This is a genomic window from Nibribacter ruber (genome assembly GCF_009913235.1).
Lineage (GTDB): Bacteria > Bacteroidota > Bacteroidia > Cytophagales > Hymenobacteraceae > Nibribacter > Nibribacter ruber.
Map to the genome: position 1 here is coordinate 1,911,029 of NZ_CP047897.1, position 113,711 is coordinate 2,024,739.

General features: G+C 50.8%; 116 protein-coding genes and 3 tRNA genes (2 of these 119 running past the window's edge). 43 read left to right on the plus strand and 76 right to left on the minus strand.

Going from position 1 to position 113,711, the window contains the following annotated elements; translation table 11 throughout:
* Positions 1-376, minus strand: partial view of a nuclear transport factor 2 family protein gene (locus GU926_RS08075; protein WP_160690748.1) — the 5' portion only. 56 nt of this gene lie to the left of the window's left edge; the window shows 376 of its 432 coding nt (coding positions 1-376); the start codon lies at positions 374-376; its stop codon lies off the left edge, out of view.
* Between the two features lie 218 nt (positions 377-594).
* Here GU926_RS08075 and GU926_RS08080 point away from each other — a divergent pair, with 218 nt between their 5' ends.
* Positions 595-1,341: an SIMPL domain-containing protein gene (locus GU926_RS08080; protein WP_160690750.1), complete on the plus strand. Its 747-nt coding sequence runs from the start codon at positions 595-597 to the stop codon at positions 1,339-1,341.
* Between the two features lie 51 nt (positions 1,342-1,392).
* Here GU926_RS08080 and GU926_RS08085 read toward each other — a convergent pair whose 3' ends face one another.
* On the minus strand, positions 1,393-2,079 hold the full coding sequence (locus GU926_RS08085) for a hypothetical protein (RefSeq protein ID WP_160690752.1): 687 nt from the start codon (positions 2,077-2,079) through the stop codon (positions 1,393-1,395).
* A gap of 224 nt (positions 2,080-2,303) precedes the next feature.
* Positions 2,304-3,443 carry a cystathionine gamma-synthase gene (locus tag GU926_RS08090; RefSeq protein ID WP_160690754.1) on the minus strand — a complete coding sequence of 380 codons (1,140 nt, stop codon included), beginning with the start codon at positions 3,441-3,443 and terminating at the stop codon, positions 2,304-2,306.
* A 131-nt stretch (positions 3,444-3,574) separates the two neighbouring features.
* On the opposite strand from GU926_RS08090, the gene GU926_RS08095 reads away from it, so the two are divergent.
* A complete protein-coding gene (locus tag GU926_RS08095) occupies positions 3,575-4,270 on the plus strand; it encodes a TVP38/TMEM64 family protein (RefSeq protein ID WP_160690756.1) in 696 nt (231 codons plus the stop codon).
* Positions 4,271-4,411: 141 nt separating this feature from the next.
* A tRNA-Arg gene (locus GU926_RS08100) sits at positions 4,412-4,485 on the plus strand.
* 109 nt (positions 4,486-4,594) lie between these two features.
* Here the strand turns inward: GU926_RS08100 and GU926_RS08105 are convergent.
* The 8 genes from GU926_RS08105 to GU926_RS08140 all read right to left on the minus strand — a co-directional run bounded on the left by GU926_RS08105 (position 4,595) and on the right by GU926_RS08140 (position 14,321).
* Positions 4,595-7,600, minus strand: coding sequence for a phage tail protein (locus GU926_RS08105; protein WP_160690758.1), 3,006 nt, complete (start codon positions 7,598-7,600; stop codon positions 4,595-4,597).
* A gap of 1 nt (position 7,601) precedes the next feature.
* On the minus strand, positions 7,602-8,042 hold the full coding sequence (locus tag GU926_RS08110; protein ID WP_160690760.1) for a hypothetical protein: 441 nt from the start codon (positions 8,040-8,042) through the stop codon (positions 7,602-7,604).
* Positions 8,042-9,529, minus strand: a complete 1,488-nt coding sequence (locus GU926_RS08115; RefSeq protein WP_160690762.1) for a response regulator — start codon at positions 9,527-9,529, stop codon at positions 8,042-8,044. The genes GU926_RS08110 and GU926_RS08115 overlap by 1 nt, the downstream gene beginning before the upstream one ends.
* A complete protein-coding gene (locus tag GU926_RS08120; protein WP_160690764.1) occupies positions 9,526-11,598 on the minus strand; it encodes a SprB repeat-containing protein in 2,073 nt (690 codons plus the stop codon). Before GU926_RS08120 ends, GU926_RS08115 begins: the two co-directional genes overlap by 4 nt.
* Before the next feature lies 1 nt (position 11,599).
* A complete protein-coding gene (locus GU926_RS08125; RefSeq protein WP_160690766.1) occupies positions 11,600-12,148 on the minus strand; it encodes a hypothetical protein in 549 nt (182 codons plus the stop codon).
* Positions 12,135-12,977: a hypothetical protein gene (locus tag GU926_RS08130; protein WP_160690768.1), complete on the minus strand. Its 843-nt coding sequence runs from the start codon at positions 12,975-12,977 to the stop codon at positions 12,135-12,137. The genes GU926_RS08125 and GU926_RS08130 overlap by 14 nt, the downstream gene beginning before the upstream one ends.
* 109 nt (positions 12,978-13,086) lie before the next feature.
* Positions 13,087-13,950 carry a hypothetical protein gene (locus GU926_RS08135; RefSeq protein WP_160690770.1) on the minus strand — a complete coding sequence of 288 codons (864 nt, stop codon included), beginning with the start codon at positions 13,948-13,950 and terminating at the stop codon, positions 13,087-13,089.
* 164 nt (positions 13,951-14,114) lie between these two features.
* Positions 14,115-14,321, minus strand: coding sequence for a hypothetical protein (locus GU926_RS08140; protein WP_160690772.1), 207 nt, complete (start codon positions 14,319-14,321; stop codon positions 14,115-14,117).
* Positions 14,322-14,380: 59 nt separating this feature from the next.
* Here GU926_RS08140 and GU926_RS08145 point away from each other — a divergent pair, with 59 nt between their 5' ends.
* Positions 14,381-14,926 carry an HNH endonuclease family protein gene (locus tag GU926_RS08145; protein WP_160690774.1) on the plus strand — a complete coding sequence of 182 codons (546 nt, stop codon included), beginning with the start codon at positions 14,381-14,383 and terminating at the stop codon, positions 14,924-14,926.
* On the opposite strand, the gene GU926_RS08150 is transcribed toward GU926_RS08145, so the two are convergent.
* From GU926_RS08150 to GU926_RS08350, 42 genes are all read right to left on the minus strand, one after another.
* On the minus strand, positions 14,927-15,205 hold the full coding sequence (locus GU926_RS08150) for a hypothetical protein (protein WP_160690776.1): 279 nt from the start codon (positions 15,203-15,205) through the stop codon (positions 14,927-14,929).
* A 352-nt stretch (positions 15,206-15,557) separates the two neighbouring features.
* A complete protein-coding gene (locus tag GU926_RS08155; RefSeq protein WP_160690778.1) occupies positions 15,558-16,178 on the minus strand; it encodes a hypothetical protein in 621 nt (206 codons plus the stop codon).
* An 82-nt stretch (positions 16,179-16,260) separates the two neighbouring features.
* Entirely contained in the window at positions 16,261-16,944 is a 684-nt protein-coding gene (locus GU926_RS08160) for a glycoside hydrolase family 19 protein (RefSeq protein ID WP_160690780.1), read from the minus strand.
* On the minus strand, positions 16,944-17,465 hold the full coding sequence (locus GU926_RS08165) for a phage holin family protein (RefSeq protein WP_160690782.1): 522 nt from the start codon (positions 17,463-17,465) through the stop codon (positions 16,944-16,946). Before GU926_RS08165 ends, GU926_RS08160 begins: the two co-directional genes overlap by 1 nt.
* A gap of 31 nt (positions 17,466-17,496) precedes the next feature.
* A complete protein-coding gene (locus tag GU926_RS08170; RefSeq protein WP_160690784.1) occupies positions 17,497-18,501 on the minus strand; it encodes a DUF6712 family protein in 1,005 nt (334 codons plus the stop codon).
* Positions 18,498-18,710 carry a hypothetical protein gene (locus GU926_RS08175; RefSeq protein WP_160690786.1) on the minus strand — a complete coding sequence of 71 codons (213 nt, stop codon included), beginning with the start codon at positions 18,708-18,710 and terminating at the stop codon, positions 18,498-18,500. The genes GU926_RS08170 and GU926_RS08175 overlap by 4 nt, the downstream gene beginning before the upstream one ends.
* 3 nt (positions 18,711-18,713) lie before the next feature.
* Entirely contained in the window at positions 18,714-20,057 is a 1,344-nt protein-coding gene (locus GU926_RS08180) for a hypothetical protein (RefSeq protein WP_160690788.1), read from the minus strand.
* Positions 20,057-20,401: a hypothetical protein gene (locus tag GU926_RS08185; RefSeq protein WP_160690790.1), complete on the minus strand. Its 345-nt coding sequence runs from the start codon at positions 20,399-20,401 to the stop codon at positions 20,057-20,059. The genes GU926_RS08180 and GU926_RS08185 overlap by 1 nt, the downstream gene beginning before the upstream one ends.
* 350 nt (positions 20,402-20,751) lie before the next feature.
* On the minus strand, positions 20,752-22,437 hold the full coding sequence (locus tag GU926_RS08190) for a hypothetical protein (RefSeq protein WP_160690792.1): 1,686 nt from the start codon (positions 22,435-22,437) through the stop codon (positions 20,752-20,754).
* On the minus strand, positions 22,403-23,017 hold the full coding sequence (locus GU926_RS08195) for a hypothetical protein (RefSeq protein WP_160690794.1): 615 nt from the start codon (positions 23,015-23,017) through the stop codon (positions 22,403-22,405). The genes GU926_RS08190 and GU926_RS08195 overlap by 35 nt, the downstream gene beginning before the upstream one ends.
* Positions 22,989-24,260: a DNA modification methylase gene (locus GU926_RS08200; protein WP_160690796.1), complete on the minus strand. Its 1,272-nt coding sequence runs from the start codon at positions 24,258-24,260 to the stop codon at positions 22,989-22,991. The genes GU926_RS08195 and GU926_RS08200 overlap by 29 nt, the downstream gene beginning before the upstream one ends.
* The gene (locus GU926_RS08205) at positions 24,253-24,870 is read right to left on the minus strand and encodes a hypothetical protein (RefSeq protein ID WP_160690798.1); all 618 of its coding nucleotides are present in this window, start codon (positions 24,868-24,870) and stop codon (positions 24,253-24,255) included. Before GU926_RS08205 ends, GU926_RS08200 begins: the two co-directional genes overlap by 8 nt.
* A gap of 102 nt (positions 24,871-24,972) precedes the next feature.
* Positions 24,973-25,155: a hypothetical protein gene (locus tag GU926_RS08210; protein WP_160690800.1), complete on the minus strand. Its 183-nt coding sequence runs from the start codon at positions 25,153-25,155 to the stop codon at positions 24,973-24,975.
* 1 nt (position 25,156) lies between these two features.
* Positions 25,157-25,696, minus strand: coding sequence for a hypothetical protein (locus GU926_RS08215; RefSeq protein ID WP_160690802.1), 540 nt, complete (start codon positions 25,694-25,696; stop codon positions 25,157-25,159).
* 20 nt (positions 25,697-25,716) lie between these two features.
* A complete protein-coding gene (locus GU926_RS08220) occupies positions 25,717-26,067 on the minus strand; it encodes a hypothetical protein (RefSeq protein ID WP_160690804.1) in 351 nt (116 codons plus the stop codon).
* A gap of 87 nt (positions 26,068-26,154) precedes the next feature.
* A complete protein-coding gene (locus GU926_RS08225) occupies positions 26,155-27,108 on the minus strand; it encodes a hypothetical protein (protein ID WP_160690806.1) in 954 nt (317 codons plus the stop codon).
* A gap of 14 nt (positions 27,109-27,122) precedes the next feature.
* Positions 27,123-28,490, minus strand: a complete 1,368-nt coding sequence (locus GU926_RS08230; RefSeq protein WP_160690807.1) for a S49 family peptidase — start codon at positions 28,488-28,490, stop codon at positions 27,123-27,125.
* Positions 28,491-28,581: 91 nt separating this feature from the next.
* Positions 28,582-29,139 (minus strand): hypothetical protein, encoded by a 558-nt coding sequence (locus GU926_RS08235; protein ID WP_160690809.1) that lies wholly within the window; start codon positions 29,137-29,139, stop codon positions 28,582-28,584.
* Positions 29,123-29,614 carry a hypothetical protein gene (locus tag GU926_RS08240; RefSeq protein WP_160690811.1) on the minus strand — a complete coding sequence of 164 codons (492 nt, stop codon included), beginning with the start codon at positions 29,612-29,614 and terminating at the stop codon, positions 29,123-29,125. The genes GU926_RS08235 and GU926_RS08240 overlap by 17 nt, the downstream gene beginning before the upstream one ends.
* A 12-nt stretch (positions 29,615-29,626) precedes the next feature.
* Positions 29,627-30,193 (minus strand): hypothetical protein, encoded by a 567-nt coding sequence (locus GU926_RS08245; protein ID WP_160690813.1) that lies wholly within the window; start codon positions 30,191-30,193, stop codon positions 29,627-29,629.
* The gene (locus GU926_RS08250) at positions 30,190-31,092 is read right to left on the minus strand and encodes a hypothetical protein (RefSeq protein WP_160690815.1); all 903 of its coding nucleotides are present in this window, start codon (positions 31,090-31,092) and stop codon (positions 30,190-30,192) included. The genes GU926_RS08245 and GU926_RS08250 overlap by 4 nt, the downstream gene beginning before the upstream one ends.
* The gene (locus GU926_RS08255; RefSeq protein WP_160690817.1) at positions 31,089-31,733 is read right to left on the minus strand and encodes a hypothetical protein; all 645 of its coding nucleotides are present in this window, start codon (positions 31,731-31,733) and stop codon (positions 31,089-31,091) included. The genes GU926_RS08250 and GU926_RS08255 overlap by 4 nt, the downstream gene beginning before the upstream one ends.
* 206 nt (positions 31,734-31,939) lie before the next feature.
* Positions 31,940-32,500 (minus strand): hypothetical protein, encoded by a 561-nt coding sequence (locus GU926_RS08260; RefSeq protein ID WP_160690819.1) that lies wholly within the window; start codon positions 32,498-32,500, stop codon positions 31,940-31,942.
* 128 nt (positions 32,501-32,628) lie between these two features.
* Positions 32,629-32,856 carry a hypothetical protein gene (locus tag GU926_RS08265; protein WP_160690821.1) on the minus strand — a complete coding sequence of 76 codons (228 nt, stop codon included), beginning with the start codon at positions 32,854-32,856 and terminating at the stop codon, positions 32,629-32,631.
* A gap of 10 nt (positions 32,857-32,866) precedes the next feature.
* Positions 32,867-33,799, minus strand: a complete 933-nt coding sequence (locus GU926_RS08270; protein ID WP_160690823.1) for an amidoligase family protein — start codon at positions 33,797-33,799, stop codon at positions 32,867-32,869.
* 206 nt (positions 33,800-34,005) lie between these two features.
* Positions 34,006-34,176 carry a hypothetical protein gene (locus GU926_RS08275; protein WP_160690825.1) on the minus strand — a complete coding sequence of 57 codons (171 nt, stop codon included), beginning with the start codon at positions 34,174-34,176 and terminating at the stop codon, positions 34,006-34,008.
* 151 nt (positions 34,177-34,327) lie between these two features.
* On the minus strand, positions 34,328-34,969 hold the full coding sequence (locus GU926_RS08280; protein ID WP_160690827.1) for a recombinase family protein: 642 nt from the start codon (positions 34,967-34,969) through the stop codon (positions 34,328-34,330).
* Between the two features lie 14 nt (positions 34,970-34,983).
* Complete coding sequence (locus tag GU926_RS08285; protein WP_160690829.1) at positions 34,984-35,151, minus strand: hypothetical protein; 168 nt, start codon at positions 35,149-35,151, stop codon at positions 34,984-34,986.
* Positions 35,152-35,155: 4 nt separating this feature from the next.
* Positions 35,156-35,398, minus strand: coding sequence for a hypothetical protein (locus GU926_RS08290; protein WP_160690831.1), 243 nt, complete (start codon positions 35,396-35,398; stop codon positions 35,156-35,158).
* A 190-nt stretch (positions 35,399-35,588) separates the two neighbouring features.
* Positions 35,589-35,843, minus strand: coding sequence for a hypothetical protein (locus GU926_RS08295; RefSeq protein ID WP_160690833.1), 255 nt, complete (start codon positions 35,841-35,843; stop codon positions 35,589-35,591).
* A gap of 134 nt (positions 35,844-35,977) precedes the next feature.
* A complete protein-coding gene (locus GU926_RS08300) occupies positions 35,978-36,244 on the minus strand; it encodes a hypothetical protein (RefSeq protein WP_160690835.1) in 267 nt (88 codons plus the stop codon).
* 155 nt (positions 36,245-36,399) lie between these two features.
* Positions 36,400-36,768, minus strand: coding sequence for a hypothetical protein (locus GU926_RS08305; protein ID WP_160690837.1), 369 nt, complete (start codon positions 36,766-36,768; stop codon positions 36,400-36,402).
* Complete coding sequence (locus GU926_RS08310; protein ID WP_160690839.1) at positions 36,746-37,009, minus strand: hypothetical protein; 264 nt, start codon at positions 37,007-37,009, stop codon at positions 36,746-36,748. The genes GU926_RS08305 and GU926_RS08310 overlap by 23 nt, the downstream gene beginning before the upstream one ends.
* A 54-nt stretch (positions 37,010-37,063) precedes the next feature.
* The gene (locus tag GU926_RS08315) at positions 37,064-38,398 is read right to left on the minus strand and encodes a hypothetical protein (protein WP_160690841.1); all 1,335 of its coding nucleotides are present in this window, start codon (positions 38,396-38,398) and stop codon (positions 37,064-37,066) included.
* A gap of 99 nt (positions 38,399-38,497) precedes the next feature.
* Positions 38,498-38,626, minus strand: a complete 129-nt coding sequence (locus GU926_RS18580) for a hypothetical protein (protein ID WP_262886161.1) — start codon at positions 38,624-38,626, stop codon at positions 38,498-38,500.
* A complete protein-coding gene (locus GU926_RS08320; RefSeq protein ID WP_160690843.1) occupies positions 38,623-39,009 on the minus strand; it encodes a hypothetical protein in 387 nt (128 codons plus the stop codon). The genes GU926_RS18580 and GU926_RS08320 overlap by 4 nt, the downstream gene beginning before the upstream one ends.
* Before the next feature lie 222 nt (positions 39,010-39,231).
* On the minus strand, positions 39,232-39,456 hold the full coding sequence (locus GU926_RS08325; protein ID WP_160690845.1) for a hypothetical protein: 225 nt from the start codon (positions 39,454-39,456) through the stop codon (positions 39,232-39,234).
* Positions 39,425-39,793: a hypothetical protein gene (locus GU926_RS08330; protein WP_160690847.1), complete on the minus strand. Its 369-nt coding sequence runs from the start codon at positions 39,791-39,793 to the stop codon at positions 39,425-39,427. The genes GU926_RS08325 and GU926_RS08330 overlap by 32 nt, the downstream gene beginning before the upstream one ends.
* 12 nt (positions 39,794-39,805) lie before the next feature.
* Entirely contained in the window at positions 39,806-40,042 is a 237-nt protein-coding gene (locus GU926_RS08335) for a hypothetical protein (protein WP_160690849.1), read from the minus strand.
* 15 nt (positions 40,043-40,057) lie between these two features.
* Complete coding sequence (locus GU926_RS08340) at positions 40,058-40,624, minus strand: nucleotidyltransferase family protein (RefSeq protein WP_160690851.1); 567 nt, start codon at positions 40,622-40,624, stop codon at positions 40,058-40,060.
* Between the two features lie 4 nt (positions 40,625-40,628).
* Positions 40,629-40,961 carry a helix-turn-helix transcriptional regulator gene (locus GU926_RS08345; RefSeq protein WP_160690853.1) on the minus strand — a complete coding sequence of 111 codons (333 nt, stop codon included), beginning with the start codon at positions 40,959-40,961 and terminating at the stop codon, positions 40,629-40,631.
* Positions 40,962-41,028: 67 nt separating this feature from the next.
* Positions 41,029-41,247 carry a hypothetical protein gene (locus tag GU926_RS08350; protein WP_160690855.1) on the minus strand — a complete coding sequence of 73 codons (219 nt, stop codon included), beginning with the start codon at positions 41,245-41,247 and terminating at the stop codon, positions 41,029-41,031.
* 122 nt (positions 41,248-41,369) lie between these two features.
* Between GU926_RS08350 and GU926_RS08355 the strand changes: the two genes are divergently transcribed.
* The 9 genes from GU926_RS08355 to GU926_RS08390 all read left to right on the plus strand — a co-directional run bounded on the left by GU926_RS08355 (position 41,370) and on the right by GU926_RS08390 (position 46,917).
* The gene (locus GU926_RS08355; protein WP_160690857.1) at positions 41,370-41,753 is read left to right on the plus strand and encodes a helix-turn-helix domain-containing protein; all 384 of its coding nucleotides are present in this window, start codon (positions 41,370-41,372) and stop codon (positions 41,751-41,753) included.
* A gap of 84 nt (positions 41,754-41,837) precedes the next feature.
* Positions 41,838-42,527, plus strand: coding sequence for a hypothetical protein (locus GU926_RS08360; protein WP_160690859.1), 690 nt, complete (start codon positions 41,838-41,840; stop codon positions 42,525-42,527).
* A gap of 53 nt (positions 42,528-42,580) precedes the next feature.
* Positions 42,581-42,712 carry a hypothetical protein gene (locus tag GU926_RS18585; protein ID WP_262886162.1) on the plus strand — a complete coding sequence of 44 codons (132 nt, stop codon included), beginning with the start codon at positions 42,581-42,583 and terminating at the stop codon, positions 42,710-42,712.
* 10 nt (positions 42,713-42,722) lie between these two features.
* Positions 42,723-43,169, plus strand: a complete 447-nt coding sequence (locus tag GU926_RS08365; RefSeq protein ID WP_160690861.1) for a hypothetical protein — start codon at positions 42,723-42,725, stop codon at positions 43,167-43,169.
* Complete coding sequence (locus tag GU926_RS08370; protein ID WP_160690863.1) at positions 43,150-44,109, plus strand: ATP-binding protein; 960 nt, start codon at positions 43,150-43,152, stop codon at positions 44,107-44,109. Before GU926_RS08365 ends, GU926_RS08370 begins: the two co-directional genes overlap by 20 nt.
* On the plus strand, positions 44,106-44,393 hold the full coding sequence (locus tag GU926_RS08375; RefSeq protein ID WP_160690865.1) for an STAS-like domain-containing protein: 288 nt from the start codon (positions 44,106-44,108) through the stop codon (positions 44,391-44,393). The genes GU926_RS08370 and GU926_RS08375 overlap by 4 nt, the downstream gene beginning before the upstream one ends.
* A 106-nt stretch (positions 44,394-44,499) precedes the next feature.
* Positions 44,500-44,739, plus strand: a complete 240-nt coding sequence (locus GU926_RS08380) for a hypothetical protein (RefSeq protein WP_160690867.1) — start codon at positions 44,500-44,502, stop codon at positions 44,737-44,739.
* A complete protein-coding gene (locus tag GU926_RS08385) occupies positions 44,729-46,072 on the plus strand; it encodes a tyrosine-type recombinase/integrase (RefSeq protein ID WP_160690869.1) in 1,344 nt (447 codons plus the stop codon). Before GU926_RS08380 ends, GU926_RS08385 begins: the two co-directional genes overlap by 11 nt.
* A 545-nt stretch (positions 46,073-46,617) precedes the next feature.
* On the plus strand, positions 46,618-46,917 hold the full coding sequence (locus GU926_RS08390; protein WP_160690871.1) for a hypothetical protein: 300 nt from the start codon (positions 46,618-46,620) through the stop codon (positions 46,915-46,917).
* Positions 46,918-47,061: 144 nt separating this feature from the next.
* Here the strand turns inward: GU926_RS08390 and GU926_RS08395 are convergent, their stop codons facing one another.
* Positions 47,062-48,180: a T9SS type A sorting domain-containing protein gene (locus tag GU926_RS08395; RefSeq protein ID WP_160690873.1), complete on the minus strand. Its 1,119-nt coding sequence runs from the start codon at positions 48,178-48,180 to the stop codon at positions 47,062-47,064.
* Positions 48,177-48,437: a hypothetical protein gene (locus GU926_RS08400; RefSeq protein ID WP_160690875.1), complete on the minus strand. Its 261-nt coding sequence runs from the start codon at positions 48,435-48,437 to the stop codon at positions 48,177-48,179. The genes GU926_RS08395 and GU926_RS08400 overlap by 4 nt, the downstream gene beginning before the upstream one ends.
* 1,346 nt (positions 48,438-49,783) lie before the next feature.
* On the opposite strand from GU926_RS08400, the gene GU926_RS08405 reads away from it, so the two are divergent.
* On the plus strand, positions 49,784-50,215 hold the full coding sequence (locus GU926_RS08405) for a hypothetical protein (protein ID WP_160690877.1): 432 nt from the start codon (positions 49,784-49,786) through the stop codon (positions 50,213-50,215).
* A 64-nt stretch (positions 50,216-50,279) separates the two neighbouring features.
* The gene (locus GU926_RS08410; RefSeq protein ID WP_160690879.1) at positions 50,280-52,667 is read left to right on the plus strand and encodes an endonuclease; all 2,388 of its coding nucleotides are present in this window, start codon (positions 50,280-50,282) and stop codon (positions 52,665-52,667) included.
* Between the two features lie 89 nt (positions 52,668-52,756).
* Here GU926_RS08410 and GU926_RS08415 read toward each other — a convergent pair whose 3' ends face one another.
* Positions 52,757-52,960 (minus strand): hypothetical protein, encoded by a 204-nt coding sequence (locus tag GU926_RS08415; protein ID WP_160690881.1) that lies wholly within the window; start codon positions 52,958-52,960, stop codon positions 52,757-52,759.
* 236 nt (positions 52,961-53,196) lie between these two features.
* Here GU926_RS08415 and GU926_RS08420 point away from each other — a divergent pair, with 236 nt between their 5' ends.
* Positions 53,197-54,159, plus strand: a complete 963-nt coding sequence (locus GU926_RS08420) for a YheT family hydrolase (RefSeq protein ID WP_160690883.1) — start codon at positions 53,197-53,199, stop codon at positions 54,157-54,159.
* Between the two features lie 399 nt (positions 54,160-54,558).
* Here the strand turns inward: GU926_RS08420 and GU926_RS08425 are convergent, their stop codons facing one another.
* A complete protein-coding gene (locus GU926_RS08425) occupies positions 54,559-55,971 on the minus strand; it encodes an FAD-binding oxidoreductase (protein WP_160690885.1) in 1,413 nt (470 codons plus the stop codon).
* A 64-nt stretch (positions 55,972-56,035) separates the two neighbouring features.
* Here GU926_RS08425 and GU926_RS08430 point away from each other — a divergent pair, with 64 nt between their 5' ends.
* The 5 genes from GU926_RS08430 to GU926_RS08450 all read left to right on the plus strand — a co-directional run bounded on the left by GU926_RS08430 (position 56,036) and on the right by GU926_RS08450 (position 61,776).
* On the plus strand, positions 56,036-56,704 hold the full coding sequence (locus GU926_RS08430) for a C40 family peptidase (protein ID WP_232058470.1): 669 nt from the start codon (positions 56,036-56,038) through the stop codon (positions 56,702-56,704).
* A 369-nt stretch (positions 56,705-57,073) separates the two neighbouring features.
* Positions 57,074-59,623, plus strand: coding sequence for a TonB-dependent receptor (locus GU926_RS08435; protein WP_160690887.1), 2,550 nt, complete (start codon positions 57,074-57,076; stop codon positions 59,621-59,623).
* A 6-nt stretch (positions 59,624-59,629) separates the two neighbouring features.
* Positions 59,630-60,805, plus strand: a complete 1,176-nt coding sequence (locus tag GU926_RS08440) for a hypothetical protein (RefSeq protein ID WP_160690889.1) — start codon at positions 59,630-59,632, stop codon at positions 60,803-60,805.
* A gap of 154 nt (positions 60,806-60,959) precedes the next feature.
* Positions 60,960-61,033 (plus strand) — tRNA-Ala (locus tag GU926_RS08445).
* Between the two features lie 125 nt (positions 61,034-61,158).
* Entirely contained in the window at positions 61,159-61,776 is a 618-nt protein-coding gene (locus tag GU926_RS08450) for a hypothetical protein (RefSeq protein ID WP_160690891.1), read from the plus strand.
* Between the two features lie 95 nt (positions 61,777-61,871).
* On the opposite strand, the gene cysK is transcribed toward GU926_RS08450, so the two are convergent.
* Complete coding sequence (gene cysK / locus GU926_RS08455; protein WP_160690893.1) at positions 61,872-62,786, minus strand: cysteine synthase A; 915 nt, start codon at positions 62,784-62,786, stop codon at positions 61,872-61,874.
* Between the two features lie 84 nt (positions 62,787-62,870).
* Entirely contained in the window at positions 62,871-63,704 is an 834-nt protein-coding gene (locus tag GU926_RS08460; protein WP_160690895.1) for a serine O-acetyltransferase, read from the minus strand.
* Positions 63,705-63,991: 287 nt separating this feature from the next.
* On the opposite strand from GU926_RS08460, the gene GU926_RS08465 reads away from it, so the two are divergent.
* A complete protein-coding gene (locus GU926_RS08465) occupies positions 63,992-65,851 on the plus strand; it encodes an ABC transporter ATP-binding protein (protein WP_160690897.1) in 1,860 nt (619 codons plus the stop codon).
* Positions 65,852-66,120: 269 nt separating this feature from the next.
* Here the strand turns inward: GU926_RS08465 and GU926_RS08470 are convergent, their stop codons facing one another.
* Together GU926_RS08470 and GU926_RS08475 are read right to left on the minus strand one after the other, a co-directional pair.
* Positions 66,121-66,666, minus strand: coding sequence for a hypothetical protein (locus GU926_RS08470; RefSeq protein ID WP_160690899.1), 546 nt, complete (start codon positions 66,664-66,666; stop codon positions 66,121-66,123).
* A gap of 44 nt (positions 66,667-66,710) precedes the next feature.
* The gene (locus GU926_RS08475; protein WP_160690901.1) at positions 66,711-67,883 is read right to left on the minus strand and encodes an MFS transporter; all 1,173 of its coding nucleotides are present in this window, start codon (positions 67,881-67,883) and stop codon (positions 66,711-66,713) included.
* Positions 67,884-68,207: 324 nt separating this feature from the next.
* On the opposite strand from GU926_RS08475, the gene GU926_RS08480 reads away from it, so the two are divergent.
* The 3 genes from GU926_RS08480 to GU926_RS08490 all read left to right on the plus strand — a co-directional run bounded on the left by GU926_RS08480 (position 68,208) and on the right by GU926_RS08490 (position 71,447).
* Entirely contained in the window at positions 68,208-68,420 is a 213-nt protein-coding gene (locus GU926_RS08480; protein WP_160690903.1) for a hypothetical protein, read from the plus strand.
* Between the two features lie 152 nt (positions 68,421-68,572).
* Positions 68,573-70,507, plus strand: coding sequence for a peptidylprolyl isomerase (locus GU926_RS08485; RefSeq protein WP_160690905.1), 1,935 nt, complete (start codon positions 68,573-68,575; stop codon positions 70,505-70,507).
* 109 nt (positions 70,508-70,616) lie between these two features.
* Positions 70,617-71,447, plus strand: coding sequence for a hypothetical protein (locus GU926_RS08490; RefSeq protein WP_160690907.1), 831 nt, complete (start codon positions 70,617-70,619; stop codon positions 71,445-71,447).
* Positions 71,448-71,616: 169 nt separating this feature from the next.
* Here the strand turns inward: GU926_RS08490 and rsmG are convergent, their stop codons facing one another.
* The 3 genes from rsmG to GU926_RS08505 form a co-directional block, all read right to left on the minus strand.
* Positions 71,617-72,258: a 16S rRNA (guanine(527)-N(7))-methyltransferase RsmG gene (gene rsmG / locus GU926_RS08495; RefSeq protein ID WP_160690909.1), complete on the minus strand. Its 642-nt coding sequence runs from the start codon at positions 72,256-72,258 to the stop codon at positions 71,617-71,619.
* A gap of 675 nt (positions 72,259-72,933) precedes the next feature.
* Complete coding sequence (locus GU926_RS08500) at positions 72,934-73,542, minus strand: RNA polymerase sigma factor (RefSeq protein WP_066505647.1); 609 nt, start codon at positions 73,540-73,542, stop codon at positions 72,934-72,936.
* Complete coding sequence (locus GU926_RS08505) at positions 73,533-74,663, minus strand: glycosyltransferase (RefSeq protein WP_160690911.1); 1,131 nt, start codon at positions 74,661-74,663, stop codon at positions 73,533-73,535. Before GU926_RS08505 ends, GU926_RS08500 begins: the two co-directional genes overlap by 10 nt.
* Positions 74,664-74,832: 169 nt before the next feature.
* On the opposite strand from GU926_RS08505, the gene tgt reads away from it, so the two are divergent.
* From tgt to GU926_RS08520, 3 genes are all read left to right on the plus strand, one after another.
* Positions 74,833-75,963 (plus strand): tRNA guanosine(34) transglycosylase Tgt, encoded by a 1,131-nt coding sequence (tgt, locus tag GU926_RS08510; protein WP_160690913.1) that lies wholly within the window; start codon positions 74,833-74,835, stop codon positions 75,961-75,963.
* 111 nt (positions 75,964-76,074) lie between these two features.
* Positions 76,075-77,151 carry an LptF/LptG family permease gene (locus GU926_RS08515; protein ID WP_160694678.1) on the plus strand — a complete coding sequence of 359 codons (1,077 nt, stop codon included), beginning with the start codon at positions 76,075-76,077 and terminating at the stop codon, positions 77,149-77,151.
* 93 nt (positions 77,152-77,244) lie between these two features.
* Positions 77,245-78,168 carry a DMT family transporter gene (locus tag GU926_RS08520; protein WP_160690915.1) on the plus strand — a complete coding sequence of 308 codons (924 nt, stop codon included), beginning with the start codon at positions 77,245-77,247 and terminating at the stop codon, positions 78,166-78,168.
* Here GU926_RS08520 and ispE read toward each other — a convergent pair.
* The gene (gene ispE, locus GU926_RS08525; RefSeq protein WP_160690917.1) at positions 78,145-78,957 is read right to left on the minus strand and encodes a 4-(cytidine 5'-diphospho)-2-C-methyl-D-erythritol kinase; all 813 of its coding nucleotides are present in this window, start codon (positions 78,955-78,957) and stop codon (positions 78,145-78,147) included. The two genes, GU926_RS08520 and ispE, sit on opposite strands and share 24 nt — an antisense overlap.
* 171 nt (positions 78,958-79,128) lie before the next feature.
* On the opposite strand from ispE, the gene GU926_RS08530 reads away from it, so the two are divergent.
* Genes GU926_RS08530 through GU926_RS08545 form a run of 4 tightly spaced genes read left to right on the plus strand, consistent with a single transcriptional unit; the run spans position 79,129 to position 82,644 of the window.
* On the plus strand, positions 79,129-80,238 hold the full coding sequence (locus GU926_RS08530) for a transglutaminase domain-containing protein (protein ID WP_160690919.1): 1,110 nt from the start codon (positions 79,129-79,131) through the stop codon (positions 80,236-80,238).
* Between the two features lie 5 nt (positions 80,239-80,243).
* Positions 80,244-80,861 carry a sugar transferase gene (locus tag GU926_RS08535; RefSeq protein ID WP_160690921.1) on the plus strand — a complete coding sequence of 206 codons (618 nt, stop codon included), beginning with the start codon at positions 80,244-80,246 and terminating at the stop codon, positions 80,859-80,861.
* On the plus strand, positions 80,858-81,511 hold the full coding sequence (locus GU926_RS08540; protein WP_160690923.1) for an acetyltransferase: 654 nt from the start codon (positions 80,858-80,860) through the stop codon (positions 81,509-81,511). The genes GU926_RS08535 and GU926_RS08540 overlap by 4 nt, the downstream gene beginning before the upstream one ends.
* Positions 81,508-82,644 carry a DegT/DnrJ/EryC1/StrS family aminotransferase gene (locus tag GU926_RS08545; RefSeq protein WP_160690925.1) on the plus strand — a complete coding sequence of 379 codons (1,137 nt, stop codon included), beginning with the start codon at positions 81,508-81,510 and terminating at the stop codon, positions 82,642-82,644. The genes GU926_RS08540 and GU926_RS08545 overlap by 4 nt, the downstream gene beginning before the upstream one ends.
* Before the next feature lie 29 nt (positions 82,645-82,673).
* On the opposite strand, the gene GU926_RS08550 is transcribed toward GU926_RS08545, so the two are convergent.
* From GU926_RS08550 to GU926_RS08575, 6 genes are all read right to left on the minus strand, one after another.
* Entirely contained in the window at positions 82,674-83,801 is a 1,128-nt protein-coding gene (locus GU926_RS08550) for a trans-sulfuration enzyme family protein (RefSeq protein WP_160690927.1), read from the minus strand.
* A 134-nt stretch (positions 83,802-83,935) separates the two neighbouring features.
* Positions 83,936-84,520: a hypothetical protein gene (locus GU926_RS08555; protein WP_160690929.1), complete on the minus strand. Its 585-nt coding sequence runs from the start codon at positions 84,518-84,520 to the stop codon at positions 83,936-83,938.
* 243 nt (positions 84,521-84,763) lie between these two features.
* The gene (gene atpC, locus GU926_RS08560; protein WP_160690931.1) at positions 84,764-85,012 is read right to left on the minus strand and encodes an ATP synthase F1 subunit epsilon; all 249 of its coding nucleotides are present in this window, start codon (positions 85,010-85,012) and stop codon (positions 84,764-84,766) included.
* An 84-nt stretch (positions 85,013-85,096) separates the two neighbouring features.
* Positions 85,097-86,602: a F0F1 ATP synthase subunit beta gene (atpD, locus tag GU926_RS08565; RefSeq protein WP_160690933.1), complete on the minus strand. Its 1,506-nt coding sequence runs from the start codon at positions 86,600-86,602 to the stop codon at positions 85,097-85,099.
* A 202-nt stretch (positions 86,603-86,804) separates the two neighbouring features.
* Positions 86,805-87,041 carry a hypothetical protein gene (locus tag GU926_RS08570; RefSeq protein WP_160690935.1) on the minus strand — a complete coding sequence of 79 codons (237 nt, stop codon included), beginning with the start codon at positions 87,039-87,041 and terminating at the stop codon, positions 86,805-86,807.
* A gap of 1 nt (position 87,042) precedes the next feature.
* The gene (locus GU926_RS08575) at positions 87,043-87,441 is read right to left on the minus strand and encodes a hypothetical protein (protein ID WP_160690937.1); all 399 of its coding nucleotides are present in this window, start codon (positions 87,439-87,441) and stop codon (positions 87,043-87,045) included.
* Positions 87,442-87,687: 246 nt separating this feature from the next.
* Between GU926_RS08575 and purL the strand changes: the two genes are divergently transcribed.
* The 7 genes from purL (at position 87,688) to pth (ending at position 94,455) form a co-directional block, all read left to right on the plus strand.
* Complete coding sequence (gene purL, locus GU926_RS08580; RefSeq protein ID WP_160690939.1) at positions 87,688-89,910, plus strand: phosphoribosylformylglycinamidine synthase subunit PurL; 2,223 nt, start codon at positions 87,688-87,690, stop codon at positions 89,908-89,910.
* Positions 89,911-90,004: 94 nt separating this feature from the next.
* Positions 90,005-90,077: transfer RNA gene (locus GU926_RS08585), tRNA-Gln, on the plus strand.
* 303 nt (positions 90,078-90,380) lie between these two features.
* A complete protein-coding gene (locus GU926_RS08590) occupies positions 90,381-90,695 on the plus strand; it encodes a phosphoribosylpyrophosphate synthetase (protein WP_160690941.1) in 315 nt (104 codons plus the stop codon).
* Between the two features lie 27 nt (positions 90,696-90,722).
* The gene (locus tag GU926_RS08595; RefSeq protein ID WP_160690943.1) at positions 90,723-91,238 is read left to right on the plus strand and encodes a DUF488 domain-containing protein; all 516 of its coding nucleotides are present in this window, start codon (positions 90,723-90,725) and stop codon (positions 91,236-91,238) included.
* A 135-nt stretch (positions 91,239-91,373) separates the two neighbouring features.
* Entirely contained in the window at positions 91,374-92,306 is a 933-nt protein-coding gene (locus GU926_RS08600; protein WP_160690945.1) for a ribose-phosphate pyrophosphokinase, read from the plus strand.
* A 115-nt stretch (positions 92,307-92,421) separates the two neighbouring features.
* Entirely contained in the window at positions 92,422-93,006 is a 585-nt protein-coding gene (locus tag GU926_RS08605) for a 50S ribosomal protein L25/general stress protein Ctc (RefSeq protein ID WP_160690947.1), read from the plus strand.
* 888 nt (positions 93,007-93,894) lie between these two features.
* Positions 93,895-94,455 (plus strand): aminoacyl-tRNA hydrolase, encoded by a 561-nt coding sequence (gene pth / locus GU926_RS08610; RefSeq protein WP_160690949.1) that lies wholly within the window; start codon positions 93,895-93,897, stop codon positions 94,453-94,455.
* Positions 94,456-94,527: 72 nt separating this feature from the next.
* Here the strand turns inward: pth and GU926_RS08615 are convergent, their stop codons facing one another.
* Entirely contained in the window at positions 94,528-95,280 is a 753-nt protein-coding gene (locus GU926_RS08615) for a GAF domain-containing protein (RefSeq protein WP_160690951.1), read from the minus strand.
* Between the two features lie 175 nt (positions 95,281-95,455).
* Here GU926_RS08615 and GU926_RS08620 point away from each other — a divergent pair, with 175 nt between their 5' ends.
* From GU926_RS08620 to GU926_RS08630, 3 genes are all read left to right on the plus strand, one after another.
* Positions 95,456-96,658: an MFS transporter gene (locus GU926_RS08620; protein WP_160690953.1), complete on the plus strand. Its 1,203-nt coding sequence runs from the start codon at positions 95,456-95,458 to the stop codon at positions 96,656-96,658.
* A 161-nt stretch (positions 96,659-96,819) separates the two neighbouring features.
* Positions 96,820-97,902 carry a lactonase family protein gene (locus tag GU926_RS08625; RefSeq protein ID WP_160690955.1) on the plus strand — a complete coding sequence of 361 codons (1,083 nt, stop codon included), beginning with the start codon at positions 96,820-96,822 and terminating at the stop codon, positions 97,900-97,902.
* Between the two features lie 248 nt (positions 97,903-98,150).
* Entirely contained in the window at positions 98,151-98,987 is an 837-nt protein-coding gene (locus GU926_RS08630; RefSeq protein ID WP_160690957.1) for an energy transducer TonB, read from the plus strand.
* A gap of 129 nt (positions 98,988-99,116) precedes the next feature.
* On the opposite strand, the gene metG is transcribed toward GU926_RS08630, so the two are convergent.
* The 4 genes from metG to GU926_RS08650 form a co-directional block, all read right to left on the minus strand.
* Positions 99,117-101,159: a methionine--tRNA ligase gene (gene metG / locus GU926_RS08635; protein ID WP_160694680.1), complete on the minus strand. Its 2,043-nt coding sequence runs from the start codon at positions 101,157-101,159 to the stop codon at positions 99,117-99,119.
* A gap of 555 nt (positions 101,160-101,714) precedes the next feature.
* Complete coding sequence (locus GU926_RS08640) at positions 101,715-102,002, minus strand: hypothetical protein (RefSeq protein ID WP_160690959.1); 288 nt, start codon at positions 102,000-102,002, stop codon at positions 101,715-101,717.
* A gap of 75 nt (positions 102,003-102,077) precedes the next feature.
* The gene (locus tag GU926_RS08645; protein WP_160690961.1) at positions 102,078-102,398 is read right to left on the minus strand and encodes a hypothetical protein; all 321 of its coding nucleotides are present in this window, start codon (positions 102,396-102,398) and stop codon (positions 102,078-102,080) included.
* Between the two features lie 60 nt (positions 102,399-102,458).
* On the minus strand, positions 102,459-103,241 hold the full coding sequence (locus GU926_RS08650; protein WP_160690963.1) for a DUF3050 domain-containing protein: 783 nt from the start codon (positions 103,239-103,241) through the stop codon (positions 102,459-102,461).
* A 726-nt stretch (positions 103,242-103,967) separates the two neighbouring features.
* On the opposite strand from GU926_RS08650, the gene GU926_RS08655 reads away from it, so the two are divergent.
* A protein-coding gene (locus tag GU926_RS08655) for a T9SS type B sorting domain-containing protein (protein WP_160690965.1) crosses the window boundary here: on the plus strand, positions 103,968-113,711 show its 5' portion. Its footprint extends 7,356 nt past the window's final position; the window shows 9,744 of its 17,100 coding nt (coding positions 1-9,744); the start codon lies at positions 103,968-103,970; its stop codon lies off the right edge, out of view.

Below are 113,711 nucleotides of genomic sequence, written 5' to 3' on the forward strand. Positions count from 1 at the left end.
AGACCAGCAGCACACCCAATTTCACAGTGCCCGGGTTGCCGCTGTCATTGGTGGTAGCAGACAGTTGATGTCTTACTAGAGCCGTTTTGCCAGAGACTTGTATGCTTTGATTGGCCAGGTCAATAGTCACAAAATCAGATTTCTTAGTGACCAAGGCCTCTATGAACGCTTGCTTGCCCTCTACCCTGCCGCTGGAGTGCCCATAGCTCAAGTCATTGGCTACCACTTCTTCCAACGCTTTCTTTTCACCAGACAGCATGGCCTGCTTTAAGGCCTCCACCGCAGTGGCTACCTGTTTTTCGTCTTTAGATTGGGCCTTGGTGGTCATGCTGGCCATGAAAAGGCAAACCAATAACAGTCCTACTATTTTGTGCATGAGCTTCTCTGTTTAAGCGATGAACGGGAGTCCTAAACTACGCAATCTTGGCCATCTCCTGAAAGCCCTAGAACGCCTCAAGAAAGAAAAACCTCGTTTTTGATCTGTTTTCCAGAAAACAAGCCAAAAACGAAAAGCGTCAAGGCTTTAAAATATCTGGCAGCTTGCTATCTTTCATTCAGAATATTAACCGCCTAGCGCCAAACCCTACACTCCCGATGAAACTTTCTTCTCTGTTCTCTCCCATGAAAGCCTCTACTATATTACCGCTTTTCGTTGGCTTGCTTCTGCTTAGTTCCTGCGGAGGACAAACCACCTCTCCCGTAAAACAGGTGAAAGTGCTGGGCTACGGAGGCGTGACCATCTACCCAGACGTGGCTGAAATTTCGGTGGAGGCCTCCTTTACCAAAGACCGCATGAAGGATGCCGTGCAAGAGGTGCAGGCCGTCACCAACAGCGTACTGGCCCTCTCAAAAAAGTACACTGCTTCTGGAGAAGACGTGCGCATTAGTAGCATCTCGGCTAACAAGGACTATGCCTACGTCAACGGCAAAAACCAATTCACGGGCTTCAACTCCTCCCAGTCCATCACCATCAAAATCACTGACCTTAAAAGACTGGAAGCCTTTATGGAAGAACTGCTGGCCACCAAGATCAACCGCATCCAGAACATCAGTTACACGCACACCAAGGCCGACAGCCTAAGAAGAGAAGCCAACGCCTTAGCTCTGTCAGACGCTGTGAAGGCCGCCGACAATCTTTGCTCGGTTACCAAATCCACCAGGGGAGCTGTCCTAGAGATGGCCAACTACCGCACCCTGGACACGGGCAACGGTAACTATTCAGCTGACCAGGACATTGACGTGGAGTTGTATGGCAAAGGGTTTGGCGGAAGCGGCTTTAAAGTCACGCCTGAGTTGTTAAAATTCAAGAGCACCTGCCACGTGGCCTTCGCCATAGAGTAATCACTGTTTTTGGCTTGTTTTCCGGAAATCAGGCCAAAAACGGTTTGCCTTTTACAACGCGAAGGGCGGCGCCTGGTTGGGTTTCCAGACGGTCTGGGCCAGTTCATTCAAGGCTAAGCGGGCGTTCCGGAAGCCCTGTGCTAGCTGGGTGTAGACTTCGGCCAGTTCCAGTTCATAGGCCAGTTTGTGCGTAGCTGCCAGCCTGAAACTGCTTCTACCCACCTCTTCATAATACGACGGGTCAGGCGCTCCGCGTTGTTGGCGGCGCTCTATCCAGGCCTGGAACATACCTGACAGAAATAGCGCGTAGTTGCCTATGTGCACGCGTATTAAAAAGGCCTCGGCCGCTGAGGCGTTAGTCAAGGCCTCCAGCATGTCTACAATGTATTGAAAGCGGTGCGGAAGTTTTTCATGGGGTGAGTGCATGCGCTGGGTGGTGGAGAACTGCCAGAGCAAAGAGGCAATGTAATCTGCCAGTTCACGGTCTTCAATGTTTTGGCGGCGCAGAACGGTTCGGGCCAACACATAAAAATACAGTTGCTGAGAAACGCTCACTTGTCCTGCTTGCGATAGCAAGGCCTTGGGGAGGGCCTCGTGGTCCAGCATTTCGTCGCGGCACTCCGGGTCGCTGAGGAGTTCTATCAGACTTACATGTTTGGCAATCTGCCTGGACAGAATGCGGGCTATAAAATCAAAGTCCGTGGCGGTGAATTGGGCACGGCAGTTGGCTAACACCATGGTTCATGCTCCTTTCCAATGTGAGTGGATGTTCTAGGGTATGATTGAATTCTGAAAAGACAGGAAAGCCTTGTCAGCGTGTAATCTTAAAACGAAGTAGCATTTTAGAAGGTTATCAGAGCGTCCTCCGTTTTTAGGCTATTTTCTGGAAAACAGGCTAAAAACGAAAATCCCCGCCGGTTCTGCACCAGCGGGGACTTTCTGAAAAATCTAAGATTTTAAGCTTAGCCGATGGCCTGTTCTAAATCTGCAATAAGGTCTTCTACGTCTTCAATGCCCACGCTCAAACGGATGAGCGAGTCAGACAAGCCGCCTTTCAAACGCTCTACCTGCGGAATGCTGGCGTGCGTCATGGTGGCCGGGTGCCCGCAAAGCGATTCTACGCCGCCCAGAGACTCGGCTAAGGCGAAGTACTTCAATTTCTCCAGTACTTGAATGGCATCTTCCTGCTTGTCGCCTTTTAAAACAAAGGAAATCATGCCCCCGAAGTCGCGCATCTGGTCACGGGCAATCGGGTGGTTAGGATGGCTTTCAAACCCTGGCCAGAAGACCTTCTCTACCTTAGGGTGCTGACGCAGGTATTCGGCGACGGCTTTCCCGTTCTCGCAGTGGCGTTGCATGCGTATGTGCAAAGTCTTGAGTCCGCGCAAAACCAGAAAGCAATCTTGTGGACCAGGAGTTCCGCCGCAGGCGTTCTGGAAGAAAGCCAACTGCTCAGCCAGGGCATCGTCCTTCACCACAATAGCACCCATCACCACGTCTGAGTGACCGGCCATGTATTTGGTGAGTGAGTGCATCACAATGTCAGCACCCAAGTCCAAAGGAGTTTGCAGGTACGGCGTGCTGAAGGTGTTGTCCACTACCAGCGTGAGGTTGTGCTTCTTGCTGATTTGAGAGGCGCCTTTGATGTCAATGATGTTGAGCAATGGGTTGGTTGGCGTCTCTACCCATATCATCTTGGTGTTCTCCGTGATGTGCTGCTCAATGCTCTGAATGTCGGCCATGGACACAAAGGTGAACTTGATGCCGTAGTTCTGGTACACCTTGGTGAAAATGCGGTAGGTACCGCCGTACAAGTCATTGGTAGAAATCACCTCATCACCAGGCTTCAACAACTTGATGATACAGTCTGTGGCGGCCATACCTGAGGCGAAGCACAGGCCGTGGTTCCCGTTTTCCAGCGCAGCCAGGGCACTTTGCAAAGCACTGCGGGTAGGATTGTGGGTGCGTGAGTATTCGTAGCCTTTGTGGTCGCCGGGCGAGCGCTGCACGTAGGTGGAGGTCTGATAAATAGGCGTCATGATGGCGCCGGTGGTAGGGTCTGGCTCTACCCCTGCGTGTATGGTTTTGGTTCCGAATTTCATAGAGTCTTATACGGTTGTACCGGTGCAAGTTAGCCAAATTGCCCGCAAGTTGCCAAAGGTGCGCATTCAGCCATTGCGCCGTTTTTGCCGTAGTTCTGGTAAATTACCCGATATTCGGGGCCTTGACGCCTATGTGGAAAAAACTGCTTCAACAAAATACTGGAACGCTGTTGTACTCTGCCTTGCTGGTGGTGGTGCCGGTGCTGGCCAGTTCGGCACTGGCGTTCTGGCTCTACAGAAACCAGGAATTGCTGCAGAACCTATCTCCTGCCGGCATGGTGCTATATTTTGCGGTGGTATCCTTAACCATGGCCTTCGCGCTCACGCCCACCACCTTTGTAGCCTTGGCGACGGGTTTTCTGTTTGGCTGGGTCTCCTTTTCGGGCGTGGTGGTTTCTTATGGCATAGCAGCTCTGATTGGCTACGCCGTGGCCCGCCTCATTGACCATGGCAAAATGACCAACTTTCTGCACCAGTTCCCCAAAGCCGAGGGCGTCATTGATGAGCTACGCGAACACAGTTGGAGCTTGATTATCTTGACCCGTATCTCGCCGGTACTGCCCTTTGCCTTTATGACATTCGTTTTGTCTTTGGTGCAGGTACCCAGGGGCCGGTTTTTAATAGCCAGCATGGCAGGCATGTTGCCGCGCACGCTCTTCTTCTTCTGGGTGGGCACGCAGGCCCAGGACTTGCTGGCCTTGTTGCAAGACCCTAATGCGGGCACCATGGGCAAACTGCTGATGGGTGCGTTGGTGGTTATTTCCCTGGGAGGCATCTATGTTTTACTAAACCGAGCCATTAAAAAAGCCCTGGCGAAGAAGAATTAGCTAAGTGGCCGCGTCAGGAATCGTACCTGAATCCATTGATTTCCAGCCTGAATTAAATTAATGGCAGAATTTTACAGAAAATCTTTAGCGAGAACTTGCGTATAAAGGGGCAACCTACTACCTTTGCATCACTAAATAACTGGTCACGTAGCTCAACTGGATAGAGCATCTGACTACGAATCAGAAGGTTTGGGGTTCGACTCCCTACGCGACCACAGGAAACGCCCTTTACAGCTTGTAAAGGGCGTTTTTCATGTATATGGGAGCGTTTTTGGGAGCGTTTTCTAAAAACAGGCCTGAAAAGCGTACCGGAATACTACCAAATCAGGCACTGGATCTATCCGTCAGCACGTTCAATACAGCAATTCCCTCCTGAGTTTCTCCCACGTTGTTGTGCACCTGCAGATGTTTAGGCCAAGAGGCGACTTCCGTTCGCATGGCCCTCATTTCTGCCACCATCTGCAGCATGATCATTTCTGAGTTGGCCGCAGAAGGCGCGCCGGGAACCTGGGCGTCTGCGGCGGTCATGCCTCCCTCGGCAAATGCCCGGGCACCTTTCACACGTTCAGACTCCAGCCAGCCCACGGTGTTGGCGTATTTAGGCGAAGAGATCATCCAGTTGGGAATCACAAGCTCCGCACCGCGCTCACCTATCAGACCAAGCTTGGCACTGCCCACAAACCCGCCGTCTGCGAAAGAGCCGATGGAGCCGCCAGAATAACCAGAGGCGGTCTCCCACATGCCGTTGCGCTCTACCATGTTGATGAGTGCCCGGCCTCCCCCGCGGCTGGTCATACCACCAGTGGCGAACTGCTGGGCGTTCACCTGTACGGCGGCACTGTTGGCGCGCATGATGGCAGAAGCCGTCTTAACCGAGGCGATGATCATACCCGCACCTGGGAACAAGGCATTGGCCGGGTTCTCATTGGCCGTCTTCCAGATACCTTGGATCTCCTCTGCCAGGTTCACTGCGATCATGCCCTTGCTGAACGCCTTGATTACGCTGGCATTCTTCTTGCGCATGGCCTCATCTGCGGAGAAGAAGTCAATTCCGGCCTGCAGCACCTCCTTAAAACCTCCGGTGGTTCTTTTGAACATGGCGTCCTTGAACTCTGCAGTCCTTTTCTCATTGGCAATCTTCCCGTCTGCAATCTCCTTGTCAGTGGCAAGAATTTCATTCTTCAGCTTTTTTGCCGCCAAAGACTCGCCTTGGTTGGCCTCCTCAAGAATGGCAAGATTGGCTACTGCCGTGGCTTTTTTCAATTCCAGCAGTCTTTCATCTCTAAGCATCTCAGCTTCAAGAGCCAGCAGGGATTGTTCCTCCAGAACTGCTTGATCCGTTAAAAAATCATTTTGGATTTTTTCCGCTTTCAATGCGGCTTCTTCATCGCTTTTAGCTAGTCTTTTTTCCAGATCTTCCTGTTCCTTGGCATTCCGTTTCTCCTCAGCTTCGTCTAAAGCTGCCTGCTCAGCGGCCTTCAGTTCTTCATCCTTGAGTTTTTGCTGTTGGTCCAGATTGTCGATGAGCGCCATCTTCTCCAGACCCGTAGCGGCAATGTTGTCCAGTACCGCTGTGCGCTGCTTGTTTAATTCCCTTTTTTCCAGTTCATGCTGCAGACGAAGCTTGGCCAGAACCTTGTCGATACCGTCTTCCATCACCTCCACCTTCAGTTTGGCGAATTCGATTTCTGCCTCCATTTCAGCCTTGTTGAACTCTTCACGCGCTTTGGCCAGCTCCTTTGCTGCTTTTTCTGCGGCTTTCTTGGCTTCCTTCTCAGCTTTCTCCCTCGCTTTTTTCTGAGCCTCGGTCTCAGCGGTTGCCACGGCCTCTCCTTTCTTGGCGGCTTCAATCTTCTCTTCTTCGGCCTGAGCGGCCGCTTTTTCCTTCTGAGTCTTGATGCGCTTGTCCTGGCTGCTAGTGTACCCATCAATGTAAGCCATTCCTGCCCTTGCCCCGGCACCTCCAACGTCATTCACAACCCCATCAAAGGTTTTCTTCAGACCTGATTTTATCTTGTTCACATCCAGGGTGAAGATGCCCACCAAAAGGTCAGCCACGCCGCCCAACACATTGACGGCCGCGTTCTTAATGGAGGTAAAGACAGATGATACTATGGCTGCAAGCCCACCAATGTGCCCGCGCACCAGTCCGCTGCTGTTGTAAAGCTTTACAAATCCCTCAATCAGGCCGTCAATCACCATTATGGCACCTTTGATGGGGGCCACCAAAAGCTCAAAGACAAATCGAAGCCCTTCTACCACAGCACTGGCAGCGTCTCCCTGGGAGTTGAAAAGACCCATGCCCTCCACCAGGCCCATCACATCATCCCATAGGTCAGTGACAACTCCCCACAGATCCCTGAAGATGGCCACCACCGGTTCTGATTTCTCCATCACCTGGCCAAGAAAGTCAGAGGCCTTGTTCAACCCGTTCTGAACGAAGCCACCCAGAGTCTCCTGCAGCTCGCCAAGCGTCATCTGCAAGGAAGCCCAACCACCGCCAGCCTTCCTGGCCGCTTCAGCGGAACCGCCGAACTCCTTGTTCAACTCTGCCAGGATCATGCGCTGAGCACCGGCCTTGTCACCGGTCTCCACCATGCCTTTGATCATTTCCTTCTGGTCGGCGGTAAAGCTCACCCCTACCTTGCTAAGGGCAGTGATTCCCTTGATAGGGTCATTGAGGGCCTTACCTACTTGAATGGAGGCGCCTTTCAAGTCTGCCGGGCCGTCACCGGCCATTTTCTGGGCCATGTCTTGGATGGCGGGCAGGGCTTCCTCAAACACGCCCTTTTTAATTTCTGTGAAGGTGAGCAAGAGGGTGGCGGCACCTTTGGTGGCATCATCGTCAAAAAGTGTTTTACCCATTCTCTCCTCTGCCAAAGCCTCAATCTCTGCCTTGGTGATGCCGGCCGCGTAGGCAGTGCTCTTCAGACCCGCCTCTAGTTGCGAGTTGATCTGGGCGCTGCCCTCAAACGCCTTCTGCGAGGTGGTGAACAAGCCCCAAAGCTGCTGGGCTGCGGCCAGTAAGCCGCCGCCCGTGAAAACGCCTAGCGCATTGCCCCACATCTGCTTGAAGAAGCCACCTCCGGACGCTGCCATGGTCTGGGCCTTGGCTAGGCCGTTGATCTCGGCTCTGGCTTCATTTGCCTTCTGTTTGATGGACTGGTACTGTTGGATAAGATCTTTCCTTTTCGGGTCATCTGCCGCCATTTTATTGATCTGCGCGTTCAGAATAGCCTGTGCGCCGGCCATCTCCTTTATGGAGGCGTTAAACTTCTCCCCGTTGGCGATAATCTCGATCTCACGGGTGGTCTTGTCTGTAGAAGCCATCTTAAATGTTGATTACAAGTTTCTTTTGAATGCTGCCGGCCACGTTCTCCACTCCTTGAATGGCAGCTTTGTCGGCCAGCAGGTGACTTAGCTGGTTTACCTGATGGCCTATACTGTCGCGGCCCTTGCTGTACCAGCGCTTGGGCGCACGCCTGTTGCCACGGGCTTTTCCCAGAATCCTGCGGCTGGTGGCGTTTTCCTTCTGGTCTCCCAGCTTGGAGCCGCGCCCCACCCCCATGTCCACCATGGCACCATACCAGGCATAGGCTATCTTGATTTTCTCCACGTCGCCGTTGGAATGGGCCATCACCTCGCCGGCGAAGCTCTGGTCAAGGTCTCCCGTGCTTTTGATCCTTAGTTTCTTAAGCTGCTGCCGCCAGTTCTGAATGACAAGGGCCAGCCACTCCTGGCTTATCTCGCGCTGTGTCTTTGCTTCTTCCATCAGTAGTTTCTCCTTATGGGCACCTTGGCCGTTTTCAGTCCGTTCTTTTTGCTGATGGTGAAGCTGACCTTCTCCCAAAGCCCGGTAAAGATGCCGCCCTCATGCCGGATGAGGCAGCGCCGGCCGTGGTTGAGGCTCAGAATCTCGTGAATGCGCAGCGCCTGCTCCGTCTCCACGCGGTCAGACTCATCCAAAAAGTCAAGCCAAGGCTTGTGCCGACGCAGGTACAGGCCGTGCGGCCCGTCCCACTCCAGAGAGTCTGAAGAGATCTGGTCACCCATGCGGTTCACTGTTCCAGAGGTGCCCAGCGGGTAGGTGGTGCCGTCATTGTTGGGCTGCAGGCCGTGGTAGGCCAGCACCCTGAAGGAGAATCTGTCCTGCTCCTGCTGGGTGACGGGCACCAGCCAGTCACGCTGGCCTGTGCCGCCCCAGAAAAGGTAGTTGACCACCATGGGCAGCGTGGCCACCTGACAAGGCACGTCCTCAAGACCATCACCCACCTGGTAGGAGTAGTCAAAAGCCACCTGCTTCTGCTCATCATCGGGGTCTGCCTCCATGGCCAGCGTGAAGCCCCCGAAGGGCGCCGGCTCCCACTCATACACCCGGCCGGTGAACTCTGACCAGTCCACGTAGGTGCGGTCGGCCACCACGTCTCTGAGGCGCACGACCTCCATCTCCTTCCGGAGCGGGTTGAACACGAAGCCTATGCTGAACAATGAGCGTATGGCCTTCAGAAACTCGTTCACCTTCATGTCGGGCACATGCTCTGCCAGCACCACGTCTATATCTGGGTCTGCAGAAGTTGGGAAATAGGCCCGCGTGTTGAAGACCACCAGCCTTTTGACGGCCTCCTCCTCCAGCCAGTCACCAGTCACGGTATAGCCGAAATGGGCCATGGCCGCCTTGAGCACGTGCACCAGGTAAGGAAATGGCGTGACGGGAAACTCGTAGGGTCTCATGACATTGGAGTTGAATGGAAACCCTTCGTCATAGAAGTTCTGGTACCCGCTGAAATCCGGCTGCTCTACTTTAGAGAAACCAAGGTTGCGCACCGGGAACAGCGCGTAACTGGACTCTGGGTAGGCCGGCTGCACGCTCAGCTGCAGCGGCACGGTGCCATAGTCGATGTCCCGCAAGCCGGCCTCCTTGATCTGCACGGAGATGTCGCCCACATCGGTCTGGAAGTTCACTTCGTAGCCTTTCTCTGAGCGCCTGATGACGTTCAGCTTTCCCATGCGCCACAGCTGGCCCATCAGGAACAGTTGGCACGGCAACTCGGGCTGGCGATACCGGGCCACGGATAGATGGCCGGGAAACTTCAGCTTCAGATTGTTCACGGCGCTGAAGGGCAGCGTGAACGGGAAGGTGAGCGTGCCCGGAATGCGGTCAAACTCAAACAGCGTGTTCCAGATCTCAATCTGGATGGAGAGATCGGCCGGCAGATCCAACCAGTCATCTCCCAACTTAAGGGCTATGAATTCTCTCATGGCTCCATGGGTTTAAGGGTGGCAGTCTGGTCTATTAGGTAACCGGCCGCGTTTAATTTTGGCGTATAGCGGTGGCGGCGCAGGAACTGCACCTCAAAGTCAATGTAGCCCGTGTCCTCATTCTCATCCAGAAGTTTGTGGTTCTTGTCTATGACATACACCGGCGTGTAGCGGTCTTTCTCCACCAGCCAGACCCGCTGCGAGAGCAGGAAGTCCTCAAATGTCTCTACCTCGTGCTGGCTGCGGTAGCCGGTGCTCAGTTCCATGGTCGACTTGCCAGTCTTAGAGAAGACCTCCAACTCATGCCGGTCGGCACGCGAACCCGGCAGCAGGTTTCTCTCCAGAGAGCTGCTGTCTGGGTCAAACTTCTTCTTGGCGCGGCCGGTGGCCACCAACGTATTTATGCCGCCGAGGCTGTTGGCATACAGCAGATACCTTCTCTTCTCGCCGAAGTCCTCCAGCAGATGATAGCGGCGCGTCTCACTTATCACTTTGCCAAGCGGGTCTTGCACATACAAGTCCCAGCTTTTCACAGCTATGCCGGGCTTCTTTAAATCAAGGCCAAGCTGCCCATGGCCCACCGGCAGGCAGTAAAGCTCAAACCGCTTAACGCCGTTGACCGCATGCACGTCATAGGTGGCCGAGGTACCGTCTGAAAAACGCACCCTTGCCTTCACCGTAAAGCCGGCAAGGTCAAAGGAGTTGGGCATGAAGTACAGAAACTCAGGCTGGTCGGCATACACCCACTTCACCGGCAAGTCCCACGTGAAGAAAGGCTTGCGGTTGACCTGATAGCTACTGAAGAAAGTATCCAGCAGCATCTCGGTGGTGTCAAGACCGCCGTAGAGCACGTACTGGGTGTCAATCTGGGAGTAGTCCCCAATGATGGGCGGGGTTCCGTATTTTTCGGTGTATTTCAGATAAAACCGCTTGAAAACAGAGTCTGCGCGAACGGCAATACTACCGCCGAAGGGAGGCAGGTGCGGCTCTACGAAGGAATGCAGCAGCTCGCGCACGTCAAAGACCGTGGTGCCGTCTGAGTTGGACGGGTGCTCCAGCGGATCCGGCAACACCTTCACAAACTCACCGGACTCATAATCAGGCTCAATGAGCACCTCGCACAGAAAGGAAAGGTTGGGCTTGGTCTCGGGTGCGTCTGTGGCCAGGTTCAGCGTGACTGGGTTCTGGGAGAAGTGAAACCTGAAATCCCTGATGTTCACGGGCACCGTGGTATTACAGCCCAGAGAGTCGGTGACCTTCAGCTGCAGAATGCCAGGCTCCAGTTCTGTGCGGTCTTTCTCAGTGGAGCCGTCAGACCAGAGGAACGCATAGGGCGCCACGCCACCAGAAACGGAGACCGTCACGTCTTTGCCGTTCACCAGGGCAATGACCGTGATGCGTGGGTTCTGCGCAATGACCACCTCCAGCGTAAGGGTCTGGTCCTGGGTGCCGGCAGGCATGCCGGACTGGCTGGCCATGCTGTCGGTCACAACAACGGAGTAGGTACCGGCCGCAAGCATGGGCCGGTTCTGCTGGGTGGAACCGTCAGACCAAAGGAAGAAATACGGCGCATAGCCCCCAACTACCTCCAGGGTGGCCGTGCCGCTGGTACCGCCCCAGCAGGTGACCACGGTGGTGGAAAGATTCACCACCAGCGGGTTCGGGCTGATGTTGACGGTGCCGCTCATGGTGAAGGCGGTCTGGCCTAGATTGGAGAAGCCGTAGGGCATGTTCAGGGCGTCGCCGTATTCAGTGGCCACCACGTTCACCTGCCCGCCCACCGGTTCGGTGCCGTTGTAGCTCACGCCCGCGGTCACGCTGAACCTGGTCTCGCCAACGGAGGCGAGGTACCGCTGAACGGCCTGCACCACCAGGTTCAGGTTGTCCTGGATCATGGGTGCGGTCCACTGGCCCTCCTGGTTGCCCAGCCGGTTCTGGGAGAAGTTGTTGCCAAGGTCTGTGTTGGTGGCCGTGAAGCGCACCACGCTGCCAAGGAAGCTTATCTCAAACCAGTCGCCGGCGTCTAGGTAGACGCCGGTCTGGATTCTTACGCTTGCGTACTGTGCCATGCTAGCTTAGTTTTTTCTGTTTGAAGTTGAGGCGCGGGTTGTTGACCCGGAAGGTGAAGTCAAAGCGGGTGCCGTAGTACTGCAGCGCCACCTGCGCCACCTTGTCGTTGGTGATGTCATTGGCCGTGATGCGCGTGGCCGGGCGGTCGCCGAGGTTGTTGATCTTGAACATGGCCTCTGCCATGACCTCCTCCCCGATCAGCTCAGACTGGTCATAGACCAGTTCCTGCGCGTCTGGGTCGTTGACGTCACAGATGCTCAGGATCAGGAAGCCGCCGAACAGTTCCTTGGTGATGTGGCCACCGCCGTTGTCGCCGTAGCCGGCCTCGTAGTTCTGGAGCACCATGAAGTAGCCTGACTTTACTTTGTTCTTCAGCTTGTCATAGAACTCCTTCAGGTCCAGCACGCGCTGCACCGGGTCGCTGCTGAGGGTCATGCGCAGAAAGCGGATGTTGTTCTGCTTGGGGTCTGGGTTGCCCTCAGAGTGCATCAGCTGCGGGTGCTGCTCTGCCAACTCCCGGAAAAGGGCGTTATACTCAATTGTTCTCATTGTTTCTTCTTTCTTGTTCCTCTATCTGCTCAAAGCGCTGCTGCATGGCGGCAAGGATGTTTCTTATGTTGGCGCGGCCGGTTGCCTCAATGTTGATCACGTGGCCGCTCATGCCCAGCAGCACGCCGTCCCAGCCGCTGCGGCCGGCCTTCTTCTGGGTGCCCTCTGAGAACACCAGCGGAAACTCCCCCTCCAGTTCAAAGCGGCAGCCCCGGTACCAGCTCAGCACGGCCAGCTTCACCTCCAGCGGCAGCCTGGCCACCAGCTGCGCCCGGCGCTCCACCAGGTGCTGGTTGAACTCCTGCCGGCAGTCGCCGCCGTAGCTGGTGAGTCTTTTGACTATGAAGTGAAACCACCGCTTCTCCCGGTACAGGCAGGCCACGAAGCGGTCCAGCTTCTCAGGGGTCTGCTTCTGGGTGAAGGACATGAAATAGGTGTCTGCGTAGATGAACTCCAGAAAGGAGAGGCTGCGGAAGCGCTCTCGCGGCCCGAAGAGCGCGGGCCGCAAGCAATTGGCAATGCCTGGCACCCTGAGTCTGGGAAGCAGCTGCGCCGTCAGTCCCTTGAAACCGGAGTCTAAGAACTTGACCAGCCAGTGCAGCTGCACGATCTGAATAGGCGTGAAGGCCAGGAAGATGCCGAGGGGAAGGTTAAGCAGGATACGCAGGCGCTCCAGGCGCAGCAGGTGCTTCTTCTGCTCCTCTGGGATCCCGGTTGCGCTGAGCCACCGGGACTCTGCGGCTATGACTTTGACGAGTTGTCGGCCGGTGAGCTCATTCCAATCGGATGGCAGTTGCCGGTACAGCGTTCCTATTTTGACTTCGTGCATGGTGTGGAAGTGGTATGCACGAATTTCCGAAGGCAGGCTACCGCTGGAAAGGACACAAAAAAGCCCTGGCAATTGCCAAGGCTACATTATATTACGCTATAGAAAATTTCTATTTATTGCCCACGGCGCTGACCTTTTCAGGTTTATTGTTCTGAGTATTAAGATGCCGTAGTTCCTCTGAGATATGTTTTTGATATTGGACCAGGCTGTCAAACGCAGGCTTCTGCTTTAGGTATAGTTTATTAAAGTGTTGGAGTTCTTTTGGGGTTTCGTCACGATAGGCTGACCATGCGCTCACGCCAGAGGCAATACCCGACAAAGATGAAAGAACAACTGAGGCAATGGCAACATATATTGAGATTTCAGAAACCCTTTTAGTGTTCGCTATTGCCTCGTCCTGCCGATTATTACGCATTAACTCATCCACATACACATGTCCTTCGAGTGTTAATCGTGCTATGACCTTATAGGCATATAAAGACCCAGTGTCACTTATCCGCCCAGAATAGCCAAACGGAGGCACTTTCTCTGACTCGGTAAATAAATGGCCTAACAGCTCAGTTCTATAAGTAATCCACCCCTTTGCCTGCAATTCATCAAGACTTGTTTTTATAGCAAACGCCTCCTCAAAGTCATCTTTTCGCAAATTGAATGTTGAGATAAGAAATGGATTAATCTCAATCCCATTATAAGAAGTATGCTTATATAGATACTTCAGTAGATCTTCATAAATATTTAAGGGCTTAAAAGTACGGGTGAAGTAATCTAATTTACCCTTGGCTGAAAGAAAATAGGCATATGTCTCCTCATTTCTCTCTAATACCCCACTTGCATGTAAGTCTTCGACCAAAGCGCCAATTTGCTGAATATCAATATCTTTAAACCAATCCTTTATATTTTGGATATAATAACCACCTGTTGACGGATATTTAATAATGTGTTCTATTAGATCATCTTCTGTAATGGCCTTCATAAATAAATTTTGCTTATGCCAAGCTATATATTAATAGGCAGTTTTTAAAAATTTTCCTGACAGGGCAACTCTTTTAGATCTCTCTGGCTCCCCAAGCTCCTGAAGGCTATCATAGCGGGAGACCAAAAAAAAAGCCCTGGCAATTGCCAAGGCTAATGAAGTTTTTATTTGAGTGAGCGGCGCCTGAGCACCAGCTGTTCATCACCGTTCTCCACTACAATCAGTTTCTCATATCCGTCACCATTCTTGGCGAACTTCAGCTTCTCAAATACTTTATTGCTCTCCGGTTCAGTTAGTCCGTCTACGTAAATCAACACTTTATCAGAACCTTCCTTCCGCACCTGCACACTGTAAATCCCTCTGATATCCATAGTAAGCTTAGTTTACTTATTAGCTTGTAATCCTGATATTAGCTTAACTTAAATATACTATGATACTAAACATAGACCTATTGCCAAATGAAGTTTGGGAAACACCAATTGTAATAAGGAGCAGTCAGGTGTTAAGATTCACAAAGTACCTGGTCAGCAATAAAGGAAGGGTTTACTCCCTTGTTAATGAAAGCTTAATGAGTTTAAATAGCAGGGTGCGTGGGTATGTTTCCGTAAATCTAATGATGCAGAAAGGAAAATATGCAACCATTACAGTGCACCGTCTAGTTGCAGGGACTTTTATTGAGAATCCAGAAAATAATACTCATGTTAACCACAAAGATGGTGTTAGACATAACAATAATGTAGAGAACTTAGAGTGGACTACCTGCAAAGACAATATTAATCATGGTCACACTAGAAGGAGGAAGTTCACAGATAAAGAACTAGCTACGCTGCTTAAAGATAGGCCAGACCTATATAGCGCAGTACTGGAAATGAAACAGTATTTATTAGAAAAGAAGGTTTTTGGAGAAGGTCCAATATCACCCATCTGTATTTCCTATTCGATAGAAAAGAGAGATTATAACATAAGAATTGAATAACTAATCAATCTGCACAATTCTACTTTGGGAGTTCTGATGATCAGTTAAGGCGGTGAGGAAAAGCTGCAGAGCATTCATGGCCGCATAGTCTGCGGCCCAGTCAGAGATATGCTCTGGGTCACGCTTTACGGCGTTGAACACCAAGTTATTCACAAGACCATGTAAACTTGCCATGTCTGGTACCAGATGCATCAGCTGGATCAACGCGCCCATGGTATTATCGGTAAGCTCTGGTTGGTTGTGGATGACGAAGGTGTCACCGACTTTGGAGATGGCCATCGTTGTTTCGCAAAGGGTGGGAAACAGGCACCCGCGTGCCCGTGAGAAGGAGCTGCGAAACAACTTAACAGTCATTTTAGGGAGCCTTACGGGTACCCTACTCCTCCCCACGGGCACACGGCTATATAGTAATCTATAAAAGCCTAAACCCATGGGTGCCCCACGCCTATTGAATCGGAATGGGGCAACCAGGACTGTTAATAATGTTTCGCGTTACAAAATTCAGCAAATACTACCAGATATCAAAGCTTTCCATTTTTGGCCTGTTTTCTGGAAAACAGGCCAAAAACAAAAAGCCCTCAGCTAATGAGGCGAGGGCTTTTTGTATGTCAAATATAAAATGGGTTGTCTGCTAATTGAGGAGGTAAACCGTAGTAGCTGCCCCGGCAATGAAGCCGAGGCCAAGCCAGACGCCGGTGCGCCTCCTGGGCACCTCAACCGAAAAACTCTGCAGGTCGGTCACCGTGGAATGCGGGTTAAGATTTCGGACCATTACTTCTAAGGTGGTAGGTTTGAAAATGCCGTTGGACCTGCTCACCTGAAATATCTCCAGTTCATTCCTGACTCGGTAATCCAGCGTGGGATGTTCTTTTTGTAAGTCTATGCTGGCGTTTATCCATTCATCATTGAAGGCGAGAATAGATTTGGAGGCCGGGTCTGGCGGTGAGGCGTCCACAATACCGATGGTCTCTACTGCCACCACGGTTGCGGTCTTGGTGCCGGTGCCTACTTTCCTCACTGCCTTGCCCAGCTTGGTTTCCTGACGGCCCACGGCTTTTGCGGAATTCACCTGCAATGGCTTGCTGGCCGTTTCCACGCCTTTGGCATCTTCTTTCTTAACAATCGGCTCATACTGAGACTGAAGGTTGGCCTCCGTCTGCCTTCGCTCACTGATGGAAGTGAACAAACCTGAGCAGACCACCAGCAGCGCAATCAAGAGCGCGGAACCAGCGGCAATCACATAGTTTCTCATACTTTTTACTTAAAGGGTTTGGTTGGTTTTAAATAGGATTCAAAGGTTGTCACTGGCCGCACTTTCAGAAAGGACACAAAAATCACAGCTGCTTCAGGAGCCGCAAAGCCTTCAAAAAATCGGCGGCGTAGCTGGCCACTTTTGCCGCTTTGTCTGATCCGTTAATGATGGCCCGTGCACTGGTGAAGTCACAGGATTTAGTGGTGATGAAATGAGAGAGTTTCCTAGTGGTGAACCATCCGTCACGCATGCCCACCACCAGGGTGTTCACGGCAATGGGAAGCTCTGCGATTCGCTCTGGGTGGGCAACCAGGTCAACGCCCACGGCCGTGCCGGCGCGCCTGTAGTTGTCCTTGCCCGTAGTCTGGCAGAAATCGCGGCCGCGAAACTTCCAACCTTCACCTGAGGCCTCATTGCCGTTGCCCATTCTGTTACAGTAACAGTTGTTTGCAATCGCCTGAGGCTTGTGGGCCAGTTTCTTGGCCAGTGCGTTGGGTACCTTCACTTTCGCCTTGGGATCCACGGCATAGCGGCCGGGCCAGTTGTTGGCCAGCCCCTGCGCTGAGTAGTTCAGGTTTTCACCCGTTGGCACCATCCCCTCACCCACTTCATGGAAGACGGTGGCCAGCACGTAGGCAATCTGCTCCAGCTGGGTGACGCCCCGGTCTTTGCAGGTTTTAACGATCAACTCGATTGCGGCCACCGCCGACTGCGGAATGGAGTTGCCGAACAGGGCAACCCGCACGTTGTCAAAGAAGGCTTTCATTACCTGCCCTCCTCTTTTGGTTGGAAGGCATCTAAAATGTTCTGGCCATTGAGGGTGCCTTCTTCCTGCACGCTTACCATGCGGCTGCGGAACCAGTTAGGCAGAAAGCCCTTGCCTACTTTCTTCAGGTTCTCATCCACCGACATCACCTCGCACCCGATCAACAGAAAATAGATGAAGCCTTTGAAGCCTGGGAAAACGATGCTGGCCCAGAAATTCGGCTCGCCGTCCACCAGGTGATGCGTGAGCACGTGCACGATGATCAGGACGAAGAAGTACTCCCCCAGTTTTTTGCAGATCTGCCGAAGCCTGAAGGAGTAGAGCGTTCTGGCGATCCAGGAGGCATAGATGCCGCTCAGGGTGTCTATGAACACGGCCACCACCAGGAAGCCCACAAAGTCCCAGTCGTTGAAGACGTACTTGTTGAACAGGTTGATGGCTAGTTCCAAGGCGTGCTGGGAGCCGGAGGAGATGACCGCCAATACAAGCAGCATCTGGTTGAAAACGATAGAAAGGAGCATTTTAAAAGGGTTTAGTATGGGTTGGGTTGGGTTAGAATGCGCGGAAGGTTCTGTTGGTGGACTGGTTCAAAGGCACCTTTTCCACTGGTGCGGAATAGCGGTCACTGGTGAAGTAGGCGGCGTATTTGGTCTCAGATGCGTTGCGGTCCAGGTACTGGCGCATCTTGTGCAGGAAGTGAAGGCCGTCCACCTCTGCCTCGCGTATCTTGGACTCCAGCAGTTTGGCGTTGTCGGCATCCGCTTCTTTGGCGTTGCCCTCGTCAATCCTGGCATAGGTGATCTCTATGCCGTCCGGCGTGAGCTCAAAGCCCTGCTCTACCAGCGCCTTGGCCACGGTGAGGTGCGCCAGCGCCGGTTGTATATAATATTCCAGCAGGCGTTTGTTGTCTTCGCTCACGGTGCCGGCCTTGATCTGGGTGCTGATCTCATCGGCCAGTTCCTCCCCTATCTGCGGAATGATGCCCATGCGCTCCACTTTCCTGATGACCGGCTGTAGGCCAAGGAAGGTAAGCCAGGAGTTCCGGATGGAGTAGTGCTCAGAGAACTCAGCGGCCGCGTTGATGAAGTTGCGCCTGAACTGGGAAAGGATGCCCGAGTTCTTCCACTCTATAAAATCAGCTTCTTCCACGTTGGCAATTAGATACTGCAGGGATTTCTCCAAGGCGCTGTAACCCTTTTTAAGCAGGCTTCTTCTCAGTTCGTTCGTCTGCCACTGGAAGGCAGTCTTAACGGACTGGTCAGAGTGAATATGGATGCCAAGGTTGGTGATGTCCACTTGGTTCAATGCCATGTAGCCTTCCATGGCCAGATTGGCAATTGCCCCCTGCAGATACCCTAGAAGCACCTTCTGCTTGTCTGTCAGCGTTTGTGCCTCGTATTTTTCCAGAAGCAACTCATAGAAGGCGTTGCCAAGGTATTTCCTCAGATGCTCGTCTTCCACCAATAGGATGTCACCCATGACCGGCTCCAGCTCAAAGCTGCTGGCCACGCCCACGTAGAGCGTAAATTCCTCAATTGTTCTAATCAGCGTTTTCATGATGCTTTGTCATTTTGGCTAAAGCCGATTCTATTTTTCTCTTCTGCCAACTGCAGCATGGCTCCTGGGAAGTTGCAGCTGCGCAGGTCTTTGTTGTGGTTGATCCAGACGCACACATATTTGCCGTCCTCTGCCTTTGCGGCCACTGTCATGCGACACTCTGGGTTGGAGACGAGTGCCACCAACTGGCCTTCCCGGTATTCTTCCATGGCTTAGGAGGTTTCCTGCTGCACCTGCTTGCCTTTGTCCAGCGTCATGATGAGTGGGTTCTGGATCCGGAACACCGTGTTGGGGTTCCAGCCGTTGACGTCCCTTACCGTGTAAAGCGGTTCCAGCACCAGTTCCTGCTGGAATTTGGAGGTAGAGATGAAGTTGTTGAAATGCACGCGGGCGTCTGAGCCGGAGCCCGCGCCCATGCTCTTGCCGGGCGTGATACCCATGAGCACCGGAGCCAAGCCCACGGCGGTCAGAATATGGGAAGAAGCCTCCTGAGAGTCTTCCACATAGATGCCCGATTGCAGCTTGTCATCAACGGCCTCTACTTTGAAAGCCGCAATGGTCTCACCAGAATCAAGTGTGATAGTAGTAGTAAGAATGGACTTGCCTGCACCGTCCGTACCGGCCATCACTTTGTCAAAAGTCTCGAGTTCATCACCGATAATAAGTTTGCGCTGGTCCTCAGACTTCTCATCCCAGTCTTTGTATTTCCACACCCAGTAGGCAGAGTGCACAGAGACGATGTATTTGATGGTAAGCTGGTTTTTGAAAAGCTGCTTCTTAAACTCTGGGATGGCCTGCGCCACCTCCAACCATCCGGAGCGGCGAACGCTGTTCCAGGAAGCCAACTGATAAGCGCATTTGTCCGGCGATGGAATGGAGATGGGATAAATGAACTTGTCTTCGCCTGACTCCAGAATCTGCGCAACCGGGTCATCATACGGGTCCAGTACGCTCACGCTCTTCAAACCGTCGATAGAATCAGACTTGTCCCAGTTGCCGTTTATGTACAGGCGCTCAAAAATGCCACTGGTGGGGTTTGCCTTTGAATAGCGGCTGAAAGTGGCCTCCTGCGAGGTAAGGCGCACGATCTGGGAGCCGTCACGCGATTTGACAAACTCAGGAAAGGAGTTGGCAAACCAGGACAGATCCATAAAGGACTCATAGCCGTAGCGGAGGATGTTGGTCTTTCTGAAAAACTCATCAATGGCCGTGTCCTTGGTGCGCTGGAATATCTCATTGCCAGCATCATCATAACCGGTAATCTCACCGTAGGTAATGCCACCGGCGTGCCATAGGGCTGCGCGGCGCTCAAGAACGGCAGGCAGGATGGTGTTCTTCTCTGCCTCTTCACGCACGTTCTGCGGGAACTTGTTATCATCTCCCCACTTCTCAATGTCGCCACCGCCGTCTGCCTTCTTGGTGGGTACGGTGGGCGTTCCCATGTCCCGGCCCTTACTGCCTGCGTTGGCGGCAGACAAGGCGCTGCCGGTTTTGAAGACGCTGCGGGAATTGGACCCGAAGAACATGGTGCCTGAGCTATTGGCTATAACCGTCATTAGATAATTACTTTAAGGTCGTTGAACTGGGTGATAAGGAAGAGGTGCACGGTGCGCGTCTGGCCGTTGCCGAGGATGATGTTGCGGGTGGCGTTGGCGAAGTGGTTGGGGTTTTTCTTGGACTTGGCAGGCGATTCTGAGTCCACAGGAAAATCTTCCTGTGTCTCTGCTGAATTGGTTTTCCCTTTTCTGCCCACGCTGGTCATGGTGACGCCACGGCGCACCTTGCGCTCACCACCGGTCTGTTTTTTCTCATTGGCGGTGAAGTGCACAATGTCGAAAGGCTCACCCTCCTCCATTTTTTCCAGCGCATCCGCAAGCCGTATGATTCCCTTTCCTTTCATAGTAGCCCAAAGTTCAGGCGCGGCGGTGCGTGCGGAAAGGACACAAAAAACGGGAACGGGTATTTTAGAGGGTATTGGTTGTTTAGTGGCAACTTTCCAGAAAACAGGCCAAAAACCCAGTCTCAAAAATTTTCTGGCAAAACCGCGTCAGTTTTCCCGAAACCAAAAAAAACGAGGCCCGGCCAGATTTCGCAGTCTCAAAATGCGGATTCGCACCCCGGCCTTGCTCTAACGCGTGGCGGCAGTTGCCACCCCCTAATCGGGGGATATATGACCGGCGACCCCAAAGCAAAAGAGCCGCAGCGGTCTGGCTGCGGCTCTCGCCTTCATTGCTTATGTGATGGCAAAGCCTACCTGGTCACCACCACCAGGTCAGCGAAGTTGCCACCCCTTCTGATCACGTGCTTGTCTATGCTGACCAGATGCAGGTCCACGGTATCAGTGTAGTGGGTAGCCTCCTGAGCCGGCGTTGAGGCGCGGCCCTCGCTGCTCTTGTCTTTAGCAATCTGCCCATCCCTGCCCTCACGCACCGGCGCCATGGTCAGTGCCGTGAGCACGTCCTTGCAGTGCACCTTATTGAACCTGATCTTAGGCAGGCGCGGGTTCTTCTCTGAGAACATCTCGTGGGCCAGGTGATACCTGGCTTGGTGCCTTGGCATACGACCCAGCTCCACCTTGGTCACTGTCCAGCCCCGCTTCTTGAGACACTCCATGAACTGCTGGTTATAGGACAGCTTAGAGTCTGCGCGCCTGTGGTCACCGTGCTCCTTGTCCGGAATGAAGAAGATCTTCTTATTGAGATGGTAGGCATAGTAGTCGCAGAACTCTTCGGCCAGGTCACTGATCAGCTTAGGGTGCTTCACATAGAAGCCCTTCAGGAACCTGTACTCCGGGCTTAGGTCCTGAGCCACGGTAAGGGATGATATCTTGGCCCCCCAGTCCACGGCAAGGCGCAAGGGCTGGCTGCTCACACAGTCACCGTCCATGCGGCTGTCTGCAGTAGTGAGTTTGTCCAACTGGTAGTTCAATCCCTCCAGGTAGGCATCATTCTCAAACTGGTTATAGGTGTGCTTCTTCAGGCTAAGGGTTGGGTAGAAGCCGGCCTCTACCTTTCCCGGCCGCTGGTTGAGCACCTCCATCAGGAACACGTACTCGGTAAGCGACTCACGCTGCTGCTCCAGGTATTTGATGCCCAGGTTTCTCAGGTTCTCAAACGCATTGGCCTCAGAGTAGAGCAGGCCCGTTGCCGGGTCTGGGTAGAACTTCAGTTCCTTGCTAAGGCGGTTGATGTCCTGCCACAGCTTTTTCCTGAACTCAACATCCTTATTATCTATGAACTTCAGCTGCAGGTCAATCATCTCATTCTGCAGAGTGATGAAATCATAGCCTGCCTTGATATAGTGCTCCCCTCCCTTCAAAAGCCAATGGCTGGCGTCATAGGGCATGGAACTGAAGTGGAATTCCCCATGGTGCAGACGCTGGTTTTTGAAGAAGCGGCGGTTACCGCGCAAAGTAGGCAGCACCTCCCTATCATACTGGTCTTTGTTGATCAGCAGGGACTCATCCGAGATACTGCCGTCAAAGTTACCCCCACGGGCGCTGGTGGCCCCGCCGTCCTGACTTACCATCTGAAACACCACGCCTTCCTTCCAGAAGTAGATGCAGTGGTCGTATTTCAAAGGCGGTTCATAAGGCTCAATGGCCTTCCACGTTTTGGGCGGTCTTCTGCCCACGAAATAATGCACGTCTTTATAGAGGCCCAGTCTGGCGAGAGAACCGATCGTACTAGGAAGCGTGACAGTCAATAGCTGCTGGAAAGTAGAGCCGAGGATCACCCACTTGCTTCTGGGAAGCGTTTTGATGATCAACAGGATCAGCCAGGCAATGATGGAAGACTTGCCGGTGGCACGCCCCCAGAGGCAGATGGAGGCGGCAAACTTACTGACAGCGAAAAGAAGCTGGACCCGGTTAAGGTCCAGCTTCTTAGACTTTGGCTCTGGGCTACTCATCATCTTCGTCTTTTTCAGTTTCCTCATGCTCCCAGCTGTCACCGAGTCCCTGCTGTTGCACAGAATCCACCACTAACTCATAATCCGTCTCTGGGATGTTCTCCAGATTAATGACTCTGCTGGTACCAGTGGCGGTCATTAACTGCATCACATACGTGTGGGCCTCCATCAACTCAGCATCATAGCCGTTCACATCGGTCTGGTCAAGGCCTTTGAGCATGGCCATGTTCTTGATGGCGCGGTTCATGGCACCCAGGTCAGGCGGTCTCTGGGTGGCCGCAAGCTGGAACACCTTCATGCTGTACTCATACAGGATGTGGCGAAGACCCTGCTTGCTCACCTGCGTCACGTCACCGAAAAGCTGTGTGCACTGGTTGATCACACGGTAAGCGGTGGCCCGACTGATCTTGAACCGGGAAGTAAGCAGAGGCACCGCCTGCTCAAACGAGTGGTATTGCACCAACAGCCCCCAAGCCGCCTCCAGCTGCTCACGCACTTCTTTGTCCTTTTCAGAAAGCAGCAGGTCACCATCCTCCTCAATGTAGGAATTGTAGATGCGGTCAAGCCGCGTGTCATTCTTAGGCTTCGGGATTAGCGAATCCGGCAAGCTGCTCGTGATTAAGCTCTTCTCCATTTCTCAATACTTTATAGGGTAGATTGTTCTCTTGCATGTATTTGACCCACCGGCGCACGTGCACGTCCACATAGCGAGGATCCAGTTCCTGACTGTAGCACTGGCGCTGCAGCTGCTCACAGGCGATCAACTGGGAGCCTGAGCCGCCGAAGCCGTCAAACACGATGTCCCGGCGCTGCGAGCTCTGCTCCAGCATGTAAAGCAGAATCGGGATGGGTTTCATGGTCGGGTGCTCTGCATTGCGGGTGGGCCTGTCAAACTCCAGCACCGTGGTCTGTTTCCGGTCAGAATACCACTTATGCGCGGCGCCTTCCTTCCAACCATACAGAATAGGCTCATGCTTCCAGTGGTAGTCCTGCCGGCCCATCACCATGGAGTTCTTCAGCCACACAAGGCACTGGCTTAGTTTAAGACCCGAGTCCTTTAAAGCGGTTCTGAAGTTGGCTCCTTCTGAGTCTGCGTGGAAAACATAGATGGGAGCGCCTGCCTCCATGAACAGATAGCAATTGGTGTAGAAGTCATGCAGGAACTGGAAGAAGGAAGAGTCATCCATGCTGTCATTCTCAATTTTGAGAGACTCCTTGGTCTTGCCTTCATAGTTCACATTATAGGGCGGGTCCGTGATCACCAGAGCCGCCAACTGGCCGTTCATGGTCTTGGCCACGGCATCGCTGTCAGTGCTGGAGGCGCAGTGCACGCGGTGGGTGATGCGCTTGCTTGGACTGATGAACTCATACAAGTCGCCTTCCACAGAAACAGGCACGCGAGGCAATACCGGCTCAAAATCAGACTCCTGCTCTGGGTTCAGTTCCTTCATAAGGGAGTCTGGCATCTTGAACTCTTCCACGTTCAAGCCAAGGCCGGCAAGGTCAATGTCTTTGAAAATATCCTCCAGCACGTCAGTGTCCCAATGCCCGATCTGAACATTGGAGCGCACGTTGTATTCCTTCAACTCAAGCTCAGTGAGCAGGCGGTTAGGGTAACGCACGTCAATCAACTCCTCACCTCTCTCCAAATCAAAGAGAATCTTCAGGCGCTGGTGGCCGGCAATGACGGTGCCGTCCTGGTTGATCACCGGTATTTCCACTAAGTTGAATTTACCGATGGACTCGGCCAGTATCTGGCGGCGCTCCGGAGTCAGGATGCGCGGGTTGTACTCATAGGGAATAAGGTCAGAGACGCGGCGCTGCACCGTGCTCCAGATTAAATCAGTCATTTTGGGTTTGTTTTAAAAGTTGCGAAACAGTATTGATCTTTTCCTCCAGCGCCGGCAGTTCTGCCTGGCGTTTCGGGTTTTTGCGAAGTTTGGCGCGTAGGGCACGCATGTTGAGCAGCTCTTGCTTGAGTTGGGCGCGGTCTGCTATCTGGGAGAAGTCGGTGGGCTGCTCTTCAGGTTTCTCCAGATTGAAATAGATGGCGGTGATTAATTTAGTAAGCTCCACAATGCGTAGGCAGTGAAACAGTCTAGTCATGGGACCAGCGTACTCAAGCTGGGCATGGAGCATGGTCCGCTCATCCAGCAAAGCACGCAGCCGACCGTTCACCTCTGGGTGAGGCGCTTTTGTGACGTTTTCCGGGGTTTTTGTGACAGTTTTCGGCCTATTTTGTATAAAAGAGCTTGAAACCGGTGCGGGTTTAGCTGTAGGTAAACTCTGCTGCAGCAATTCCTCCAGTGCAGAGCGCAGCTTCTTTTTGGAGAAGGAATACTCCCCTTTGTTGAACAGGTCTTTGAGTGCCTGGTTGGTACCATGGCACGCATACAGCGCGGCACCGTCTTGGAAATTGCCGCTTGTCTCTAGCCAGACTTTAATGCCCTCATACTTCATAGGACAAAGGTGCGGCCGGCAATTGCCGCTGGAAAGGACGTAAAAAAAGCCTGCATGAGTCATGCAGGCTTTAGTTTAGAAACAAAAATCAAATCAGCGGGCCTAAGCCCCCTTCTTCGTTTTCAGTGCTAAGTACGGGAAATTGCCCGACTTGGCATAGGCATTGGCTTCCTTGAGGGTGAGCGTGGCCAGATTAACCTCCCGGCCGTCTGCCAGGATCACTCTTCTCACGCCATGAGGCGCCGTGTACTTTCTGGCCACCTCCGGTTTCAAGGTTGCTGCCATCTTACGGGCCTACTACTACAGCCGATTTCAACACGATGTCGCCTTCATAGAAAGCCAACAGGTTCGTGTAGTACTCGCACTTGAAGGTCCAGCCTCTGCGACCGCCTGACAGCTTGCCTGAAGAGTAGCTAGGCGTGATGCGCACGCCCAGGCCTTTAGAGCCTAACTGGATCTTGGTGCCATCGGCCTGCGGCACGATCATGATGCAGTTCTTGTTCTTCACTTTTCTTGCGAAAACAGCCGCCTCCTTAGAGGTGCCTGGGTGGAAGAACTCAAACGAGCCTTTGAAGCCCGTGCCGTCCGGGTCACCCACCGGATCTAATTTCAACTCAGCTGAGTCCATGGTGGCATACACTTCACTGAAGCCTTTGCCATCTGCGAAGGTATGGGCGCCGTCAATGGTCACCTCGTCACCAGGCAGTTCAGTGGTCTTAAGACCTTTCAGCAACAGGAACTCGTTCTCTGGTGCGATGTAAAGGTCGGTGCGAATACCGGGGGTGTTGTCTGTACCATCCGGTTCTTTCAAATCAAGTAAATCCATTAATATGGTCTCCTTTCAAACTATGATTTAACAACTGGGCTTAGGATGCCAGACTTCTTCTCCACCAGTAGAGAAAGCAGCTCTTTGTCAGCCACCAATTGAGCAGCGGTAACGTCTTCATCTTTCTCTGGATGCTGGAACTTGGCACAGTTCACCTGATACTGGACGCCTTCATGCGTTACCACCGGAAGCACTTTGCCTTTAGCGGCCTCTGCGTCTTCCAACGCCACCAGTTGCTCATCAATGATGGCATCCTTTGCCGCCAGCTGCTCTTTCAGCAGCGCAATCTCCTGCTCTGGAGTAAGCTTTACTGCCTGCTCCGGTGCAGGCTTGTTGGTCTGCTCTGTGGCAGGTTGATTATTTTTTGCCATTTCTATGGTCTCCTTAACTAATGTTGAAAATTGTTTTTGGCCTGTTTTCTGGAAAACAGGCCAAAAACGTCAGATTAAAACAAAGGCTTAGCCTACTAAGTCCTGGTCGTTGGTGAACACCAACTCTGGTAGGATGAAACCTACCCCTGAGCTCCAGTCAGTGAAGAGCTTGACCATACGGTCCACGCTCTCAATGTTCATCGCATTCTTGTTCTGGGTGCGCTTTCCTAAGTGGATGGCGTTGCCTGGCGTGGTACAGAAAATCTTGTTAGAACCGATCATGGATGGAAGCCCTTTGATGGTGATGTTGGAGAAATCCACAGAGCCGTTGCTGGCTTTGTAGTCCGTATCCTTACCATACAAGGCTTTGTAGCCTCTGTGGAAGCGCTTCTCTAAGGAAGGCTGCAAGGCCAGCTGCATCGGGATGTGCTGGTAGCGCAGGTTGATCTTGTCAACGAAGTCCTCTATCTGCTGCACGAATACTTTGTTATCAGTGTCAGGGGCTCCCATTACGATTGGCGTAATACGGCCAGCCGTTACGTTGTCATTGATGCACTTGCGCAGACCGTTCATGGAGGTACCAGCAGCACCGGCCACACCGTTTGCCGGTGCTTGGAATACGCCTTTGTACACCTCGTTCAACTCATAGTCTTCTTTCGCCTGCGGCAAAAGCATGATCTCTACGAACCAACGGATGAAAGGCCACTCCTTACGGTCGATGCCCTCGCCGGTAAGGAAACCCAGCCAAGAAGACTCCAGGTCATCTGGGTACTCCTCAGTGTCCACTTTCATTTTAAACTGCTCAATGGCAAGCGGCTTAAACTCAAGCGAGTTCAACGGCGTCCAGGCCTTCTGGAACGGCTGCAGGACGCGGCCCATGGTTGCCTTGGCGGCACGCCACACGGTCTCATCCGTCAAAATCGGCGTCAGGATAGTATCCGTCACCGACTGGTAGTTGAGCAACTTGTAAAGTCTGCTCAGGTTCTGTCCGTTGTTCAGGTAATAAGCCCCAAACTCGGTTTTGATGTCTGCAATATTCATCGGTATTTAAAAATTTAGTTGAACAAAGGGTTGTCTGCCAGAGCCTTGTTATGCTCCAACTCTGCCATGGCTTTGGCGTTTTCATCTGTGCCTTCGGTCAACTCCGTGCCGTCCTTAGACACAGATGTAGATGAGGCGGCAGGCTTTTTGCCAAGCTTTGCGTTCTCCGCTTTCAAAGAGGCAATCTCCGTGTTGGCGGTTTCCAAAGCAGTGTTGGCAGTGGCCAGGTCAGCAGTAAGCTGAGTTTCGTTGGCTACAGAAGCAGTGAATGCCTCATGCTGCTCAACAGTGATAAGGGCGGCGCCTTCAATGCCAGCGGCCTCCAACTCATCATTGGCGGCGTCTACCATTTCAGCGGTCAGTTCTTCGCCTTTCTTGCCGGCTAAAGCAGTCACAGCGGCGAAGGCAACGGTTGCCTCGGCCACTGGTTTTTTTGAGAAAATTCCCATTGTAGTATTTGAATTAGGTTGGTTTGCGTTTTCGGTGCCGGTCTCGGCTCTGGCCAGTTCTGCCGCACGCTGCACAGCGTACTCAAAAGTGCCCATCTCATCTGCGAGGCCGTGGTCAATGATGGCCTGCCCGACGTAGACTTTGCCTGTCAGCACGTCCTCTGCCTTCAGGTCAAGTTTTCCTTCTCTGTTCTCTTGCACAGAAGAGGTAAAAGCCGCGTTGAGCGGGTCCAACTGCGTTTTCTGAAGCAGCTCATATTTGCCCTTCAGCGCCTGCAGGTAAGGCTCGTTCTTGTCTTTGGAGTCAGTGGCCCGTATGGTGTGGGTCTTGATGCCGAACTTCTCATAGTAGGCGCTGTAATCGGTGATGGTGGTCATGGTACCGATGCTGCCCACCATGGCGGTCTTACCGGAGGCAATGATCAGATTGGCGTTGGATCCAGACCAGTAGGCGGCAGAGCACATGAGTTCCGCGAAAGACACGAAGGGTTTCTGGGTGCCGGCGATAAGTCCTGCGAAGCGCTCAGTGCCTGCCACCGTTCCACCGGGAGAGTTGAAAATGCCGACGTGCGCAATGATGTTCTCATGCGCATCGGCCTCCTGGATCCAGCGGCCCATGGTAGCAGTGCCAGGCGCACCGCAGAAGTCCTCGGTCATCATGGGACCTTCCACCCTGTGAATGGCGATTGAGCCGGCAGGCGCGTCATCATAGCTGGAGAAGCTAGACATGAAGCTTCTCTCAGAGGAGGATAGGCCTTCCACAATGGCCATGGCCACGACTCTCGGCGGTTTCTCCTCCTTTTCAGCAGAAGCAGTTTCCGGGCCTTTTCTCTCCATCATCTGGAAAACCATGGCCAAATAGGACTCGGCGGCATGTGGCTCAATGGCCCACGCGTCACGGAGAACAGCGGAAAGAACTTTGTTGAATTGCATCGGGATACCGGTAATAAGTTTCGATGCAAAGTTGAACCTGTCTTAGGGCTGTGGAAAGGACACAAAAAAGCCCCACCGAGTGGGGCTTTTCCTATACTTTTATAAGCGATTCAATCTTGAAACTACAAGTTACTCCTATCCCCTGCTTAGTGGTGAACACACCCACCTCCTCAAAATAAGGATCCGTCAGAAAGGCGCCGGGAGTATAAAGCCACGGGTTAGGCCGGTAGCCGCAGATGGCGCTGAACTCTGAGCAGAACCAACCAACCCAGCGCCTGAGAACGCCAGTTCTTCCGTTCCAAGTCCACTTAAGGCCCAGTTTCCGTGCAATCAACTGAAATAACATCATCACCAGGTCAAAGAAACCGTAAGGCTTACTTTCTTTTGGCAAGTCAAATGGTCCCAGAGGCTTAAGTACCTGCACACGACGGTTGGTTTTTTTCAACCATTCGTCAAGTTCTGTCTTCTCCCTTCCCTTGGCCGTCATTTCATACACGTGGCCATTAATCAAGTTAGCCGTGTGGTTTGGCCCGTTGAGCACCAAACGCAGAAACAGGCTGAAAAGGCTAAGAAGGAACGCCTTCACAGAAGACGCGTCCAGCGAGTTTGTGATGACAAAGACCGCTTTCATGCTACTGGTTGTTTTCATAAAAGTCACCCCTTGCCTGCATTTTCATCTCCTCGGTCTGGACAATAGGCGTACCGTCGTCGTTGAAGACGCGGTTCGCCTTCGGCTGGCGCATCACGGCCCTCACAAAGCCGTTCTCGTCAAACTGCCCGAACACGTCGCCGAACATCATGGTGAAGGTGGCGGCGTCCTGACCGTTAGTCCTCACCTGCAGCGTCCCGAACAGCGGGTGCGTCCTCTGGGGCATGGCGTTGGGAAGCTGGTTGCCGTTGCTGTCGAACAGGTCCCACTCGAAGGTGGTCAGAATGTACGACAGGTGACCCTTCCCAGGCTTGTGGTGGATCTCCTTTTTTATCGGGTAGAACCGGCCCACCAGCCCGTTGGCGTAGGGCGTTCCCTCTTCGATATACTCCACAAACTCACCGTCTGCGTCAATTCCCTTGTAGAAGGTGTAGGGCAGACCCTCGTACACCTTCTCTACTTTCATTACTGCCATGGCGTGTATAAATTAATAAGGTACAAATGTTGCGGTGCCGGGAACGGTGGCCACCAAGCCCTTCAAAGTATCGTTCAAGTCATCCTCCAAAAGGAAATGTGACTGGATGGAGGCGGCGAAGGCCCGGCTGTTGAGCTTCAGGTCCTGCCGCTCCTGAATGGTGAGCGGGGCCGAGTAGGTGCGCAGGTCGGCTATCCTGCGCTGCACGAACTCCACGTCCGTGAAGCGGCTGCTGATGCGCAGGGTCGCCGTCTGCGGGTTGACGAACTCCACGTATACCCGCGCCCAGGTGTTGAGCAGCCCTGACTCGGGGCTGGAGCTGGTGCTGTCCACGTCGTTGTAGCTGATCTTGCTGGTGCCCACGCTGGTGCTTTTGATGACCAGTGCGTCACCGCCCGCCCGGGCGTCCAGCAGGTAGTGGTTGGTGGTCATGGCCGCCGTGTTGATCCAGAAGGAGACCGCCCTACAGCTGGTGATGGGCACCTTCAGGTTCTGGTCCACGCCGTTGAGCTGCAATGCGCCCAGCAATGCCAGGTTGCCCGGGCTGGGTTTGACGATTCCGTGCTGCGCTGTTATCATGCCGTCAGGTCCCCCGCTACCGTGGCCACCGCGGCGCTCTCAAAGAAAATGGTGAAGGTGGCCTTCTGCTTCCTGGACTTGAGGAACCCGTCCGGGTGGTCCAGGGTGACGCCGCCCGTGGTGGTCAGGTTTATCTGGCCGGCGCCCTTCTGCTTGACGATGCACTGGAAGCCCGCGCCCAAAGCCCCTACTGAGAGCGTGTTGCCGCTGGCGTTGTCTACCAGCACCAGCGCCCCGTTGTGGGCGGCGGTCAGGACGTTGGCCGTGCCGGTGAGCGTGAAGACGCTGAGGCTCTTGTCTGCCTTCAGTCCCTGCCCTGTCTTGAGCTCGTTGATGGCTGCCACCAGCGAATCCTTGGCGGTGGTGGCCAGGTTGCCAAGCGTGCCTATCCAGCCACTTAAGATGCCGCCTTGCTTGGCGCTCAGCGCATTCGTAGCGCTCACACTGGCCAAGCTATCCTCTACAATGATATTGGAGAGTACCGACAGCTTGCTTTTCTCAGCCAGTGTGTAGTTCTCGTCAGAAAGCTGTTTGGTGCCAGACTTATCTACTTTCAGGCTTAAGGCACCCTCTGCAGAAGTGATCCTAGATTCAAGACTGGCCACGTCCAGGTATTTCTCCCAGTAGGCCGTGTTCTGGGTCGGGGCAACTGCGCTGTTGAAAGCCATTTTTACTCTCCAAAGAACGTTGCCAGAAAGCCAGTAGGTGTCTGCCTCCTTGGCACCGTCTTCATAGACGCCCTTGAACTTACCGGTAAGGCCGGCAAGCTTTGGTGCGATGCCGTCCACGGCAAGAATTATGGCTGTGCGGATCTTGCCCACATCGGTCCCCCCCTGTTCCCCTGAAATAAGTTGCGCGGCAATGGATGCCTTCAGTTGCGCTATTTCTTCTGCTGTCATATCAGTATTTTAAACTCCAGTGTGAATTCACTTTCGATGGAAAGGGTCTCTCCAGGCTGCACAATTTTCACCACCTCACCGTTGAACATCACCTTGATAGGTTCACCGGATCCAGAGCCTGGCACCGGTGGGTTGGCCTCTCCCAGATCAGTGACCTCAAAGTTTCCTGAGTAGAAGAAAGCCGGGAATATGCTCTCGGCCTTGAAGCCAGCGGCATAAGCATTGTTTCTGGAAGGCGAGTCACCGGAGGCGTACTTGTACTCAAAGCCCAGTGAAAAATCTCTGTGGCCAGAGAATTTGAGGTAACCGTTAAAGTCCCGGTGCAGCACCACATACCGGCCGCGCATGATTTTGTAGAGCAGCTGGGCCAGTTCGGGTGTGTCTTTTGGGAAACTCCCCTTCAGGTCATGGTTGTAGTAGATGCCGCGCTGGTCCTGCTTGGGCACTAGATTGAAGCCTGCAGAGTCTCTGGTGAATACCAGCATGCCCCAAGTGGCCCCTTCCTTCAGCACAATGTCGCCGATCAGGCGCAGACCGTCCGTATCTGGGAACTGGTCCCAGTCAATGTTTGAGTGGGCGGTATAGAAGACCGCCTCAACACCACCCATGTTGTCTGAGTCAATCTGCAGGATGTTGTCCATAATAGGGAAAAGATTATGGGGCAAAGGTCACACGCGCAGGCGCATTCAGAAAGGACACCTATTACAGCAGGTATGGTAGGGAGAGGCACAAGAAAAAACCCCCACCAGTCTGGCAGGGGTTCTTGGGTAAGCTAGTTTTGGGGGTAAGTTATTTGACCTGTTTTCCTGAAAACACCGTGTAAAAGCGAGGGACAAAACTGAAAGTACTAAGCGGCCATTTTCGCAACTTTTTTTTGCAGATAACGTGAGTCCAGTGCCTTTACCGTTTGGAGAGTAAAAAGGAAAGGAAGGAAGTCTACTCCCTTTAACCTTTTCTTGCCGGCCTTGTTCTTCTTTGCCCAGTAGCGCTGGTAGGCTTTCTTCAATGCGTCAAACTTCACATCGGTTTCATCAAAGCCATACTTGGCCATGAAGACCTCAATGGCCTGCTTCTGCTCCACGCCGAACATCTCCAAAAATTCAATTATACCGAACATCTCGGCCTCAATCAGGTCCTGCACCAATGTGTTGAATTGGTGGGCCGTCTCAGAGCTAACGTTGCGGCAACCGCGCTCAAAGAAGGAGTGCTCACCCACGTTAACCTTAAAGACGCAGGGGTACCCAGCCACAAAAGAATCAAACTGGCTGTCAATGTTCTCACGGCGCAGCATACTGAAAAGAGCAATGCCCAGATGGGTTCTCTTGTTCAGACGGAAGCCACGGGGGAATTTCTCAGCCAGGAATTTTGAGACGTGGGATTTGACAGGAATCTCGATGGGTAGCTGCATAGGGAATATGTAATAAGATACATAAATTTCTCTATATATCTCACTGCTGGAAAGGACTTATCCACACAATTAGTTCAGTGTAGAAAAAGGTCTTCCAGACTACTGCAGCCGCCTAATTATCTTCCGCTCTAAACCTGTTCCAGGAAGCCGTTGGCCATCAGATCTTGTGCGAAATTCTCGGTGGAGTCGGTGCGTATGACTGAGCCACGCTGGATCATGCAGCGGTCTGCCACTTGGCGCATGAAATCAGGCAAATCAGAAGAAGGCGTGAAGCTTTGCTCCTGCATCTGGGTCACCAGTGACAGGAAGGAGGAGGCGTTGATCTCGCCTCCCCCCAGTACCTTGTATTTTTTCATTCTCTCTTTTTTAAGCCGCTAAGGTAGTAATGCGCTCGCGGTAGAAATTTACGATGTTTACGTGGTTAAAAGTAGTAAGGGAGTCAATACTTTGCTCGGTGGCCACCTTATCTTTTGAGAAGTCTATCAGGTTGTTAAGGAAGCGCACCCAGTTCTCTACCTTCTCAAATTCTATGGTACCAGAGTGCTGTCTGAACTCTACCGTACCGTGTCTGAAGAAGCTTTCCACATTCAGCTTGCTGTAGCGGCTCTGGCCGTTTACCTTCTCGGCTATCTTCTCCAAAGTGGTGCATCCCTCAATGGCGGTGTAGGCGGCGGCTTTGCTGGAGAACCTGTTCAGAAGGCTTTTGCAGTACATGTTGTTGCTGCCTCTGCGGCTTACCGGCATGAAGCTATCTATCAGGCCTTCGTAGTTTAGGTAGTTCTTGAAAAGGTTCTTCCACTGGGCCAGTCCGAAGTCTGCGGCTCCGAAGTGGATGTGCATCCCGCAGCTCTTGTTTACTTTGGCGTTGCAGCGTTTAAGTACTTGGCAAACTTTCTTAAGTTCTTCAATACCAGCCTCGCCTTGCAATACTGGGCTTACCAGTTCAAAAGCCTCCTGCCCGCTTACCGAGGCGTCCGTCACAAGTTTCCAGTGGTTTCTGGTGGTATGGTTGTAGCCTTCTATCTCTATGCTGATACCTGCGGCGGCAAGCTCTGCCTTCAGGCGCGTCATGCTTACGCCGTATGCCTCTATTTCTACGCCAAAGGTTCTGTTGAAAATTGCGGCGGTGGCGGCGGCTATCTGGCCTCTGCGTTGCATGGCCGCATATACGTTCTGTACAAAGCCGTACCCTACGCCCATCATCTCGGCTACCTGCTTGCGGGTGAAGCCAAGAGTCAGAAGCTGTTGCATTTTGTAGGTTTTGGTGCTTGGTAAGGCTAGTATTTCTGCTGCTGTCATGGTCGTATAGCGTTTTATTGTTGAGTCTAAGTACGACCATTAACCGGCACACATCAAGTTATCAATACACTCTTTTTCAAGTTGTTGCAAAGTTCTTTAATACCACAAATCATGCACTGGAACAGTGCAATCAAACAATAAAGGCAGTACCTCCCTCCCCTCCAGAACATAACTGCAGGGGTTGGGTTTCCGGTAAATTCAGGATCCTAGAATACGCTTACCTCTATGCCACCGGCCTTTACAAGTATTGAGATGTGGCGGTTAAGCGCTACGTGGTAAAGTCCGTTCAAAAGTACTATGCCCCACTTGGCTTGGTTCTCGGTACCGTTGTGAAAGCTTCTGGCGGTTTCTACTTTTGAAAATCTGAAGGTTGACATGGTGGTATGGCGTTTTATTGTTGAGTCTAAGCACGCCAATTAATCGGCTCACATCAAGTCAATTGCGCTTTAATTAACCTCAATTCTGAAGGTTCTTTAATACCACCAATTATATCTGAAATGGTGCAATTAAGGCAATAGAAAAAGCTGGCTATTTACCGGCTTTTTCTATGAGTGCTTTCTTTATTTTCTGAACGGTTTGGTTGGAAACCTCGCAGAGCTTTGCAACTTCCCGGATGCTTTTGCCTGATTTAAGAAGGCGCACCGCCTTGGGATTTTCCTCCAGCAGCTTCTTATCGGTTTTCACGGATCCCTTTGGTCTGCCGATCACCTTGTTTTTGCGCCTGGCCTCTTCCAGACCTGACCGGATGCGCTCACCTAATTGCTCTGTCTCAGAACTGGCCAGTTCAGCAAGGATGACAAACACAAGATTAGCGGCTGGGTTCTTTCTGCCGTCATCTAACAGCGTCTCAAGGTTCAGGCTTTTCACGAAGACCGAGACTTTCAACTCCGTGAACCGGTCAATGAGATTCAATATCTCTGAGGTCTTGCGGCCAAGCCTTGAAATCTCAGAGACCAGCACCTTTTGGATGGCGCCAGTCTCTGCAAGTTTAATGAGTTGCAGTAGCTCTGGCCGTTCCTCCTTTTTCCGTTTAGTTGCAGAGCCAACCTCCTGAAAGATTTGCACTACCTGGAATTGATGCTTAGTGGCCAGTAACTCAAGTTCACTGATCTGGCGCTGGTAGTCTTGTCTCTTGCTGGAAACCCGTACATATAAGGCTACTGGCGTCATAGATTAATCGTTAGTTATTTTAATAAACAAGAATAAACAACCTGACGTTGAATGACCTTTCCTTGGTTATCAAGAATGGAAACGATGCCCCATTTCAGGCCTTTCACATCTTTGACAGACCAGGTATTAAAAGGCTTTTCAGGAAGTGGCTTTTCAGGAAATAGAGAGAGTTGCATAATCATTAGTTTAGTCTTCGTTTTCTACTTGATGACCAGGGCACCCGCCGCCGAAATGGTCAAACCCTTCACAGTCTGCGCTACATGGTAAGAGCTTCCATCCTTTAGCTTGGCATTCAGCAAGAAACTTTCTTGCCTCAGAATCAGATAAAGCTCTGCCGTTTTTTTCAACTATTCCTGTTAGCTTCTTGCGTTTAAAATTTCTCAACAGCCCTTCTATATTGGTTGAGAGGTGCATTCTTTTAGTTGGCATAATCATTAGGTTTTTGTCTTTCTTTTCATGTGTTCCGCAAAAGCAATCCTAAATCTTAACTCTTGGGTCAGTTTGTTCAGGTACTTTTTGCGGCGGTTCTCCTTTTTCAAAAACACTCGGTATGCTTCCGGCCATTCTTTGGGGTTAACCCGGTGCTTATAGCTGTATCTAAGTCGTTTTACCATTAAGTTTATAAAGCATGTCTGGCCAAAAACTCTTCAGCAGAAGCTTCTGAATAATCTCTTATAAATGCTCTGGCTTGCTCTGGCAATTCAAACTCTATTTCCTCAAACTTGAACACCGACTCTCCATCTTCTTCATGAGTGTCTTTAAGCCAGGCTTGCACCGTCACGGTCTGGTCAAAATCTTGTGTTTCCTCATTCTGTGTTTCGGCTCTATAAATAAGCACGTCTTGGTTTTGGGTATTTAGAATTTTGTGGTCCATTTTATTTGGATTGTAGTGTTAAAAAGAAGTGGTTAAAGAGGTACAAAAAACGAAGGGTGAAAAGTGGCCTGATTTCTCAAAAACAGGCCTCAAAACAAGGACTCTTTTTTCAGCACACTTTTTCTGAATTATGGTCACTTATTGAAGTGATGTTCTGCCAGAGCCTTTGCCTGGTTTATAGAAGAAAGCGCGCAGGCATTCACATATTCATCTGCCTTACAATCCTTCAGCCAGTAGCTCCATTCTGAGGCAGGAGCTTCTGTCACGCCATGGGCTATATCCCAGAACTTTTTATGCCCCACCCCTATTTCACCACCTGATATCTGGCCTATTTTATCTCCATCTCTCAGGATGTTAAGGCCACCCTGCTCATTGTCTTTATATTCTAAGTTTGAGTTCATAAAGTATATTTTAAAATGTGGGTTGGGAAATTGCCGTCTCTCCGGCTGTCAATCCATTGCTGTCTTAGAGGGCACAACTCACGCGCCTCCCTACCTCTTGTCAGATCAGCCTTACCGCCGCTGGATTTATCGCTCGTCTTATGCTAGGGAAGCGCTTATGTCTTGAAAGATGCCACGTTCAGATTGATGGCCTTTTGCTGGACTTTTCCCAAAATCACCTGCAATACCTGGTTGCAAGTGTTGATGGAGATGCAGAGTTGGACGGCCAGCAGCTCATCCCATTTGAAGTTGAATTTGAACGGGCTGGGCTTTGGTTTCATGGCCTCGGTAGATGCTCTGGCCGTAAGCCGCTTGCAAACTTTTGCCAGGGGTTTGAGGGCTAATGCCTCTTCTTGTGTCAACTGGCGCTCCTGGGTGGTGTAGATGATGAATTCGTGAATGGCCAGAGCAAGGGCCATCGCCTCCAGACGGTTGGTCTCAATCGCCTGCTGGGCAAATTGATCAGTTCCAAGCACCGTCTTCAAATCTATCTAGTTCCTCTTCCGTGCGGTTGTCATAGATCAGCGCCTTGGCAACGCTGGCACCCCATTTCTCCACCATCTTGCGGAGACGGCCGTAGCCTAGGTTCATGTCTGGGATGGCAGAGTTTCTGGCCAGATCCCGGCTGTAGAATTTGCGGCTGTTGCCGTCTTTGAAGTAAACGACCGCTTTGGTAAGCGAGGTCTCGACCATCTTCTGGCCTGCCTTTGTTCTTTCCTGGTTCATGCTGAATTGATTTTGCGTGGTATGGATCGGTTAAAAAAATGCTATTGCTTTTAGTTACACATTCTGATTCTGGGGGATGGCATGCTGGGCGTAGAAGCGGTTCAGGGCGTCCTTTCCCAGCGGTTTGATTTTGGCTTCATGGAATCTGAAAAGCTCCAGAGGGCTTTTTGCCTGCAGGCGCTTGGGTGCCTTTCCTTTTTTGTACTGGGTCCACTCGGTACGGGCCTGACGAAGTGCGTTTTCCACCTGGTACTGCAGCTTCCAGACGTCGCGGTTCACCAGCCATTCGTGGGTTTTCTTAAAACCGCGCTCGTTCTCAAAGTCAAAGTAGCCGGAGCCAAGGCCAAAAAGCGGGAACGGAGCCGGTGGGTACTTGTCTGGGTTCTTCCGGAAGTAGGCAGCGGCGATGTCAATGCGCTCCATCAGTTCCTCATGGTAGGTTTCCCAGTCCTTGGCAGTCATCTGGGCGTTTTTGAATCCTCGGTAAATACCAGTGTAGATGGCGTTTTTGGCCATTTTGTGTTGCTCTGGGCTGAAGGTGGACTCTGGGTAGAGCATCTTGTGGGCATACACCCAGAACTGGATGATCATCTCCTCAAAACGTGGCGCCAGAGCCTTTTTCGGCGCCGCCGCCCCCCCAGTCGTAGCCACGCATGCCGCTTGGCCTGCTACAGGGCTGTCAGTGGCCTTCTCGCCAGAAACGGGAGCTAGTTGCGGCCCTATGTTGCCAGTCGTGTCGCAGGTGTTCCCAGCGGCTTCGCGTAGCAAGCCAGGCTGAGGCATCGCCTCTCCCTTATCCACACTGCTGATTTTATCTTTTAAAGTATCTTGTGTTCTACAGGATACATTAAGCGGAAGATTGTTCTTTATGAACCGCGCAGGGTGGGCGATATGGGTAGTTTCTGCTGGGGGTTCCTCGGCCGTGGGGGGGGCTGTTTCGTGGGCGTTCCACAGGATTTCGGGACTTATCCACAGCTCAAAATTGGCGTAGGTGCCATGGAACTTGTAACCGGTGACCAAACCTACCTCGGCGCTCTTAAGCACGTTCAGGTGGCTTCTGATGGCTCTGTCTGAGAGGGTGCGGCGCGAGGCCAGCGTCACGCAGTTCATGCTAAGGCTGGGCAGCGTTCCCTCCTCGGTGATGGCCATGGCCACCACAGGCACCTTTATTGCCTTGTGGTAGGCAGCAGCGTAGTCAAGGATCAAACGGACGCCGGTGGCCTCCAGATTGCCAGGTATAAGCTTCTTTTTGGTGTAGTAGGTAACCTCCTCGCCTTTCACCAGACGCTTGCGCTCAATGGTGGGCTGGGCAGCGTTCAGGCGCTGTACCAGCTTGTGCCAGTTTAGAAGGGCCGTCTTTGTCTCAATTCGTCTATTCTGCGTAATCATAACTGCTTGAATATCTGCTTGAATATTTGGCTGCGGCGGTGGCGGGTGATGTCGGGCGTGTCCTCCCTATTCACCTGTTGCCACCGCCTGTTGCAGACCCTATTTCTTGATGATGATTTCCTTTGGTAAAAACCGGCAGCAGAAACTGCGTGCCTCTTTACCGCCAATGGCCAGCACCAGGCTGACCAGAAGCACGGCCATGAGCCGCTTGTAATTAGTTATGTTCATGCCTCATCCTGTTTAGAGTAGAGGCCCAGTTTCCCGTCTAAGTCGTTCCTGAAGCTGTACTGGTGGCCGCATGCGCAGGACAGCGTTCCGCTTGTAAGCTCTTGCCTAAATAATATTGACCTTCCTAATTGTTTGGAAAACAGGTACCATTCTCCAAAGGCTTGAGAGAAAATGTAGCTGTTTCTCTTTTTGCAGCGGTTGTTGAGGCAGTTGAAAAGCACTGCGGTCCTGCTTCCGTTTTTGGTGGGGACGGCCACTGGCTTGATCCCCTGGATCCGGAGGTTATGGTCCTGGATCACCTTGATCTGCTCGCGGTCGCCGATGATGAGCGCGCGGTTGCGGATAAGATTGCGCTTCTGGGTACTGATTTGATTTGTTTCCATGGTAGTGTGGGTATGTGGTATTTGCTGTTGATGATGGCGGCCATTCTCTGGGCTTTCTTTCTGATTGCCTCAGACCGTCTCCGCTCACGGCGCTGGTATTCGAAAAGGGTCTTCTTGGTGACCCCGAAGGCTTCTGGCACCTTGTGCCTTTTATCGCCCGGTCCCTCAGAGAAGCAGACGGCGGCTCTCAGCTGGTGGCTCTCCAGGCGTTTCAGAAAATCGCTAAGGCTGGCCTCCATCTCGGTTCTCTTTTTCCAGGAGCGCGATTTCCTCTCCCTTTCTCTCTATGGACTTTTGCAGGCCGGCCACCCGGGCGCAGGTCTCCTGGTACAGTCTGGGGGAGGCGACCGGGTGAATGGCCTCGCGCAGGGTGACGGCGTGGCATGCCTCCTCCTCCAGGAACTCGCGGTCGCGCCTAAGAATGCGCAGCTTCTCTGCTAACTCCATTGCTTTCTAAGTTCTCAAGTCCAACAATGCGCAGGTCCAGCGCCTCAATGTCACAGTCCAGCCGGGCCACGATGGAATAGAAGTCCAGCTCGGTGATGCGGCCGGCCTTGCAGTCCTCCAGCAGCAGGTGCTTCTCCTGCAGGTAGATGCCCTTCAGTCTCTGCACCAGTCTGAGGATGGGTCTCAGCGGCAGCGCGTCCAGCTGCTCCAGGTAGAACTCCTCATGCGTACAGTCCGGGCAGACCTCAACGCTGCGGTCCTCTCCCATTGGTATCTCTACCATTTGCTTCTGGCTTCCCTTCCAGCCACAGGCGGTGCACTCGATTTTTGCTTCCATGGGTAAAATAGGTTAGATAGCTAGCGTAAGGTCTGCAAGAACATTACCTGCGGCTTGAGTGAATTCCTGCTCTTCAATCTCGGTGACGGGTTTATCCAGATAGTTTACAATGTCTTTGGTGTCTAGGACATTGATCAGCCCCTGTCCAGGCTTTTTGAGAACATGAATGGTATTACTTAGAGTCTGCTTGTAGTAGTGAGTGCCACCGGAACGCAGACAAGGGTAAGCGTCTTTAAAGAATTTTAGCATGGCTATTTATTTAAGTTAAAATCTCAGTTGTGGCGCCAGAATCGGCATTTTGATGATGTTGAACAGGTCTTTCTCCTCTGGTACCGGAAAGGGCTTGCCGTTCTTGTAGAGGGTGCCGCCCTTGCTGTGGAACCCGTACTTGACCCACTGGCAGGCCAGCTTCTGGTGGGAGAACTCCGCGGAGCCGGTGCGTATGGCGTAGATCAGGCCCCAGTTCTCGCGGGTGGCGGTGAAGATGTCAATCTTCAGGTCTTTGCTGGGTATGTAGCCCTTGAACCATTTGGCGGTGGGCTTGAGGGGCCACTCTATGATGTCTGTGGTGTTGGGCTTTATCCACTGGACCCTTTCTATTTTTCTGAGCGCCTCATAGAGCATGTTGGTCATGGGGCCGGTTCCGCTGGGTACGCCGAAGAAGTCGGTGGGCGCGGGTAGCGTCTCATACCTTGGGATCGCCACCAACTCAATGTCGTTCACCTCGGGCTTTTCCCTTCTGATGGAGCCGGCCACCTCTATTCTGAGGCAGGACTCACGCAGGTGGCGGGTGAACCACTCTGCTATTCTTCTGGCTTCGGCTAGCTGCATGGCGTTAGGCGGTTTTGCGGCGCTGCACCTGCGGTTCGACATCCTTTACCTGCCCGAACCTGATCACCTCGCTCCGGAGGGCGCGCAGATCGCCGTGGCTGAACTCGGCGTGCTCCAGTTTCACAGGGTAGCCGAAGCGGTCTTTCTTGCCCTCGTTCATCCATTTGCGGACGGTGGCCTGGCTGTGCTTGGTGAATTCCGCAATCTCCTTCACCGTCATGTAGCGGTCGTTGAGCTTGGCCAGCTCAGGTGCCACCAATGACATGATGCTCTGGAGTATCTCCTCTTTAGCGATGGCGATGTCGCCCTTCATTGCTATCTGATTCAAGTCTACCATGTGGAGTGGGTGTGTATAAATTCTTGATTTAATTGGAACTATTTAAGACACTTCGGAACGGTTTGTGTTATCTGGGCTGTACAGATGCCTGCTCCAACAATTGCTTCCTGGACTCGGCTATCTTTTTGGCGGCCTCAAAGATTTTGGCCCCCTTGTTTTTGGCGTGGTTCCTTCTGCCGCTCATCACCGACATGATGGTGCTTTTAGAGGTACCCGGAACCAGCTCCCTGATTACCTGGTAGTCCCCGCCACGAAGCCATTGTTTTATTTCTGTAAGGTTTTCCATACTTTGTGAATGCTTTACTGTACAATACTATCATATTTTCAAGTTGGTTGCAAATATTCACTAATATATTTTCACCATTATTTGTACAAGCCCTGATACACAACCAGTTAAAAACAAAAATTATGTTACTTGGAGAGAGAGTAAAACAGGAGATTGCTAAATCTTCATTCAAAACTGAAGAGATAGCAGAGGAGATAGGGATTACAGCCAACAACCTTTACAGGCTGTACAAAAAGGATTCCTTTGAAATAAAGTACCTGCTAAAAATCTGCGAATTGCTTAACCTCCCAGTTAGCCACTTTATTGACGCACCAAATAATATCTCCAACTCTGGCCAAATACAGGCAGCCAAGCAGGTGGGGAAGAACAATCAGACAATTAGCCTTGGAGGAGAAAGTAGCTTTGACCTGAAGCACCAATTAGAATTGTGCCAAGTAGAGAAGGCAAGCCTTGAGCAAAGGCTAAAGGATAAGGAAGAATTAATTGAGGTGCTAAGAAGTAAGTAGGCGTTTACCTTTTGAATTGTACAGTTATTAAAGATTGAATCACCTTAAACACAAACTATAGATTAAACCCTTACTAAACCCTTTATGAAAAACTTCGGCAAAATCATTGGTGGGTTGTTCCTTGCCATTATTGCGTTACTCTTTATCGGCTACTTGAGTGATGATGAAACAAAAACAGCTTCTTCCCCAGAAAATAAGAAAGCCCAAAGCGCCTCTTTGACACCATCAGATGCTAATGATGCCGAGTCAATCAAACTAAAAGAAGAGAGGATCGCGTCCGCTAAGAAGCAAATAATAGCACTCAAGAAAAGCTTTCATCATGACAAGGACGAAATGAGCGGTCGCGGCTGGTATGACCATAAGGTATGGGGCAAGGGCTATCCTGAAAAAAATGCCTTAACCTGCACTGTGTTTGACAGCGGTCACATTATGCTGCGCTCTTTTTACACAGGAGATGACTGGTTATTTCACGAGAGTGTTAGTGTAAAAGTTGGTGAAGAAAGAATAGATTCTGATGCAATCCCTTCATATGATGACAGCAACCGCCGTGATAATTCTGGTGGCACTGTATGGGAATCAATCACCTACGATTCAGATGAAGAGAATGGCATAATTGCGCTTATTGCTCAAAATGTTGAAAAGAAAATACTGGTTAGACTGAATGGAGACCAGTATTACAAAGATATTACTCTGACAAAAATAGAAAAGCAAGCAATTGCTGACGCTTATAGATTGTCAAATCTCATCAAAACCGCTAACGGCGAAGACATTTAATTCCGTTTTTGGCCTGTTTTCTGGAAAACAGGCCAAAAATCATCCCCTCTCCTATGCCAAAGTTTAACCTACCCTGTGACCGCTGGGAGTGGCGGGAGCTCGGCAACAAGATCCTGGCCGTGATAGCCGCCGCGTCTCTTATTGGCTGGCTGATCAGCAAGGCCTGGGAGTGGCTTTTTAACTAAAATCAGTCTAATGGAAAAGGATGTAGCAGAACTAATTATACAACATGTAGAAAATCTTAAAAGCCTTTCAGTAGGCTTGATAGCCCTACTTGTTGTTAACATACTAGGATTACTAGGACGATTTTGGGTAGAGGGAGTTTTGAAGAATAGGGATATCAAAATAAACAAGGCGGCAATTATCAATAACAGAAAGGTAACAGTTCAAGAAAGTCTTTACCATTTATTTGATAGCCTATCCTTAATCAACCCTTATGATGCTCAAGAACTATCAATAAAAATTGTAGAGACTGATATGTTTATCAGGAAAAATAGCCTATTCCTCGATACTAGAATTCACAACATCTCTATTGCTTTGCTAGATTATTTTAAAGAGGTCCAAGTCCAACCTCGGAAAAAGGATATAAAGTATGAATTTGATCATCTAGACATGTATACAGATGAGTTCACAAAATTTTAAAAGATTAATTAGTGCTCCTAAACATTTTACAAATGCCAACATTTTTGATTTTATAAACTCCTGTGAACCAATATTTTCGTTAAAAAACAAGCAAGAGTCTGGGTTTGGGCTTAATATTAGTAAGATTGAACAAGCTTCTATGCTGGGAGTGTTGTTGATTTACAAAATCATGGACTTTGCTTTTGCGAATAATTGCTTTTCGCAGCCAACTTTACTTTATAATCCTGATTCGGATAATGTACTTGACAAGTATGGTTTTAAAAAACTAGTACATGCTCTGATGGCTAATTCCAAAGAAGAGGAAAAGGAAATGAGTAATCTTAAAATTTCCTACAAAGATAATTTCATCATTGCACCACAGGCTTTACTAAGAAAAAAACAATACAATCACAATTCATTAAATTGGCAGTATTACCCGTTAATTGAGCAGTACTATAGTGAAAATAAAAAAGCAGTGTCAATGATACTCCTTTCCTTCTCAGAGATACTCTTGAACTTTTGGGAACATGCAGTTGATGACACGAAGTCCATAATAGTGGCGAATGGGAATAGTCAAAAAATAGAAATTGCTTGTGCAGACACAGGTAACGGCATAATTACTACCTTGGGAAAGAGTTTGTCTACCAAGAACTTAGACCCTGAAAAAATACTATTAGAAGCTGTAAAAAAGGGAGTTACATCAAAAAAATTAACCAATCACATGGGATATGGTTTGTGGATTTTAGATGAGATTGCCACAAAAACCAAGGGGAGGCTTCAGATCATATCCCAAGGAGCAACTTATTCCAATAGTGGAGGTAGGAAGAAAGTGAGGAGATGTGGTTATTGGCAGGGAAGCATTGTATATCTATCTTTACCCATTGCTAATGCTGTATCATTAACAGACATCCTTCCAGAGGATGTTAAAACAAGAGGCACCATTCAAATCAATTTTGCATGAAAACATTATCGCTAGACAATTTCGCTCCTATTATCAGTGACAGACTTGTTGGTGATGAAATTTATAACCTTATTAAGTCAGACCTTGAGACCTGCCAGCAGTTAGACATTGATCTCAAAGAGATTAAGTCAATGGCAACTTTCTGCGCAAAACAGATCTTTGGCAAACTTTACCTTGAGTTGGGAGGAGACAGCTTCTTTCAAAGAATTCGGCTTATTAATGCCACTGACGACTTAAAGACGATAATTAGGATTGGTATTCAAAGTGCTTTAGAGGATAGATAGGATATCATGCTAAAATTTTAAAAAAAGCCGCAATTAACTTTGCGGCTTTTTTTTGTATAAACATTTTCAGACAGGCAACATATGGCTTTCACCAATCTTTAGCCCTATGTGTACCAGTAGACAAACAAGCGTACCCAGTGTGATTATGATTGCCAACCAGGTGGGTGACAACCACCAAAGTGTAGAATTGGTCTGCGGAAGTTGCGAAGAGACGCGCATCCTGATGCTGGAGCAGAGCTACATCATCCAAAGAACACTTGCCCACATTCAATCCCTCCTTCTGGGAAAGGCGGGCCTGAATCAATTGTCAAACCAAAACCCATGCGAAACAACAAATGAAGACTAAGAGAAACATCAGATCAGACCGGCCGGACAAGCGAGGCTATGCCCCCATCAGATTCACCGTTCACCTGGACGGCGCCAGGTTCTACATTGAGACCGGGGAGCAGTGCCTTCCGGAGAACTGGGACGGTGGCATGCGGCTTGTCACCAGTGGGGACCACTATCACAAACAAATCAACGCGAGGCTCATAAAATGGGAAAGTATACTGGAGGAGATTGCCACCAGGTACAAGAGCCGGCGCAGGATCCTGACGCAGGACCTGCTGCTGAAGGAATTCTACGAGGCGGTGGATCCAGAGGAAGAAAAACAGGAAGTGGCCTTTTTTCAGGAAAACGCCTTTCTCACCCTCATGCATAAATGGCGCTCCCACCAGCAGAGTAAAATACAGCTGACCACCGGCAAGCCCTTAGCCGACAGCACCATAAAAGGCATCACCTCCACCATCAAGAGATTTGAGAAGTTCCAGGAGGCGCGCGGCCGGGAGATAACCTTTGAGGAAATGGACCTGAAGTTCTATGAGGAGTTCCAGCAGCACCTGCTCATAGACAAGAAGCAGAAGGTGAATAATTTCGGCAAGCACATAGACCGCCTAAAAACGTTTCTGAAATGGGCAGAGGTCCAGCATGACGCGCCGGTCAACCGGAAGTACAAGCTGTTCTCCAGCCCTGAGATTTACGTGGGCGTAGACGCGCTCTCGGCCTCAGAACTGCACGCCATCTATAACCTCAACTTTGAAGACCCGCAAACGAAGGAGAAGCTGTTCACCTGCTACAAGGAGAAGGGAGTCATCAAACTGGAGGGGAGCATGCGCTTTGGCCAGTGGTGCAAGTCTGTGGAAAAGGCGCGCGACATCTTTCTCATGTGCTGCTATACCGGCATGCGCATCAGCGACGCGCTCTCATTCACCATGCTGGACATAAACCACCAGCAGGGCCTGATCATACGGCCGGCCACCAAAACCCTGAACGACTGCTACATTCCGTTTTTTGATGACGTCCTCTTCAAGCCGAAGGAGATGGTCATGAAATACTACCTGCAGTACAACACCTGCATGCCCCCGGAGCCGGCCTCTAAGGTCAACGAGTACTTGAAAGAGATCCAGAAGCTGGTGGGGATAAAGCGTCTTACCCTCACCACCAAGATAGGCAGGAAGACCTTTGCCACCTTGAAGCTCTACCAGGGCATTCCCTCCAGGATTGTGATGCAGGCCACCGGCCACAAGACGGAAAGCAGCTTCAACCGGTATGTGGGCGTGAACACCTCAGAACTGGGCCGGGCCTTCAAGCAGGGCTCTGCCGGCGTTGGCATGAGAGACGGCGTCATGATGGTAGGCTAGTGCAATATCAAGAGCAGGATTCAGGGAGCGTTTTGGGGAGCGTTTTGATTTTTCCCAAACAGGCCCAAACAGCTCTACAGAAACCAAGAACGGCCTTCTAGCTATCTAGGAGGCCGTTTTTATTAAGGCTAATTTAGGTTGAAGACGTTAATTAACTCCCTACGCGACCACAGTTAAATTTAAAAAGACCTGTAAGACAACATCTTACAGGTCTTTTTCTTTTAGGACGTACACATATACGTACAACTTTACAATCCAGGCTGTTCTCCTAGGTAAATCCGATAATCCATCACAGTAATTTTTTTACCTCTACTGACTTAACCAAGTCGGGCTTTGTTGGAGTTAGACTGCAATCACGGCATACTGGCGACCAACCTTGCACCTTACGTTCATTCCCAGGAAAGCCTACTAACCCATACCTAACCAGAGGATTAAGCGCTCTCTATCAGTTACATATCAATTTTATTAGCAACAACCTGTATTTATACTATCCGTATAAATACCTTTTTTAATGTTTTGGTGTTTTTCAAATCAAGCTATGGCTTATGGAGACTGAAGTAGACAGTAGGATATTGTCATTCATGGACAAAGGCGCATTGCGCTATGACGTCTTCGATACCGCCTCATCCGATTCATCCTTGAATCTGCAGACCCTCAGCGATGACTTCTTCCCATTGGACTACATTGAAAAATCAGAGAAGCACTTCTCCTATTACTACTCCCTTAGGGCTTCGGGCGGCTTGGTGGTTCTGAGAATCACAATCAAAGACGGGGTAATGAAGGCGTTACTCGCACCCCACTCACATTTTTCCGAGCTTAAACCACAGGTTAAGTTTAATGCTTAAAATTCTACGTCCATCTACTCCCAAAGCGCAACGCCTACCCAAAGGGGTTAGCGAAAGAAACTTTTTACTAAGGGGCATGCATAAAAATAGGGTGCCGGCATAACAAACATCCGCCGGCACCCTACCAGTCATCATCCTATCAATCTAGTTCTTCTTGAGCAATTTAATGGAACTCATGCCGGACTTGCTGATTTTGCGGGCCATGTACACGCCCTCCTTCATGCCCCGTCCGTCCACCTCGACCCTTACGACCTCATCAGCCTTGGCCTTACCGGACTTCAGCTGTCTGATTAAGGTGCCGTTCATGTCATAGAGGTTTATCACGTACTCCTCTCCCCTCGCGGACCTGAACTCGACGGTGGTTCTATCGCCGAACGGGATGGGGTAGGCGACCATCCCCTCATCCTTCGCAGTGCCTGAGGAGGCTGGCGCCTTCAGGGAGGCCGGGGCAGCACTTATCTCATCATCATAGTTGTCACAGTCGGTCGCAGGCGACACGCAGCCGCTGCTCTTGCTTCTGACGGTGATGCTGAAGCCGGCACCCGCCGCCACACTGAAGATTGGCGAGTCCTGCCAAGTAGTGCCTCCGTCGTTGCTGTACTCGAAGTCCGCGCCAACCGGCGAGGTCACCGTCACCGAGCCATTGGGCGAAGGCGCGCAGATGGAAGGCTCCACTATCGTCACCGCCGGTCTCAGGACTGCATCAGGCTGTGTGATTGTCTCTGAGGTGATGGCCTGGCAGCCACTGCCGTCCGTGACGGTCAGGGTGTAGGTGCCGGAGACCAGCCCGGTCAGGTCCTGGTCGTCCGCCTGCCCGGTCGGGATGACGCCGCCGCCGGTGGCCACCCATGAGTAGGTGTAGGGGGCCGAGCCGCCAGACACCGATGCGTTAATCGCGCCGTTCCCAGCGCCGGAGCAGGAAACGTTGGTCGCCACGGAAGAGGCGGTCAGGCCGGTGGACACTGCGATGGTAGGCAGGGTCCCGCACTTAGGAGCGATGAGGTTGGGTTTCAGAGTCTCACAGGTGCTCTTTTTCGCGGCATCGGTCCAGGCTAGGAACAGGTTGGTCAAGTCAATGGTCGAGCCGCACTCATAGGAAATCTCGGAGCCGGTTATCCCTGAGCCGGAGGAAGTGGAATTGACTATCTCCCTAATTACGACTACAGCAAAGGGAAGCGTGGTGGTGTCGGTTTTCACGATAGGGCCCTTGCAGCCAGTAATCTCGGCCTGGTAGACCACGGTGCCGGAGCCGTCCTTTATCACGATGTCCCCCAGAAGGCGAAGCTGGTCCGGGTGGAGCCCGTCTTGTTGGCGATGGACAGCAGCAGCGGCGCGGTAATCACGTCGCCTGGCTCACAGGCCTGACAGGCGGAGACGTCCAGGAAGGCGTCCACCAGTTCCAGGTCCTTGGAGGTACATCTGCTCTCAGGAGGCAGCGTGACCTGGGCCGAGGAGGTGAAGGATACCAGCAGTAGCGCCATCAGTGTCAGGGCGGTGCGCCAGAACGTGGCAGGTCTCATTTTTTGGAGGTTGAGGGATGTGGTATGGATTACTGGGGACACCTTTCTGCCGCCGCTTGCGGCTGTGGAAAGGGTTGGACGGGGTAAGGAAAATTTCTCCATAATTACTGGGTGTTAAATCTTTCAATCGAATCTTTACAATGGCAGGCAATGTACTTAGTCCGGGGCATGGCGCTTTCTGTTTAGGCACAGGCAATCGTGCGTCGGCCTTTTGGGAAAGCCGCCGAAGGGGGTAACAGATAAGCTGCCCGAGGCTAAGTCCTTAGCGTGGAAGGGCAATCACAGCAGGGTTGAAAAGGAGAGGCAAAGTCGGGCTGGCGGTAACCAGCGGCTGAAGGGGCGGCAGAAGACCTGTCCAAGAACCTTGGATTGCCGCACCGGTCCTATATTGACCGATGGGCGTCCGGTTTGTCTGCACTTGGGCGCGAGGCACGAATGATTAATACGAGAGGAAATGTCTGACAAGCCTGTAAAGGTGGGCCAAGGCTGCGATGTCCTAGTCCCCGAAGGCCTGTACGGAGCCGCCATGCACCTGAGGTGCGGCTCCTCTCTTTTCCACCGAGGGAAAGTGGATGTCTGTCGCTGCCATAGGTATAAATACCTGTGACTCTAGTATATACTCGGTAATCTGGGGAAAGTTCGGATAATGCAGGGGATTTTCCGGCATAATACCATTCCTATCTAACTTGGTCTAAAATGAGCCAACACTTATGAGAACCAAAATATGACCTTCATGAGATTGATAAATTTTTGAGCGGTGAGCTGGTTGCCTAAATCCAGATGCTACAGGCACTACCCTGTTGAGAACAGCCAAAGTTTGATACGCACCCACTGGTGGCTTGTCAAAGACGGGTGGGGTATGTATTCTGGATGGAAACCTTTTAGGCCTGACTGGGTACCCTGAGTTTTGGTAGGCCCTCTTTTGTTGATGTCATCCGTATAGTAATTGAATCCCTCCTTTGCAGATTGGAACCCGTGCCGCCGCCTCTCCGTTTCCATGCAGTCTTCGCATCAAATACACTATTTGGCAGAGAGTATGCAACCACGAAACCCGAAAGAGGAGCCTTCACAACCACAGTTATATTTTTAAAAGCCCTTTAGAGAAATCTGAAGGGCTTTTTTGTTTCTGCCGCGTACACATTCACGCACAACTCCAGCTTACACCTCCTCTTGCTTCTTCATTTTCCTTTCCAATAAAATTCCTAAAACCTTATATTTCAATTAAATTCCATATATAATCCTATTACATCCTATATAAATAATTAATTATCAGCTATATCCACACATTCTATTTTATTTTATTCTATTTTTGCATTTCCCTTTCAGCTTTTGAGAAACGCATATTCATGTCACAATTAACTACCACTCATGCCATCATGAGTTGGAGAGAAGAAGACAGCCTGCTGAGCGCTAAATGGTGCGGAGCTGTCTTCAGCCGAGAGTTTCAGCAGATAGCCCAGGCTTTGTTGGAAAAGACGGAGGCCTTTCACCTTCACAAGTGGTTTCTGCACCTGGAAGAGATGCAGGAGATTGACTTTACAGATGAGAACTGGCTGTTCACACACTGGCTGGAGAACTTCTTAAACCTGCCCATCCAAAAATTAGCACTCATCCCGTCTAAGTACCTGGACAACCACATGTCCATAGAGCAACTCATCAAGATGGCGCAGATTATTAAGCCGTTGGACGTGCAGTTCTTTACCGAGGAGAGGGAGGCGCTACTTTGGCTTCAGGAAAGACCTCAGACAGACTACACGGCATTTTTTACCGAAAATTAACCTCAGAGGCGCTCTGCTTCAGGAGTTTCTGGTACCTTTGCACCCACTTCCATAACCTAATTACATGAGAACATTCTTACGCCCTCTCCTGCTGGTACTTCTGGTGGGTTGGTCAAGTGTTTCAAGCGTACTTGCCCAGTCTGCCCCACCCGCCAACCTGGCAGGATCAGAACTTAAATCATGGCTTCGTCAGAACTGGTATGACGGCAAGCGGGTAGTGCTGAGCTACAGCGCCGCCAGAGGCAAAATGTACAACTACGTAGACAACTACGACAACAAGGTGACCTGTGTCTACTCCGGCTACCAGGAGAGCAACCCCTACAGCGAAACCAACTCTACTCCCTCTCTAAGCGCCTTGAACTGTGAGCACACCGTGCCCCAGTCCTGGTTTAACGAGGTAGAGCGCATGAGAACCGACATCCACCACCTGTTCCCCACCGTGGAGCAGTGGAACAGTGACCGCGGCAGCGACCCGTTTGCGGAGATTCCCGATGCCCAGACCCAGAAATGGATAAGATTGCTGGCTTTCCAGACCGCCATCCCTACGTCTAACATTGACGAGTACAGTGAAGATACGGGCACCCAGTTTGAACCGCGTGAGGACCATAAAGGAAACTTAGCCCGCGCGGTTTTCTATTTTTACACCATGCACGAAGGCCAGACCTTTGACGCCGGCAAAAACGTACCCAGCGCCGTTGCTGATATGCAGACTTTGTATAGCTGGCACCTGAAAGACCCGGTAGACGCCCGTGAGCTAGAGCGCAACGGCCGCGTACAACAGGCCCAGGGAAACCGCAATCCATACATTGACTACCCAGAGTTGGTGGCCCGTGCCTATGGCTTTGCCGCAGTGGCCTGCTCGGCCACCACGGCCGCCAGCCAGCCTACCTTCTCTGAAGCCACGCCAACCTCGTTCAAATTAACCTGGACCAGCGGCAGCGGCGACCGACGCCTGGTGGTAGTGCGCGAAGCCTCAGCGGTTAACTTCACTCCTGCCGGCGCTTACACAGCGGGTGTGAACGCAGATTTCTCTTTGGCCACTGACCAAGGTAGCGGGCAGAAGATTGTCTACAACAACACCGGCGACTCTGTCACCGTGACCGGCCTGACCGCTACCAAGACCTACCATGTTCAGATTTTTGAATACTGCAGCTCAGACAACACCTACAGCACTGCCCCGGCACCAATCGGCCAGGTGACTTTGCCAGATTATGCCTGCCAGGGAGCTCCTACGCAGAATGTAAGCAGCGTTGTCTCTTCTACCATCACTTCTACCGGCTTCACTCTTTCTATGACCGCAGGCAATGGAGACGGACGCTTGGTATTGATAAAAGAAGCCCAGGCAGGAACGTTTGCCCCGCTGGCAGGCACCAGCTACACCGGCGCCAACAGCAACTACGGTCAGGCGGCAACCCAGGCAGACGGCTCTCGCCTGCTGTATGTGGGCAACGGCACCCAACTCACCGTAACTGGCCTTAAAACCGACACCGAATACCACGTAGCCATTTTTGAAAGCTGCTCTAACGGCTGGCAGTATGCTGCTACGCCGGCGGCGCTTCAGGTGAAAACCTTGCCAGGCGGCGGCGGACCGCTTCCTACCGGCGTTCTGGCGCGTCAGACGTTTGAAGAAACGGCTACAGACGGCTGGGAAGTAACTTCGGGCTTCACTAGCTCTACAGTCAACACGGGTACACCTGCCAACCAGCGCATTCACGGAGGCACCAAGTCCTTGCAAGTAACCACTACGGCGCAGGAGGTTGTCTTCAAATCGGTGACTACTACTGGCTACAAAGACGTGCTGGTTGAATTGTTCAACAGCTCCGTATCTACCACTACCGGCAACGGCATTGAGGCGGGTGATTACCTGGAGGTGTACACCGCCCTGAATGGTGCTACCTTCTCTGCTACGCCAGACATCAAAATCACCGGAGACGCTTCTGACAACAATGCCCGGTACGGCATGGACGGCACGCTTCTATTAGAGACCATGGCCGGCACGCCGTTGGTGAAAACTTTCACGGGTGCAGCGCTTCCTACCATTACCGCAGAAAACGCCCCTTCCAGATTACTGGTGAAAATCCCAGACGGGACTACCTCTGTGCAGCTGAAAGTGGCATTGAAAACCAGTTCAGACAAAGAATTCCTGAACATTGATGACGTGACCTTGTATGGCAACCCGTTGACCACTACCGGCCTTCCGCAGGAACTGGAAGCGCAGCTGCTGGTATATCCTAACCCGGCCCACGGCGTGGTAACAGTTAAGGCTCCGGCTGCCCTCAAGATTCAGCGCATACAGGTATTGAACGCCATAGGAAAAACAGTGCATAGCACCACTGCGGCTTCTAAAAATTCGTCTACTACTCTAGACTTGCGCCATCTGCCGGCAGGTGTTTACTTCTTACAAGTATTCACGCCACAAGGCACTTCTACCAGACGCATAGTACTGAAGTAGAAGAACCAGCCCATAAAAAAAGCGGGCTGCCCACGTGGGCAGCCCGCTTTTTTTATGGGCAATAGTAAGCTACTTGGCTGACTTAGTTGTTATGGTTTAGATTCTCCTTCGGGCCGGGCCTGCAGCTTTTGCAAGTAGGTGGCCTTTAAGGCGGCCAGGCGGGTAAGGGCGGCTTTTTTGAAATCCTCAATAGAAAGGAAACCTGCCTCTGCATCGTTGACACGAGTTGCCCCTGCTGCCTTCTTTTGCACAAGCGCCGTAGATTCTTCGTTCCCTTTCCCCCAATACAGCATAGCAGTAATTCTTTTAAATGACCCTACAAAAATATCCAATCGCACGCGCCGCCTTTTGCTTTTTGGCTGTACAGCGGGCAGACCTCGGTGAACGGGCACATAAACCAGTTAAACGAAAATAAATCCAATTAAGCCACGCACTCACAGGCCATTTTTGCTGTTTCCTCTAAAAAGGTTTATTTTTACCGATGCCGTTTTCAGCCTGATTCCTGAAAAATTGCCCAAAAACGAAGTCCATGCCCTTACTCCCTGCCAGCCCCTACCGTGCCCCTTTTTTTCTCTTTAACGGGCACTTGCAGACCATCCTGCCCAGTACTCTGCGCAAGGCACCAGCGGTCTCCTATACCCGTGAGCGCATTGATACCCCGGATCAGGATTTCCTGGACCTGGACTGGTCAATTGTGGGCTCCAGCACCCTGGTGGTTGTGTCCCATGGCTTGGAGGGAGACACGCAGCGGCCGTACATGAAGGGCATGGTGAAGGCGGCCAATCAAACCGGCTGGGACGCTCTGGCCTGGAACTACCGAAGCTGTAGCGGCGAGCCCAACCACCTGCTCCGCTCCTACCACATGGGCGTGATGGAAGACCTGCACCTGGTCATTGAGCACGCCCTGGCCAAACATCGCTATGAAACGGTGTACCTGGTGGGTTTTAGCATGGGCGGCAACCTTACGCTCAACTACCTGTCACAATGGGCCGACAAAGTACCTATGCAGGTGAAACGGGCGGCGGTCTTCTCGGTGCCCTGCCACATGAGCAGCGCCTGTGCCCAGCTGGCCAAGCCCCAGAACCGCATTTACATGCGCCGCTTTTTGAACACGCTGCACCAGAAACTGAAGTTGAAAGCCCAGAAGTTCACGGTGGACCTGGCAGACTACCACCAGATAAAAACCTTTGAGCAGTTTGATGACCGCTACACCGCCCCGCTGCACGGCTTTAAAGATGCGGCTGACTATTATGCGCGCTGCAGCTCCTCTTTGCATTTGAAACACCTTCGGCTGCCCACGCTATTGGTAAATGCCAAGAATGACCCGTTCCTGTCACCTGAATGTTTTCCCGTGGAACAGGCCCAGCAGAACCCCAATCTCTACCTGGAGATGCCAGAGTCCGGCGGACACGTAGGCTTTGCCGAAAGCTTTTTCACCGGCATCTATTATTCAGAGCGCAGGGCCATTGAGTTTTTGCAGGGCCGGGTATAAGTCGTTTTTGGGCTTTTTCCTGGAAAACAGGCCAAAAACGAAGGATGCTTCAGGTGGAGCCGTTCTTGGTTGTTAGTTATTTGTTGTTCGAGGAAAGGATGAAATTTGGAAAGCCCTTGAGCTGGCAGGTTCCCGGCATTTAAGATACATTGAAAGTCCCTATAACTTCTTGGGTTATCAATGGATGAAGCCGGAGCAGGTTATTTTCTTTCACTTGCGCATCAGAAACGCTAACAGCCCTTTCACGAAGCTAGCTGCATTTTCTACTGGCATCATCAAACCAGATTAAGCCGTTTTTGGGCTGTTTCCTGGAAAACATGCCAAAAACGACGAGGCCCATAGGTTGTACCTATGGGCCTCGTCGTTAAAAGGACTCAGGACTCGCAACTCAGAACTCTCTTATGCCATCTCAAAGATTTTGCCGGGGTTGAGGATGCCGTGCGGGTCAAAGGTTTTCTTGATGCCCCGCATGAGCTCAAACTGCTTTTCCTGCAGGGCAATGTGCATGTAGGGCTTCTGCACCAGGCCTATGCCGTGCTCGCCAGAGATGGTGCCGCCCAGGGCCACGCACAGCCTGAAGAGCTCTTTTATTCCCTCAGTGAGCTTGTTGTTCCAGTCCTCGTCAGACATGTCACCTTTGATGATGTTGATGTGCAGGTTGCCGTCACCGGCGTGGCCGTAGCAAACCGACTTGAAATTATAGCGCTGGCCAATCTCTTTCACGCCTTTCAACAGGGCTGGCAGCTCGGCACGAGGCACCACGGTGTCTTCTTCTTTGTAGATGGAATTGTAGCGCACCGCGTTGCCCACGTTGCGACGCAGACGCCAGATGTCTTCTTTCTGGGCTTCGGTGTCCGCCAGCAGTACCTCGCCGGTGTTAAACTGCTCCAGTACGCCGTACACGCGCTCGGCATCCTGGTAGAGCAAATCCAGATCCCAACCGTCCAGTTCAATGATGAGGTGAGACTCAATGTCCTCGGGCAGGGGCACGTCAATCTTGAGGTAGTCTGAGGACCATTGCAAAGCCTCGCGCTCCATGAACTCCAGCCCAGATGGCGTAATGCCGGCCATGAAGATCTGCGCCACGGCGGCGCATGCTTCTTCTGAGGACCTGAACGGCACCAGCATGACCACATTCTTCGGCGGAAACGGAATAAGCTTGAACACGATTTTGGTGATGATGCCCAAGGTTCCCTCAGAGCCAATCATGAGGTGCGTAAGGTTATAACCCGTGGAGTATTTTAAGACGTTGGCGCCCGTCCAGATGATTTCGCCGGTAGGCAAGACCACCTCCATGTTGAGTACATAGTCCCGCGTCACGCCATATTTGACCGCTTTGGGTCCGCCCGAGGACATGCTCAGATTGCCTCCCAGAAAACAACTGCCCTTGCTGGCCGGGTCTGGCGGGTAGAACAGGCCTTTGGCTTTGACGGCGTTCTGAAACTCCTCGTTCACCACGCCGGGTTCTACGGTGGCCTGCAGGTTGCGCTCATCAATCTGTATGATTTTGTTGAACCGCTCCATGGAGAGCACCACCCCGCCGTGCACGGGAAGCGCGCCGCCGCTCAGGCCGGTGCCTGCTCCCCGGGGGGTGAGGGGAATGTACTGCTCATGGCAGAGACGCGCTATCTGACTCACCTCCTGGGTATTAACCGGCTTTACCACCACCTCTGGGTAGTAGTGCAGGTCTTCGGTCTCATCATGGGCATAGCGTTTTACCTCTTCTGGCGTGGCAGCGGTGAGCACATACGCCTCACCTACAATCTGCTGCAAAGTGGCTACTATTTCTGGGGTGACGGGGTTAAATTTCATTTTATAAAAAGACTGAAAGAAGTAACTTTAACGTTCCAAGGAAAACTTTTGCTAAGGTAAAGCTTTGACTACATTCTCTAAACACTCAACGCTACTTCTGTTAGGACTCCTTTTTTTGGCGGCCTCCTGCGGCAAGTCTTCTTATTCTACGTTCAGCAAACCAGAGGAGACGTACCGGTCTGCGCAGGAGATTGCTGAGCTCAAAAAGGCCGAGCGGCAGCAGCGGCGCATGGCCAAGAAATCTGGCTTCTTCTCCAAAACAAAGAAGAAAGAAGGGCTTGTCAAAATTAAAACCAAACCCGCCAGAAACAGCCGTAGCAGCAAAGACGCCGTGTACAGCAGCAAAAAAGTGGCCACGGTCATTTCTACGGCCCGCTCTTACAGGGGCACTCCCTACAAGTTTGGCGGCACCACCCGCGTGGGCATGGACTGTTCTGGCCTGCTGTGCACCTCATTCCAGGCCATTGACGTAAAGCTGCCCCGCACCTCTAGTGAACAGAGCCGCTACGGCCCCACGGTGAGCACCCGTGAGCTGCGCGCCGGCGACCTGGTTTTCTTCAGTTCCACGCAAAGCCCCAGCAACATTACGCACGCCGGCATCATCACAGAGGTGGTCAATGACAATGAGATTTATTTCATCCATTCCTCTACCTCCCTGGGCGTGAAAGAAGACAACCTGTTTGCCCCTTATTATAAAAAGAACTTCATAAAAGCGGTTAGGCCCGGTATCTAGTACCAACGGCCAGCCGCTTTTTTATTTGTCTGTTAACACCAGGCCGTTTTCTTTAAGGAGTTTGCAAGAATCAAAGCCTTGCGGTGAGCATCTCACAGCAGGAAACCCAGTTACCCACTACTTATTGAAGCAATTGTGGATAAGTGCTACAGTTTCTTGCAATTATGTTGAATAAATACTTGGCATGTAAAGTAAATAAGTAGTTATCTTTGTAGTGTCAACTCACTGACCAACCTCATGATCTCTTTCCATTGGAGATTTCTTTCTTCCTCCCAAAGAAGTTCCGTTAGCATTCTTAATGTTAACATAACAATACCCTTACCCGCTTTTTCACTAACCCGTTTTACTTTTGTTCAAAAAAAACCCTTTATGAAGTTTAAGTTACAAAGAATTTTGTGCGTAGTTCCTTTGCTGCTGCTGTTTGTCACGACGGCATTTGCACAAAGGACTATTAGAGGCAAGGTAGTGGATGCTACCACACAAGAGTCATTGCCAGGAGCCTCTGTGGCTGTTAAAGGCGGCACAGATGGTGTCACTACAGACGTAGACGGTACTTTTGCGTTAAAAACCTCTGCTGAGAACGTAACCCTGGTAGTAAACTACATTGGCTATGTGCAGCAAGAAGTGTCTGTTTCTGGTTCTAACGCCGGAACCATCAAGTTAAAGGCTACTGAAAGCAGCGTAAACGAGGTACTGGTAACGGCTAACAGCTACGCCATTGACCGTGAGACGCCAGTGGCCATGTCTACCATCACCAGCGAGGTGATTGCAGAGAGAATTGGTAACCAAGAGTTCCCAGAGGTTTTGAAGTCTACGCCAGGTGTGTACGCTACTAAGTCTGGTGGTGGATTTGGTGACTCCAGAATCAACGTGAGAGGTTTCCAGAGCCAGAACGTGGCCGTTATGATCAACGGTGTTCCGGTAAACGACATGGAAAACGGTTCTGTTTACTGGTCTAACTGGGCTGGTCTGTCTGACGTGACGCGCTCTATGCAGGTACAAAGAGGTTTGGGTGCTTCTAAAGTAGCCGTTCCTTCTATTGGTGGTACCATCAACATCATGACTAGAACTACAGACGCTATCAAAGGCGGTAGCATCTTCCAGGGTTTTGGAAACAACGGCTACCTGAAAACCGGCGTTTCTCTTTCTACTGGTTTAACAGAGAACGGCTGGGCTGTTTCTGTGGCTGGTTCTAAGAGCGAAGGCAACGGCTGGGCCGAAGGTCTTGAGTTTGAAGCCTACAACTACTTCTTCAACGTTTCTAAAAACCTGAACGACAAGCACGTATTGTCATTGACTGGTTTTGGTGCACCACAGGTTCACGGTCAGAGACAAACCAGATTGCCTATTGAAACTTACAGAAATGCCCCACAAGGCCTTAAGTTCAACCCAGACTGGGGTGTGAAAGACGGCAAAGTGGTAAACGTAGAAGACAACTTCTACCACAAGCCACAGTTCTCTTTGAACCACTACTGGACCATTGATGAGACTTCTTTCTTGTCTACAGCTGCTTACGCCTCTGTGGGTACTGGTGGTGGTGGAGCCTTCACAGGAACTCTTCCTAGAACTGGCAACCAATACTCTCCTTATGACCTGGATGCCGCCGTTAACGCGAACGTAGCCTCAGCTGACGGACGTGCGCTTTCTTTCCTGAGAGCCTCTAGAAACGACCACAACTGGTACGGTATATTGAGCACCTACCAAAAAGGAGTAAGCGAAAACTTTGACCTTTTGGGCGGTATTGACTTCAGATACTACCATGGCAAGCACTTTACAGAAGTAACAGACCTCTTAGGTGCTGACTATGTATTGAATACCGCCAACGTAAACACTCCAAATGACAGAGCCCGCGTAGGTGACAAGATCAGCTACTGGAACGATGGTATTGTTCTATGGGAAGGTGGTTTCTTGCAAGGTGAATACAAGACGGGTCCTTTGGCCACCTTCGTGTCCTTAGCTGCCTCTAACACTTCTTACAAGAGAATTGACTACTTCCTGTACAAAGACGAAGATCCAATGCAGGAGACTGCCTTCCAGAACTTCTTCGGTTATCAGGTGAAAGGTGGTGCTAACTACAACCTTACTGAAACCCACAACATCTTCGGTAACGCAGGTTACTTCACCAGAGCTCCCTTCTTCAACGCGGTATTCCTGAACAACTCAAACGTTGTGAACGAAGATGCCCAGAACGAGAAAATCCTGAGCTTTGAGCTAGGCTATGGTTACAGAACTTCTATGTTCAGCGCCAACATCAACGCCTACAGAACCACCTGGCAAGACAGATCTTTCACAAGACGTTACGCTGGTGCCACTCCAGGAACTTTCTTCTTCGCCAACTTGCTAGGCGTTGACGCTATTCACCAAGGGGTTGAGTTGGACTTCAGCTTCCGTCCTATCCAGAAATTGACCGTTCAAGGTATGATGTCTGTGGGTGACTGGAGATGGTTGAACAACCTGGATGCCGTTACAGTAACAGATGAGACGCAAACCGTTACCAGAACCATTGGGCCAATCTACATGAAAGACCTGAAAGTGGGTGATGCCGCTCAGAAAACTGCCGCTCTTCGTCTTGACTATGAGTTGATGCCAGACTTCAAAGTGGGTGCTGACTACAACTACTACGGTGACTTCACCGCTGATTTTGACCCATCTACTTTGTTAGAGGCTGACTTGAAGCCTTGGCAAGCTCCTAACTACGGCCTGCTTGACCTGAACGCTGTATTTAGATTCAAAATCGGGAACTTAAACGCCTCTCTAATTGGTAATGTAAACAACGTCCTGAACACTGAGTATATCTCTGACGCTCAGGCTACTTTCACTGCCGTAGAGAATGGCCCGGACATTAGCAATGCTTCTAACTCTAGCGTGTTCTACGGAGTAGGCAGAACTTGGACTACAAGCTTTAAAATTAACTTCTAAGAATACATGAAAAAGATATTCTATTTCCTTTCTACCCTTATGGTCGTTTTTTCTTCCTGCGACCCTATGGAGGATACTTATGAAGAGTTAGACGCTCTTCCGCGTGCCCAGGCAGAATTTAGAAAAGTGAACATCACTCTTTCTAAGGAGAACTACGAGTCCTTCAAGACTGCTCCAAGCACGGTTAACAAAGGCTTGTACTTTACCTCTGAAGCGGAAGCAGGTAGCATTGTTCCTAGCTACTTAAACACTGCCTACGGACAACTGGAAGAAGGCGACATCATCAATGTAACCTACAACCAGTTCGTTTCTGCCCAGACAAACGCCGTTTCTTCTAGAGAGACGTACACTGTAACGGCAGAAGATTATACGGCTGCTGGCATTAGCAACAGCCGTTTTAACCTGGCCAACGGAGATGCAGACGCCATCAAGTTCTTGAACTACAAGTACCCAGGTGCTGCTGAAGGCAAATTGGTGGTGCTTACCTTTAACGGGTACAACTCCAACGTAAGCTCTACCGCTGTTGAGATGACAGACTCTTTCTACTTCATCAACGGTGCCTGGGCAAACGCTTACCACGTAACAGATGCAGACTATACTTCTGTAGACAACGGTCGTTATAAAAACTTCTCTAGCTCGCTAGATGACCAATTGCCAAGTTTCTTCAACAAGTTCTTGTCACAGTCTGTATTGGCTCCTAAAACCGGTGAAATCAGATACGTGAGCTACAAGTACTTTAGCGGTGGCGTTACCCAGCAAGCGGTAACGGCTATGCAGTACAATGGCACCATGTGGGTGAAAGCTCCATCTGTGGTAACTGTTCCGGCTACGTTGGCCTTCTCTAGAACCAACGGCACCTGGAAGCCAGATTTGACCATCAGATACACCATGGTTCCTGCTGACTACACTTGGATTTCAACTCAACCGAGCCTTGGAACAGAAGCACAAAGAACCAACCTTGGTAGCTTTGGTAACTTCTACATGAGCTTTGCCGGCAATGACTACAACTGGTCAGATGCCAACTTGGTAACAGCGCTTGCAGGCTTCCTGAAATACAAGTTCCCGAACGCGGAAGTTGGTCAGAAAGTAGCACTTACCTATGTATTCTATAAGAGCGGTGCCAAAGTAGGTACGCTTACTTTCCAAAAACAAGCCTCTGGCGAGTTTACTTTGGTTAAGTAAGGATTGCTGAACAAATAATAAGAAAAGCCCTGCTATAATAGCGGGGCTTTTTTTGGCTTGTGGGCACTAGAAAATAAAGGGAGAAATTTTACAGGAATTTGCCCTCTACATTTGGCAGTTCTCAAAAAGCCTGTTACTTTTGCATCACTAACCCGGGGGATTAGCTCAGCTGGCTAGAGCGCTTGCATGGCATGCAAGAGGTCATCGGTTCGACTCCGATATTCTCCACTAAAAGCCTTACTCAAACGAGTGAGGCTTTTTTTATTTCTTTATCTTAAAGTAATCTTGCCCTTCTGGTGCAATTGTCTTTCTATTACACGCTAAAATCACTATCCTAGAATTTAAGAGCTCATATGAAACGCCTTCTATTCTTTCTGCTAGTCATTTCCTGGGGCTGCAAAGATGATGCCCCGGTAGTTCCCAAAAACCCCATCACGCTTGAAATAAAAGCCCTAGAATGGACCACTTCCTCCATGGATGCGGTCATTAGCTTATATGACTCTGAGCAAAACTGGGAAGCACGCACGGGGGCCATTAAAAGTCAGACAACTACCTCAAATGGGAAGGCTATCTTTACCAACCTAGCACCAAGACAGTACTGGTGGAGGGTGGAGAAAGGTTGCCTACTCAATGATTACAGTGATTTCTCTACTAGGAGAGCCCTCAAAGAAGAAGAATATTACTCTGCAAAAACATACTTGGTAGGATCTTTCACACTTGAACTAGTGAACACTTCGGCGCTCGCCTTCGAGGTGACGCTTAACTATGGCACTGCCCCTGTAACAGTTAATGGAAACTCTACCCTAACTATTAAAAGGCTTAAGGCAGAATATGACTATATAACTGACGAATCCACTACTTACCAAATTTCTGCTCGCGTAAAAACAAATGACGCATCTAAACCTTATGAGCAGATTGGTTTCTTAACCCCTTATTGTGGAAAAATCGAAAAAGTGGTGTTACCTAAATAAACTTCCGTTTTTAGCCTTTTTACCTCAAAACAGGCTAAAAACGGAAAGGCCCCTACTCCAGGCAGGGGCCTTTCCGTTTTTGGCCTGTTTTGCGCTTATACAAACAACCCCTCCACAGACAAATACCGCTCACCGGTGTCATAGCAGAAAGTTAGAATCTTAGCGCCTTTCTCTAGCTCTTCTATCTTTTGGGCCACCGCTGCTAGAGATCCTCCAGACGAAACGCCCACAAAGATTCCTTCTTCTCTTGCCGCCCGCCGGGTGTAGTCAAACGCTTCTTGCGGGGTAACTTGGATTACGCCATCCAAGACAGACATGTCCATGATTTTGGGAATGAACCCGGCCCCTACTCCCTGGATGGGATGAGGCCCCGGCTCGCCGCCGCTCAACACAGGAGACAGCGTAGGCTCTACGGCAAACACCTTAAGGTTAGGAAACTTCTTTTTGAGCACCCGCGCCACGCCGGTAATATGCCCGCCGGTACCAACGCCGGTAATAAGGTAATCCAGCCCGTCAGTAAAATCTGCCAGGATTTCTTGGGCGGTGGTTTCCATGTGGATTTGGGTATTGGCTTCGTTTTCAAACTGCATGGGAATCCAGGCATTGTCGTTCTGCTGGGCTAGTTCATGGGCTTTCTCAATGGCACCTTTCATGCCTTTCTCGCGGGGCGTCAATTCCAGTTGGGCTCCGTAGGCAGCCATGAGCCTTCTGCGTTCAATGGACATGGATTCTGGCATGACCAAGGTAATTGGGTAGCCTTTTACCGCGGCTACCATGGCCAGGCCCACACCGGTGTTACCAGAAGTTGGTTCAATGATGCGAGTGTCTTTCTTTAGGAGTCCTCGCTTCTCGGCGTCCTCCACCATGGAAAGCGCAATGCGGTCTTTTATGCTTCCGCCGGGGTTGGCGCGTTCCAGTTTCATCCAGACATTGGCATCTGGGCCAAACAAGCGGTTAACCTTGACAGTGGGCGTGTTGCCTATGGTTTGTAGAATGTTCTCTGCTTTCATAAATAAGTAAAATAGTGAACGACCAGGGCTTGGCAGTACTACCGCTTCCTTGGTCTTAGGTGAAAATACTTTTTTGACGTTGGGTTAGATGGAGAAGTCAAGGATGCCTTCGGGTTCTTCGGTGCGGCTTACTTTTATCTGGGCACGGTGGTATAGTCTGGAGTACGGACCCACGCTTTCGGTGAGCCATACGTTGCCGCCAATGATGCTGTGAGCGCCAATGACGGTTGCGCCGCCCAAGATGGTGGCCCCGGCATAAATGACCACATGATCTTCAATGGTAGGATGGCGCTTGATGTCCTGCATGTGCTTAGACACGCTCAAGGCGCCCAAGGTCACCCCTTGGTACAGCTTCACAAACCGCCCAATCTCAGTGGTCTCCCCTATCACCACGCCCGTGCCGTGGTCAATGCAGAAAGGAACCCCAATCTTCGCCCCTGGGTGAATGTCTATTCCCGTTTTGGAATGCGCGTACTCCGTCAGGATTCTGGGCAAGATGGGCACCTCATGCAGGTGCAGGAAATGCGCCATGCGGTACACGCCAATGGCCTGAAACCCCGGATAAGTGCGCATGACCTCCTCTATGTGGCGGGCGGCCGGGTCTTCCTGCAGAATGAAGCGGGCGTCCTCTATGATCTGGTCATACAGTTGGGGCAGTACTTGTATAAACTGCCGGGAGGTTTCTATAGCCGAAAACGCACCCAGGTGCTGAACGCCCTGCAACAGCCGCTGCAGTTCTTGCTCCAGAAACTGGGCCTCTTGCCGCAAGGCATGTTCTGTCTTGTAAGGAGGTTCTGCCAACGGCGGAAACAGTAGCTGCATAAGCCGGTCCAAAAACTGGCACAGCAACGCCGTAGGGACGCGTAGTTGGTTTTGCTGGTGCAAGCCCCAAAGCCGATGTAAAAATGCCTCTTCCATATTCTAGTAATACGTTCAATTTTAGAAGGTGCTACTATTTTTACCCTAGAAATATAAGCCAGGCGGTTTCCTTCAGGCAACTGGCGGCGCGGCGTTTTTGGCTTATTTTCCGGAAAACACACCAAAAACGACATCGGTCTTTCACCAAGTAAATAGAAACCCAGGAGGGTACCTTAGGAAAGGCGTTCAATCCAGAAACCAAAACCTGCCTGAATTGTAGTTAGAGGGATAAGGCTATTTTTCTTGAATTACCGTAGGTAATCTCTTTAGCGTACCTTCACCTGTCTATGGCATTCTGGTCCAACTTATTCACTAGCAAAAAAGCATCTTCTACAGGTAAACCACCTTTGTCTGTGCAGCAGCGCGTGAGCGCCCTAAAACACCTGCCCCCGTTTTTAAAGCTGGTCTGGCAAACCAACCCGCGCATGGCGTTCTTGAACGTAGTGTTGCGCTTATTCAAAGCGGCGGTACCGCTGGCCATGCTCTATGTGGGTCAGTTGATTATTGACGAAGTCATCAGCCTTACCCAGGTCACCGGCGAGCGTGAACTGCGCTACCTGCTCACGCTAGTCGCTATTGAGTTCGGCTTGGCCGTCATCTCAGATACACTCAACAGAGGCATCGCCTTAATAGACGGGCTGCTAGGCGATTTATTTGCCAACCAATCCTCCATCAGGCTCATGGAACATGCCGCCGAGCTGGACCTGGACCAGTTTGAGGACTCTACTTTTTATGACAAGCTGGAACGCGCGCGCCGCCAGACCCTCAGCCGAACCATTCTCATGAGCCAGGTGCTGGGACAATTGCAGGACTTGATCACCATGCTGTTCCTGGCCGTAGGCCTTGTAGCCTTTAACCCATGGCTGTTGCTCTTACTGCTAGTGGCCGTTCTACCCGCCTTCTTAGGCGAATCTCATTTCAATGAACGCAGCTATTCGTTGGTGCATGGCTGGACGCCTGAGCGCCGCGAACTGGACTATTTAAGGCAGACCGGGGCCAGTGATGACACGGCCAAGGAAGTAAAGATTTTCGGGCTGTCAGACTTTTTGGTGAACCGCTTTAGGGAGTTGTCTTCGCAGTTTTATTTAGACAACAAGAAGCTGGCCACACGTCGGGCTGGCTGGGGAAGTTTCTTTGCCGCGTTAGGCAGTGCCGGCTATTACGGCGCCTACGTGTACATCATTCTGCAGACGGTCAACGGGCAAGTGTCCATTGGCCAGCTCACGTTCCTGGCCGGTTCGTTCATGCGCATGCGCGGCCTCCTGGAGTCTATCTTGAACCGATTCACCAGCGTGGCCGAAGGCGCTTTATATCTACAGGATTTCTTTGATTTCTTTGAACTCCAGCCTCGCATTCACCGCAAACCCAACGCCCCGGCTTTCCCGAAACCCATCCAGCACGGCTTTACGTTTGAGAACGTGGGTTTCCAGTACCATAACTCAGAACGCTGGGCCATTAGAAACCTCAACTTCACCCTACGTGCCGGCGAGAAACTAGCTTTGGTAGGAGAAAATGGCGCCGGTAAAACAACCTTGGTCAAACTACTTTCACGCCTCTATGACCCTACCGAGGGACTCATTCTCTTAGATGGCATTGACCTCCGCGAATATGATCCCGCCGATTTACGTCGTGAGATTGGCGTGATTTTCCAGGACTTCGTTAGGTTCCAGATGAGCGCCGGCACTAACATTGCCATTGGCCGCATTGAAGAGAAAAGCAATCAGCCTCGCATAGAATCCTCGGCACACCAAAGCCTGGCAGATACCGTCATCGCTAAACTCCCCGAAGGCTACGACCAGGTCATCGGTCGCCGGTTCAACAAAGGCGTGGACTTGTCTGGTGGCGAATGGCAGAAAATCGCCCTCGGCCGTGCTTACATGCGGGACGCGCAGTTGCTTATCTTAGACGAACCTACCGCCGCCTTGGACGCCCGCGCCGAGCATGAGGTATTCCAGCGCTTCGCGGAGCTGACCAAAGGCAAAACTGCCGTCCTCATCTCCCACCGCTTCTCCACCGTCCGCATGGCTGATAGAATCTTAGTGATTGAGAACGGGCAATTCGTGGAAATGGGCTCCCATGAAGAACTTCTCGCCAAAGGCGAACGCTACGCAGAACTGTTCAGACTTCAAGCGAAGGGATACCTTTAGAAGTCTCTGAGTCGCGAGTTATGAGTCGTGAGTCCTTGGGAATGGAGATGATTCTAATCTTGAGGATTGCCCAAACGAGAGTTTAAGGCAGCGAGCGCAGCTCAGAAGAGGGGTGTTTACACCAGCAGATAAAATCAGCAATGTGTCAGAGACAAGGCAATGCCTTAAACCCTTATCCTAACCTTTTCCATGAGGGAGAAGGGACTATACGCTTAACCGTTTTTGGCTTGATTTCTAGAAAACAAGCCAAAAACAAAAAAGTATATATCTTATAATGGGGCTTCGGAAATTGCCAGTCTTTCTCTTATAACTTTTAGCAACTTCTTTCTTCTCTCAAAAGAAAACGGAAATCTTCCTTTCAAGCCTGAGACGGGTCTTACTCCTATCAAAACCATTTTGGGTTTAAACACGAAAATCATTTGCATTTCAGCCAACAAGAAAGTTGCCTTTGTTTCTGTTACTACACCCACCAAGGAAGCAGATACAATGTTCCAATTTTGCTCACTCGCTAAGTCTTTAATAATACCTAAAGCATCTTTTTGTGAAGAATCATGATTGATTTTAACTAGCCTAAAGTTCTCCTTGATTCTAAAATAAGCATAAACGGAGGTAAGAAATAAGAGAATAAAGGAAGTTAGGGTTATAAAAAGCTCTGTTTCACTTTTTTGTTGCTGGACGTCAGTATAAAGTTTAAAGCAGGCTCCTAGCTGGAGTAAAACCAATAGAAGAAGAATAAAATACTCGTTTAATTTTGAATAATCTTCTTGTATAATCCTTTCTCTTTCTTTGGTGAGCTTAAGGTTGATTTTTTCCATTTACAGTCTCAATATAGTCAAAATCAAACAAGCTAAAACCACCATTACGCTTCTGCCCGCTTCGGGAATTTGCCTAGCATCACATACAAGAAAGCCGCAGTGCACAGCCCAGCCGCCACTTGAAACACCAAGGGCAAGCGGTCCAGGTGATTCCCGAAAATCCAGCCTGCGGCTAGGGCGCCAATACCTATGCCAGCTTCCAGCGCGATGTAGATGGTAGCCATGGCCCGGCCACGATGTGCTGGGTCGCTGAGGTCAATGGCCCAGGCGTAGAGTGTTGGCGAGTTCATACCGGTGCCTATTCCATAGACCACCGCACCCGCCAGAAACCAAGTTTTATCGGTGGCTAAGCTGATGGTGACCATGGAAAGGGCCATCACCAACGTGGAGATGCGCAACAAGGTGACGCGCCCGTATTTGTCAGAGGCACGGCCTGCCATGAACCGAATGCCAATAGAGGAAAGTGTGTAGAAAGTAAAGAAAAGTCCTTTGTTGGCGATACCCAGAGAACTACTGAAATCTGGCACCACCGTGAGCACGGCACCGTAGCAAAAGAGCGTCAGGAACATCACAATAAACGGTGGCATGACCTTAGGCTCCAGAATCTCATGCTTTTTGATGCGTAACAATCCCCAGTTAAATTTCTGCGGGCTAGATAAGGTTTCCTTCAGGCCAGATAGTACCAGAATAGACAGCAAGGCCATGCCCGAAGAGCAGTAAAACAGCGCATTCAAAGAGAAGTACCGGCTGAATTCTCCGCCAATGGCAGGTCCGGCGGCCAAGCCCAAGCTACCTGCCAAACCAAACATGCCCAGTGCTGCGCCGCGTTTCTCCAAAGGCACCGTGTCGGCCACGTAGGCAGACTCGCCGGTGGGTGTGAAGCCCGTAGAGAAGCCATGGATGAGACGCAACAGCATAAACGCGGCCACCGTGGCGACCAAGGGATACAAAAATCCGCAGAGTACGCAGACGGCCACGCCAAAATACATGACCGGAAGGCGTCCAATGGAATCGGCAAGCTTCCCGCTAAAGGGCCGGGATAAACCGGCGGTGAGCGTGAACAAGCCGATTATGAAGCCCTTGTATTCGCCGCCGCCCAGACTGGTGAGGTAGTTGGGCAGTTCTGGAATAATCATGTTGAAGCTAGCCGAGAACAGAAACGAGCTCAGGCACAGCATCCAGAATTGACGGTTATAGACGTTGGGGGCAAAAGACATGGCAAAGGCTATTCGGGGCAAAGGTCAGAAAGAATGGCGCGGGCTCCAATGAATACTTCGTTTTTCGGCTGTTTTCCAGAAAAGAGGCCAAAAACGATTCTATAGCTGATTGTTGATTGCCAATTGTCAATTGCTGGTTGATTTTCCTGCTGGTGTAAACACCCCCCTTCGCCCCCTCAAGGGGGGGAATCCGCGTTTAGTAGAGGCCTCTGTCATTATCACCCAATCCAGTCTTTCTGGCGAGTCGCCTAAGCAGGTTGCCGCCTCTGAAAGGACAGCGGACACGACGAAGTAGAACTGCTTGAACATAAAGCGGCGGCTACTATGCAGAAGAGGCAAGCTGGTACAGCGCGAGGCGGGAAGACGGGGCCCCGCGGCCGTGAGCGCTTAGCGGTAAAAATGCAACAAGGCGGCATAAGGGCACCGGAATACAGAACCTTCTCAGGAACAGCCAACGGAAGCGCACGGCGAAAAGTCACGGAGGTAAATCCGCACATTGAATGGTACAAGGTAATGCAGTTGGTGAGGCAGTCATAGTCTTAGGTGATAACATCAACAACGGCGGAGAGTGAAGAGAAGAGGTTCGTTTTTAGCCTGATTTCTGGGAAAGAGGCCAAAAACGGCTTTGGTGCTTGAGACTACTGCAATTCACGTGGGCTTTCGTATCTTCCGGTTATCAAACCAGACCTATGAAAAACAGAATTAAAATAGCAGTTGCGGTTTTGTTGCTGGCATCTGCCTGCCAACAGCCGGGCCAGGAAAGCGGCAGCACCAATAAATTCTCAGATGCCACGCTCCGCAAAATCTACACCTTGCAAGACGAGCGCAAAACGCAGGAGTTGTTGACGTTTCTGCAACGCCCCGAGGCTATGTACCGTCGCGAGGCCGCTTTGGCCTTCGGGTCTGTACAGGACAGCACGGCCTTGCAACCGTTAGCCGCCTTGTTGCAAGACGCAGACCAAGAGGTTAAAAAAGCCGCCGCCTACGCCTTAGGACAGATAGGAAGCTCTACCGCTGAGACGCCTTTGATAGCCGCCTATGGCGCCGAGAAAGACCCTACCACCCGCGCCGAGTTCTTGGAAGCCTGGGGCAAGGTGGCCACACAGAAGGGGCTGGACATGATGGCTATGATTTCTACCTCGCAACCACAGTTACAGACCGGCCAAGCCTGGGGCTTGTACCGCGCTGGTCAGCGTAAATTAGCCTACGGTTCAGCCATCAAGAAAGCGAGTGAATTGCTTCGCTCAAATCAAGAATCAGCCAGATTGGGCATCGCGCATTTCTTGGGCAGGACGCCTAAGCTGGACCCTTCCTCTATCAAATCTGAGGTGTTCACAGTCGTACAAAAAGACCCAAGCGCCGAAGTACGGATGGCCGCCGCCTTGGCTTTAGGCAAAATGACCGACACGGTGGGTTTAGCGCCCGTGGTGGCTTCCCTTTTGAAGAACGATGTTGATTATAGAGTGCGCGTGAACGCCGTCAGGCCGCTATATGCCTTGTCGTATGGTTCGGCACAGCAGGCGGCCTTTAATGCTTTGACAGACAAGCACCCGCATGTAGCCCTCAGCGCCGCCGATTATCTGGTTGCTAAAGCCCCGGCCACTGAGTCACCCAAACTATTGGAGCACGCCAACAAACAGCAAGATTGGCGCGTGCGTGCTACGCTTTACGGCGCGGCCTTGGCTTCAGCCAATGACAAAAGCGCCATCAGTGCGCAGATTAAACAACTCTTTGCAGCCAGCCAGAACCCATATGAGCAGGCGGCCTTGTTGACGGCCCTGAGCAAAGACCCTACGCAATTTGCGTTTATTCAGGAGCAGACCTTCAACAGGAAGCACAACGCCATTAGCACGGCGGGTATTGAGGCCTTGGCGTCCATCAGAGGACAGAAGAACTTCAATCAGGCCAATGCAAAGGCCTTCGACCAGATGTTCCAGCAGGCGGTGGCTTCTGGCGATGTGGCCTTGGTGGGCGTGGCAGCCGGGGCCATCCGCAACCCAGAGCTGAACATGAAGAACACCTACGCAGACCGCTCCTTCCTGACCCAAGCCCGTGATAAACTGGTCTTGCCGCGTGACATTGAAACGTATCTGGAACTGCAGAAAACCTTGGATTACCTGGAAGGCAAAACCTCGGCCCCTACGCCTCCTACCCCATACGGAAACCCTATTAATTGGGCCACGGTCAATAAACTAAAGAAAGGCCAGCGTGCACTTTTAAAGACGTCTAAAGGCGACATCACATTTGAATTACTGGTGGAAGACGCGCCGGGCTCGGTGGCAAACTTTGTGCAGTTGACTGAGAAAGGCTTCTTTAATGGCAAGAACTTCCATAGAGTGGTGCCTAACTTCGTGGCCCAGGGCGGTGACCCGCGCGGCGACGGCTGGGGAAGCTCTGAAGACGGCATCCGGTCTGAGTTCGCCAACCTGCATTACCTGGAAGGCTACGTGGGCATGGCGTCTGCCGGCAAAGACACCGAAAGCTGCCAATGGTTCATTACCCACTCACCTACCCCGCACCTGGACGGCCGCTACACCATTTTTGCTAGAGTGGTGAAAGGCATGGACGTGGTGCACCAGTTGAATATTGGAGATACTATTGAGAAGGTGACGTTGGTGAGGTAGTTTTTTTGAGACGCAAGTATTAATGGAAAGCCATTTCTATCTGGCCGATTGGAAACTTGCGTGCAGGTGAAGAAGACTGTTAAAGATATTTAAATTGGGTGTGTAGGTAATGAAAAATAGCTTAAGGGTAGCGTTATCAGCTACCATAATTATTGCAAGTAATTATTTAGGCTATAAGGCTGGACCTGCCTCAATATTTTTAACTCCTGTCATTATACCTATTGTTTCATATCTTCTATTAAGGGCAGACATGAAATTGCCTTATAAGATATTACTGATACCATCTGCCATCATAATCAATGATATACTTTTAAAGAACTTTGCTGGCGGCACTTATGACTTAGAAGGTGCTGCATGGATTAATCTTCTTTCCATGCTTGGGCTTGTTCTAGCTACAATTTTGACTTTTATAGATTTAAAATTCAGACAGAAATATGCGTTGATTAAATCTCTCTTGTTCCCTTTTCTATTATTTGTGATTACAGGGGCATACCTTTCATATTTTGCTCTTTACGGTCTTATTCAATCTGTTTCAGCTAGTGAATCAGTTAAATCATCCAAGGAAGAGGGAGTCTACATCAGCAGTTTGAAATTCTCAGACCAAAGGATAATCTATGAGGCAGATACCATAAATCTACTTGAAGGATGGGTAGAAAGTGAAAGAAGGATGAATCATCAAAACCTTGTTAAAAAGGAAGAACTATCCGGACAGATGAACTATATTATTAAGGCTCATAATAATCAAATTCCTTATCAGCCTACTGTTTACTACAAAATCAACAGCAATGATGTTAATGGGTCATCTCCAATTGATTCAACAATAATTTTTTCCTTACCTAAATCAGATGATTCAGTATATCTGACCATTTTTAAACTAAGAGGCAATGTTAATAATGACACTATAATTCAGGTAATTAAAATAACTAAGGATAATAAGTGAACACAGGTTTAGTTTAAAACTATCTATATAAAATAAGATATTGTGTACGAAACAGAAACGCCTTTCCAAAAGATGGAAAGGCGTCTCTGTTTAACGGCCTGTACGTTTTTTGGCTATTTCCTGAAAAACAGCCAAAAAACAAATTCTGAATGAATACTTAGTGTAGTTGTTACGCAGTTGGATGCTGGGGCACATAGACCACTTTCTTCGTCTCGAAGAACTCCTCAGAAAAATAGGTATTGAGGTCATAGACCTGGTGCACCAAACCTGATTCGGCTAGTTCTTCAGTCAGATCACCACCTTTGAGGTAGTAGAGGCCTTGCTCAGGCACAGACTCTTTCTTGAAGCTGAACTGAATCCATTGGTAGAAGGTGGCTAGTCTGGCCACGGCGCGGCTCACAATGAAATCGTATTTGTCATGCACTTGCTCGGCGCGGGTCTGGGTGGCTTTTACGTTGTGCAGGTGTAGTTCATGGGCAATTTCCTGCACCACATGAATCTTCTTTCCGATAGAATCTACCAGATGAAACTTCACCTCGGGGAACATGATGGCCAAGGGCAAACCAGGCAGGCCACCGCCGGTGCCTACGTCCATCACGCTGGTACCCGCCGGAAACTGCACTACTTTAGCAATGGCCAGCGAGTGCAGAATGTGGTTTTCTACAATGTTCTCTGTGTCTTTGCGGGAGATGACGTTGATTTTGGCGTTCCAATCTACCAACAGGTCGGCCAATTGGGCAAACTGCTGTAATTGCTCCGGGGTTATTTCCGGAAAGTACTTCGTAAGGATTTCTACCGAGGCTGCCTTCATACGCTCAAAGATAAGGAAAAAGAGTCGCGAGTTCTGAGTTTAGAGTCGCGAGTCTTTGGGAGAGTAAGTAAGAGAGCGTTTTTTGGCTGATTTCTGGAAAACAGTCCAAAAACGAAAGCGCAGTCCCTTCTTCCTGAAGGAGAAGGTTAGGATGAGGGGTTGGCGTTAGAGAAGAACACCACTGGCGCGAGTCTTCAGACTCGTGACTAGGGATGCCGGTAGTCTCCAGACTACCCTCGCGGGCACCGCGAAACTGACATGCATTCTTCTCTTGCTGGTTTTCCCTGTATGCGTAATCATCCCCCTACCCCCAAAGGAGGACGGAACGCGTGTTCTTTTGTAGAGACTAGGAACCGCCTTGTCTCTGACGCATTGCCTCCTTTGATGATACAAGGTTTGCTATTGTAAACACCCTCTGTTAAGCTTCGCTCGCTGCCTCAAACTCTCGTTTGGGCAATCCTCAAGGGAGAATCTGCACTTAGCAAACGCAGCTGGCACAGACGCTCGCAGGTCTTGACAGACGCTACGAGGTCTTTTGATAAACCGCTCTCTTCATTTTTAGCCTATCTTCCAGAAAACACGCTAAAAACGAAGAGAGCGACCCAAGGGCCGCTCTCTTTTATCTTTTACATCAAGAAGCAAGTCTTACATCTTGCGTCTTGTGTCTTATGTCTCCTAAATTAGGTGTTTCTTGTTTTTCACCATGTCATAGAGCAACTCGCGGGCGCGGTGCAGCTGGGCTTTTACGGTGCCTAGCGGGGCGCTTAGCTCAGTGGCAATCTCCTCATAGGAAAGCTCATCAAAGTAGCGCAGGGTCACCAGGCGCTGGTACTTGTCTGGCAGTTTGCTCACAATGTACTGCATGATCTCAATCTTCTGGTTCTTGATGGCCGTCTCCTGCGGATTGAGGTTGTTGTCTTTGAAATCTATGGTTATCTCATCGCCGTTATCAATCTTGATAGCCGAGTCAATGGACATGGTCTTGATCTTGTTCTTTCTGATGAAGTCAATGCAGTTGTTGGTGGCAATTCTGAACAACCAGGTACTGAACGCGTACTCTGGGTTAAATTTGTGCAGGTTGCGGAACGCTTTGGCAAAGGCTTCAATGGTTAAATCCTCAGCATCGTCTGGGTTGCGCACCATCTTGAGCACCACGTGGTACACGGGCTTCTTGTAGATTTGCATCAACTCAGCGTACGCCTTCTCATCTCCGTCCTCAACCGCCGACTGAATCAGTTTAAAATCGTGTTTCGCTTTCGCGGAGAACTGCTTATTTACTTCCATCTTACCTTTTTAGTCGTTAAAACAGAGATTCCAATCCCTATATAAGTGAGGTAATACCCCATTTCCAGCACCGGTAATAACCACCAGGCAACCGGATTGTGTAGACGCCGCGCTACCGGCACATAAGAGGCCAAAAGACCAAGATACCGTACTCCAATAATAAGGCCAACCCAGAGCAAGTGCTGTTGCATGGCCAAAAGAATGGGTGATATTACATAAAATAGACCGTTTGCCAAGACAAAAAGTCCGATTCTGAACTGGTCTCTTTTCTGGTACTGCTTACCGGCGGCCATGTGCCGCTTCTTTTGTCGCCACCATTTGCGCCACCGCGTTTCGGGGGCACTCTGGGTGTGGGCTTCTTCTTCAATGACAATCTGAACCCGGGAATGTTTGGCCGCCGCCTGAACAAATAAATCGTCGTCGCCGCCCAATGACTTGATGTGTGCAGAAAATCCCTTGTTTCGGAAGAAGGTTGATTTGGTATAGGCAAGATTCCTGCCTACCCCCATGTACGCTTGGCCTCGCTTGGCAAACGACAGATACTGCATTGCCGTCAAGAAGGTTTCAAATCTTACCAGTTGATTTAAGAATCCATATATTCTGATATACGGAGAATAGCCTAAAACGATGTCCTTGTTTTCCAGAAACCCGCTTGCCATGGTCTGGGCCCAGGTATTGGACACGGGCCGGCAGTCTGCGTCTGTGAACAAAAGATGCTCATGCTCAGCGGCTTTTATGCCCAGAAACAACCCGTATTTTTTAGGACTCATTTGGCTAGGCGTTTCCTTGGCCGTCACAATTCTTAAACGCGGGTACTCTTGTTGGTATTGCTTTAGCAGCAGGCTGGTGTCATCCCAGGAACGGTCATCTATGATGATGATCTCCCAAGGCTGAGGGTATTCCTGTTCTAACAGCAAGGGCAGTAGCTCTCTTAAGTTCTCCTCTTCATTGTGCGCACATACCAAAATAGACAGCGGCGGAAGGTCTTCTAACCTAGCCGGGGCCTGGTGTTTGTGCAAGGCCAGCGGCAGAAAGTAGTAGAACTCATAAAACAGTTGCACCAGCACGCAAGCGCCCAGCAGATACAGCAGCAGATGAGGTAGGGTGAAGTAGGCGTCCAAGGGAATAGTAGAAGTATACCCAAAAGTAGTACAAAATTCTCTGTTCTGCGGTTATACCGTGGTCAATCTGTATCTTTGTGGTTTGGAGAAAATTCAAGGCCAACTGCTGGTTTATTAGCAATGACCCAGAATAGCATCAAGCTTTTCTTCAGCACTTTACCGCTTGTACATGACTTTTGATTTAGTAGCGAAAGACCCTGCTTCCAAAGCCCGCGCCGGTGAGCTCACCACGGCGCACGGCACCATACAAACCCCCATTTTCATGCCGGTGGGCACTGCCGGTACCGTAAAAGCCGTGCACCAGCGCGAACTCAAGGAAGACGTGAAGGCGCAGATTATTCTGGGCAACACCTACCATCTGTATTTGAGACCGGGCCTGAACGTACTGGAGAAAGCTGGCGGACTGCATAAATTCAACGGCTGGGACAGACCTATCCTCACCGACAGCGGCGGATATCAGGTGTTCTCTTTGTCGGGCACGCGCAAGATCATTGAGGACGGCGTTAAGTTCAGAAGCCACATTGACGGCTCCAGCCACCTGTTCACGCCAGAAAACGTGATGGACACCCAGCGCACCATTGGCGCCGACATCATCATGGCCTTTGACGAATGCACGCCGTACCCATGCGACTACAACTACGCCAAAAACTCCATGGACCGCACCCACCGCTGGCTACAGCGTTGCATTGACCGGTTTGACAGCACAGAGCCCAAGTATGGCTATGAGCAAACGCTCTTCCCTATTGTGCAGGGAAGCACTTACAAAGACTTGCGCATCCAGTCTGCTGAGATGATTGCCAGCAAAAATCGTCCGGGGAACGCCATTGGCGGTTTATCTGTAGGCGAGCCGGCAGAGATGATGTACGAGATGACCGAACTGGTCTGCGACATACTGCCTAGTGATAAACCACGTTACCTCATGGGCGTAGGCACTCCGGCCAACATCTTGGAGAACATTGCGCTGGGCGTAGACATGTTTGACTGTGTATTACCAACCAGAAATGCCCGTAACGGCATGCTGTTCACTACACAGGGCATCATCAATATTAGAAATGAGCGTTGGAAAGAAGACTTCTCTCCTATTGACGCTGAGTTGGGCGGTTATGCCAGCACGTTCTACAGCAAAGCATACCTGCGTCACTTGATGCACGCCACCGAGATGTTGGGTGCCCAGATTGCCAGCGTGCACAACCTCACCTTCTATCTATGGTTGGTACGCCAAGCCCGCGAACAGATTATTGCCGGTACCTTCGCCTCCTGGAAAGATGTGATGGTAAAGAAATTAATGACCAGATTATAATTATAAATTAGAAATTATGAATTAGAAATTGGGATTGATCGCATTTAGCTTGTCTACCTTGTAGTCACTTCTAATTTCTAATTTTTAATTCATAATTAGCACCGCGTGAAACTGAAGCTATTAGATAATTACATTCTCAAGAAGTTCCTGACCACGTTTGTGTTTGTGGTGATCATATTGATTGCGGTGATCTGCGTGATTGACTTTGTGGAGAAGAACGATGACTTCATCCAGAACAACCTGTCTGCCAGAACCGTCATCTTTGACTACTACGTCAACATGATTCCGCATTACATCAACATGCTGAGCCCCATTACGGTGTTCATTGCCACGGTGTTTGTGACGGCCAAGCTGGCCTCGCACACAGAGATTGTGGCCATCTTGAGCAGCGGGGTTTCATTTAAGCGCATGCTGGTGCCCTACGTCATCGGGTCGGTGATCATTGGGATTTTCATCTTCTTCTTCTCTTCCTACGTGATCCCGAACGCCAATAAAACCCGCGTGGCCTTTGAGATTAAATATGTTAAGAACCCTTACACCTATGAGGGCCGCAACGTCCATTTCAGAATTGGACCCGAGACCTTTGCCTACCTGGAAAGCTATAACAACCACGCCAACGTGGGTTATAAATTCACGCTGGAGACTATTAAAAAGCAGGAACTGGTGCGTAAACTATCTTCTGAGTCCATTAGGTGGGACAGTACCAAGCAGAAGTGGCACATAGACGCCTACACGCTCAGGACCTTTAACGGCGACAAGGAAACCGTCACTACGGGCGGCCCAGTAGACACCACGCTTAACATGCTCCCCAAGGATTTTGCCAGCACCTACCGTCTGCGGGAAACCCTCACAATGGCAGAGCTCAACGATGTCATCAAGGAGAAGGAACTGCGCGGAGCTACAGACATTGCCGAGTACATGACTGAAAAGTACGAGCGCTACAGCTACCCCTTCGCTATTACGGTGCTCACCATCATTGGCGTAATCTTGAGCTCCAGGAAAGTGCGCGGCGGCGTCGGGTTTCAGATTGCCCTCGGGTTTATTCTGGCGTTCGTGTTTATCATCTTCGTGATGATGTCCCGAAGCCTGGCCCAGGTAGGCGGTATTCCGCCCATGCTAGCCGCTTGGATTCCCTTGGCCGTCTTCTCCATCATTGGCGTGGTACTGTATAAGACGGTACCTCGTTAGACCAATCGTTTTTGGCCTCTTTTCTAGAAATCAAGCCAAAAACGACAATTCCCCTATTCAATTTCATACTCTCAAAGCCCCTATTAGACTCTCGTGCAAAAGCCCTCGTTTAAAGATTATTTAGAACTGCACTTCATCATACTACTGTGGGGGTTCACGGCTATTTTGGGCAAGCTGATTTCCATTCCGGCGGTGGAATTGGTGTTTTACCGTACCATTTTGGCGGCCGTGGCTTTGGCAGTGGTCATCAAACTGCGCGGCGAGTCATTTAAGATTGGCCGAAGAAACATCATCAAGATTGTGGGTGTGGGATTTATGATAGCGGCCCACTGGATTCTGTTCTTCGCGTCTGCCCGGGTAGCGTCTGTTTCTATCTGTCTGGCGGGCATGGCCACGGCTAGCCTTTGGACGTCTATTCTGGAGCCTATCTTCACCAAGAAGAAAATCAAAGCCCATGAGGTGGCTCTGGCCCTGCTCATCATGTTGGGCCTGTATGTCATCTTCCGGTTTGAGTTTGATCATGCCGTGGGTATTGCAATGGCGGTAGGCTCGGCGTTTCTGGCGTCCTGCTTTACCATCATCAACAGCAAGCTTACCAAACAGCACGCGGCCACTACCATTACCTGTTATGAGATGGCGGGCGCTTGGTTAGCCACTACCCTTTTCCTGCCGTTCTACCGAAACTACATGACCGATTCTGGCACTTTACAGTTAAGCGCAGACCTCTGGGACTTCTTATGGATTGGGGTGTTGGCCTTGGTGTGTACCGTGTATGCCTATACTGCGGCTGTGCGCCTCATGCAGAAGTTCTCTGCCTACACCATGAACCTAACCGTGAACCTGGAGCCTGTCTATGGCATTCTGCTGGCGTGGTTCATCTTCAAAGAAGGCGAGCAAATGTCGGCGGGCTTTTACTATGGCGCAGCTATCATACTGTTCAGTGTGTTCTTGCACCCTATTCTGGAGTCTATGCTGGCGCGCCGCCAACGCAACTTAAAGGACGCCCTGCCAAACTGAGTACTCTGCCGTGAACGGTAAGGGCTGTGCTGGTGCTTCTTTGAACAGGCCGTACATAGTAGATCCTGAACCAGACATAGAGGCATAGGTAGCACCCATGGCATACAATTGCCCTTTCAATTCTTTTAAGACAGGATACTTCGGAAACAGGCTGGCTTCAAAGTCATTGACCACAGTGTCTTTCCAAGTAGTAGGCTCATGCGCCAAAAGCGTTTTTAGGCTGTTTTCTGGGAATTGAGGCAAAACCCCGGCATAGGCTTCAGCGGTGCTGATGGGGAAGTTGGGATAGACCAAGACTACATGCCAGCCTTTTAGGTCTAAGTCAATCGGTTTAAAGACATCTCCTTTCTCTATGGCCAGCACCGGTTTGTTCTGCACGAAGAAGGCGCAGTCACTGCCTAGTTGCTTCGCGTAGTTTTCCAGTTGCTCAGCCGGTAAAGAGAGCGTGAAGAGGTCATTCAGGATTTTCAGTGTGAAGGCCGCATCTGCTGATCCCCCGCCCAGCCCCGCGCCCATGGGAATGACCTTGTGCAAATGCATCTGAATGGCCGGCAGGTGGTAGTCCTTTTTGAGCAGTTCGTACGCTTTCCAGCAAAGGTTCTGGGTTGGCTCTCCTGGCACGGATAAGCCAGACAGGGTGAAGGATGCCTCACTGGTAGTGGGAAGAATCTCCAGCGCATCGGTCCAGCCCACCGGGTAAAAGCAGGACACTAGGTTATGGAAGCCGTCGGGCCGCTTTTCTATCAACTGTAACCCAAGGTTTATCTTCGCGTTCGGAAACTGAATCATGCGTGCAAAATACTAAACAGTTATCAGGAAACAGTTACTAGTAAACAGATGGGAAATAGGTAACTTCGTTTTTGGCTTGTTTTATGGAAAATACCCCAAAAACGCATCCTAGTCAGAGACCCTAGGTTCTTAAGAAACCAAACTTTTCCTCTGACTTTATATTGAAATAAGATGAAACGCTTCGTCCTGCTCTTGTTCAGTGTATTCTACGCGGTTACTTCTTTTGCCCAGAAGCCACCTCAGTATGCCGCAGTAGACAAGAAAGTCATCCAACTGACGCAGAAGCAAACCCTGACGTTGGAGGAACTGGTAAAGGTGATCTCCCAGAACTTCACCACGCCAGAGGACAGGACCCGGGCCGCTTTTGTCTGGCTCACTGAGAACATTGCCTATGACATCCAAGCTTTGTATTTAACGCCGTCCATTGGCAACAACAAATACCTCATTGAACAGACGTTAAAAACCAAAAAGGCGGTCTGCGAAGGGTACGCCGAAGTGTTTCAAACCTTGTGCAACCAGATGGGCATCAAAGCCTATATGGTCACGGGATACACGTCCCTGGACAATCAAGTGAGCTCAAAGGCGCACGCCTGGTGCGCGGCGCAGGTAAACGGCAAGTGGTATTTATTTGACCCAACCTGGGGGGCGGGGTACGTGTCTGAAAAGGCGTTCACCAAACACAGAAACGAGCAGTTCTTTAAGGCTGAACCCGCCAGCTTTGCACCCACACATTTTCCTTCTGACCCGCTTTGGCAGTTTTCTACCTCACCCATCACCGGTAGAGAGTTTGCCGCAGGTGTTTCCTCCCTTCCCAAACCAAGGAGTTGTTTCCAGTTCAAAGACACGCTGGCGGCGTATGAGAAACTAGATGACCATGGCCGCTTGCTGAGCACCGTCCGGAGGATGGAGGCCCCTGGCAACTTTCATCCTTTTTTGGCCAACCACCTGCTATCCTTGAAGAGCCAGATTGACTACCAGAACTACCTGGCGCTTTCTATGGCCTACAACCAGGGCATAGACCTGCTCAACCAGTTCTTGTACTATAGAAACAACATGCTCTTCGGCAAGAAGCGCGAAGCCGAACTGAAGACGTTGATCACCACCTCCGTCTCAAATTTCCAGGCCGCCAAACAAAGGTTAGACACCGTCAAGTGGCATTCAACCCAATATGAGATTGGTTCTATAAAAGACAACCTGACCAAGGCCTACAGCTTGGCCTTGGACCAGCAAAAATTCATCAACCGGATTTATGATCCCCTCGGCTTGAAAAAGAAAAACTAACGCTCATGTACCTTTCCTTCGGAAAACGCTTCTTAGACCTCGTCCTTGCCGGATCCGCGCTGTTGGTGCTGTGGCCGGTGATGCTGGTGGTGGCGGTGGCATTGTGGTTTGGATTTGACGGAAAGGTGTTGTTCAGACAGCAACGACCAGGGCTGCACGGCAAGGCGTTTACGTTCTACAAGTTTACCACCATGACTCAGGGCCGTGATGCTGCCGGTGAGCTACTACCAGATGAACATCGGCTTACGTCATTGGGAAGCTTCATCAGGAAAACTTCTTTGGATGAGTTGCCGCAGTTATGGAACGTGCTAAAAGGGGATATGAGTCTGGTGGGCCCCAGGCCCTTGCTGATGGACTATCTGCCTTTGTACACGCCTGACCAAGCCAGACGCCATGCCGTAAAACCGGGCATCACAGGCTGGGCGCAGGTAAACGGACGCAACCTGTTATCCTGGGAAGAAAAGTTTACTTTTGACGTGTGGTACGTGGAACATGCCTCGTTTAAGGTAGACTTGCAGATTCTATGGCGCACGTTCAAACACGTGATTCAACCCGAAGGAATTTCGGCACCCGATACGGCCACCATGCCGCGGTTCACCGGTTCTTCTAATACTGCTTCATGAACAGCACAGGAAAAGATATTGTCATTGTAGGGGCCGGCGGTTTGGGCCGCGAGGTCCTGATGCTCATCCGTCAGATAAACCAGCACACCCCTACCTGGAATTTCCTGGGCTTCTATGATGATGCTTCACCCGAGGCCGGCTTCGGGTACCCGTATTTGGGAACGGTGGATGACCTCAACAATACGCCCACTCCCCTTCACGCCGTCATCGCCATTGGGGATTGTCAGGCTAAGGCCAAGGTGGTGGAAAGGCTCTTTAATAACTTCTTGCTGTTCCCTGTGCTGGTGCATCCATCTGTGGTGAATGAAGTAGTGCAACTCAACCAGATTGACGAAGGTTCTATTATTTGCCAGAACTGCATCCTTACTATCAATGTGCGGTTAGGAAAACACGTTCTGCTCAATCTAGCCTGCACCCTAGGCCATGACGCCGTGTTAGGAGACTTCTGCTCTTTGATGCCGCAGGTAGCCGTTAGCGGCGGCGTAACATTACAAAAAGGTGTGTACATGGGCACCAACAGTTCCATCTTGCAATACAAATCTGTAGGCGTGTTCACCGCCATCGGGGCAGGCGCAGTCGTCACCCAAGACCTCCCTGACCATTGTACCGCCGTGGGTGTACCAGCCCGTATCATCAAGCAAGCGGTATGAGCGCCAACCAGGATTTCATCTACCTGTCGCCGCCGCACATGGGCGGAAGAGAGCAGCACTACATTCAAGAAGCATTCGATCAAAACTGGATTACCACCGCGGGCGCGAACGTAGATGGTTTTGAGAAAGAACTGGCTTCCTATGTGGGAGTACCGCATGCAGCCGTGCTTTCTTCGGGCACCGCGGCTTTGCATTTGGCTTTGCTGACCATGGGCATAGGCGAAGGGGACGAGGTCTTCTGCTCCAGCTTTACCTTTGTGGCCAGCACTAACCCCATCAAATATGTTGGCGCTACACCCGTATTGATTGACAGTGAACTTACCACCTGGAACCTCTGCCCGAAAGCGCTGGAACAAGCTATGCAATCACGTCAGCAGAAAGGCAAACTCCCCAAAGCCTTGATTCTGGTTCATTTATACGGAATGCCTTCGCGCATGCAGGAGATTCTGGAGTTGTGCCAACACTATGGCGTGCAAGTCATAGAAGATGCTGCCGAGGCACTAGGATCAACTTATAAGAACCAGCAGATGGGCACCTTCGGGGAGGCGGGTTTCTTCTCCTTTAACGGAAACAAGATTATCACTACTTCTGGAGGCGGCGCATTGATTTCTCAAAACAAAGACCTGGTTGAAAAAGCTAAATGGCTGGCCACCCAAGCCAAAGAACCAACGCCGCACTACCATCATACCACCATGGGGTTTAACTACCGGCTTAGCAATATCTGCGCGGGTATAGGCCGGGGTCAGTTAGAAGTCTTGGAGGAGCGTGTCCAACAGAAGCGACTGGTGTTTGCAAATTACCAAACGCTATTGCAAGATCTAGAGGAAATTCAATGGCAACCAGAGCCAAAAGGAAGCTTAAGTAACCGCTGGCTTTCCTGCTTCACTATCCAGAAAGGAAGCGCCGTCACGCCTGAGAAAATACGGCTGGCCCTGTTAGCGGACCAGATTGAAAGCCGACCGCTGTGGCAACCCATGCACCAGCAACCACTGTACCAAGGCTGTGACTATTTCGGGGAGAACGTGAGCGATGATCTGTTTGCCAGAGGCTTGTGCTTGCCATCGGGCACAAAGCTCACTATGAGCCTGCAAGAGCGCATTGCTTCTATCATCAGAAAAGCGTTTTTGGCCTGATTCTTAGAAAATAAGCCAAAAACGAAATATCAAATAGCAGCCAGCGCTTTCTCTAAATCTGCAATTAAATCCTCTGCTTCTTCAATGCCTACAGACAGCCTGATTAGCCCAATGGAGATGCCCAGTTTGGCCCGTTGCTCTTCGGTGAGGGCTCTGTGGGATGTGCCTAAAGGATAAGAGACAGAGGAAACCACCCCTGCCAATGAAGGGGCAAACGGGATATGAGTCAGGCCGCGCATGAAGCGGTTCACAGTCTCTACCTCGTCTTTAATTCTAAAGGAAAGCATACCACCAAACCAGCCTTTCCCCTGCGCCGATGCCAATCCATTCTGAGGATGAGTAGACAGACCTGGATAGTAGACCTCGCTTACTTTAGGGTGGTTTTGCAGGTAAGTTGCCAGCGCCAAGGCATTTTCTGAGTGTTGCCGGATGCGCAGTTTCAAGGTCTTGAGACCGCGGGCGGCTAGCCAGGAATCAAAGGGGCTCAGGTTTAAGCCCCAGGCCACCACAATTTGCTTGGCGCGCTGAGCGTCTTCCGTCACTTTGGCAACCACTACCCCAGCCGTCACGTCACTGTGCCCCGACAAGTATTTGGTTACGCTGTGAATGACGATATCAGCTCCTAACTCCAAAGGTTTAGTAATGACCGGTGAGGCGAAGGTATTGTCCACGACCAGCTTCACGCCTTGCTTCTGACATTCTACTGCTACTTTGGCTAAGTCCAACACCGTCATCATGGGGTTACTAATAGTCTCTACCAACAGCACTTTGGTATTAGCTTGCACATAGTTACCAAAGCTGTACATCTCCCCCATCGGCACGAAACTCACCTGCACCCCCATGCGCGTCAGTTCCTGAGTGAGCAGAGCGGCAGAGCCTCCGTAGATTTCCTCGGCGCACAGCACATGGTCCCCAGACTGGCAGTACACCAGCACCGCCGTCAGAATAGCCGATATGCCCGAAGAAGTTGCCACTGCGCCTTGTCCGTTTTCCAATTGGTTTACCTCCTCAGCCAGCTCATCTGTGTTAGGATTGCCGTTCCGGCTGTACAGATAGCTTTGGCCAGGTTGCTCAAAATAGGCTTCTAAGGCGTTCAAATCCTCAAAGGTGAATACTGAGGTCTGGTAGATGGGCGTAACTTTCGGAGATATAGACACTTTTTTTAATTAAGAATTAGTAATTAAAAATTGAAGAAGTACTGTCTGTTTTAATGGTTCAGATGACATTTGAATGAATCAACAGGCAGAACAGACAAATCTAGCAATACTCCCATCAAATTTTATGTACCATATTATTTACAAAGAGCCTTAAATACGTTTCTAGCTTCTATAAACTTCTGCCTCTGTTTATACTCTGGTAACTCTATTAGAAAGTAATCAGGTTCGTATGCGCTTATAAGTTTAAATCCTTCTTTTGTGAGAATTTCAAACTTATAGTTCACACCGTCAGAAACAGTGTAAGTCATTGATCTTCCTCCATCATTATCTTTTGTAGCATAATTCAGAGAATCTTGATTAAGAGTCCAGAATCCTAATCGCGATAATTCATCCAATAGCAAGTCACCTTTCTTTTTCCTTATTTTCTGTTTGGTGATAAATGGCTTGCTAAAACTCTTGTCTTTCTTCTGTTTCGAGGTGTAGCGCAAACAATACCATGTTTCATCTTTAGTAGCTAGAATTTTATAGTCTAGCTTATTACTCCACCAATAACTTTCTTCTGAGTAAGAAATCAAAAAATCATATTGGTCATGAAAGGCCTTATAAATGACAGAATTGCTACGCTCCTCCGCATTTGTGTTCGCCTCAATGTGCGGCAAATTTTGGCCTAACACACCAAATGAACTAGCAACGAAAAAGATTAGTAAGTGAATCTTCATAATTAGCTCTTTCTGGAAGGGCTTATTCTATATGCTTTCTTCCAATGACTTATAATAGCTATGAATAGGTGCACGCAACAATTAGCAATTGCAATCAGCAATTCTAAAGGTAAGTACAAACCTACCAAAGTGGCAAAAGCGTTTTTGCCCTGATTTCTGGAAAACAAGCCAAAAACGGTGGTAAAAGCGAAAGCCCGCCTTCTTTGCAGAAAAACGGGCTCTCAAAATGAAAAACAGGAAATCTTAGGCGGTTACGGCTTCGGCCAAGACAATAATCTTATTGTCCAGCACTTCCACAACTCCCCCGTCAATCTGGAATACCACTGATGTACCAGTAGTGGGCGTCACGCGCACAGGACCGTTAGCCAAGGCACTAATCAAGGCGGCGTGGTTGTTCAACACTTCAAAGCCACCATTAATACCAGGAAACTGAACCGAGGTCACGTCGCCTTCAAATACTCTCTTATCTGGGGTGATGATTTCTAAATACATCTTTTCAGTTAACAGTTAACAGTAAAAAGTTATCAGTTAGAAGTTTTCCCTTGATTACTGCTAACTGATAACTGTTACCTGAATTTATTTTGCTTCGGCCATCATTTTCTGACCCTTGGCAACGGCATCCTCAATGGTACCTACCAAGTTGAAGGCAGACTCAGGAAGGTTGTCATGCAGACCGTCCATGATTTCGTTGAAGCCACGGATGGTGTCTTTGATGTCTACCAACACACCTTTCAAGCCAGTGAACTGCTCGGCTACGTGGAATGGCTGAGACAAGAAACGCTGCACACGACGCGCTCTGTGTACAACCAATTTATCTTCTTCAGATAATTCGTCCATACCCAAGATAGCGATGATGTCTTGCAATTCTTTGTAACGCTGAAGAATCTCTTTCACACGCTGGGCCGTGTTGTAGTGCTCTTCGCCTACTACGTCTGCGGTCAAGATACGTGAGGTAGAATCCAGAGGGTCTACCGCTGGGTAGATACCCAACTCAGAGATTTTACGAGACAATACAGTGGTGGCATCCAAGTGAGCAAACGTAGTTGCTGGAGCCGGATCCGTTAAGTCATCTGCAGGTACGTAAACGGCCTGTACAGACGTAATGGAACCACGCTTAGTAGACGTGATACGCTCTTGCATGGCACCCATCTCAGTAGCCAATGTTGGCTGGTAACCTACCGCAGATGGCATACGACCCAAGAGAGCCGATACCTCAGAACCTGCCTGCGTGAAACGGAAGATGTTGTCAATAAAGAAAAGAATATCTCTACCAGCACCAGTACCGTCACCGTCACGGAAAGACTCGGCTACCGTCAAACCTGACAAGGCTACACGGGCACGGGCCCCAGGAGGCTCGTTCATCTGACCGAACACGAAGGTTGCTTTTGATTCTTTCAGGGCTTCCTGGTCTACTTTAGAAAGGTCCCATCCACCATGCTCCATAGACTCCATGAAGGCGTCACCGTAGCGCACAATGCCAGACTCAATCATCTCGCGTAGTAAGTCGTTTCCCTCACGAGTACGCTCACCTACACCGGCAAATACAGAAAGACCACCGTGGCCTTTGGCGATGTTGTTGATCAACTCCTGGATCAATACGGTTTTACCTACACCGGCACCCCCGAACAAACCAATTTTACCCCCTTTGGAGTAAGGCTCAATCAGGTCAATTACTTTGATACCTGTGTACAAAACCTCAGAAGACGTAGAAAGGTCCTCAAAACGAGGCGCGTTTCTGTGGATAGGAAGGTCTGCCTCGCTCACTGGCTGTGGAATACCGTCAATGGCTTCGCCAATTACGTTGAACAGACGGCCTAGCACGTTATCGCCGGTAGGCATTGAGATAGGAGACGCCAAGTCGGTTACTTCCATACCGCGGGTAAGACCTTCGGTTGCGTCCATTGCAATGGTACGTACGCGGTCTTCGCCTAAGTGCTGCTGAGTCTCAAGTACCACGCGGGCACCGTTCGCCTTCACCACCACCAGGGCATCCATGATGTTGGGCAACTTAGAATTCTCACCCGAGAAGCTAACGTCCACTACCGGACCGATCACCTGGGTAATTCTGCCAATATTCGCCATTTGGTTGGTTTATAAATATTTAGATAGATACAGTACTCAATCAGGGTGCAAAAATAGAGCATTCTGTCTTGATTTCCATAGAAGTATCTAAAAATCTTTGGGATTTGACGCACTACTCTGTTAATAGTGCCTCACCTGCCCAACCATACAGCTATCCACTCCTTCTATAATAGATAGTATAGAAGGAAATGAGTAGTTTTAATTATGCCGCCGATGAGGTTGAATCCACTATCACCTTCAAAGGTTGACCTAGAATCTGCATGGCCCGCTCCCATTCAAACTCACTGCGCAAGTGCACAAACACGTGGTTACCGTGCCGTACTAGACGCACGTCTTCCAGTACGCTTTCCAGTTTGGCGTCTAGTTTATTTAACGTACAGGTATAGACCGGACTGGCTGACCTGAAATAAAACCAAAGGGTGATGGCTGTCGCTTCCATATTACAAGGCTTGGTAAAGAACCGTCATCACAGAACCCAGAGAAACCCACCAGAAGAAATCCACTAGCCGGGCGTTAGATAATATAAAGGTAGAAGGCCTTGAAGCAGACTCTTTCTCGATAGATGGGGTTATCCGTTTTTGGGCTGATTTCCGCAAAACAAGCCTAAAACGCTCATGTCGGCTGGCTTTCTCTAGCGTGGGAAAGAAATAACTAACATGATACTTTTGTGGCTGATGGGTGCATTTTAAAGGAGAAGTGCCGGTTATCTGTTTTGAGGCTTCACCAATGACCATCCAATCCAGTTCTGCCTCGTCTTCACGCAGGTACAGGATATTGGTGAGTTGGTTGGAAAGTTGGTACACATACAACTTTTCGGGGGTTAACTCTTTGTTTCTCATAGCGGTTGCCATTTAATAAAACATTACCCTGTAAGTCTACGGCTTCCATTTTTACTTCACCAGCCCCACCGCCAAGCTTAACCAAAGCATAACCGCCTCTTCATCTTGGCCTAACTAATTGGTAAACATTTCTTCATTTTTGGGCTACTTTTCTGTAAACAGGCTAAAAACGAAGGCAAAAGAGGCAGGCGCGTTCAAAAGGAATCTCTATTTTTGCTTCGTCATTTCACCAAACCTGTACCTGCTTTGGAAAACCAGACCACGCTCACCACTGTTGACACCGCTCAGAAACTGGGCCTCCTCCCCGAAGAGTTTGACCGCATCAAAGAAATCCTGGGTCGCACGCCCAACTTCACAGAACTGAGCATCTTCTCGGTGATGTGGTCTGAGCACTGCTCTTACAAAAACTCCATCGTCTGGCTTAAGACTTTGCCCAAAGACTCTCCGCGCATGCTGGCCAAAGCCGGCGAAGAGAACGCGGGTCTGGTAGACATCGGTGACGGACTGGCTTGCTCCTTTAAGATAGAAAGTCACAACCACCCATCTGCTTTGGAGCCCTACCAAGGCGCCGCTACCGGCGTGGGCGGAATTAACCGCGATATTTTCACCATGGGGGCGCGCCCTATTGCGCAATTGAACTCCCTTCGTTTCGGCAACATCAATTCAGACAAGACCAAAGGCTTGCTACGCGGTGTTGTGAAAGGCATTGGGGACTATGGCAACGCCTTCGGGATACCAACGGTGGGCGGGGAGCTGTTCTTTGACGAATGCTACAACATTAACCCACTGGTAAACGCTTTCTCTGCCGGTATTGTAGAAGTAGGAAAAACCGCCAGCGCCACGTCTTATGGCGTGGGCAATCCGGTATTTATCATCGGTTCGGCTACGGGCAAAGACGGTATCCATGGCGCCGCCTTCGCGTCTAAAGACATCACTGAGGATTCTGTGAACGACCTTCCGTCTGTACAAGTAGGCGACCCGTTCCAGGAGAAACTTTTGCTAGAGGCTACCCTTGAGATACTGGCTACCGGTCGTGTGATTGGTATGCAGGACATGGGTGCCGCTGGTATTACGTGTTCTACCTCAGAGATGAGTGCCAAAGGCGAACACGGCATGGAAATCTGGCTGGACAAAGTGCCTACCCGCCAAGCCAACATGCAACCGTTTGAGATTCTTCTTTCTGAAAGCCAGGAGCGCATGCTGGTGGTGATGGAAAAAGGCTCTGAAGACCTAATCCTGCAAATCTGCGAGAAATGGGATATGACCTGCGAGCAGATTGGCGAAGTAACTGACTCAAAACGCCTTCGCTATTATGTAAAAGGAGAACTGGTAGCCGACGTACCCGCTGATGACCTGGTGTTAGGCGGTGGCGCCCCGGTTTACCACAGAGAATACAGAGAGCCCGCGTATTACGCCGAGGCCCAGAAATTCAACATTGACTCAGTTCAAGAGCCAACCAACTATAAAGAAGTAGCCGAGTTTCTGGCCACGCACCCTAACATTGCCTCTAAGCGCTGGGTGTACAAGCAGTATGACTCCATGATTGGCACAGCTACTTTGACTACCAACCGTCCGGCAGACGCGGGCGTGGTGAAAGTGAAAGGCTCCAACAAAGCCCTGGCCATGACGGTAGATTGCAACAGCCGTTACGTAAACGCCGACCCAGAGCAAGGTACGGCCATTGCCGTGGCCGAGGCCGCCCGTAACATTGTCTGCGCCGGCGGTGAGCCCGTAGCCATCACCAACTGCTTAAACTTCGGGAACCCATACGTACCAGAAGTGTACTGGCAGTTTGTGGGCGCCATCAAAGGCATGGGCAAAGCCTGTACCGCGTTCGGCACTCCGGTGACCGGCGGTAACGTGAGTTTCTACAACCAGTCCTCAGATGAAGGTCCGGTGTTCCCAACTCCTACCATTGGCATGCTGGGTCTCATTGAAGACAAGGCCAACACCATGACCCTAGCGTTCCAAAAAGAAGGTGACCTTATCTATTTATTAGGCGAAGCTCAAAATGACATTGCCTCTAGTGAGTACCTGTATTCTTACCACGGCGTGAAACTGTCTCCGGCCCCAGCCTTTGACATGGAGAAAGAACTGCTGGTACAGAAAACAGTGAAAGAACTCATTGAAAGACGTTTGGTACAATCGGCGCATGACTGTGCGGACGGCGGTTTGTATATCACTTTGCTGGAGTCGGCCATGTACCATCACCTGGGCTTTGAGATTGCAACTGATAAAAAATTCCGGAAGGATGCGTACCTGTTTGGCGAAAGCCAGGGACGTATTGTGGTGAGCGTTAGCCCAGCCCAGCGCGAGGCCTTTGAGAAAGCCTTGACAGGCAACGGTCTGGTATTCACTCAACTTGGCGTAGTAACTGGTAATAATGTAGTGGTAGACGGCGAGGTTTTCCATGACATTGAGGCCATTAAAAACAGCTATGACACCGCGCTGGAGCGGATTATGGAATAAATTTTCTGATTTTTTTTAGCGCGGGGTATTGCGCTGAATAATTTCTTTCCTACCTTTGCATCACCAAACGATAGCAATGCTGTCTAAGGAAGATTGTCCGATGGTGTAACTGGCAACACGTCTGATTTTGGTTCAGAAGAGTCCAGGTTCGAAACCTGGTCGGACAACGTAAAAAGCCTCTAAGAAAACTCTTAGAGGCTTTTTTTATGCCTTCTAGCTGGCTTTTTCCGCCGCATCCCTTTTTCAAGCAAGAAAGAGCTTCTCACCTTCGGCATAAATCATTTCCTATCTTAGGCATTGCCAAACCCCTTGCTCGCCAATCCTTCCCCTTCAAGAAGATTCGCAAAACCTTTCGCCGCGCTTCCACGAACAACTAGTAACAAACCATTGCCGGTGCAAACCAGGTCTTTGCTTTTCTGGGGCATTCCTTCGTTCCATTTCCACCTTTCAATTACACGCGTATGCATGACATGACCAGCGTCTCACAGGTACTCAACCATCTTAAAACCGAAGGTTACACCCAGGATTTCAACTTAAGCGATACCTGTCTGGTCTGCCATGGCAATTCGTTGCAGTTGTTCCCAGATGAGTTTGTAGTAGACAAGCACTACCGCTTTGAAGGCGACACAGACCCTGGAGATGAGGCCGTGGTATATGCCATCTCCTCAGAAAAGCACCAGGTAAAAGGGACGTTGGTGAATGCCTATGGTATCTACAGTGACGCAGCCTCAGATGAACTGGTCAAAGCCCTGAAGGAAAAACACCCCGGCACCGGCAGCAACTAACCTTATACCCCATTTTCTACTGCGCCCATGGCAGACACGCGCCCCAGCATCTGGACGATTGGCCACTCCACCCGCCCTATAGAAGAGTTTCTGGCCGCACTGCTTTCCTTTGACATTAAAGTACTGGCAGATGTGAGAAGGTACCCGGGCTCTAAAAAGTACCCGCAGTTTAACGTAGAGGCTCTGCAAACCGCCCTGGCGCAGGTGGGCATTGAGTACCTACCTGAAATTGATTTGGGCGGCCGCCGCAAGCCTAAGCCAGACTCTAAGAACATCGTCTGGCGAAGCGAGTCTTTCAGGGGTTACGCAGATTACACAGAGACAGAACAGTTTAACCAGGGATTGGCCACCCTCACAGGCGTGGCTACCCAAAAGCGTACCGCCTACATGTGCTCAGAGGCCGTCTGGTGGCGTTGTCACAGGGCCATCATCTCAGACGTGCTCAAGGAAAAAGGCTGGCGCGTTGAACACATTATGAGTGAAGGCGTTGCCAAAGAGCACCCGTTCACGGCCGCCTATCTAGAGACGCATCCCCAGCCATAGATTCAAAAACTAGTACCGCTTCTGCGTTCCTGAGTGCAAGTCTCCCAGAAAAAGCCTCTTTTATTTACCCGTATGGTTTGAGCCTACCAAAATATAGGCTACTTTTGCGACTTCATTTGGTAACCTCTTCTCCTCATGACGCCTACGGTAAAAATCTTCTCCGGCACTGAGTCCCGGTATTTCGCAGAAAAAGTAGCCGCCGCCTATGGCACTACACTAGGCGACCTCACCATTCAGCGGTTTTCTGACGGAGAAGTTTCCGTCCACTTCAATGAGTCGGTGCGTGGTTGCGAGGTCTTCTTGATCCAGTCTACGTTTCCGCCGGCAGACAACCTGATGGAATTGATGTTGCTAGTGGACGCGGCCAGAAGGGCTTCGGCGCACAAAGTGATTGTGGTAATGCCATATTACGGCTACGCCCGCCAAGACAGAAAAGACAAGCCACGGGTTTCTATCGGAGCCAAAGTGATGGCCAACGCTATTCAGTCTGTAGGCGCTGACCGCTTAATGACCTGTGACTTGCACGCCGGCCAGATCCAAGGCTTCTTTGACATACCGGTAGATCATCTGGATGGATCGGCTATTTTTGTGCCGTACCTGCGCAGCTTGAACCTGGGTCAGGACTTGATCTTCGCTTCTCCAGATGTGGGGGGCGTGGTAAGAACCAGAAGCTTTGCCAAGGTATTTGGCGTGGAGATGGTAGTCTGCGACAAGCATAGAAAGCGTGCCAATGAAATTGCCTCTATGCAGGTGATTGGAGACGTGGAAGGCATGGACGTGGTCTTGGTAGATGACTTGGTAGACACTGCCGGAACCATTACCAAAGCCGCCGAGTTGTTGAAAGCCAAAGGCGCCAAGAGCGTTAGGGCCATTGCCACACACGGCGTATTGTCTGGCCCAGCTTATGAGCGCATTGAGAACTCTGTGCTAGAAGAACTAGTGATTTCAGACACTATTCCTTTAAAGCATGAGTCTTCTAAAATAAAAGTGTTGACGTTCTCTGACCTGTTTGCCAGAGCCATCAGCAATGTAGTAACCCATGATTCTATCAGCTCCCTGTTTATATAATTGCTGATTGTCAATTGTTGATTGCTATTTAATTAAAGAAGTCTAGTGTCTAACATCTAGCTACTAACGTCTTCTCTAAAAGAGTTTTTTCATTTTTTATTTATAACCATTTTTTATGCAAAGCTTAGAGATTATAGGGTTTAAAAGAGCAAATCTCGGTAAATCCGAAGCTAAGGCGCTTCGTGAGGAAGCTCAAGTTCCATGTGTATTGTACGGCGGTTCTGAGCAGGTTCACTTCTCATCGCCTGCTATCTTGTTCCGCGAGTTGGTATATTCTCCAAACGTGTACCAGGTAGAGTTGAACATTGAAGGCACTATCTACAAAGCCATCATGCAAGACTTGCAGTTCCACCCAGTGAACGAGCAATTATTGCACGTAGACTTCTTGTTGCTAGATGATGCCAAAGAAGTAAAAGTAGACGTTCCAGTACGTTACGTAGGTACTTCTCCAGGTGTAATGGCCGGTGGTAAATTGGTAACCAAACTGCGCAAACTACGCGTGAAGGCTCTTCCAGCTAACCTGCCAGATTCAATTGCGGTAGACATCTCTGACCTAGAGTTGGGTAAGTCTATCAAAGTGAACAAAATCACGCCAGAAGGTTACGCTATCTTGACTAACCCACTTTCTCCAGTTGCCACGGTAACTATCCCAAGAGCCCTGAAAAGCGCTCAGACAGAGGAGAAAAAAGGCAAGAAATAGTCTTAACTTTTCCCTTTTCAAAAGTCCTGTTCTGCCTCGGCAGGGCAGGACTTTTTGTTTTAGGCGAAGTAGAGGGTTGCCCTCATCTTCCTCAAACTTCCGTTTTTGGTCTGTTTTCCGGGAAACAGGTCAAAAACGGATGCTTGAGGAAAAGTACTGGACACTCGGCAATGCGTGAGAGACAAGACAGTGCCATTGCCTCTACAGAATATTTCTACCGCGCCAGCGCATAAAGGTATTGCAGCGTTTCCAACACCAGTCCGCCATCCGACCGACCTTGCGCAGGGCAGCCTTGGCTGTGCGCCCGGAGCATGGAAGGGACCGAGTAATGGCTTATCTAAGTGGCAACGGCCTAAGCTGACTATGAAACAGATAACATTTGCCAAGTGCAGAAAACGAACCACCGCCTGTCCGAGCGGCAGCGAGTTCGGTGGTTCTTGATTCTTTTGGTTACTTTTCTCATCAAGGAGAAAAGTGACAAACCCAGGCAGAAAGTAAGAAGGGGAATGATTGGTTAGAAGGAATTGGGAGGCAGTCTTAGTTGTCGGTGATAACACCAACAACGGCGGTCGGAATGACCAAATAGTGTAAACACCCCTCTTCGCTCCCCTCAAGGGGAGAATCCTCGCTGTCTCAGACTCTCGTTTGGGCAATCCTCAAGGGGAGAATCCGTAGTGAATAACAGGTTCAGCTATTTGGACTACAAAGCCGTTTTTGGCCTCTTTTCAAGAAAACAAGCCAAAAACGAAACAGCTTTCTGCCCATCACCCAATCTCTAGTTATTGTTCCCTGTCTCCTCTTCAGTACCTTTGTAAAATGCTACACCGTTTACGTAACTGGCTGAGCGGGAATAAACCGCCTCGGCCAACGGATGCCATACCTTCAGACATGAAATACTTACTAGTGGGCCTGGGCAACATTGGTCCAGAATACGCCGAGACGCGGCACAACATCGGGTTTATGGTCTTGGATTACCTGGCCAAAAAGAATGAAGTGGCTTTTGATACGGGCCGTCATTCGTTTGTGACCGAATTCAAGCACAAGGGAAAGCACTTTACATTAGTCAAGCCTACCACCTACATGAACTTAAGTGGCAAGGCCGTGGCGCATTGGTTGAGCGTTTTGAAGATTCCGGCTGAGCAGATGCTGGTGATTACAGATGACTTGGCCTTGCCGTTTGGCAAGTTGCGTATGCGGGCCAAAGGCAGTGCCGGCGGGCATAACGGTCTTAAGCACATTGAGCAGACCTTGGGCAACAATGAGTACCCACGTCTAAGATTCGGGGTGGATTCTCAGTTCTCCAAAGGCAGACAGGTGGATTATGTATTGAGCCCCTTCTCTGAGGATGAAAAAATTGATTTGGGCACCTACATTGAGAAGGCAGCTGAGATGAGTCTTTCCTTCGGGACCATTGGCTTGGAGCGCACCATGAACTTCTTCAACAAGTAGATTTTGCACGTTAACACGCATAAAAAAAGGAGCAGATCTATAGTTGCTCCTTTTTTATGCGCTTAGTTTGCTTCACCTACCAAATACAGCTGAGTGCAGCAGGCTTTCTATCTTGGTTTCTAGGGCAATGCCAGACTGGGTAAATTGGGCGATACCCTCCTTCACTTTTTCTTTCAGCGCGTGGTACTCAGAATGTTGTAAGACCTGCATGGCTTGCGTCAAGGGCGTCTGGAAGCTCTCTTTTACTTGCTCCTGCAGGGTTTGCAGAGCGCATTGGAATTGGTATAGTTGTTTTTGTTCCTCTTGCCGGGCAATTCTGTTTCTTCTCAGCTCAAAATGAGTCATTACCTGCCGGGCCAAGACTTCTAAACCCATGCGTTGGTCTGGAGTGAGAATACGCGGCACGGTGTCTATCACGCACAAAGTACCCAGAACGTGTCCCTGCGGGGTAATCAAGGGCGCGCCGGCGTAAAACCGTATGTTCGCCTCGCCTACCACCAATGGGTTATTGACAAACCGAAGGTCCTTGCGGGCATCTGTCACCTCCAACAGGTCAGGCGTTTGTAAGGCATGCTGGCAGAAAGAACTGGATTTGGGCGTCTCGGTTAACGTCAAGCCCACCTTGGCCTTAAACCACTGTCGGTTGCTGGCCACCAGTGAGATAACGGCAATGGGCGTCCCGCAGACCAGCGCGGCCAGTTCAGTGAGCTGGTCCAATTCTTCATCAGAAGAGGTGTCCAGCAGATCATACTGGTCCAGGACTTGTAATCGCTGTTGCTCTTGCGGCGGCGCAGATGGCTTTCTATTTTTCAGCAAGGTGGTCATAGTTTGGAAGGAAAGATTTGAAAGAGAACCAGATAAAGATAACTAAGCACCAGGCAGATAGGAGAATTACTCGATGTACTTAGACTTCTACCAGTTGAATCAAGGAATAACCACGTTGTTTTCTAAACAGATTATAAGTTTCCCTACTTTTACGGCGCGCTATCCCCCACTCCCCATGAAACGCATCCTATCCCTCTACGGAAACGCTTACGGAGGCCTCTCCAGAGAGGCCTGGTTCTTGGCGGCCGTCATGTTCATCAATAGAAGCGGGGCCATGGTGGTGCCTTTCCTGAGCGTGTACCTCACCGAGTCCATGGGCTTTACTTTGAAGCAAGTGGGTATTCTGCTCAGCTTGTTTGGGGCAGGCTCTATGTGCGGCACGTTTCTGGGTGGCTGGCTCACCGATAGGATAGGCCATTTCAAAGTGCAGCTAGGCAGTCTGGTACTGGGCGGACTCTGGTTTTTTGTGATGCTGCAACTGCACACGTTTGAGTTGTTCGGGGCGGGCATCTTTGTACTCAGCATCATGACCGAGTGCCTTCGGCCGGCCAACGCCTCTTCAGTGAGCCACTATGCCAGACCAGAGAACGTGACGCGGGCGTTTTCCCTGAACAGGATGGCCATCAATTTGGGTTTTTCCATTGGTCCGGCGCTGGGTGGTTTACTGGCTACCATCTCATATGAGTTTCTGTTTATGGCAGACGGCCTCACCTGCCTTACCGCGGGCGCCCTGTTTTACTTTTACTTCCGGAACCGGACGGGCCATGAGCATATACCCGCCCAGGCAGAAAAGAAGCCCGCTTCCAAATCTCCGTACGCAGACGGTCTCTTTGTGCTGTTCACGGTACTGTGCTGTCTGTTTGCCATTTGCTTCATGCAGTTCTTCAGTACCATGCCCTTGTACTTCAGGCAGGTGTACAGGCTGAGCGAGCTGGAGATTGGCCTGCTGCTGGGCTTTAACGGCTTCATTGTCTTCTCCCTGGAAATGCTATTGGTGTACCTGATTGGTGAGCGGGTGTCACTCTGGAAACTGATTGTCTTCGGGTTGATCTTACTAGCGGCGGCGTTCGTGTTCTTGAATGTCTTTCAGGGGTTCTGGGTCTTGCTGGTGTCTGTACTGCTCATGAGTCTGGCCGAAATCTTTGCCATGCCCTACATGTCCACGCTCACCGTGCAGCGGTCTGGCCCGCAGAACCGAGGCGGCTACATGGCCTTGTACAGCCTGGCGTATTCTGGGGCGCACATTGTGGCTCCGTACGTGGGCACCACCGTCATTGCCAACCACGGCTTTGAGACACTTTGGTGGGGCGCCAGCTTGTTGGCTTTGGTAACGGCCCTGGGCTTTTTCTTCGTGGTGAAGAGATTGACGGCCGCTTAGTCCGTTTTTGGCGTATTTCTGGTAAAACAGGCCAAAAACGACTCAATCCTTACACTCCTTTTTTGTTAACCAATATGCAACTTCACCGCGTACTCATTTTATTCTCGGCTATTATCTTTTTAGGCTGTGCCTCCGTTAACACTAGCTCAAGAAAGCAAGACATGCTCGTATATGTAGGCACGTACGCCAAGCAGGACAGCGCCGGCATCTTCGGGTACCGGCTTAATGAAGAGACCGGCACCTTGACCAAGGCATTTGACGTGAAGGCCGGCCCCAACCCCTCTTACCTGGCCCTGGACGTTGACCGGAAGCACCTCTATGCCGTCAATGAGATTTCTGAGTTTGAAGGCCAGAAAACCGGCGCCGTGAGCGCCTTTGCCATTGACCAAACCACCGGCAACCTCACCTTCTTAAACCGCCAAACCAGCCTGGGCAGCGCACCGTGTTACGTGAGCCTGGACCAAAAGAACCAACTGGCGCTGGTGGCCAATTACGCAGGCGGCACTGTTACGCCGCTTAAATTGAACGCTGACGGAAGTTTAACCAAGCCTATGAGCAGTCAGGTGCATCAGGGCGCCGGGCCCAAGCCGCAGCAGAAATCTGCCCATGCCCACTGCATTCTTCCAGACCCCTTCCAAAAGTATATTCTAGCCGTTGACTTGGGCATTGACCAGGTGATGACCTATAAAGCCAATGCTGCCTCCGGCGAATTGGAAAAAGTGGGTATTGGCTTTGAAGCCAAAAAAGGCGCTGGCCCCAGACATTTGACCTTTCATCCTAATAAGCACTTCGCCTACCTGGTAAATGAATTGGATGGCACCCTCACCGTCCTGGACTACCAGCCCGAGGCAGGAACTTTCACTCACGTGGAAACCCTTTCCACCCTGCCGGCAGAATACCAGAAAGAGAGCTTTGGGGCCGATGTGCATGTTTCAAAAGACGGGCGGTTTGTGTATGCCTCCAACCGTGGGCACAACAGCATTGCGGTATTCCAAATAAACCAAACCAGTGGCAGACTGACGCTGGTGCAGCACATGAGTACCCACGGCGACTGGCCCCGCAATTTCACACTGACGCCTTCGGGCAGGATGCTGCTGGTGGCCAACCAGCGTTCCCAGAATATCACCACGTACCACGTAGATCCGCAGACCGGCAAGCTCACCTACACCGGAAACTCCATAAATCTATCTTCGCCGGTGTATTTGCAGGTGGTGCCCCTGTTTACTGGCTCGGAGCAAAAATAACCCGAGGGTCGTTTTTGGCCTCTTTTCTGGAAAACAACCCAAAAACGGCGGCAGACTCGCTTTTATCCGTGGTTACTGGCAGCGCTTGTGGTTCGATGTCCTTCAGGTGACAATGAATTTTGATAGCGCGTGGTACGGGCTTTATCAGATAAAGTTGCTTTGTTTGGCGTGTAAGTTGCTCTATTGAACTAATTTATATTTTGCAGACCGCTATTTTCTTGTATATTGGTTTTCCAATTCAAACAAACATGCGTCTCTTACTTTTTCTTACCCTTACCCTGTGCTCTCTTTCTGCCTCTGCGCAGGAGGTGCGGTACTATTCTAAAAACTTTCAAGCCAACGTACCTTCCAAGACCGGCCAGGAGCGGCGCTATGTGGTGGAAGGAGAAAAAATGACCGCTGAAGATTACCAGGCTGGCGCCTTGGTGCAGAAAAGCACTGTGTTTGGCACTGCCAATTTGGTGGAGGCAGACGCCTATCTGCTGTACCTGGCCAACCAGAAATCCAACCTGATCAAACCGTACTTCACCAAACTGAAAGCCAACCTGACCCGCTACACAGAGGCTGGCACTCCGGCGTACGAGCTCTTCGCTAGAGGCGACAAGATGAAGTACGGCCAGATGTGGAACAGTGAGAACAAACCCTTCCTGACCAAAGGCGCCGGCCGTGACATGATCTGGAACGAAGACAAGTCTGAGCAGAGCATTACCGTGTTCAAAGACTCTTCGCTGGTTTCTTCGTTCATTTACCGCCTTACCCAAAAAGACACCATCTATACCAAGCTAGACAAGCCGGCCGCCCCCAAGAACGGACTGGAAACCTTCCGCTTTCAATTGTCATCGGCGTGCCCCTACCCTAGCAAAGAGGTAATGACAGGCAAGCAGACCACCATTTACATCCAGTTCACCATTAATGAGCAGGGCATGCTCAAGGACTTTATGCCGCTAGACCGCCCCGGTTACACCTTTGATGCCGCCGCCAAAGAGAAACTGGAAGCCTCTGCCGCCTGGACCCCCGCCACCTTCAACGGCCGACCCGTAAAATCAAGGCAGTCTGTGCCCATCACCTTCAAACAAGCAGACTAAGCCAAATAACAATAAAAGAAAAAGCCTCGCAGAGATAGTCTGCGAGGCTTTTTCTTTGGGCTTCGTTTTTGGGCTGTTTTCCAGAAAACAGCCCAAAAACGATAAGCATTCTTACTTCTTAATTACTAATTAGCTCACACCGCCGCCGTTTACCACGGGCTTGGACGGCTGCATGAAGGCCAAGCTTCCATCGGCGTTTTCAGCCATCAGGAGCATGCCTTGGCTCAGGATTCCCTTGATCTCGCGCGGCGCCAGGTTCACCAATACAGACACTTGCTGACCAATGATTTCCTCTGGGTTGAAGTGCTCGGCAATGCCGCTCACAATGGTGCGTTGGTCCAGGCCGGTGTCTACCTTCAGCTTCAATAGCTTTTTGGTCTTGGCTACTTTCTCAGCTTCCAGAATGGTACCAATCCGGATGTCAATCTTGGAGAAGTCGTCAAAGGTGATGTCTTCTTTGGCCGGCGCGGCTACGGCATTGGCAAGTTCATTGGCTTTCTTGGTGTCCAAGAGCTTCTGCACCTGCGCTTCCATCACAGCGTCTTCAATCTTCTCAAACAACAAGGCAGCCTCACCGATAACATGACCGGCTGGTAACAAATCCGGAGAACCCGCTTGATCCCATTTACCCGGCGTGTACTGCAACATGTTAGCGAGCTTGATAGCCGTCTCAGGCAGGAACGGCTCAGCAAGAATGGTCAGGCTGGCTGAGATTTGCAACGCAATGTTCATGATGGTTTCCACGCGGGCCGGGTCTGTCTTGAACAGCTTCCAGGGCTCGGTGTCTGCCAGGTATTTATTACCCAGACGGGCTAGGTTCATGAGTTCGCCCAGGGCTTCTTTGAAACGGTATTGCTCTAAAGAGGCGGCAATCTTCTCTGGGAAAGCAGCCAAACTTGCCATTACCTCTTTATCAAATTCTGTCAGTTCACCACGCGCCGGGATGGCACCGTTGTAGTATTTGTGGGTGAGCACCACGGCTCGGTTGATGAAATTCCCGAAGATGGCTAACAGCTCATTGTTGTTTCTAGCCTGAAAGTCTTTCCACGTGAAATCATTGTCCTTGGTCTCTGGCGCGTTGGCACACAGCACGTAGCGCAGTACATCGGCCTTGCCCGGCAGGTCTTCCAGGTACTCATGCAACCAAACGGCCCAGTTGCGCGAAGTGGAGATTTTATCGCCTTCCAGGTTCAGGAACTCATTAGCGGGCACGTTGTCTGGCAATACGTAGTCACCGTGGGCTTTGAGCATGGCCGGAAAAATGATACAATGGAAGACAATGTTATCCTTCCCAATAAAGTGCACCAGCTTGGTCTCCTGGTCTTTCCAGTACAACTCCCATTCGGGCGTCAGGTCTTTGGTAGCCGAGATATAGCCAATGGGCGCATCAAACCAGACGTACAATACTTTCCCTTCGGCGCCTTCTACCGGCACGGGTACGCCCCAGTCTAAATCTCTTGTAACGGCGCGCGGTTGCAGGCCTTGGTCAATCCAGCTTTTGCATTGGCCGTACACGTTGGTTTTCCAGTCAGATTTGTGGCCTTCTACAATCCACTCACGCAACCACGGCTCATATTGGTCCAATGGCAGGTACCAATGCTTGGTTTCGCGTAGAACGGGTGGCTCACCGCTTAAAGTACTCTTCGGGTTGATGAGGTCAGTGGCGTTGAGTGACGTTCCGCAACTTTCGCATTGGTCACCGTAGGCGCCGTCGTTGCCGCACTTGGGGCAGGTGCCTACAATGTAACGGTCTGCCAGGAACTGCTGGGCTTTCTCGTCAAAATACTGCTGGGTGGTCTGCTCAATGAACTTGCCCTCCTCGTAGAGTTTCCTGAAGAAGTTAGAAGCGGTCTCGGCGTGGGTTTTGGACGAGGTGCGGGAATAGATGTCAAAGGAGATGTTGAAATCACTGAAGGACTTCTTGATCAGCTCATGGTACTTGTCTACGGCCTGCTGCGGCGTGATGCCTTCTTTCTTGGCGCGTATGGTAATGGGAACGCCGTGCTCATCTGACCCGCAGACAAACTTGACATCGCGCCCGCGCGAACGCAGGTACCGCGAGTACACGTCTGCCGGAATATAAACGCCGGCCAAGTGCCCAATGTGCACGGGTCCGTTGGCATAAGGCAGGGCGGCGGTAATGGTATATCTTTTAGGATTGGTAATGGCCATATTCTCTTCTTTCAAAAAACAAATATAGTGATTTTGCAGGGACCTTTTTGGGAGGCCGCACCAGAGAAGTCTCTTACGCAAACGCTGCCGTTTTTAGGCTATTTTCCAGAAAACACGACAAAAACGGAAGCAGACATTCTTATTGGTAAACGGTTGTAGAAAAATTGAGGCGCTCTCTTTATGTAAACATCCTAGCACAAACATCTCATTGTTCAGCAGACTTTGTTGATCTGGTATGCGCGGGAGACAAGGCAGTGCCATTGTCTCTACAGGAGCTTGCTATTTTCTGATTTAGAATTCTTTAACAGCGACGAGTAGCTTCAAAAATGAGTGTAGATTCAAGCGAACTCTTGCGCCATGGAGTCCTCTTTTTAAATCAAGTTAAAGAGATAAGCATGTGCGTTGGCAACTTTGATTCTACTGAACAGGAAGAGAATCCTTATTAGAATGAATGTGCCTTTACTACACAAAAACGCCGGATCAGCTCCTCGGGTTAGAAAGAACTGATTCGGCGTTTTTGACCTGTTTTACTGGAAATAGCCCAAAAACGGCGGGCTACCGGATGGTGTCACGGCGTACGGTGTCTGGCCGTACAACAGGCCTGGGCGGGGTTGGCGTAGGCTGGGGCCGGGAACGCAAGAGGCGGCGGCTGCGCACTTCGGGCGGCTGGTTGGCCGGCGAATTGGGATTCCCCTCCTCAATGTTCTTCTTGCGGTTCACGTCGCTGGACTGCTGGTTCATGTCACTCACAGTGGGCGTTGGTTTGTACACCCGCGCCGGGTCTGGGTTGTTCACGGGATTGTCCTTGCCAGAGGTACAGCCTGCCAAGAGTAGCAGGGCCATGGCCCCAAAGACGAAAGCCGTTTTTCGGCACTTTTCCTCCAATCTGCTCCAAAACGTCTTCATCTCTGCAGGGAGTTATCTTGCGTTGCTCTGGCCCAGGTCCTGGCCGGCCAGTTCCTGAACGGCTTTGTAGCCCACCTCGGTCAGGCGCAGGCCTTCAGGGTCTGGCGTGGCATAGGCCTGGTTGCGCAGGTGCTCCTCGGCGCGCTTCTGCACGTCTCTAAAATGTTCGTGGTTGTCCTGCTGGTTCAGGAAGGGATAGATTTCTGCCCAGGGCAGCACCTCGTCTGCCTTGGTGCCGGAGGTTTTGAAGGCCTGAAGAATGAGCAGGGCGGTGTTCTCAATGTTCTCGCTGTTGGAGCTCAGGTTCTCCATATCCAAGTTTTGCTTATCCATAGTCTGGTAGTATAACGTCTGTGCATACAGTACGCAGACCAAAGACCAAAGGATATGCGGCTAGGCCTTCTGCAAGGCGGCCAGAATGCCGTCCCAGAGGTGCAGGCGCATACGGTAGCAGGCCACCGCCTCTTCATGGCACTGGTGCCATTTCTCCTCGTCCTCTCCGCACAGAATGGAGACCATCTGCATGGCCAGCGGCGACTGCATGTCTTCATCTACCTGCAAGTGGCGCTCCATGTAATAGTGGAACGTGTCTACCGTGCCGGGGTAGCGGCGGCTCATGTCACTGACCAGGCACCTGAACATGCTGGGGATCACGTCTTCGCGGCCAAAGGTGAAGGCGGCGGCTATGCGGTGCGGTTGACCGCTCTGGATAATCTGGAAGGTGTGTTTGACAAAATCACGGGTGTTGCCGGGCACCGGCAGGTTCTCCAGCTGCGTGTACACGGCCTTGCCGTGCTGCAGGCCGTACAGAAACTCCTGCATGAGAGCCGTGTCTGCGCCGCACTCTTCCATGGCGCGGGTGTACAGCTCAAAGTGACTGATGGGCACTCCCTGCTGGTCTACGTCTGTTTCTTCTTCCAGCACAATGGCGTTGATGAGCCGGCGGTTGGCCGCATTCCCGAACGGAATCCAGGGAACCTCTACGCAGGTGAGGTGGCGCTGGAGGCTTTTGAGCAGGCTCATAAAGTCCCAAACGGCAAACACGTGGTGCTCCATGAAGATACGCAGATGACCCAGGTCCTGGATGTTCTCATACAGGGCATGTTGCATGAGGGCTTCGCGGTAGGGTTTCAGCTCCTGCTGGAGCCACTGTATTTTTTCCTGGTTGATGGGCATGGCACTAAAGATAAAGCAGGCTTCTGGAAAAGGCAAAACGTTAAGCGAAAGACCTGGAGCAGGCCAAACATAAGCAGACGAAGCATTCTGAACGCCCCGCTGCGCGTGCCCCTCCATACGTTTCCTGAGCATTTTAGATACAGCCAAAACCCGGATTGCGGCCAATTCTGATACTTACTTTATAAAATCACAAAACCCGTCTTCCTATTCCTTGCCCTGATTGAGTTTAAGCCAGAAGAGGCCTTGCTTGAAGAAAGCTTGCCCAACGTGTTGTGGGTGACCCTTTAATGCCTATCCACTTGTCTTTCACCCACTTTACAGAGGCCTATCATAGCAAAAATGATATTTATCTAAAAATTCAATTTATTGGAACTTAACTATCTCAAATGTAATTATTCAACCTAAATTCAGATTATCAACAAAATTTAAAGCCCCCGTTGATTATAAAACTTTTTTCATTCTTAGTTTAGCAGAAACAAGAATAAGCGCCTGATTTTATAAGTTTTACAAGCTATTACCTCTACCAAAAATATTAAAAAATATCAATTAATAATATAACGTAACTAATTTTTACTTTAACAAATACGCTGCTTACCTCATCATTATCCAGAATACTAACACCCTGAAAAGGCAATTACAGCAAAAGAACCATCCGGAAATATCTAAGAAGCGCAGACGGCACCTCTCAGGTCTTTCTATTTGCAGTGAACCCCCAACCAGTACTATATGAATACAACCTCTACTCCTACACTACTCCCTTTATTTCTTCTCATTTTCTGGCTTGGTCAACTGACCAATTCACAGGCAGCTTTTGCCCAGGCTAATACTTCGCCCATCTACCAGGTGAACCTGACCGGGCAGCCCAACGGCATCTGGACTTCTGGAGAGTTAGACAGAAGCGGCAAGGCCTGCGGAGCTACGGGCAACGTGAACTGCATCCAGTTCTCCATTACCCTTGACAAGAATTCGGCGGGCCTGGAGTTTAGTATTGTGGGTGGTCCGGTTCCGTCGGGCTCCATGACGTACCAGGTTAACTGCGGCACGCCCGTGCCGGTGGGGCAACCAATCTGCGTAACAGGTACCGGGCCGCACGTGCTTACCATCTGTATGCCGGGCGGAGCGAAAAACAAATTCCAGGTGAAGTCCATTGCCGCCTTCACGCCGGTGGCTGACAAACCGGTGAGCGGCGGTTGCACCACTACCCTGCAGGCCCCTCTCGCCTTTGAAACACCTTCCATCTCTTGGACAGACATTACCGGCGGAGGTGCCTATAACAAATACCTGAGTTGTATTTCTGGCTGTGCCACGCCCACGGTTACCCCAGATGCCAATGCCCCCGCCTTCGTGGATTATGTAGTCTGTGGCACCTCTGTCCAGTCTCCTTGTTCTGATCTACCCTTCTGTGATACCGTAAGGGTGTACTTTTACAAACCTCCTGTCATTGCCATCAATCCTACCCCGGCCATCATCTGTCCGGGGTCTTCTGGCGTTGACCTGACGGGTATTGTCACGGGAGGTTCCGGCACCTTCACCTATCTCTGGACCAACAGCAGCGGCACCCTGGTAGGCTCTAACAAGACATTTACGGCTACTACCCCGGGTCTATACACCTTGGAGGTACGCACTGAAAATTACCCGTCTTGCCAGAAGTTCTCGGCCACGGTGAATGTGGTCACAGATTTGTCAGTCAATGCCGGTCCTGATCAATTGGTCTGCTCACTCAACCCTGTCCGTTTGGCAGGCAGCGTTTCTGCGGCTACCGGCGGGGTCTGGAGCGGAGGAAGTGGTACCTTCTCCCCTAGCAACACTGCTTTGAACGCGGTCTACACGCCCACGGCCAATGAGCTAAAGGCGGGCTCTGTAAAACTTACCCTCACCTCCACCGGAAACGGTTCTTGTTCTGCCGTAAGCGACGACGTCCTGATCTCGTTTTACAACATGGCGGTTACTTTGGCCGGGCCTTCTGTCATTTGTACCGGCGCAACGGCCAGCCTCACCGCTACAGTCACGGGTGCTGAAGGAGCGGTAACTTATAAATGGAATACTGGTGAAACCACTGCCTCCATCGCAAACAAACCTGCGGGCACGTACACCGTGACGGTGACAGACGGCAAAGCCTGCGCCGTTCAAAAGTCTTTCACGGTAACACAGGTTGTCAGCCCTTCAGATTTAGCCTTTACGCTCACCTCTACCACCTGCGGTGCCAGCAACGGAATAATCAAAGCCAGTGGTGTGACCAATGGCACTGCTCCCTTCACGTATAGCCTGAATGGCGGCGCTTTCCAGACCACGAATACCTTCAGCGGCCTGATCAAAGGCACCTACAGTGTCCAGGTGAAAGACGCCAATGGCTGCGTTTATACCGAGTCGGTTACGTTGCAAGACATTCCCGGCCCCACGGGCATTACCTTTACCAGCCAGCCTACCACTTGCGGCAATAGCAATGGCACCATTACCGTGACTGGGGTAACCGGAGGAACTTCTCCCTATACCTATAGCCTCAACCAGGGCATCTACCAAACGTCAGGTACTTTTTCTGCTCTTAGCGCGGGAACGCATACCGTGATGGTGAAAGATGCCAATGGTTGTACTTTCAGTAAGACCGTGACGGTGACCAACGTGGCAGGCCCGGCCAGCTTTGCAATCACTACAGGCAAGACCACCTGCGGCAACAGCAATGGAAGCATTACGGTAACGGGCGTAACCGGCGGCACATCGCCGTACGCCTACAGCCTCAATGGAACCACGTTCCAAAGCGCATCTTCATTTACAAACGTAGCAGCCGGCACTTACTCCATCACGGTAAAAGACGCCAATGGCTGTACGGTGGCTCAGTCGGTTTCTGTGGACAACATTGCGGGACCAACAGCCCTTGCTGCCAGCACTGTTTCCAGCACCTGCGGCAATAACAACGGGCAACTGACCCTAATCGGCGTAACCGGCGGCACGGCACCGTACACCTATAGCCTGAACAACGGCACTTTCCAAAGCGCTGGCACCTTTAGCTCGCTTTTGGCTGGTTCCTATACCGCCAGCGTGAAAGACGCCAACGGCTGTACCTTCACCAAGACTTTCGTAGTAAGCAACATTGCCGGGCCTTCCAATGTGACTGCCAGCACCCAAGCTACTACCTGCGGAGGCACCAATGGCACTATCACTCTGACCGGCGTGACCGGCGGAACCTCTCCGTATACCTATAGCCTGGATGGCACTACCTTCCAGACCTCTGCTAGCTTCTCTGACCTAAAAGCTGCCACCTACACCATTACGGTGAAAGATGCCAACGGCTGCGTTTTCACCAAGGCGGTGGTTTTACAGAATATTTCCGGACCAACGGACTACACCCTTACCGCTACTGCTACTACCTGTGGCAACCCAAACGGTAGTGTAGTGGCCAGCAATGTGGTGGGAGGCACGGCTCCTTACACCTATAGCAAAGACGGCACTACGTTCCAGACTTCGGCGAGCTTCTCTGGCCTGACGGCTGGTAGCTATTCCATCACGGTGAAGGACGCGAATGGCTGTATTCTTTCTAAAAGCATCTCACTCTCCAACATAGCAGGCCCTTCAGCGGTAGCCGCCTCTACGCGGTCTACTACCTGCGGCGCCAGCAACGGGGAGTTGCTGGTTACGTCTGTCACCGGAGGTACAGCACCCTACACGTATAGCAAAGACGGCACTACGTTCCAGAACTCGGCTAGCTTCCTAAACTTGGTAGCCGGCACTTATACCATCACGGTGAAGGACGCCAACGGCTGTACAGTGGCAAAGACATTCACGGTGAGTAATATTACCGGCCCCACTGCCGTCACGGCCAAAGGAATAGCTGCGAGCTGCTTAAACAACGACGGAAGCCTCAGCATCACGGGTGTGACCGGCGGAACCGCTCCGTATTCGTATTCCATCAATGGCAGCATTTTCCAAAATGGCACCTCGTTTACTGGTTTGGCAACCGGCAATTATACTGTCACCGTCAAAGATGCGAATGGATGCCTGGTGACTGCGCTGGTGACGGTAGGCAAGAACGTGCCTACGGCTTTCGCAGCTACTGTGGCTTCTACTACCTGCGGCAACAGCAACGGCAGCATTACCCTGGGCACTGTGACAGGTGGCACGGCTCCTTACACGTATAGCAAAGACGGCACTACCTTCCAAACAGCCACTACGTTCACCAACTTGGCGGCCGGTACGCATACCATCACCGTCAAAGATGTCAATGGCTGTACCTTCAGCCGCCAGATTACCATCACCAACATTGCCGGCCCATCTGGCTTTGTAGCCACGGCTAAGTCCACCACCTGCGGTAATGCCAACGGCGAGCTTTCCATTGGCAGCATTGCCAGTGGCACGGCACCTTTCACTTATTCTTTAGACGGAATCAGCTTCCAGGCGTCTGCTACCTTCACAGATTTGGAAGAAGGGCAGTATAACCTCACGGTAAAAGATGCGAACGGCTGTACAATTACCAAGTCAGCCACTATTGCTAACATTCCAGGCCCTACCGCTTTTTCAGCCAGCACCCAGACCACCAGCTGCGGACGCGCCAATGGAGGCTTTACCATTACAGCAGTAACCGGCGGAACGGCTCCCTACACGTACAGCACCAATGGTACCACATTCCAGACCAGCGCTACTTTCTCCTCCTTATTGGCAGGCACCTATACTGTTGCAGTAAAGGACGCTAATGGTTGCGTGGTAAGTCAGCCGGTAACCATCCAAGATGTTGCCGGTCCTTCTGTCCTGCGTTTAACCAGCACCTCTTCTACTTGCGGCCGCAACAATGGCACCATTGAGGTAGAAGCCACCACCGGCGGATCCGCTCCTTATACCTATGCTTTGAATGGAGGCGCTTTCCAAACAGATCTCACCTTCACAGGAATTCTGGCGGGCACGCACACCATCCTGGTTAAAGATGCCAACGGTTGTACGTTCAGCCAAACCATCTCCGTGACCGATGTGGCCGGTCCAAGCAATTTGCTGGCAACCACAAAGGCTTCTACCTGCGGTAGCAGCAACGGCGAAGTGACTCTAACCGGAGTAACTGGTGGCACGGCCCCTTATACCTACAGTAAAGACGGCAGCAGCTTCCAGGCCTCGGCTACTTTTGTGAACCTTATGGCTGGCACGTACACCATCACGGTAAAGGATGCCAACGGTTGTAGCTTTGCCAAGAGCGTTACAGTCACTAACATAACAGGCCCAACCAAGGTGACGGCCACGGTGCAACCTGCCAGCTGTCAGAACAATGACGGCAGCCTTACCATCACGGGCGTAATTGGCGGAACGGCCCCTTACCTATACTCCATCAACGGCAGTTCTTACCAATCTGAGGCGCTTTTTGCTGGTCTGGCCACAGGTACATATACCGTGTACGCGAAAGATGCCAACGGCTGTTTGACCACTACCTCGGTACTGATCAAAGAAAACGCACCTGTGAATTTTGTAGCCTCGGCCGCTCCTTCTACCTGCGGCAACGCCAACGGAAGCATCAGCATTGGCACCATCACCGGTGGCACGGCTCCTTATTTGTATAGTGCCGATGGCGGGACTTTTCAAACTTCTGCTACTCTTTCTGATTTACTGACCGGATCGCATAGTATCACCATCAAGGACAGCAAGGGGTGTACGATCACCAAACAAGTGACGGTGTCTAACATCACAGGTCCTACCAACGCCACCTTCACCAACAAAGCCAGCACCTGCGGAAACGCAAACGCTGAGTTGACGGTAGCGTCTGTTTCTGGCGGTACGGCACCCTACACCTACTCCGTGGACGGCGGCACTTTCCAGGCATCGAATACCTTTACCGGATTGGCGGCGGGCAGCCATATTCTCACTATCAAGGATGCCAACGGCTGTACCTTCAGCAAACCTGCTACGCTCACCAATATTGCCGGACCTTCAGACTTTACCGCCTCTCCGCAAGCCACTTCTTGTGGGCGTAACAACGGTAGCATCTCCATTGCAGGGGTAGTGAACGGAACTGCTCCTTACACCTACAGCATCAATGGAGCGGCGTACCAATCAGAAACCACTTTCAGTTCTTTGACGGCCGGTGTGTATACGCTCAGCTTGAAAGACGCCAACGGCTGTGTAGTTTCTAAAGACATAACGGTACGGGACATTGCCGGCCCGGCTGGCTTGACTTTAACGAGCATCGCTTCTACCTGCGGTGCTAGCAACGGCTCAATCTTAATTAAAGGCGTAACAGGTGGCACGGCTCCTTATTCCTATGCCCTAAGTTCAGACAACTTCCAAAATAACACCAGCTATGCTGGCCTGGCTACTGGGGATTACACCATCACCGTCAAAGATGCCAATGGTTGCACCTTCTCAGAGAAAATAAGAGTAGAAAATGAGGCAGGCCCAACTGCCATCTCCGCTACGTTGAAGTCTTCTACCTGCGGGGCTAGCAATGGCGAGTTAGTGGTAAGTGGAATTACCGGGGGCGCAGCACCTTATACGTACGCTGTGAATGGCTCTACCTACCAAAACTCTCCTACTTTCACAGCTTTAGCTGCCGGTATCTACACCTTGACGGTAACGGATGCCAATGGCTGCACTTTCCAGAAAAGCTTCACCCTTACTAACATTGTCGGCCCAACGGCCATTACCGCCTCTAGCCTAGCGGCTAGTTGCCAGGACAATGATGGTAGCATCAAGGTAGCAGGCGTGGACGGGGGCACCGCCCCTTACCAGTATGCTATCAACGGCGGTGTCTTCCAAGCAAGTGTTGATTTCTCTTCGCTTGCCGCCGGCACGTATTCCTTGATAGCCAAAGACGCCAATGGCTGTGAAGTCTCTACCACTGTTTTGGTTAAAACGAACCTTCTGGCCAGCTTCACAAAAACCACTGTTTCTTCTACTTGTGGCAGCAGCAATGGCAGCATTACCATCACAGGCGTTTCTGGCGGCACGGCACCCTACATGTATAGCGTAGACGGGATTAATTTCCAGACGTCGACCACCCTTTCTGGCTTGCTGGCAGGAACGTACAACGTCACAATCAAAGATGCCAAGGGGTGCACAGTTACCAACTCTGTGATGGTGAACAACATTGCCGGGTCTTCTAGCCTGGCATCTGTACTCACGGCCACTACCTGCGGAAACAGCAACGGGAAAATAACCATCTCTGGCGTGACGGGCGGTACCAACCCCTACACTTATAGCCTGGACGGAATTACGTATCAAACCTCTACCTCCTTCACCGGCTTAACAGCCGGCACGTACACGTTGTGGGTAAAAGATGCCAAAGGCTGTACTTATTCTAAAGCGGTCACGCTTTCTGATGTGGCCGGTCCTTCGGGTGTGATGGCTTCTACCCAACCTGCTTCCTGCCTCAACAATGACGGCAGCGTTACGGTTGGTTCTGTTACCGGAGGAACTGCTCCTTACAACTATTCCATCAATGGCAGCACCTTCCAGGCAAGTGCCACGTTCACGGGCGTAGCTTCTGGTACTTATACACTTACTGTAAAAGACGCCTATGGCTGTACCACCTCAACGCAGGTGCAGGTAGACAAAAACATTCCTACGGCTTTCAATAGCACTACCGTTTCCTCTACCTGTGGCTCCAACAACGGATCGCTCACCGTCACAGGCATTACAGGGGGCTTTGCTCCGTACACCTACAGTAAAAACGGTACTACTTTCCAGACATCTGCCACCTTTACAGAGTTGGCAGCCGGCGCTTGGACCATTACTGTGAAAGACGCCAAAGGCTGTACCTTCACAGACCAGGTTACTATTGTTAACATCCCGGGCCCAACTGACTTTACTACCAATGCCACTGCTTCTACCTGCGGCAACCGTAACGGCGAACTGACCATTGGAGACATTACCGGTGGCACCGCTCCCTATACCTATGCCCTGAACGGAGGCGCCTACCAAGCATCTGCCACTTTCAGCGGTTTGGTAGCGGGCACGTACCAGATAGCCGTAAAAGATGCCAATGGTTGTTTGCTGAACAAAACGGTACAGGTGACCAACATTGCCGGTCCTGCGCTTTCAGCTACTACTAAAGCTTCTACCTGCGGAACCAGCAATGGACAGATTACGGCCACTGCCACCAGCGGAACAGCTCCTTATCAATACAGCCTGGATGGTGTGTCTTTCCAATCTGAGAATTCCTTCCTGAATTTGATGGCGGGGGCTTATACCGTCACCGTGAAGGATGCCAATGGCTGTATCACTACTACATCTGTCTCTGTCACCAACATTAATGGCCCTACGGCGCTTAGCTTGGCTAGCACAGCCAGCACCTGCGGTAATAAGAACGGAATGCTGGCAATCTCTGGTGTAACCGGCGGAACAGCCCCTTATCATTACTCCCTTGATGGAACGACATTCCAGGCCAGCACAAACTTTGGGCAATTGCTGGCCGGCACCTACACCATCACCGTGAAAGACGTCAATGGCTGTACCTTTACCCAGGAGGCGAAGGTGACCAACATACCCGGTCCTTCTGACTTTACCCTTTCAAGCAAGGCCTCTACCTGTGGCGGTTCCAACGGAACACTCACAATTAGCGCAGTAGAGGGTGGCACGGCTCCTTACATGTATAGTCTGGAAGGCGGAGTTTTCCAGACATCTGCCACCTTTAGCAACCTGACAGCGGGCACCTACTCCTTCACTGTGAAGGATGCCAACGGCTGTACTCTGGCAAAAGAAGCCACAATCACAGACGTTGCCGGCCCATCTCAAATAACTGCGGCTGTCACGTCTACCACCTGCAGCAGCAGCAACGGCACTATCTCCATCTCAGGGGTAACCGGCGGAACTGGTCCCTACACGTACAGTAGAGACGGGGTCACTTTCCAGACAGGCTCTAACTTTAGTGGCCTGGCGGCAGGTACATATACCTTGTTGGTGAAAGATGCCAATGGCTGCACCCTTAGCAAGATTGTTACTTTAGAGAACATCACTGGTCCATCTGCTATTCAACTGGCAGGCATTTCTTCTACCTGTGGTAACGCAAATGGTGAAGTAGTGATCAATGGGGTAACCGGCGGTACTGCCCCTTACCTGTATTCGCTGGACGGTGGCGCCTATCAAGCCACTCCTTCCTTCCAGGATTTGTTGGCGGGCACGCATACAGTCATGGTAAAAGATGCGAATGGTTGTACCACCAGCAAAAGCATAGTGTTGGAAAATATCTCTGGCCCTAGCAATCTGGTTTTCTCTACCGTCTCTTCTACCTGTGGCAACAGCAACGGTAGCCTGACCGTTACTTCTACCGTAGGGGGAACGGTGCCCTACCAATACAGTGTAGACGGCATCAACTTCCAGGCATCCACTACTTTTACTGGCTTAGCAGCCGGCACTCATACCGTCACGGTGAAAGACACTAATGGTTGTAGCTTTAAGAAGGCGGTGACCGTGACCAACATAGCAGGTCCAACGGCCCTTACTGCCAGCTCTACCTCGGCCAGCTGCCAGAACAATGACGGCAGCGTTACAGTGGGAACAATTACAGGAGGCACCGCTCCTTTCACATACTCCATCAATGGAACCACTTTCCAAACCGAGAAGGGGTTCACAGGCTTGGCGGCAGGCACCTACACGGTTTATGCCAAAGATGCCAATGGTTGTCTTGTTACGAAAACGGTTGTTGTGGAGGAGAATGTGCCTACGCGATTCACCTGGACGGCTAAGGCTTCTACCTGCGGTCGCAGCGATGGAGAGTTAACCATTGGGCAGGTAACGGGGGGCACAGGGCCTTACCTGTACAGCCAAAACGGAACCACGTTCCAGGCATCGGCCACTTTCAATAATCTGGCAGCGGGCACCTACACCATTACCGTAAAAGACAGCAAAGGCTGTCTCTATCGTCAGACGGTGTCCATCAGCAACATCTCCGGACCTGTCTTCACAGTTGCCTCTTCCAACAGCACCTGTGGTTCTACCAACGGAGCCATCACCATCACCGGCACCAGCGGCGGAATGGCACCGTACACCTACAGCAAGGACGGTACTACCTTCCAGACGGGCGCAACCTTTAGCAACCTGAAGGCCGGCACTTATGCCATCACCGCAAAAGATGTCAATGGTTGTGTGTCTACTGAAACTGTGACCGTAAAAGACACTTCTGGCCCAACCGATGTACTTCTGACTGCCGCCTCTTCTACCTGCGGCAACAGCAATGGCACTATCATAGTAGGTACGGTCACTGCTGGCACTGCTCCTTTCAGCTATAGCATCAATGGCACCACCTTCCAGGCATCCGCTACTTTCGCTAACCTGAAAGCAGACTCCTATACCATTATCGTAAAAGATGCAAACGGCTGTAGGTTCAGCAAGTCCATACAAGTAGAGAACATTGCCGGCCCAACACAGGTACTGTTAGTTACTACGGCCTCCACTTGTGGCAACAGCAACGGGACGGTCTCAATAAACGGGGTACAAGGCGGCACTGCTCCTTACCAATTCTCCTTAAACGGATCTACATTCCAGGCCTCTGCCGCCTTTGCC

Bases quoted from the DNA above. Each gene is read 5' to 3' on its own strand.
- GU926_RS08160 (WP_160690780.1), bottom strand. From the start codon at position 16,944: ATGAAAGCCTTCTTTGACAACGTGCGGGTTGCCCTGTTCGGCAACTCC.
- GU926_RS08530 (WP_160690919.1), top strand. From the start codon at position 79,129: ATGAAACGCTTCGTCCTGCTCTTGTTCAGTGTATTCTACGCGGTTACT.
- GU926_RS08605 (WP_160690947.1), top strand. From the start codon at position 92,422: ATGCAAAGCTTAGAGATTATAGGGTTTAAAAGAGCAAATCTCGGTAAA.
- GU926_RS08180 (WP_160690788.1), bottom strand. From the start codon at position 20,057: ATGACGGTTATAGCCAATAGCTCAGGCACCATGTTCTTCGGGTCCAAT.
- GU926_RS08145 (WP_160690774.1), top strand. From the start codon at position 14,381: ATGATACTAAACATAGACCTATTGCCAAATGAAGTTTGGGAAACACCA.
- pth (WP_160690949.1), top strand. From the start codon at position 93,895: ATGAAATACTTACTAGTGGGCCTGGGCAACATTGGTCCAGAATACGCC.
- GU926_RS08645 (WP_160690961.1), bottom strand. From the start codon at position 102,398: ATGGATAAGCAAAACTTGGATATGGAGAACCTGAGCTCCAACAGCGAG.
- GU926_RS08285 (WP_160690829.1), bottom strand. From the start codon at position 35,151: ATGATTATGCAACTCTCTCTATTTCCTGAAAAGCCACTTCCTGAAAAG.
- GU926_RS08435 (WP_160690887.1), top strand. From the start codon at position 57,074: ATGAAGTTTAAGTTACAAAGAATTTTGTGCGTAGTTCCTTTGCTGCTG.
- GU926_RS08465 (WP_160690897.1), top strand. From the start codon at position 63,992: ATGGCATTCTGGTCCAACTTATTCACTAGCAAAAAAGCATCTTCTACA.
- GU926_RS08130 (WP_160690768.1), bottom strand. From the start codon at position 12,977: ATGCACGAAGTCAAAATAGGAACGCTGTACCGGCAACTGCCATCCGAT.
- GU926_RS08235 (WP_160690809.1), bottom strand. From the start codon at position 29,139: ATGAAAACAACCAGTAGCATGAAAGCGGTCTTTGTCATCACAAACTCG.
- GU926_RS08370 (WP_160690863.1), top strand. From the start codon at position 43,150: ATGAGTTCACAAAATTTTAAAAGATTAATTAGTGCTCCTAAACATTTT.
- GU926_RS08640 (WP_160690959.1), bottom strand. From the start codon at position 102,002: ATGGCCCTGCTACTCTTGGCAGGCTGTACCTCTGGCAAGGACAATCCC.
- GU926_RS08545 (WP_160690925.1), top strand. From the start codon at position 81,508: ATGAGCGCCAACCAGGATTTCATCTACCTGTCGCCGCCGCACATGGGC.
- GU926_RS08140 (WP_160690772.1), bottom strand. From the start codon at position 14,321: ATGGATATCAGAGGGATTTACAGTGTGCAGGTGCGGAAGGAAGGTTCT.
- GU926_RS08280 (WP_160690827.1), bottom strand. From the start codon at position 34,969: ATGACGCCAGTAGCCTTATATGTACGGGTTTCCAGCAAGAGACAAGAC.
- GU926_RS08310 (WP_160690839.1), bottom strand. From the start codon at position 37,009: ATGAACCAGGAAAGAACAAAGGCAGGCCAGAAGATGGTCGAGACCTCG.
- GU926_RS08500 (WP_066505647.1), bottom strand. From the start codon at position 73,542: ATGGAAGTAAATAAGCAGTTCTCCGCGAAAGCGAAACACGATTTTAAA.
- GU926_RS08375 (WP_160690865.1), top strand. From the start codon at position 44,106: ATGAAAACATTATCGCTAGACAATTTCGCTCCTATTATCAGTGACAGA.
- GU926_RS08115 (WP_160690762.1), bottom strand. From the start codon at position 9,529: ATGAGAGAATTCATAGCCCTTAAGTTGGGAGATGACTGGTTGGATCTG.
- GU926_RS08365 (WP_160690861.1), top strand. From the start codon at position 42,723: ATGGAAAAGGATGTAGCAGAACTAATTATACAACATGTAGAAAATCTT.
- GU926_RS08620 (WP_160690953.1), top strand. From the start codon at position 95,456: ATGAAACGCATCCTATCCCTCTACGGAAACGCTTACGGAGGCCTCTCC.
- GU926_RS08295 (WP_160690833.1), bottom strand. From the start codon at position 35,843: ATGGACCACAAAATTCTAAATACCCAAAACCAAGACGTGCTTATTTAT.
- GU926_RS08410 (WP_160690879.1), top strand. From the start codon at position 50,280: ATGAGAACATTCTTACGCCCTCTCCTGCTGGTACTTCTGGTGGGTTGG.
- GU926_RS08190 (WP_160690792.1), bottom strand. From the start codon at position 22,437: ATGAGGAAACTGAAAAAGACGAAGATGATGAGTAGCCCAGAGCCAAAG.
- GU926_RS08485 (WP_160690905.1), top strand. From the start codon at position 68,573: ATGAAAAACAGAATTAAAATAGCAGTTGCGGTTTTGTTGCTGGCATCT.
- GU926_RS08220 (WP_160690804.1), bottom strand. From the start codon at position 26,067: ATGGCAAAAAATAATCAACCTGCCACAGAGCAGACCAACAAGCCTGCA.
- GU926_RS08135 (WP_160690770.1), bottom strand. From the start codon at position 13,950: ATGAAGGCCATTACAGAAGATGATCTAATAGAACACATTATTAAATAT.
- GU926_RS08340 (WP_160690851.1), bottom strand. From the start codon at position 40,624: ATGCAGCTAGCCGAAGCCAGAAGAATAGCAGAGTGGTTCACCCGCCAC.
- GU926_RS08475 (WP_160690901.1), bottom strand. From the start codon at position 67,883: ATGTCTTTTGCCCCCAACGTCTATAACCGTCAATTCTGGATGCTGTGC.
- GU926_RS08590 (WP_160690941.1), top strand. From the start codon at position 90,381: ATGACCAGCGTCTCACAGGTACTCAACCATCTTAAAACCGAAGGTTAC.
- GU926_RS08330 (WP_160690847.1), bottom strand. From the start codon at position 39,793: ATGGAAGCAAAAATCGAGTGCACCGCCTGTGGCTGGAAGGGAAGCCAG.
- GU926_RS08175 (WP_160690786.1), bottom strand. From the start codon at position 18,710: ATGGAAGAATACCGGGAAGGCCAGTTGGTGGCACTCGTCTCCAACCCA.
- metG (WP_160694680.1), bottom strand. From the start codon at position 101,159: ATGGCCATTACCAATCCTAAAAGATATACCATTACCGCCGCCCTGCCT.
- GU926_RS08535 (WP_160690921.1), top strand. From the start codon at position 80,244: ATGTACCTTTCCTTCGGAAAACGCTTCTTAGACCTCGTCCTTGCCGGA.
- GU926_RS18580 (WP_262886161.1), bottom strand. From the start codon at position 38,626: ATGAACATAACTAATTACAAGCGGCTCATGGCCGTGCTTCTGGTCAGC.
- GU926_RS08270 (WP_160690823.1), bottom strand. From the start codon at position 33,799: ATGACAGCAGCAGAAATACTAGCCTTACCAAGCACCAAAACCTACAAA.
- GU926_RS08345 (WP_160690853.1), bottom strand. From the start codon at position 40,961: ATGGTAGACTTGAATCAGATAGCAATGAAGGGCGACATCGCCATCGCT.
- GU926_RS08215 (WP_160690802.1), bottom strand. From the start codon at position 25,696: ATGGATTTACTTGATTTGAAAGAACCGGATGGTACAGACAACACCCCC.
- tgt (WP_160690913.1), top strand. From the start codon at position 74,833: ATGACTTTTGATTTAGTAGCGAAAGACCCTGCTTCCAAAGCCCGCGCC.
- GU926_RS08090 (WP_160690754.1), bottom strand. From the start codon at position 3,443: ATGAAATTCGGAACCAAAACCATACACGCAGGGGTAGAGCCAGACCCT.
- GU926_RS08570 (WP_160690935.1), bottom strand. From the start codon at position 87,041: ATGGAAGCGACAGCCATCACCCTTTGGTTTTATTTCAGGTCAGCCAGT.
- atpC (WP_160690931.1), bottom strand. From the start codon at position 85,012: ATGTATTTAGAAATCATCACCCCAGATAAGAGAGTATTTGAAGGCGAC.
- GU926_RS08460 (WP_160690895.1), bottom strand. From the start codon at position 63,704: ATGGAAGAGGCATTTTTACATCGGCTTTGGGGCTTGCACCAGCAAAAC.
- GU926_RS08440 (WP_160690889.1), top strand. From the start codon at position 59,630: ATGAAAAAGATATTCTATTTCCTTTCTACCCTTATGGTCGTTTTTTCT.
- GU926_RS08240 (WP_160690811.1), bottom strand. From the start codon at position 29,614: ATGGCAGTAATGAAAGTAGAGAAGGTGTACGAGGGTCTGCCCTACACC.
- GU926_RS08625 (WP_160690955.1), top strand. From the start codon at position 96,820: ATGCTCGTATATGTAGGCACGTACGCCAAGCAGGACAGCGCCGGCATC.
- GU926_RS08080 (WP_160690750.1), top strand. From the start codon at position 595: ATGAAACTTTCTTCTCTGTTCTCTCCCATGAAAGCCTCTACTATATTA.
- GU926_RS08325 (WP_160690845.1), bottom strand. From the start codon at position 39,456: ATGGAGTTAGCAGAGAAGCTGCGCATTCTTAGGCGCGACCGCGAGTTC.
- GU926_RS08320 (WP_160690843.1), bottom strand. From the start codon at position 39,009: ATGGAAACAAATCAAATCAGTACCCAGAAGCGCAATCTTATCCGCAAC.
- GU926_RS08210 (WP_160690800.1), bottom strand. From the start codon at position 25,155: ATGGCAGCAACCTTGAAACCGGAGGTGGCCAGAAAGTACACGGCGCCT.
- GU926_RS08250 (WP_160690815.1), bottom strand. From the start codon at position 31,092: ATGACAGCAGAAGAAATAGCGCAACTGAAGGCATCCATTGCCGCGCAA.
- GU926_RS08150 (WP_160690776.1), bottom strand. From the start codon at position 15,205: ATGGCCATCTCCAAAGTCGGTGACACCTTCGTCATCCACAACCAACCA.
- GU926_RS08110 (WP_160690760.1), bottom strand. From the start codon at position 8,042: ATGGAAGAAGCAAAGACACAGCGCGAGATAAGCCAGGAGTGGCTGGCC.
- GU926_RS08450 (WP_160690891.1), top strand. From the start codon at position 61,159: ATGAAACGCCTTCTATTCTTTCTGCTAGTCATTTCCTGGGGCTGCAAA.
- GU926_RS08400 (WP_160690875.1), bottom strand. From the start codon at position 48,437: ATGAGACCTGCCACGTTCTGGCGCACCGCCCTGACACTGATGGCGCTA.
- GU926_RS08470 (WP_160690899.1), bottom strand. From the start codon at position 66,666: ATGGAAAAAATCAACCTTAAGCTCACCAAAGAAAGAGAAAGGATTATA.
- GU926_RS08185 (WP_160690790.1), bottom strand. From the start codon at position 20,401: ATGAAAGGAAAGGGAATCATACGGCTTGCGGATGCGCTGGAAAAAATG.
- GU926_RS08420 (WP_160690883.1), top strand. From the start codon at position 53,197: ATGCCCTTACTCCCTGCCAGCCCCTACCGTGCCCCTTTTTTTCTCTTT.
- GU926_RS08355 (WP_160690857.1), top strand. From the start codon at position 41,370: ATGTTACTTGGAGAGAGAGTAAAACAGGAGATTGCTAAATCTTCATTC.
- GU926_RS08480 (WP_160690903.1), top strand. From the start codon at position 68,208: ATGCAGAAGAGGCAAGCTGGTACAGCGCGAGGCGGGAAGACGGGGCCC.
- GU926_RS08230 (WP_160690807.1), bottom strand. From the start codon at position 28,490: ATGCAATTCAACAAAGTTCTTTCCGCTGTTCTCCGTGACGCGTGGGCC.
- GU926_RS08650 (WP_160690963.1), bottom strand. From the start codon at position 103,241: ATGCCCATCAACCAGGAAAAAATACAGTGGCTCCAGCAGGAGCTGAAA.
- GU926_RS08265 (WP_160690821.1), bottom strand. From the start codon at position 32,856: ATGAAAAAATACAAGGTACTGGGGGGAGGCGAGATCAACGCCTCCTCC.
- GU926_RS08405 (WP_160690877.1), top strand. From the start codon at position 49,784: ATGTCACAATTAACTACCACTCATGCCATCATGAGTTGGAGAGAAGAA.
- GU926_RS08120 (WP_160690764.1), bottom strand. From the start codon at position 11,598: ATGGCACAGTACGCAAGCGTAAGAATCCAGACCGGCGTCTACCTAGAC.
- GU926_RS08385 (WP_160690869.1), top strand. From the start codon at position 44,729: ATGAAGACTAAGAGAAACATCAGATCAGACCGGCCGGACAAGCGAGGC.
- GU926_RS08260 (WP_160690819.1), bottom strand. From the start codon at position 32,500: ATGCAGCTACCCATCGAGATTCCTGTCAAATCCCACGTCTCAAAATTC.
- GU926_RS08275 (WP_160690825.1), bottom strand. From the start codon at position 34,176: ATGTCAACCTTCAGATTTTCAAAAGTAGAAACCGCCAGAAGCTTTCAC.
- GU926_RS08225 (WP_160690806.1), bottom strand. From the start codon at position 27,108: ATGAATATTGCAGACATCAAAACCGAGTTTGGGGCTTATTACCTGAAC.
- GU926_RS08300 (WP_160690835.1), bottom strand. From the start codon at position 36,244: ATGAACTCAAACTTAGAATATAAAGACAATGAGCAGGGTGGCCTTAAC.
- GU926_RS08360 (WP_160690859.1), top strand. From the start codon at position 41,838: ATGAAAAACTTCGGCAAAATCATTGGTGGGTTGTTCCTTGCCATTATT.
- GU926_RS08255 (WP_160690817.1), bottom strand. From the start codon at position 31,733: ATGGACAACATCCTGCAGATTGACTCAGACAACATGGGTGGTGTTGAG.
- GU926_RS08540 (WP_160690923.1), top strand. From the start codon at position 80,858: ATGAACAGCACAGGAAAAGATATTGTCATTGTAGGGGCCGGCGGTTTG.
- GU926_RS08335 (WP_160690849.1), bottom strand. From the start codon at position 40,042: ATGCTAAAATTCTTTAAAGACGCTTACCCTTGTCTGCGTTCCGGTGGC.
- GU926_RS08165 (WP_160690782.1), bottom strand. From the start codon at position 17,465: ATGCTCCTTTCTATCGTTTTCAACCAGATGCTGCTTGTATTGGCGGTC.
- GU926_RS08350 (WP_160690855.1), bottom strand. From the start codon at position 41,247: ATGGAAAACCTTACAGAAATAAAACAATGGCTTCGTGGCGGGGACTAC.
- GU926_RS08380 (WP_160690867.1), top strand. From the start codon at position 44,500: ATGTGTACCAGTAGACAAACAAGCGTACCCAGTGTGATTATGATTGCC.
- GU926_RS08415 (WP_160690881.1), bottom strand. From the start codon at position 52,960: ATGCTGTATTGGGGGAAAGGGAACGAAGAATCTACGGCGCTTGTGCAA.
- cysK (WP_160690893.1), bottom strand. From the start codon at position 62,786: ATGAAAGCAGAGAACATTCTACAAACCATAGGCAACACGCCCACTGTC.
- atpD (WP_160690933.1), bottom strand. From the start codon at position 86,602: ATGGCGAATATTGGCAGAATTACCCAGGTGATCGGTCCGGTAGTGGAC.
- GU926_RS08290 (WP_160690831.1), bottom strand. From the start codon at position 35,398: ATGCCAACTAAAAGAATGCACCTCTCAACCAATATAGAAGGGCTGTTG.
- ispE (WP_160690917.1), bottom strand. From the start codon at position 78,957: ATGATTCAGTTTCCGAACGCGAAGATAAACCTTGGGTTACAGTTGATA.
- GU926_RS08615 (WP_160690951.1), bottom strand. From the start codon at position 95,280: ATGACCACCTTGCTGAAAAATAGAAAGCCATCTGCGCCGCCGCAAGAG.
- GU926_RS08630 (WP_160690957.1), top strand. From the start codon at position 98,151: ATGCGTCTCTTACTTTTTCTTACCCTTACCCTGTGCTCTCTTTCTGCC.
- GU926_RS08490 (WP_160690907.1), top strand. From the start codon at position 70,617: ATGAAAAATAGCTTAAGGGTAGCGTTATCAGCTACCATAATTATTGCA.
- GU926_RS08390 (WP_160690871.1), top strand. From the start codon at position 46,618: ATGGAGACTGAAGTAGACAGTAGGATATTGTCATTCATGGACAAAGGC.
- GU926_RS08200 (WP_160690796.1), bottom strand. From the start codon at position 24,260: ATGACTGATTTAATCTGGAGCACGGTGCAGCGCCGCGTCTCTGACCTT.
- GU926_RS08085 (WP_160690752.1), bottom strand. From the start codon at position 2,079: ATGGTGTTAGCCAACTGCCGTGCCCAATTCACCGCCACGGACTTTGAT.
- GU926_RS08575 (WP_160690937.1), bottom strand. From the start codon at position 87,441: ATGAGAAACAAAGAGTTAACCCCCGAAAAGTTGTATGTGTACCAACTT.
- GU926_RS08205 (WP_160690798.1), bottom strand. From the start codon at position 24,870: ATGAAGTATGAGGGCATTAAAGTCTGGCTAGAGACAAGCGGCAATTTC.
- GU926_RS08595 (WP_160690943.1), top strand. From the start codon at position 90,723: ATGGCAGACACGCGCCCCAGCATCTGGACGATTGGCCACTCCACCCGC.
- rsmG (WP_160690909.1), bottom strand. From the start codon at position 72,258: ATGAAGGCAGCCTCGGTAGAAATCCTTACGAAGTACTTTCCGGAAATA.
- GU926_RS08105 (WP_160690758.1), bottom strand. From the start codon at position 7,600: ATGGCTTCTACAGACAAGACCACCCGTGAGATCGAGATTATCGCCAAC.
- GU926_RS08125 (WP_160690766.1), bottom strand. From the start codon at position 12,148: ATGAGAACAATTGAGTATAACGCCCTTTTCCGGGAGTTGGCAGAGCAG.
- GU926_RS08245 (WP_160690813.1), bottom strand. From the start codon at position 30,193: ATGATAACAGCGCAGCACGGAATCGTCAAACCCAGCCCGGGCAACCTG.
- GU926_RS08315 (WP_160690841.1), bottom strand. From the start codon at position 38,398: ATGATTACGCAGAATAGACGAATTGAGACAAAGACGGCCCTTCTAAAC.
- GU926_RS08170 (WP_160690784.1), bottom strand. From the start codon at position 18,501: ATGAAAACGCTGATTAGAACAATTGAGGAATTTACGCTCTACGTGGGC.
- GU926_RS08155 (WP_160690778.1), bottom strand. From the start codon at position 16,178: ATGAGAAACTATGTGATTGCCGCTGGTTCCGCGCTCTTGATTGCGCTG.
- GU926_RS08425 (WP_160690885.1), bottom strand. From the start codon at position 55,971: ATGAAATTTAACCCCGTCACCCCAGAAATAGTAGCCACTTTGCAGCAG.
- GU926_RS18585 (WP_262886162.1), top strand. From the start codon at position 42,581: ATGCCAAAGTTTAACCTACCCTGTGACCGCTGGGAGTGGCGGGAGCTC.
- GU926_RS08600 (WP_160690945.1), top strand. From the start codon at position 91,374: ATGACGCCTACGGTAAAAATCTTCTCCGGCACTGAGTCCCGGTATTTC.
- GU926_RS08555 (WP_160690929.1), bottom strand. From the start codon at position 84,520: ATGAAGATTCACTTACTAATCTTTTTCGTTGCTAGTTCATTTGGTGTG.
- GU926_RS08095 (WP_160690756.1), top strand. From the start codon at position 3,575: ATGTGGAAAAAACTGCTTCAACAAAATACTGGAACGCTGTTGTACTCT.